Below are 89249 nucleotides of genomic sequence, written 5' to 3' on the forward strand. Positions count from 1 at the left end.
AAATTCGGCAACGTCGAAATATCATTACCCAACTGCGCCGTCTCCGAGGTGAACCTGTCCCCCGTCAACTGCATCCCATCACCCGAGTCACCCGCAAACCGGATCACCACCCGGTCCAACTGACGGACCTCGGTGGCGGCGGTCGTCCCGCCCTCCGTCGGCTGCCCGTCGTCGTACCATGCCGTCGAGGTCATGGGCGATCACGTCCCTCTCTCCTGCGCGCGGCGCGCACCACCACGGCGCGGCACCCGGACGCGACGGGACCGGCACCCGGCCCGGCGGCACCCCCGCCGGTCGTCACGCCGTCGGTGCCGCGGCTCGGGCGCCCGTACCGCCGGGGTCGGCGACCCCGTCGTCAGCCGGCGGGGCCGCCGACCGCGGCACGCGCCGGTGAGCGCGTGCGACCACACGTTAGGTTCCGCCTCCGGCGGTGCCAACCCTAAGCACGGTAGTTCCACCCCTGGCCGTGCCAACCCGTAGCGAACCCCTACCCGGGCACACCCCCACACCGGCGGGCGACGGCCGGCACGATGGGTCCATCGGGGACGTTGCGGGGCCCGCGCCTCGACCCGACATGGGACACTTGTATACATGGGCGAGCTGACCAGCGGCGCAGTGGCCGAGCCAGGGTCACCGCTGCGGCCGGGTGATCCGGAGCAGGTCGGGCCCTACCGGTTGCGCAGGCTGCTCGGCTCGGGCGGCATGGGGGTGGTGTTCCTGGCCGAGGCGTCGGATGGAGGCCGGGTGGCGGTCAAGCTCGTCCACGACGAACTGCGGTCCCGACCGGAGTTCCGACGGCGCTTCGCCCGGGAGGTCGCCGCCGCCGGCCGGGTGGCCGACTTCTGTACGGCCCGGGTGCTCGACGCCGATCCACAGGGACCGGTCCCCTACCTCGTCACCGAGTACGTCACCGGGTCGTCCCTGCACGAGCACGTGGCCCGGCACGGCTCGCTCTCCGGCCCCCAGGCCGAGGCATTGGCGGTCGGCGTGGCAGCCGGGCTCACCGCGATCCACGCCGCCGGGCTGGCCCACGGCGACCTGACCCCCCGCAACGTGCTGCTGTCCCCGTTCGGGCCGAAGGTCATCGACTTCGGCCTGGCGAGCCTGATCGAGGCCCTCGACCCGACCACCGGTCCGTCGTACGGCACCCCCGGCTGGTTGGCTCCGGAACGCCTCGCCGGCCTCCCCCCGGCCCAGCCCGCCGACGTCTACGCCTGGGGCATCCTCGTCGGCTGGGCCGCCACCGGCCGGCTGCCGGTCGACCCCCGGGTCCACCCGGCCGACGGCCCCGACCTGAGTGGACTGCCCGCCGGCCTGGCCGCGGTGGTCGCCCGGGCCCTGCGCGCCGACCCCCGGCAACGACCCACCGCCCGGGAGGCGATGCTGGTCCTGGTCGGCAGCGCCGACACGGCGACCATCCGGTCGGCGCTGGAGCCGGTGGCCACGACCACCGAGCAACTCACCGGCACCCGGTGGTATCCCGCCGCGGGGCAACCGGCCACCCTGCGCGCTCCGGCGTCACCGCCGCATCGGCCGCCGCCGTCCTGGGCGGCGGTGTCGACCGGGGTGGTGGCGGTGCTCGCCGCCGTCGTGCTCGGCGTCGTCGCGCTGCGCCAGGCCGACCAGCGGGACACCCCGGTCGCCGGCCCGGGTCCGGCCGCGCCCGCCAGCACCACGCCGAGCCCGAGCCCTTCGCCCTCCCCCAGCCCGTCCCCCGCCACCGCCAGCGGGCAGGACGGGTCACTGGAATTCACCGTACGGGGGGTGCACTGCGGGCAACGTGAGATCGGATTCTGGCCGCTGACCCAGAAGGCGGACGGGGTGTTCTGCATGGTCGACGTCGACATCGTCAACAAGGGCACCAAGGGCACCATCGTCTGGCCGCTCAGCCAACGGCTGGTCGACGCCGACGGGCGCGGTTACACGCCCGATGCCCGGTCCCTGCTCTACTATCCGGACACCCAGCGGTTGACGAAGAACATCAAGCCCGGCGCGGAGGTCAGCGGGTCGCTGGTCTACGACACGCCGGTCGGCACCGAGTTCCGTCAGCTCGTCGTGCACGACACGCCCCTGAGTGCGGGCACCACCATCGACCTACCACCGTGACCGGGAGAGCCGGAGAATATGGACGTCGCCGTCGCCATAGGGCTCACCGGACGGGCACTGACCCGGGCCCTGTACGCCACCGGACGGGGCGTGGTGCTCGTCGCCACCGCCGCGCTCAGCCTGGCCCTCTTCATCGTCACCACCCTCGCCACGGCGTTCATCCTGCTCGGCGTCGGGGTGCTGCTGCTGCCGGTGGTCACCCCGCTGGTCCGCCGGCTGACCGGGCTGTGCCGGAAGATCGCCACCCGGTCCGGGGTCCCGATCGCCTCGCCCTACCTTCCGCTGCCACCGCTGGAACCGGGGATGTTCGGCTGGGTGCAACGCTGCCGGTCCATCCTCACCGACCCGGCGACCTGGCGTGACCTGCTGTTCCTGCTCCTCAACGCGCTGGTCGGGTTCGCGCTCGGGCTGTTGCCGCTCACCCTGCTGGTCTACTCGGTGGAGGGGCTGGTGCTCTCCACCGGGTTCTGGATGCTGATGCGCGAGTCCGGGGTGAACTTCTGGTACGGCTTCACCGCGCTGGACTCCTGGCCGCATGCGGCACTCGGGGCGCTTGTCAGTCTGGTGCTGTTCGGGATCTGGGCGGCCGCCACCCCACACGTGATCGCCGGACACGCCCATTTCGCCAGATCGCTCCTGGGGCCCAGTGAGCGGTCGGTGATCGCCTCCCGGATGCGGCACCTCTCCGAGACCCGGTCAGACGTGATCAACATCCAGGCCACCGAGCTGCGCCGGATCGAACGGGACCTGCACGACGGCGCGCAGGCCCGGCTGGTCGCGATCGGCATGAAACTCGGCGCGGCCACCCGGCAGCTGCGTACCAATCCGGACGCCGCGGAGACCCTGCTGGTCGACGCGCGCAACGCCACCGCCACCGCGCTGGAGGAGCTGCGCTGCCTGATCCGGGGCATCCATCCACCGGTTCTCGCCGAGCGGGGCCTGGAGGACGCCATCCAGGCCATCGCGCTGGAGAGCCCGATCGAGGTCGAGGTCACCACCGACGTGCCCGGCCGGTTGGCCGCCCCGGCGGAGTCCGCCGTCTACTTCGCCCTCTCCGAGTTGCTGAACAACGTCGTCAAGCACGCCAAGGCCGACCGGGCCAGCATCGAGCTGTGCCACGAGGACGGTCTACTGCGGGCGGTGGTGATCGACAACGGTCAGGGCGGCGCGGACGCCTCGCTCGGCACCGGTATCCGGGGCATCGAACGACGCTGTGCTACGTTCGACGGGACGCTCGTCCTCAGCAGTCCCGAAGGTGGGCCGACCGTCGCGATCCTGGAGCTGCCGTGCGCGTTGTACTCGCCGAGGACCTCTTCCTACTGAGGCAGGGAATGGTCCAGCTCCTCGAATCGTACGACTTCGAGGTCGTCGCGGCGGTCGACAACGGTCCGGCGCTGCTCGACGCGCTGGTGACCCTGCGCCCCGAGGTCGCGGTGGTCGACGTGCGACTGCCTCCGACGTTCACCGATGAGGGCCTCCAGGCTGCCCTGGAGGCTCGTCGCCGCTACCCTGGCCTGCCCATCCTGGTGCTCTCCCAGCACGTCGAGCAGTTGTACGCCAAGGAGCTGCTCGCCGACGCCAGCGGCGGCATCGGTTACCTGCTGAAGGACCGGGTGCTCAACAGTGACCAGTTCGTCGACGCCATCCGACGCGTCGCCGACGGGGGCACCGCGATGGACCCGCAGGTGATCTCGCAACTGCTGGCAGGCAGGTCCCGTCGGGAGCCGTTGTCCACGCTCACCCCACGCGAGCGGGAGGTGTTGAAGCTGATGGCCGAGGGATGTTCGAATACGGCCATCGCGCAGCGCCTCATCGTCAGTCAGGGCGCGGTCGCCAAATACACGACAAGCATCTTCACCAAGCTCGACCTCACCCCGGCGGACGACAGCAACCGTCGGGTGCTGGCCGTGCTGGCGTACCTCAACGGCACCCGCGCCGACGTCTCCTGACGCCCCGGCCAAGCGGTGTCACCGGTCCGCCAGGCGGCGGTGACGGCGCACCGATCGCCGTCCACCGCAGCACCACGCGACCATGCGGAACGCCCCCGGTCGGTCGACCGGGGGCGTTCCGCATGGTGCTTCCCACGCTACTCGACGGCGACGGCAGCCTCCGCCGGCCGGGAGAACATCGCCCGACGCCCCGGCAGCAGGGTGGCGGCGAAGGTGAGCGCCGCCGCACCGGCCACCACGCCGATGTAGATGAAGATCGACCCGGAGGGGACGGGCCGGCCCAGCACCACGGCGCTGAACGGCAGCAGGGTGACGATGGAGGCGATGGTCCCGAGGATGACCCCGATGATGGTGATCATGCCGGCCTCGACGCCGAGCATCTGCAGCGCCTGTTGCCGGGTGGCGCCGATGAGCCGCTGCATGCCCAGCTCCCGACGGCGACCGGCGGTGGCCACGATCAGGGTGTTCGCCACCGAGATCATGGTGTAGCCGGCGACCAGCGCGACGAGCAGGTAGTTGACCCACGCCAGGGTCTTGGTCCGCTCGGCGAACGTGGTGATCGCGTCGCGCCCCTCGATCAGGGTGCCCGGCTGACCGCCTACCTTCTCCCGCAGCTCGGCCGTGAGCGCGGCCCGGTCGGTACCGGGCGCGGCGGTGACCAGGATCTGGCGGGCCAGCCCGGTGGTGCTGTGGGCGGCGAGCAGTTCGGCGGGGAGCATGATCGTCTCGTACCCCTCCTTCGCCGGGTAGAGCGCGACCACCCGCAGGTCCACCGCCGACCGGTCGCCGAGCCGCAGGGTGATCTGGTCCCCGACACCGATGTCGAGGTTCTTCCCGGCGACCTCGGGCAGCGCCACCGTGTTGCCGGTGAGGTCGGTCAGGTTGCCGGCGCTCGTCCGCACCCCGGTGATGGCAGCGGCGCTGGCCCCGCTCACCCCCTGCAGGGGCCACGGCGACTCGACGTGCGACCCGTCGTACGGCTTGTTGATCCAACCGGCGCTGGTGACGTACGCGGACACCGCCTCGACGCCCGGCGCGGAGCGGAGCGTCTCGACGGTGTCGGCGGGGAACCCGCCGGTGGTCGAGCTGAGCACCGCGTCGGCGCGGAGGTTGTCGGAGTAGTAGCGCTCGGCCGCCTCGTTCTGGGTGGTCTGGAGGTAGAAGTTGGCCAGCGCCAGGCCCACCGCCAGCATGATCGGGGTGACCGCGGAGGCCACCCGGACCGCGCGGACCCGCACGTTGATCGTGCCGAGGTAGCCGGCGAGCCCGAAGAACGCCCGCGCCGGCACACTGAGCATGGCGGCCAGCAGCCGGGTCAACCCCGGGCTGATCAACGCGATGGCGATCGCCCAGCACATCACCGCCGGCCCGGCGGTCGCCGAGGCCACCGCCCCCCGCATCGCGATCGCCGTCACCAGCAGGAGGGCGAACCCGCCGCCGAAGAAGAGGATGGAGAACACCACCCGGGGCCAGCTGATCCACTTGCGCTGGAGGGCGGCCTCGGCGATACCTGCGGTGGGCCGGGTCTTGGCGGGACGCCGACCAGCGACGTTGGCGGCCATCAGCGCGGCGAAGATCCCGACGATCGGGCCGATCAGGTATGGCAGGAAGCCCTGGTGGAACTCGACCACCGGCGAGATCACCCCGGCCTCCGAGACGATGTGGTGCAGCAGCGGCCCCAGCACCACACCGGGCACGACGCCGAGGATCGCCGCACCGACCGCGACCACAAGCGCCTCGCGGCGCACCATCTTTCGGATCTGCCGGGGTGTCGCGCCGATGGAGCGCAGCAGCGCGATCTCCTTCTGCCGCTGCTGCACCGACAGGCCGAGGGTGCTGGCGACCACGAAGATCGCCACGAAGACCGTCATGCCGGCGAAGACACCGGCGAGCGGGATGAGCTGGGCCTGCCCGCCGACCGCCTCGGGGAACTCGGCCGCGCCGCGGTCGTCACCGGTCAGCACCACCAGCTTGCGGTCGGCGAGGGTCCGCTCGATCCGACCGCGCAGGGCGTCCACGTCGGTGCCGGGCTTGGCCACCACGCCGATCGCGTCGGCGCTGCCGGTGTGCGGGTTGAGTCGCCGTTCGTCGTCGCCGGAGAAGAACAGCGCCGTCTGGTCCGCCTCGACCGGCGGGGTGGCGATGCCGCTCACCTGGTAGGAGGAGGCGATTCCGCCGACCACCACGTCGACCCGGTCACCGACCTTGACGTGGGCCAGCCGGGCCACCGCCCGGTCCAGCACGACCTGGCCGGCCTGGGCGGGCGGCTGCCCGTCGAGCTTGTACGGCCCGAGCTGGGCCGACTCCCAGCCGTGGCCCAGTGACTGGGTGCCGACGATCACCGGAGCGCCGTCGCGGACCACGGTGGCGGCGAAGGACGCCTCGGCGACCGCCCGTTCGACCCCGGGCACCTCCTGGATCCGGTTCACCAGGCCCGGATCGATCCAGTAGCGTTCGGCAAGTGGCACGGACTTGATGTCCTTGGTGTCCTGCGGGTCCTTCTTGGGCACGCCGTAGGTCTGCTTGCCGCTGACCACGACGTCGGCCGCCGCCAGGCGCTGCGGTGGGACGGCCAGCCGGATGCCCGTCTCCATCAGCCCGCCACAGGCGACGACCAGCGCCACCCCGAAGAAGACCGCGATGAACGTCGCGATGAACGCGAGCTTGCGGTAGCGCAGGGTGCGCCACGCGAGGTACGTCATCAGAAGCCACCCCTGCCGGTGGACTGCGGCGCCCGGTTCTGCTGCCAGGCGGTCAGGTGGGTCATCCGCTCGGCCACCACGTCGGCGGTCGGCGCCTCGAGCTCACCGATGAACTGGCCGTCGGCGAGGAACAGCACCCGGTGCGCGGCGGCGGCGGCCACCGGGTCGTGGGTCACCATGATGATCGTCTGGCCACCGCTGGACACCGTCTCGCGGAGCAGCTGCAGCACCTCGATGGTGGTCTGGGTGTCCAGTGCGCCGGTCGGCTCGTCGGCGAAGATGACCGCCGGCCGCATGATGAGCGCCCGCGCGATCGCGACCCGCTGCTGCTGACCGCCGGAGAGCTCGCTCGGCAGGTGCTTACGCCGCTCGGCCAGCCCCACCCGGCCCAGCACCTCCACGACGGAGTGCCGGTCGGGCCGGCGGCCGGCCAGTCGGTACGGCAGGCCGACGTTCTGCTCGACGTTGAGCGCCGACATCAGGTTGAACGCCTGGAAGATGAAGCCCACCCGTTCGCGGCGCAGGATGGTGAGCTGGTTTTCGTTCATGCCGCTGAGTTCCTTGCCGTCCAGCACCACCGAGCCGGACGAGGGCACGTCGAGCCCTGCCGCGCAGTGCAGGAAGGTGCTCTTACCAGAGCCGGACGGCCCCATCACCGCGGTGAAGCTGCCCCGCGGAAAACTCATCGTGACGCCACGCAGTGCCTCGACCCGGTTCTCACCGCGCCCGTACGTCTTGCGGACGTCCCCCAGACGGACCGCGTCGACGGTCCCGCTCATGGGCATCCGACTCTCTTTATTCCTGTTCACCTCATGCTCCCCGCAGAAGAACGTCGCCAGATGGCGGTGGGTATGTGACAACCGTATGGATCTGGCGGGCGCCGCTCTATGGAGCTAATGACCCGAAGCGGTAGGCCTAGACCTACACTCCGGGGTCGGGTTCCCGCACCGCCCGCAGGGGCTCAGCTCGCCTGTACCGCCGCGGACTCCCACTGCGACCAGGAGCGCTCGGCCCCGCTCGGCGCGACCGCCAGCAGCCCGGCCCCGGTGGCGTCCATCGGGAGCCCGAGTGAAAGCTCGGTGCGCCGCCGGACGTTCAGCTTCCGGTAGACCCGGGTGAGGTGCTGCTCGACCGTGCTCACCGTGATGTACAGCTTCTTGCCGATCTCCCGGTTGGTGTGGCCGAGTGCGGCCAGCGTGGCGACCCGCTGCTCGGCGTCGCTGAGCCGGGACAGTTCGTCGTGCTCCGGTGGGGCGTCCGCCTCGTCGGCCCCCGTCACGTCACCCCCGGGCAACAGCCGGCGACACAGCGCCTGCGCCTGGATGTCCTTGGCCAGTTGCATCGCGCTCCGGGCCACCACCCGCGAGGTGTTGAACTCCCCGCGTCCGTAGTGCGCGCTGCTGAGCGCGGCCAGGGCGAGGAAGAGCTGGTAGCGGTCGCCGGCTTCCTGGAGGAGGTTCGCCGCCTGGCGCAAGGTGTCGACCCGTTGTCTGACGTCGAGCGCCGACCCGAGCAGCCGCAGCGAGATGCCCCTGGTCCGGGCGTTCGCCGCACCGGGCCGGGAGAGCTGCTCGGTCACCATGCCCCGGGCCCGGTCGGGCCGGCCCGAGCGCAGGTAGACCTGGGCCAGGTCTCCCCGCCAGGGCAGCAGGGTCGGCAGGTCCAGCCCCCACTGGGTGGCCAGTTGCCCGCAGGTCTCGAAGTCGGCGAGCGCGGCGTGCGCCCGTCCCCCGGCAAGGTGCAGGTGGCCCCGGGCGCGCAGGTACTGCGGCCAGAACCAGGTGTCGCGCATGGCATCCGGAATGACGTGCTTGAGTAGCGCCTCGGCCTCGTCCAGCTTGTCCATGCCGATCTTGGCAAGCAGCAGGTTGGACAGCGGCGAGCCGATAGCGACACCCCAGTTGTGCGGTGACATCGCGTCCAGTGCCTCGCGGGCGAACCGCTCGCTGAGCGGCAGGTCGCCCTGCCGCAGTGCGATGTGCGACCGGACGTCGGACAGGATCGCGTGCCAGGTGGTGGCCCCCCGCGCCCCGGCCTCGACACCGAGTACGTCGCACCAGTGCACCGCCCGGTCCATCCGGTCGGCGTAGACAAGCGTCTGCAACGCGCACAGCGCCGACTCCAGTCCGACGTCGACCAGCAGGTGGCTGCCGAGCACCTGTTCGGCACGGGCGATCACCTCGTCGGTCACCCCGTCGGTCAGCACGGCGGTCAGCGACGGGGTGGCCGAGCCGAGTACGCCGCCGGGCCGGGCCGCGACGGCGGCCGACCTGACGCCGGGAGTGGCGTCGAGTTCGGCGAACGCGACCGGGAAGTGCAGCCGCAGCCACTCGGCCCACCCCTCCAACTCGGCGGCGGTGGTGGCGTCCAGTTGCTGCCGCACGTCGCGCAGGTGTCGCAGCGTCTCCTGGGCCTCCTGCCGGTGGCCGTGCCAGAGCTGGTAGCGCAGCAGCGCCACGGCGTGCCGCTCGGAGAGGTGCCCGGCCCGCAGCGCGTCGCGCTGGGACTGGAGGTGCTGACTCACCGCTGCCGGGTTGACCCGCCACTGACAGTCGGCAAGCATCGCGGTCAGGGCCGCCCGACGAGGGGCGTCGTCACACATCTCGTGGGCCAGCTTGAGCGACTCCACCGCGTCCTCGACACGGTCCTCGGCGAGCGCGTGGGTCGCCGATTCCTGGAGCACGGTGACCGCCCAGGGCTCGGCGAGACCGCCTGACGCGAGCAGGTGGCCCCCGATGGCCGAGGCGGGCGCGCCCTCGGCGTGCAGCAGCTCCGCCGCGCGGGCGTGCATCTCGGACAGGGCGTCCGGGGCCAGGTCGTGCAGCACCGCAGCGCGCGCCGCCGGGTGACGGAACCGCCCCGCGTCCAGCAGACCGGACGCGGTCAGCGCGTCGAGCACCCACTGGACCCTGGCCGGCTTGCTGGCCAGCAGCCGGCCCAGCAGCGCCGGGGTGGCGAGGTCGCCGAGCAGTGCCAGCCCGTGGGCCACCTCCAGGATCGCCGGGTCCCAGCGCCGCAGGCAGGCCAGGACCGCCTGGCGGAACTGACCGCCGACGACCACCTCGGTGTCGTCCGCCGAGCCGGCGGCCCGCCGGTCCTGCCCGAGCGCGTGCAGCAGCAGCGGGTTGCCACCGCTGATCCGGTGGTACGTCGGAGCGAGCTTCGCGGCGGTGTCCCGGTCCGTCCAACCGCCCAGCAGCTCGGCGACCCCCGGCTCGGACAGGGGTGACAACTGGATGTTGCAGAAGCAGGCGTGCCGGGTGAGCTCGGCGCGGAACTCGGGGTTGAACGGCTGCGGTTGGGGCGACTCGGTGAGCACCAGCAGGATCTGCGCGGCGGTGAGCCGGCGTTGCAGGTAGAGCAGGGTTTGCAGGGTGGTCTCGTCGGCGAACTCGACGTCGTCGACGAGCAGGACGAGCGGGCGGTCCCGGGCGATGTCGAGCAGCTCGGCACACATTCCGCGCACCGCGGTGATGTCGGCGACTCCCTCGACCGTGGTGGCCCCGAGGTCGATGAGCGTGTCGATGCGTCGCAGCGCCTCGGCCGGCAGGGGCACGCTGTGGAACAGTTGCCCCATCACCGCGGCGGGCAGCAGCCGCTCCGCCCGTGAGCAGGCGGCGCTCAGCACCAGCCCACCGGCCGCGGCGACGTGGTCGGCGAAGGCCCGCAGCAACTCGGTCTTGCCCGTGGCACCGGGGCCGCTGATCAGTGCGACCCGCCCCCTGCCCGTGGCGCTTCCGGAGTAAAGCTCCCGCAAGATGTCAAGCTCGCGGCTTCTCTCCACGAATTCCACCCGTCTCCCCCCAGGTCAGCGATGACGCATCGAACGGGGCGCTGCCGCCTGGCGGGACAGGCCCCCGACGAAACCGTTCGACTCGATGCCACGCGGTCCGCCGAGGCCCACCCGGCCCGCTGACCACGTCAGCCCGCAAACCGGGTATTTCAATGAAGATGGTCAATTGAATGACGGCTTTCGCCGCGCCTCGACGGCGAACACAGCATACATAGACACCCGTACAAGACGGTAGTGGGGTGGTGATACTTCGTCACCGATATTACGCACGGGGGTGGCGTTTGGCCGGTTCTCGACGCCGGCCACAAAATTACCTATCAGTAGCCATTTCATGATCCAAAAACTCCCCCACGCCTCCGACCTGCACAAACGGCCGCAGAATCCACCGTTCCGCAGGCCGCTGACCTGCAAAAGTACCCCGACAGAGGGTTCTTAACGGAATTTTTATGCCAAGACGGCCTTGGTCACCACCGATCCCAATGAGCTCGTCACACCGACACCGAACGGTCGATGGACAGCAAATCGGGCAAAATACTCTTGAGGAAAAATTGAGTTTCGGCGAGGAGACGGAGCTATTACAGACACAATTCAAAGGTCTGGTAATCCTGTCGACCTTGCGACATCGACGCAGGGGATCACAAATACGACTTGCCGGGTCCGAAAAGTGGCCGCCGGTTGACGGGCCGCTGAAATCTAGTCGCGGGCCGGCGAGTTAGGGGTCGCCTCCGGGTATACCCAGGCCTTCCTTGCCGCCAGGCTGGAGCTATCCGAGGGCAGTGACGCACAACACGATGTCGGAAGCGTTTCCGCCCCCAGCCGAGGAGGAAAGCGTGGACGATCTCACATCGGTGAGCAACGCGCGGCGGTTCAGCGACGTTCGCGGCGACGACCGATTCGACGTGGTGCTCGAGGGCGGCCCGGTCGGTCTGCCGGCCACCGCCCGGGCCCACAGCGCGCAGGCCGGCACCGGCCGGATCAAGGTGCCCTACCTGGGCGGCTACGAACACTTCGAACGCTCGGGTGACCACGACGGCCTCGACGACGACGCCTCGCGGGTGGTGGTCTTCCGTTGGACCATGCGGACGAAGATCGCCGAATGACGACACGGTTGATGGGGGCACCGGCCACCAGCGCCCCCGTCGACCGTCCTGTGGATCAGCCGGTCGGCGCGCCGGGCAGCAGCCGTTCCAGCTCGGTACCGATCAGCCGGATCACGTCGGCGGCATGGTCGTTCAGGTAGAAGTGCCCACCCGGATACACCCGTACGTCGCATTCGCCGGTGGTGTGCAGCCGCCAGTCGTGCGCCTCGTCCAGTGTGGTCATCGGGTCGTCGTCGCCGGTGAGCACGGTGATCGGGGCGTCCAACCGCTGGTCCGGGTCGGCCCGGTAGGTCTCCACCGCCTTGTAGTCCCCACGCACCGCGGGCAGGATCATCGGCAGCAGCTCCGGGTCACCCAGCACCCGCGGGTCCGACCCGCTGAGCCGGGCCAGTTCCCGCAGCACCCCGGCGTCGTCACGGGTGTGCACGTACTGCTCCTGTCGGACGCGGGACGGGGCCCGGCGGCCGGAGGCGAACAGCCGCACCGGCGGTCGGCCGGTCTCCCGCTGCAACCGCAGCCCCACCTCGTAGGCGAGCACCGCGCCCATGCTGTGGCCGAAGAGCGCCACCGGCCGGTCCAGCCATGGCCGCAGTGCACCGAACACCCCGTCGGCCAGCGCGGCGATGGTGTCCAGCACCGGCTCGTGTCGGCGGTCCTGCCGGCCCGGGTACTGGATCGCCAGCACTTCGACGGTGGGCGAGAGTGCCCGGGAGACCGGGAACAGGTAGCTGGCCGAACCACCGGCATGCGGCAGCGCCACCAGCCGGATCGCGCTGGACGGCGCGGGATGGAACCGCCGTACCCACAGGTCGTTCTCTAGCGTTGCCGTCATCACTGGTCCTCTGGGGATCGGTGCTGCGGGCCCGCCCCGCAGCGGGACGTCTGCAGCGGGACGTTCCCGTGCCGGCCCCACCGGTGGCGGGTCGCCGGGTCGACCTGCCCATCGGCGACGCGGACCGACCGGGCGTACCGGGGCTCGCCCGGGGGTCGACGTCGACGGGGCGTCCGCGCCGGCGCGTCACCCGGGACCGTCATCAGCACTCCCCTGCCGGTCAGCTCGGGCGGCACGGCGTACCGGCGTGGTGCCGTCGCCCGTCGACGAAGTCGAGCGTAGGAACAGCCGGGAGACCGGGGCAACCCCTAAGTAGATGGTCGGCCCCCTAGCCCCCGACCGGACGGCGGGCGCACGGGACGACGTTCCCGCACCGGACGGGAACGTCGTCGTCAGCCCGGGGACGGTGCGGTCAGGCCACCGGATGGGCCGGCCGGGGGCTGGCCGGGGCTGCCGACTCCGGTCCGATCCGGATTTCGGTGCCCGGCGCGGCATCGGCGCGGCCGGTGCCCTCGGCGACCGCCACCGCGTCGACCGGGGCGGTGGCCGGGGTGACGTCGGCGGTGGACGACGGGTCGGCGGTGGGCGTGGTCACGGGGTCGACCGGCCCGCCGGGCGTCTCCTGCCCGGGCACCGACGTGCCCACGTTGCGCAGCAGCACGGCTGCCAGGACCGCCGTCACCAGCAGGATGCCGGCCGAGACGACCGCCACGGCCCGCAGCTCGTCGGCGAAGGCCGCGCGGGCCAACGCCGCCAGCGTGTCCGCCGCGGTGGCGGAGAGCGTCCGGCTCTCCTCGACCGCGCCACCCAGGGTCTCCCGGGCGGTGGCCCAGGAGTCCGCCGGCACGCCGTCGGGGGCCGCGCCGGAGAGCTGCTGCCGGTAGACGAACGTGCCGATGCTACCGAGGATCGCGACGCCGAGCGCCGCACCGAACTGGCTGCCGGTCTCGGAGAGCCCGGCGGCGGCGCCGGCCCGCTCCGGCGGCGCGGTGGAGACGATCAACTCCGCGCTCAGGGTCAGCACCATCGCGATGCCGCCCGTCATCAGCGCCTGGCCGACCACCACCTGGGTCAATCCCGCCTCGTCGCCGACCTGGGCGAGCACCAGGCAGCCGACGGCCCCCACCAGCAGGCCACCGGCGGCGACGTAGGCCCGTCGGAAGCGCTGCGCCAGCATCGGGGCCAGCACCGCCGCGCCGACGCCCGCCGCGCCCGCCGCCGGCAGCGACCAGAGCCCGGCGCGGAACGGGCCCAGCCCGAGCACCAGCTGTAGGTACTGGCTGATGAAGAACATGAAGCCGACGAGTGCGAAGTTGGCAAGCACGTTCATCACCACCGCCGCGCTGAAGGCCGGGGCGCGGAACAACCGGACGTCGATCACCGGCTCGGCGGCCCGCCGCTGGCGCAGCACGAAGAGGGTCAGGAAGATCAACCCGGCGACCACCCCGGCCACCGGCGGCCAGTCCCACCCGTCCTCGGCGAACTGCTTGATGCCCCAGATAGTCGGCAGCACCGCGACGAAGGCCAGTACCGTGCTCAACAGGTCGAGCCGCCCGGCCGCCGCGTTGCGGAACTCGGGGAGCAGCAACGGGGCGAGAATCAGCAGGAGCAGCATGATCGGCACGTTGATCTCGAAGACGGTGCCCCAGGAGAAGTACTGGAGCAGGGCGCCCCCGGCCACCAGGCCGATGACGCCACCGGCGGAGAAGCCGGCCGCCCAGAGCCCGATCGCGGCGCGACGCTGGTTCTCGTCGTGGAACATGTTGCGGATCAACGACATGGTCGACGGCATCAGGGTCGCACCGGCGGCGCCCATCACCGCCCGGGTCCCGATCAGCATGCCGGGACTGGTGGAGAGGGCCGTGGCCGCTGATGCCACACCGAACACCGCCGCGCCGATCATCAGCAGCCGACGGCGCCCGATCCGGTCCCCCAGGGTCCCCATCGGGATCAACAGGCCGGCCAGCACGAAGGCGTAGACGTCCGTGATCCAGAGGAGCTGACTGCTCGTCGGTTCAAGGTCCGCCGTGATGAACGGTACGGCGTACGACAGCACGGTCATGTCCATGCTGATGATCAGTGTCACCATGACGAGTACCGCGAGACCGATCCACTCGCGGCGGCCGGCCTTTGCCTGCGATGTAGCCATGGCGGAAAGCTAGCATCGGATCTATACGCACGTATACATCCGGTGGGTGAATTAGGGGGTGGTTCCGAGCAGGGTGGTTCCGAGTAGGGTGGCGCCGTGGGTCATCGGGAACGCCTGCTGGCAGGGGCCAGGGTCTGCCTCTACGAGCGCGGCTACACACGCACCACCGCCCGCGACATCGTCGCCGCGTCGGACACCAACCTGGCGTCGATCGGGTATCACTTCGGCTCCAAGGAGGCGCTGCTGACGGCCGCCCTGGTGCAGGCGTTCGAGGACTGGGGCGCCGAGATCGACCGGGTGCTGCGCGACGGCACCCAGCCCGACCTGATGGACCGGTTGGAGTCGATGTGGACCGGCCTGGTGGAGTCGTTCGGCACGCACCGGCCGCTCTGGGTCGCCGGGATCGAGGCGTTCGCGCTGGCTGAACACCTACCGGTGCTGCGCGAGCAGCTGGCCGAGAGCTACACCCGGGCCCGCCCGGCGCTTGCCACCTTCGTCATCCAGAACGGCGGCGAGAACGTCACGGAAGAGACCCGCAAGGCCCTCGGCTCGTTCCTGTTGGCGCTGATGATCGGGTTGACGGTGCAGCGGCTGCTCGACCCGGCGGCCGCCCCGTCCGGCAAGGAACTGGCCGACGCGCTGCGGCTGATCGTCAACACGGTCAACGACTCGGCCGGCGACTGAACCCACCCGGGACAGGGGTCGTTCCCGTCCCTTGCGGACGACCGGCCCGACCCAGAGGGGTCGGGTAGGGGTGGTCACTCCACCCTCACCAGGCCCGCGCGGAGCAGGTCCTCCAGCCAGACGTCGAAATCACGCCGGGTGACCACCGGATCTGCCGCCCACTGTCGGGCGAGGACACCGGCCGCGCGTTCCGGCGAGCCGCCCTGCTGCTGCAACGCGATCCACATGGCCGCGGCGGTCGCCCCGAACCGGTACCGCAGTCCGTCCCGCTCGCAGGTCAGCTCCAGCTGCCCGCTCCGGGTGACCTTGGCGACGATCCCCTGTTCGAGTCGCACCCGCATCCTCCCTGCCTCCCCGTGTCCACCCTGGTGGCACCTGCGGTGAACCGATTCGTCCATCCGCCCCGGCCACTACCGTACGAGGTCGCAAGGTAACGCGACACGGTCGTGGACCCACATCGAAGGTGGACAAATACCCACCCTTCCCCGGGGAGGAAGCCCGAGGTCCGCCGACAGCCGTGCACGTCGACGGACCTCGGGTCCGACGGTGAAGGTCAGTCCGACGCCTCCAACTCGTCGTCGAGGATGTCGAACAGTTCGTCGGCGGACACCGACGCCAGGTCCCGGGCGGCCGGCTCCACGCTGGCCGTCCCGTACGCCGTGTTCCAGCGGGACACCAACGCCTGGAGCCGGACGGTGATCCGGCTCCGCTCCGCGTCGTCCGGCACCGTGCCGTCCAGCAGTGCCTCCAACCGGGCCAGCTCGGCCTCGATCGACGGGGCGGCCGGCAGGTCACCGGTCAGCTCCGTGCGCACGAACCGGGCCACCGCCGCCGGGCTCGGGTGGTCGTAGATGAGCGTCGCGGACAGCCGCAGGCCGGTGGCGGCGCCGAGGCCGTTGCGGAACTCCACGGCCGCCAGGGAGTCGAAGCCCAGCTCCAGGAAGCCCTTGCCCATCTCGACGACGTGCGGACTGGCGTGCCCGAGCACCTCGGCCGCCTGGCCCCGGACCAGCTCGGTGACCAGCCGGTCGGCTTCCTCCGGCGGCAGGCCGGCGAGCCGGTCGGCAAGGGGCTGCTCCCCGGCCACCGTGCCGCCCGCCGTACGCCGCGCCGGGGCGCGCACCAGGCCGCGCAGCAACGGCGGCACCCCCTCGGCCCGGGAACGGATAGCGGCCAGGTCGAGACGCACCGGGAGCGCCAGGGCGGGGGTCGGGTGGGTGGTCGCGTCGAACAACGCCAGCGCGTCCACGGTGGACAGGGCGGTCACCCCGGACCTGGCCATCCGGCGGAGGTCCGCCTCGCCCAGGCGACCGGTCATCCCACTGCCCGACTCGGCCCACAGGCCCCAGGCCAACGAGGTGCCGGCCAGCCCGTGCGCCCGACGGTGCTGGGCCAGGGCGTCCAGGTAGGCGTTGGCGGCGGTGTAGTTGGCCTGGCCGGCGCCGCCCAACGTGGCCGCCGCCGAGGAGAACAGGACGAACCAGCGCAACGGCAGGTGCAGGGTGAGTTCGTGCAGGTGACGTGCGGCCTCCGCCTTGGGAGCCAGGACCGCCGCCAGCCGCTCGGGGGTCAGCGCGGGCAGCAGGGCGTCGTCGAGCACACCGGCCGTGTGGATCACCCCGGTGAGCGGGTGCGCGGCGGGCACCCCGTCGAGCAGGTCCGCCACCGCCGACCGGTCGGCCAGATCGCAGGCGGCCACCGTCACCTCCGCACCGGCCGCCGACAGTCGGGCGACCAGCTCGTCCACCCCGGGCGCGGCCGGACCACGCCGGCTGACCAGCAGCAGCCGCCGTACCCCGTGCCGGGTCACGACGTGCTCGGCGACGAGGCGGCCCAGCCCACCGGTGCCGCCGGTGACCAGCACGGTGCCGTCCGGATCCGGGCGGGCGGGCAGTTCGTCGGCGGGCACCGGCAGCGGCGCCAGCCGGGGGGCGAGCAGCCCGACGGGGCGTACCGCGAGTTGTGGCTCGGCACCGGCGGCGAGCGCCGCGCGTAGCCCGGCCGGGTCCGCGCCGTCGACGTCGACCAGGACCAACCGGCCCGGATTCTCCTCCTGGGCGGCCCGGACCAGGCCCCAGACCGTGGCGTCCACCGGCCGGGGCACGTCCTCGCCGTCGCCGGTGGCGACCGCCCGGGTGGTCACCAGGACCAGCCGGGCACCGGCGAACCGGTCGTCGGCGAACCACCGCTGGAGCAGGTCCAGTGCCACGGTGGTGGCCGGCACCGTCGAGTCCGACGCCGCCCGCCAGGGCACCACGACGGTCTGCGGCGCGACACCGGTCCGCTCGACGTCGGCCGCGAGCGCGGCGAGGTCGGGATGGCGGGGCACCCCGAGGCCGAGGTCGGTGTCGCCGAGCACCACCGTACGGTCGGCCGGCCCGGTGTCCGGGGTCGGCACCGGGGTCCAGACGACCTTGTACAGCGCGGAACGGTGGGCGGTACGTGCCGCGTCGAGCTGGTCGGCCGCGAGCGGCCGGACCACGAGTGCGGCGACCGAGGCGACCGGGGCGCCGTCGGCGTCGGCGAGCTCGATGCCGACCTCCTCCGGGCCGGTCCGGGTCAGCCGTACCCGCAGCGCCGTCGCACCGGTGGCGTGCAGGGCGACACCGCGCCAGGCGAACGGCACCTCGAGCCGGCCGTCGTCGGGCCGGTCCGCCTCGGCCAGGTCGAGGGCGTGCAGCACGGCGTCGAAGAGCGCCGGGTGCAGGCCGAACCGCCCGGCCGAGGACCAGGCGTCCTCGGGGAGCGCCACCTCGGCGTACACCTCGTCGCCGTGCCGCCAGGCGGCCCGCAGCCCCTGGAACAGCGGCCCGTAGTGGTAGCCGGCATCGGCCAGCCGGTCGTAGCGCCCGGCCAGGTCGACCGGGGTCGACCCGGCCGGCGGCCAGGCTTCGCCGGCGGCACCGGCGGGTGCGGTGGACGCCGCCGGGGCCAGTACGCCTGTGGCGTGCCGGGTCCAGCCGTCGACGCCGCCCTCCGGCCGCGAGTGCACGGTGACCGGGCAGCGTCCCGTCTCGTCGGACGACCCCACCACCACCTGGAGATCCACACCGCCCCGGGCCGGGACGGTCAGCGGGGACTCCAGCGTCAACTCCTCCACCAGGGCGCAGCCGACCTGGTCGCCGGCGCGCACGGCAAGCTCCACGAACGCCGTGCCGGGCAGCAGCACCGTCCCGGCGAGGGCGTGGTCGGCCAGCCACGGGTGGGTACGCAGCGAGAGCCGGCCGGTCAGCACGGTGCCGTCGGCGTCGGCCAACCCGACCACCGCGCCGAGCAGCGGGTGGGCGGCCGGGCGTTGGCCGAGGCCGGACACGTCGCCGCCGTCCGCCGGGGCGTCCAGCCAGAGCCGGCGACGCTGGAACGGGTACGTCGGCAGGTCGGTGACCCGGGCGCCGGTGGGCGCGAACCAGGCCCGCCAGTCCACCGGGACACCCCTGGTGTGCAGGGTGGCGACGGCGGTCAGCAGGGTCGCCACCTCCTCCCGTCCGCCCCGCAGCACCGGCACCAGGGCGACCCGGTCGGTGTCGATGACGCAGTCCCGGCCCATCGCGGTGAGCACCGCGTCCGGACCGACCTCCAGGAACGTGGTGACGCCGGCAGCCTCCAGGGTGGTGATGCCGTCGCCGAACCGGACCGCCTCCCGGACGTGCCGCACCCAGTAGCCGGGGTCGCAGATCTCGTCGGGGTCGGCGAGTCGGCCGGTCAGGTTGGAGACCACCGGCACCCTCGGCGGTGCGAAGGTCAGACCGGAGAGAATCCGGTGGAACTCGGCAAGCATCGGCTCCATGTGCGGGGAGTGGAACGCGTGGCTGACCCGCAGCCGCTTGGTCCGGCGTCCCCTGGCCCGCCAACCGTCGGCGAGCGTACCCACGGCGTCGTGGTCACCGGAGATCACCACCGCGTGCGGCCCGTTGACCGCGGCGATACCCAGCTCCGCCTCGCGTCCGGCCAGCTCCCGGCTCACCTCCGCCTCGGACGCCTCGACGGCCACCATCGCGCCGTCCTCGCGCATGCTCTGCATCAGTCGGCCCCGCGCGGTGACCAGGGTGGCGGCGTCGGCCAGCGACAGCACCCCGGCGACGTGGGCCGCGGCGACCTCGCCGATGGAGTGTCCGGCGACCAGGTCGGGCCGGATCCCCCACGAGTCGAGCAGCCGGAACAACGCCACCTCGATGGCGAACAGCGCGCTCTGGCTGTAGACGGTCTGGTCGAGCAGCGCCGCGTCGGCCACGTCCGGCTCGGTGTAGAGCACCTCGCGCAGCGGGCGGTCGAGCTTCGCCTCCAGGTACGCGCTGACCTCCGCGAAGGCCTCGGCGAAGAGCGGGTACGCGGCGGCCAGCTCGCGACCCATGCCGAGGCGCTGGGCACCCTGACCGGTGAAGATCATGGCCAGCTTGCCGGCGGACGGCGTACCCCGGACCACCTCGGCGGGGTCGCCGCCCTGGGCGACCTCCCGCAGGGCGCGGACCGCGTCCTGCCCCGCGGCGGCGACCACGACGGCCCGGCGTTCCAGGGCCGCCCGGGTGGTGGCCAGGGAGTAGGCCACGTCGAGGCCGGCGCCGGTGTCGGCGACCAGGCCGGCCTGGGCCCGCAACGCCTCCTCGGAACGGGCGGAGAGTAGCCACGGCAACACCGGCGGGGTGACCGTCGCGGCGGTCTCGACCGGCGCGTCCGGTGCCGGGGGTGCCTGTTCGAGGATGACGTGGGCGTTGGTGCCGCTGATGCCGAACGACGACACCCCCGCCCGACGCGGCCGGTCCACCACCGGCCACCGCTGCGCCTCGGTGAGCAGCCGCACCTCCCCCGCCGACCAGTCGATCTGCGGCGACGGCTCCTCGGCGTGCAACGTCCGCGGCAACAGATCGTTGCGCATCGCCAACACCGTCTTGATCACCCCGGCCACCCCGGCCGCGCCCTGGGTGTGGCCGATGTTCGATTTCACCGAACCGAGCCACAACGGACGGTCCGCCGCCCGGCCCTGACCGTAGGTCGCCAGCAACGCCTGCGCCTCGATCGGGTCGCCCAGGGTGGTGCCGGTCCCGTGCGCCTCCACCAGGTCCACCTGGTCGGCGGGGACGTTCGCGGCGGCCAACGCCTGCCGGATCACCCGCTGCTGCGAGGGGCCGTTCGGGGCGGTCAACCCGTTGGACGCGCCGTCCTGGTTGACCGCCGAGCCGCGGACCACCGCCAGCACGCGGTGACCGTGCCGCTCGGCGTCGGAGAGCCGCTCCAACAGCAACATCCCGACGCCCTCGGACATCGCCGTGCCGTCCGCACCGGCCGCGAAGGAGCTGCACCGGCCGGCGGCGGAGAGCCCGCGCTGCAGGCTGAACTCGACGAAGGTGGCCGGGGTGGACATCACCGTCACCCCACCCGCCAACGCCAGCGAGCACTCCCCCGACCGCAGCGCCTGCACGGCCAGGTGGATGGCGACCAGCGACGACGAGCAGGCGGTGTCGACACTGACCGCCGGCCCCTCCAGCCCCAGGGTGTACGAGATCCGGCCGGACGCGACGCTGGACATGCTGCCGTTGCTCAGGTAACCGGCCAGTTCGTCCGGTACGGACGGCAGCCGGCTGCCGTAGTCGTGGTACATGACCCCCGTGAAGACGCCTGTCGCGCTGCCCTTGAGCGACAGCGGGTCGATGCCCGCCCGCTCCAGCGCCTCCCACGAGCTCTCCAGCAGCAGCCGCTGCTGCGGGTCCATCGCCGTCGCCTCACGCGGGCCGATCCCGAAGAAGTCCGGGTCGAAGTCGGCCGCGTCGTAGAGGAAACCACCCTCCATCGAGTACGTCCGGCCGGGCTTGCCGGGCTCCGGGTCGTAGAGACCGTCCAGGTCCCAGCCCCGGTCGGTGGGGAACGGCGAGATGGCGTCCGACCCGTCGAGCAGCAACTGCCACAGGTCCTCCGGGCTGCGGACACCACCGGGGAAGCGGCAACTCATCGCGACGATGGCGATCGGCTCGTCGGCCACCGGGCGGGGTGCGTCGGCCGGCCGGACGTCGACCGGGCCGCCGACGATGGTGTGGTGCAGGTGGTCGGCGAGCGCGCCGGGGTTCGGGTAGTCGAAGACCAGGGTGGCGGGCAACCGCAGCCCGGTGGCGGTGTTCAGCCGGTTGCGCAGCTCGACGGCCGCGAGCGAGTCGAACCCGAGTTCCTTGAACGCCCGGGTCGGCTCGACGGCGCTGCCGCTGTCGTGGCCGAGGACCGCCGCGACGCTGGCCCGGACCAGGTCGAGCAGCACCCGGTGCTGGTCGTCCGGGCCGAGGGTGGCGAGCTGCCGCTGGAGTCCGGACCCGGTGACCGGGGCGGACCCGGTGGCCGCCGCCCGGCGGGCGGGCAGTCGGACCAGCCCCCGGAACAGCGCCGGCAACTGCGCGCCCTGGGCCCGCAGCGCGGCGGTGTCCAACCGGATCGGCACCAGCACCGGCCCACCGTCGGCGACCGCCGCGTCGAGCAGGGCCAGGCCCTGATCCGAGCCGATCGGCAGGACGCCGGAACGGGCCATCCGGGCCACGTCCGCCTCCCCGAGGTGTGCGGTCATCCCGCTGCGCTGCTCCCAGAATCCCCAGGCCAGCGAGACCGCCGGTAGCCCGAGCGCCCGCCGGTGCACGGCGAGGGCGTCGACGAAGACGTTGGCGGCGGCATAGTTGCCCTGCCCGGCCCCGTCGATCACCCCGGCGGCGGAGGAGAACAGCACGAACGCGGACAGCTCCCGGTCGCGGGTGAGGTCGTGCAGGTGCCAGGCCGAGGTGGCCTTGGCCCGCCAGACCGAGTCGAGCTGCGCCGGCGTCAGGCTGGCCAGCAGCCCGTCGTCCAGCACACCTGTGGTGTGCACCACCGCGCTCAGCGTGGGTATGCCGTCCAGCAGGGCGGCGACGGCATCCCGGTCGGCCAGGTCGCAGGCGGCCACCTCGACGACCGCGCCGAGGGCGGTCAACTCGTCGCGCAGCTCCACCGCCCCGGGGGCGGACAACCCACGCCGCGACACCAGCACCAGGTCACGGACCCCGTGGCCGGCAACCAGGTGCCGGGCCACCAGCGCGCCCAGCACACCCGTGCCACCGGTCACCAGCACCGGACCCTCGGCCCGCCAGACCGCACCCGAGCCGGTCGCCCGGACCAGCCGCGGCACCCGGACCTGCCCGGCCCGCAGCGACAGCTCCGGCTCACCGGTGCCCACCGCGGCCAGGATCTCCTCCACCGGAGTCTCCGGATCCGCGTCCACCAGCACGAACTGACCCGGATTCTCCGCCTGTGCCGCCCGCACCAGGCCCCACACCGGGGCGTGGGCGAGGTCGGTGCCGCCGTCGACGGCACCGTGGGTGATCACCACCAGCTGGGCGGCGGCCTGCGCCGGGTCGGCGAGCCAGGACTGGAGCAGGGTCAGGGTCTCGGCCGTGGCCCGCTGGGCGGCGGTGGCCGGATCGGTGTCGTCACCGGCCGGGGTGAGCGGGGCGAGCACCACGTCCGGGACGCCGAAGCCGATCCCTCCGAGGTAGCCCCACGACTCGGTGGCGGTGCCGGTGGGGACGGTCGTCCAGTCGACGCGGTAGAGGTCGCCCTCGGTCGGAGCGGCGGCGGTGAGCTGGACCGGACGGGAGACGAGGGCGCCGACGACGGCAACCGGGGCACCGTCGGGGTCGGCGAGGTGCAGGGTGGCGGACTCCGGCCCGGCGGCGGTGATCCGGACCCGCAGGGCGGTGGCGCCGGTGGCGTGCAGGGTCACGTCGGTCCACACGAACGGCAGGTACGGCGGCCGACCGGCCGGCACCGGCTCACCGATCCCCACCGCCTGGAGCGCGGCGTCCAGCAACGCCGGATGCAGACCGAACCGGCCCGCCTCGGCATGTGCCTCCTCAGGCAACGCCACCTCGGCGTAGACCACGTCACCGGCCCGCCAGGCAGCCTGCACACCCTGGAACATCGGGCCGTACTCGTAGCCCTGGGCCACCAGGTCGTCGTACAGGCCGGCGGTCGGCACCGGCACGGCACCCGGCGGCGGCCAGGCCGTCAGGTCGAACGTGGGGTCGGCGGGGTCGGCGGAGAGCATGCCGGTGGCGTGCCGGATCCAGTTCCCGGTGTGCTCCGGCCGGGAGTGCACCGTGACCGCGCGTCGGCCGGCGTCGTCGGCAGCGCCCAGCAGGAGCTGCACCTGGACGGCACCCCGCTCGGGCAGGACCAGCGGGGCGTGCATGGTCAGCTCGTCGAGGTGGCCGACCTCGGCGTGGTCACCGGCGTGCAGCACCAGCTCGACGAAGCCCGTGCCGGGCAGCAGCACCGTGCCGTTGACGGCGTGGTCGGCCAGCCACGGATGGGTGTCCAGGGAGATCCGCCCGGTGAACAGCACCTCACCCGAGTCGGCCATGCCGACCGCGGCGCCCCACAGCGGGTGGCCGGCGGAACCGAGTCCGGCGGACGCGAGGTCGGCGCTGCCGCCGATGGCGTCGATCCAGTAGCGGCGGCGCTGGAACGGGTACGTGGGCAGCGGCACCTCGCCACGGGGGCGCGCCGGCAGCACCGGCGACCAGTCCACCGCGACGCCCCGGGTGAACGCCTCACCCAGCGAGGTCAGCCACCGGCGCAGACCCCCCTCGCCCCGACGCAGCGAGCCGACGGCGGCGACCTCGACGCCCGCGTCGGCGGCGGTCTCCTCGACGCCCATGGTCAGCACCGGGTGGGCGCTGCACTCCAGGAACACCCGCATCCCTGCGGCGAGCAGGGCCCGGGTGGTCTCCTCGAAGCGCACCGTCTGCCGCAGGTTCGTGTACCAGTACCGGGCGTCCAACCCGGTGGTGTCGAGCACCCCGGCGGTGACCGTCGAGTAGAACGGCACGCGGGAGGCGCGGGGGGTGATCCCGGCGAGGACGTCGAGCAGGCGCTGCTCGATCCGCTCGACCTGGGCAGAGTGCGAGGCGTAGTCGACGTTGACCCGCTTGGCCCGCAGGCCCTCGGCGGTGAGGGTGGCGACCAGGTCGTCCACCGCGTCGGGGTCGCCGGAGACGACCACGGAGGAGGTGCCGTTGACGGTGGCGACGGAGATCCGCCCGGCGTAGCCGGCCAGCCGCTCGGTCGCCGCCCGCTCGGGTAGACCGACGGAGGCCATCGCGCCGCGACCCGCCAGATCCTCGGCGATCGCCAGGCTCCGCAGTGCCACCACCGCGGCACCGTCCCGCAGCGACAGACCACCCGACACCACGGCGGCGGCGATCTCGCCCTGCGAGTGGCCGATCACCGCGTCCGGTTGCACACCGAACGAACGCCACAGCCCCGCCAGCGACACCATCACCGCCCACAGCACCGGCTGCACCACGTCCACCCGGTCCGTCGACGGAGCGCCCTCGACGCCCCGCAGCACGTCGGTCAACCGCCACGGCACGAACTCGGACAACGCCGCGCCACACTCGTCGATCCGCTCGGCGAACACCGGCGACGAGTCCAGCAACTCCACCGCCATGCCCAGCCACTGCGAGCCCTGCCCGGGGAAGACGAAGACGGTGCCACCCCGGAGCACACCGGGGGCGACGCCGTCCTCGGCGAACGCGCGGGCCCCGGCGACGAAGTCGGCCCGGTCACCGACGACCACCGTCCGCCTGTCCAGCAGCGCCCGCCCGGTCGCCAGCGCGTACGCGAGGTCACCCGGGCGGGCGGTGTCGCTGCCCGCGACGGCGGCCACCCGGGCGGCCTGCTCCCGCAGCGCCTGGTCGGTACGGGCCGACAGCACCCAGGGCAGGATCTCCGGCTCGGGGGCGTCGGCCGGCGACTCCTCGACCGGGGGTGCCTGTTCGAGGATGACGTGGGCGTTGGTGCCGCTGATGCCGAACGACGACACCCCCGCCCGACGCGGCCGGTCCACCACCGGCCACCGCTGCGCCTCGGTGAGCAGCCGCACCTCCCCCGCCGACCAGTCGATCTGCGGCGACGGCTCCTCGGCGTGCAACGTCCGCGGCAACAGATCGTTACGCATCGCCAACACCATCTTGATCACACCCGCCACACCCGCCGCACCCTGGGTATGCCCGATGTTCGACTTGATCGACCCAAGCCAGAGCGGCTGGCCACCGGAACGATCCTGCCCATAGGTCGCCAGCAACGCCTGCGCCTCGATCGGGTCACCCAGCGCCGTACCGGTGCCATGCGCCTCCACCACGTCCACCTCCGTCGCCGGAATCCCACCCGCGGAGGCAAGAGCCTGCCGGATCACCCGCTGCTGCGACGGACCGTTCGGCGCGGTCAAACCATTGGACGCACCATCCTGGTTGATCGCCGAACCCCGGATCACGGCGAGCACGTGGTGGCCGTGGCGTTCGGCGTCGGAGAGACGCTCCAGCAGGAGCATGCCGACGCCCTCGGACATCACGGTGCCGTCGGCGCCGGCCGCGAAGGACTTGACCCGGCTGTCGGCGGCGAGGCCGCGCTGGAGGCTGAACTCGACGAACGTGTCCGGGGCGGACATCACGGTGACACCGCCGGCCAGCGCCAGGGAGCACTCCCCGGCCCGCAGGGCCTGCACCGCCAGGTGGATCGCCACCAACGACGACGAGCACGCCGTGTCGATCGACACCGCCGGCCCCTCCAACCCCAGGGTGTACGAGATCCGGCCCGAGGCCACGCTGGCCATGCTGCCGTTGCCCAGGTAACCCACCAGGTCCTCGGGGACCGTCGGCAACCGGCTGGCGTAGTCGTGGTACATCACGCCGGCGAAGACGCCGGTGAGGCTGCCGCGCAGCGAGGTGGGGTCGATGCCGGCCCGCTCCAGCACCTCCCACGAGGTCTCCAGCAGCAGCCGCTGCTGCGGGTCCATCGCGACCGCCTCACGCGGGCTGATCCCGAAGAAGTCGGGGTCGAAGTCGGCCGCGTCGTAGAGGAAACCGGCCTCCATCGAGTACGTCTTGCCGGGCTTGCCGGGCTCCGGGTCGTAAAGGTTGTCGAGGTCCCAGCCCCGGTCGGTGGGGAACGGGGTGATGGCGTCGTCGCCCTCGACGAGCAACTGCCACAGCTCCTCGGGGGTGCGTACGCCACCGGGGTAGCGGCAGCTCATCGCGACGATGGCGACGGGCTCGTCGTCGGCGATCACCGTGGCGACGGTGGGAGCGGCCGGGGTGGCCGCGCCGACCAGCCGGGTGTGCAGGTAGTCGGCGAGCGCGGTCGGGTTCGGGTAGTCGAACACCAGGCTGGCCGGCAGCCGCAGCCCGGTGGCGGTGTTGAGCCGGTTGCGCAGCTCCACGGCGGCCAGCGAATCGAAGCCGATCTCCCGGAACGCCCGGCCGGGTTCCACGCCGGCGGGGCTGTCGTGGCCGAGGACCGCAGCCACGTCGACCCGGACCAGGTCGAGCAGCAGACGCCGCTGCTCGGCGTCGGGCAGACCGGTCAGTCTCCGTTGCAGCGCCGACCCGCCGACCGGCGTCGGCCCCGCCTCGGCGGCCCGCCGGGCCGGCAGCCGGACCAGGCCCCGGAACAGGGCAGGCAGCTGTTGACCCTGGGCGCGCAGCGCGGCGGTGTCCAGTCGGATCGGCACGAACGTCGGCTCCCCGGTGGCGACCGTCGCGTCCAGTGACGCCAGGCCCTGGTCGGAGCTGATCGGCAGGATGCCGGAACGGGCCATCCGGGCCAGGTCGGCCTCACCGAGGTGCGCGGTCATCCCGCTGCGCTCGGCCCACAGCCCCCACGCCAGCGAGGTCGCCGGGAGGCCCAGCCCACGCCGGTGCTCGGCCAGGGCATCGAGGAACACGTTCGCCGCGGCGTAGTTGCCCTGCCCGGAGCCGTCCACACAACCGGCGGCCGAGGAGAACAGCACGAACGCCGACAGGTCCCGGTCCCGGGTCAACTCGTGCAGGTGCCAGGCGGGGGTGGCCTTCGCCCGCCACACGCCGTCGAGCTGCGCAGTGGTCAGCGAGGTCGTCAACCCGTCGTCGAGGACACCTGTGGTGTGCACCACAGTCGTCAATCCGGGGATCCCGTCCAGCAGGGCGGCGACGGCATCCCGGTCGGCCAGGTCACACGCGACGATCTCCACGGCGGCGCCGAGACCGGCCAGTTCCTCGCGCAACTCCCCGGCGCCCGGGGCGGCCGGCCCACGGCGGGAGACCAGCACCAGGTCACGGATCCCGTGCGTGGTGACCAGGTGCCGGGCGACCAGCGCGCCCAGCATGCCCGTGCCGCCGGTCACCAGGGTCGTGCCCGCCGCCCGCCACGGGGTGTCGCCGGTGGCGGCGCGGGCCAGCCGTGGCACGCGTACCTGCCCGTCGCGCAGCGACAGCTCCGGCTCGCCGGTGTCGACCGCCGCGACGACGTCGTCGACAGGCGTCTCCGGGGCGGCGTCGACGAGCACGAACTGGCCGGGGTTCTCCGCCTGCGCGGCCCGGACCAGACCCCAGACCGGGGCCTGGACCAGGTCGGTGACCCCGTCGGCCGCGCCACTGGTCAGCACCACCAGCCGGGATTCGGTCGACCGGGGGTCGGCCAGCCAGCGTTGGAGCAGCCCGAGCACCGCAGCGGCGGTGGCCCGCGAGGCCGACTCGACGTCGGCGGGGACCGCTGCGTCCGGGGTGGTCGACAGGTCGGTGAGGCGGGTGAGGACAAGTTCCGGCGCCTCGTCCGCGAGATCCTCCAGGTAGGCCCAGGAGGTGGCCGGGGCGGCGGCCACCGGCACCGGGATCCAGTCGACCCGGTAGAGGTTGCCGTCGGTGCCGCCCGCCGGGGCGAGCTGCACCGGCCGGGACACCAACGCACCGACCTCTGCCACCGGCGCACCCGTCGGGTCGGCCAGGTGCAGGGCCACCGCCTCCGCGCCCGCCGGAGTGACCCGGACCCGCAGCGCGGTCGCACCGGCGGCGTGCAGTGTCACGTCGGTCCAGGCGAACGGCACCGACGGCGGCCGGTCCGCCGGCACCTCCTCGCCGATCCCCACCGCGTGCAGCGCGGCGTCGAGCAGCGCCGGGTGCAGCCCGAACCGCGCCGCGTCGGCGTGCGCCTCCGACGGCAGCGACACCTCCGCGTACACCGTCTCGCCGGCCCGCCAGACGGCCTGTACGCCCTGGAAGACCGGACCGTACTCGTACCCCTGCGCCACCAGGTCGTCGTAGAGCCCTTCCACCGGCACGGGCACCGCGCCCGGCGGCGGCCAGGCGGTCAGGTCGAAGGTGGGATCGGCAGGCGTGTCGGCGAGCACGGCGGTGGCGTGCCGGGTCCACGGCAGGTCCGGGTCGGCGTACTCGGGACGCGAGTGCACGGTGACGGTACGCCGGCCCGACTCGTCACCGGCCGTCATCAGCAGCTGGACCTGCACCGCGTCGCGCTCGGTCAGCAGCAGCGGGGCGTGCAGGGTCAGCTCCTCGAGGTGCCCGAGGCCCACGTGTCCACCGGCGTGCAGCACGAGCTCGACGAAGCCGGTGCCGGGCAGCAGCACGGTGCCGGAGACCGCGTGGTCGGCCAGCCACGGGTGGGTGTCCACGGAGAAACGGCCGGTGAACAGCACCTCCCCCGACTCGGCCATCGGCACCGACGCGCCCCACAGCGGGTGACCCGCCGCCCCGAGGCCCACCGACGCCACGTCGGTCGCCGCGGTGGTGGCGTGGATCCAGTAGCGGCGGCGCTGGAAGGGATAGGTGGGCAGGGCGGTGCTGCGGGCGCCGGTGGGCGCGAACCAGGCCCGCCAGTCCACCGTGACACCCCGGGTGTGCAGGGTCGCCAGGGCGGTCAGCAGGGTCGTCGGCTCGTCCCGGCCGGCCCGCAGGACCGGCACCAGGGCCACCGCGTCCTCGTCGGTCACGCAGTCCCGGCCCATCGCCGTGAGCACCGCGTCCGGGCCGACCTCCAGGAAGGTGGTGACCCCGGCGGCCTCCAGGGCGGCCACCCCGTCGCCGAACCGCACCGCCTCCCGGACGTGCCGCACCCAGTAACCCGGGTCCCGCAACTCCTCCGGATCCGCCACCGCGCCTGTCACGTTGGACACCACGGGCAGCTGCGGCCTGTCGAAGACCAGCCCGGTGAGGATCTCGTGGAACTCCGCCAGCATCGGCCCCATGTGCGGCGAGTGGAACGCGTGACTCACCCGCAACCGCTTCGTCCGCCGACCCTGCTCCCGCAGGCCCGCCGCGACCGACTCCACCACGTCGGCATCGCCGGAGACGACCACGGCACGGGGACCGTTGACCGCCGCGATGCCCGCCTGCGCCTCCAGGCCGGCCAGCGCCGCCCGTACCTCCGCCTCGGACGCCTCGACGGCGACCATCGCGCCGTCCTGCCGCATCGACTGCATCAACCGGCCACGCGCCGTGACCAGGGTCGCCGCGTCGGCCAGCGACAACACCCCGGCCACGTGGGCGGCCGTCACCTCGCCGATCGAGTGCCCGGCCACCATGTCGGGCCGGACCCCCCACGACTCCAGCAACCGGAACAGCGCCACCTCGACGGCGAACAACGCCGCCTGGCTGTAGACGGTCTGGTCCACCAGCGCGGCGTCGGCGGTGTCGGGCTCGGCGTACAGCACCTCCCGCAACGGCCGGTCGAGCTTCGCGTCCAACTCCGCGCAGACCTGGTCGAAGGCTTCCGCGAACGCCGGGTACGCCGCCGCCAGCTCACGGCCCATCCCCCGCCGCTGCGCGCCCTGGCCGGTGAACAGCACGGCCAGCTTCCCGGCGGACGGCGACCCGTACACCACGTCGGTCGAGTCGGTCCCCTCCGCCACACACCGCAGGGCGCGGAGCGCGTCCTCGCCGGCCGCGGCCACCACGACCGCCCGCCGCTCCAACGCGGCCCGCGTCACGGCCAACGAGTAGGCCACGTCCAGGTCCGCGTCCGTGCCGGCGACCCGGTCGGCCTGCGCCCGCAACGCCTCCACCGACCGTGCGGACAGCAACCACGGCAGCACCGTCGGGACGACGGTCGCGGCGACCTCGGCCGGCGGGGGCTCCTCCACCGGGGGTGCCTGTTCGAGGATGACGTGGGCGTTGGTGCCGCTGATGCCGAACGACGACACCCCCGCCCGACGCGGCCGGTCCACCACCGGCCACCGCTGCGCCTCGGTGAGCAGCCGCACCTCCCCCGCCGACCAGTCGATCTGCGGCGACGGCTCCTCGGCGTGCAACGTCCGCGGCAACAGATCGTTACGCATCGCCAACACCATCTTGATCACACCCGCCACACCCGCCGCACCCTGGGTATGCCCGATGTTCGACTTGATCGACCCAAGCCAGAGCGGCTGGCCACCGGAACGATCCTGCCCATAGGTCGCCAGCAACGCCTGCGCCTCGATCGGGTCACCCAGCGCCGTACCGGTGCCGTGCGCCTCCACCACGTCCACCTCCGTCGCCGGAATCCCACCCGCGGAGGCAAGAGCCTGCCGGATCACCCGCTGCTGCGACGGACCGTTCGGCGCGGTCAAACCATTGGACGCACCATCCTGGTTCGTCGCCGAACCCCGGATCACCGCAAGCACGTGGTGGCCGTTGGCCCGGGCGTCGGAGAGACGCTCCAGCAGCAGCATGCCCGCACCCTCGCCCCAGCCGGTGCCGTCGGCCCCGGCGGCGAAGGACTTCGACCGGCCGTCCTTCGCCAGGCCACGCTGGAGGCTGAAGTCGAGGAACGTGTCCGGCGTGGACATCACGGTGACGCCACCGGCCAGCGCCAGGGAGCACTCCCCGGCCCGCAGGGCCTGCACCGCCAGGTGGATCGCCACCAACGACGACGAGCACGCCGTGTCGATCGACACCGCCGGCCCCTCCAACCCCAGGGTGTAGGCCACCCGGCCGGAGACGATGCTGGCCAGGCTGCCGTTGCCCAGGTAGCCGGCCAGGTCGTCGGGCACCTGGTGCAGCCGCAGCGCGTAGTCGTGGTACATGACGCCCGCGAAGACGCCGGTCGGGCTGCCCTTGAGCGAGGTCGGGTCGATCCCGGCCCGCTCCAGCACCTCCCACGAGGTCTCCAGCATCAGCCGCTGCTGCGGGTCCATCGCGACCGCCTCACGCGGGCTGATCCCGAAGAAGTCCGCGTCGAAGTCGGCCGCGTCGTAGAGGAAACCACCCTCCATCGAGTACGTCTTACCGGGCTTGCCGGGCTCCGGGTCGTACATGCCGACCAGGTCCCAGCCCCGGTCGGCGGGGAACGGGGAGACCGCGTCGGTGCCACTGTCGAGCAGTTCCCAGAGCTGCTCCGGGGTGGCCACCCCGCCGGGGAAACGGCAGCTCATCGAGACGATCGCGATCGGCTCCTGGGTGAAGGATGCCGACGCGAGCTCCGGCACCGTCACGGCCGCGCCGGTGCCCAGCACGGTGGAGACCACGAACTCGGCGAGCGCCGCCGGGGTCGGGTAGTCGAACGCCAGGGTCGCCGGCAACCGCAGCCCGGTGGCCGCCTTGAGCCGGTTGCGCAGCTCGACCGCGGCCAGCGAGTCGAAGCCCAGCTCGTTGAAGGCCCGGCGCGGCTCGATCGCGTCCGCGCCGTCGTGCCCGAGCACGGCGGCGACGTGCTCGCGGACCAGGTCGAGGGTGAACCGGTCCCGTTCGGCCGGGCTGAACGCGGCGAACTGCCGGGCCAGCCCCTGCATGGCGTCCGCCGGGCCGGCCGCCTGGGCGCTGCGCCGCGCCGGCAGCGGCACCAGGCCACGCAGCAGCGCCGGCACGCCGTCCGGCCGGGCGCGCAGCGCGGCCAGGTCGACCCGGATCGGGGCGAGCACCGGCTCGTCGACGCCGAGCGCCGCGTCGAGCAGGGCCAGGTTCTCCGCCGGGGTGAGGCCGGGCATGCCGGAGCGCTCGATCCGGTGCAGCGCGGCGGCGTCCAGCTTGCCGCCCATCCCGCTGTCGCCGGTCCACAGCCCCCAGGTGAGCGCGACGGCGGGCCGGCCGGCGGCCCGGCGGGCGACGGCCAGCGCGTTCAGGGTGGCGTTCGCGGCGGCGTAGTTGCCCTGGCCGGCGCAGTCGAGCAGGCTGGCCAGCGAGGAGAAGAGCACGAACGCGGTCAGGTCGGCGTCGCGGGTCAGCGCGTCGAGGTTGACCGCGCCGTCCAGCTTGGCCTGCAGCACCGCGTCGAGCCGGTCCGGGGTGAGCGAACCGATCGTCGCGTCGTCGACGATGCCGGCGGCATGCACCACCGCCCGCAGCGGCCGGTCGGCCGGGATACCGGCGAGCAGCGCGGCCAGCGCGTCGGCGTCGGCGGCGTCGCAGGCGGCCACCTCGACACTCGCGCCGGCCGCTTCCAGCTCCGCGCGCAGCGCCGGCACGCCGGCCGCCGCCGGGCCACTGCGGCTGGTCAACAACAGCTGGCGTACGCCGTGGTTGCCGGCCAGGTGCCGGGCCACGTGCGCCCCGAGCCCGCCGGTGCCGCCGGTGACAAGCACCGTGCCGTCGGTCGGCCAACGGCTGCCGGCGGCGCTGGTGGTGGTGTCGCTCACGCCGGTGGTGGTGCCGGCCGCCGTGCCGGCGTCGGCGCTCGCCGGGACGACGGCGGTGGCGGTCGGGGTGGTGGCGACCCGGGCGAGGCGGGGCGCACTGATCTCGCCGTCGCGCAGCCGCAGCTCCGGTTCCCCGGTGGCCAACGCGGCGGCCAGCAGCGGCGTCGGGGCGTCGGTGAGCCGGACGGTGACGAACCGGTCCGGGTTCTCCGTCTGCGCGGCCCGGACCAGGCCCCAGACCGCCTCGGTGGCGAGGTCGTCGGCCCGGCTGACGAAGACCAGCCGGGTGCCGGCCAGCCGCGCGTCGGCCAGCCACTGCTGCAGCAGCGCCAGCGCGTCGGCGGTGGCGGCCCGGACGTCACCGGTGGCGACGCCGACGAACGCCCACTCGGGGGCGGTCGCGCCGGCGTCGATCGCCGCACCCAGCGCGGCCGGGTCGGCGTGCCGGGTGGCCGCGCCGATCCGCTCGTCGCCGAGCACCACCCAGCGCGGGGTGCCCGCCGGGGCGGGCCGGTGGCCGAGCTTCGTCCACTCCAACCGGAACAACCGCTCGTGGTAACCACCCCGGGCGGCGGTGAGCTGGGCGGTGGAGACCGGTCGGGAGACGAACGACCGCACCGAGGCGACAGGTGCGCCGGTGGCGTCGGCGAGGGTCACCGACACGCTGTCCCCGGCGGCGGGGGCGATCCGCACCCGCACCTCGGCGGCACCGGCCGCGTGCAGGGTGACGTCGTTCCAGGCGAACGGGATGCGCACCTCGTCGTCGGCGGGTTCGCCCCGACGGGCCGCGTCGATGGCGTGCAGGGCGGCGTCCAGCACCGCCGGGTGCAGGCCGAAGCGGGCGGCGTCGGCCCGGCTGTCGGCGGGGAGCGCGACCTCGGCGTACACCTCCTGGCCGCGCCGCCAGACGGCCTTGAGGCCCTGGAAGACCGGGCCGTAGCCGTAACCCTGCGCGGCCAGTTCGGGGTAGACGCCGGCCAGGTCGACCGGGCGGGCGTCGCGCGGCGGCCACTGGGTGAGCGGCTGCCAGGCGTCGGCGGCCTCCGGGGCGAGGAAGCCGCTGACGTGCCGGGTCCAGAGCTGATCGTCCGGGTCGGACCCGTCGGGGCGCGAGTAGACGGCCACCGGGTAGCGGCCGGCCGGGTCGGCGGCGCCGACGACCACCTGGAGGGCGACGCCGCGCTCGTCGAGCGCCAGCGGGGCCTCCAGGGTCAGCTCCTCCACTGTCGAGCAGCCGACCTGGTCGCCGGCGCGGACCGCCAGCTCGACGAAGGCGGTGCCGGGCAGCAGCGCCACCCCGGAGATGGTGTGGTCGGCCAGCCACGGGTGACTACGCAGCGACACCCGGCCGGTGAGCACCACCCCGTCGCCGCCGGCCAGGCCGACGACCGCACCGACCAGCGGGTGCCCGGCGGCGAGCTGGCCGAAGCCGGTCGCGTCGGCGCTGCCCCCACCGGATTCCATCCAGAACCGGCGACGCTGGAACGGGTACGTGGGCAGCGCCACCCGGCGCGCGCCGCGCCCGGAGAAGAACGCGGCCCAGTCCACCTGCACCCCCCGCACGTGGGCGCGGGCGACGGCGGCCACGACGTCGGTCTCCTCGTCCTGGTCGGCGCGCAGCAGCGGGGTGAAGACCGCGTCGGCGTCCTCGGCCAGGCAGGCCGGACCCATCGCGGAGAGCACACCGGTCGGCCCGAGTTCGAGGAAGGTGCCGACCCCCTCGTCGGCCATCACCCGGACCGCGTCGGCGAACCGGACGCTGTCGCGGACGTGCCGCACCCAGTACTCGGGATCGCAGAGCTCACCGGAGAGCACCGGCCGACCGGTGACCGTGGAGACGACCGGGATGGTCGGCGGACGGTAGCTGAGCACGTGGGCGAGCCGGCCGAACTCGGCGAGCATCGGCGTCATCAGCGGCGAGTGGAAGGCGTGGCTGACCTTCAGCCGCTTCGTCTTGTGCCCGGCGGCGGCGAGGGCGGCGACCACCTCCTGCACGGCGTCCTCGGCACCGGAGACCACCACCGAGGTCGGACCGTTCACCGCCGCCAGGCCCACCTGCGCCTCGCGGCCGACGAGCAACGGGCGGACCTGCTCCTCGGTGGCCTGCACCGAGACCATCACGCCCTCGGCGGGAAGCTGCTGCATGAGCCGGCCGCGCGCGGCGACCAGGAGCGCCGCGTCCTCCAGGGAGAGCACCCCGGCGACGTGGGCGGCGGCCAGCTCACCGATCGAGTGCCCGGCGAGCAGGTCGGGCCGGACCCCCCAGGATTCCAGCAGCCGGAACTGGGCCACCTCCACGGCGAACAGCGCGCACTGGGTGTAGGCGGTCTGGTCGAGCAGGGCCGCCTCGGCGGTGCCGGGCCCGGCGAACAGGACGTCGGCGAGCGACACGTCCAGTTGCAGGTCCAACCAGCCGCAGGCGGCGTCGAAGGCGGCGGCGTAGACGGGGTGGCTGCCGTACAACTGCCGGCCGACACCGAGCCGCTGGCTGCCCTGGCCGGTGAAGAGGAACCCGAGCCCACCGCCGGTGACCTGGCCCAGGGCCACGCCGGGCACGGTGCCGCCGTCGGCGAGGGTGGCCAGGTCCCGCACGACGCCGGCCCGGTCCCGGGCCACCAGCACCGCCCGGTGCTCCAACGCGGTACGGGTGGTCGCCAGCGAGTAGGCGACGTCGCGCAGCTCCGGGGCGTCCGCGCCGGTGTCCACGGTGGCGAGCAGCGCGGCGGCCTGGTCCCGCAGCGCCGCCCCGTCCCGGGCGGAGAACACCACCGGCAGCACCTCGCCGGGCAGCTGCGGCACCTCGGGCACCGCCTCGTCGTCGACCGCCGGGGGCTCCTCGACGATGACGTGCGCGTTGGTGCCGCTGACCCCGAACGAGGAGACCCCGGCACGGCGCGGCCGGCCCGGGTCGGCCCACTCGCGGGCCTCGGTGAGCAGGGCGACGGTGCCGGCGGACCAGTCGACGTTGGGGGTGGGCGCGTCGACGTGCAGGGTACGCGGCAGCACCCGGTGCTTCATCGCCATCAGCACCTTGATCACCCCGGCCACCCCGGCGGCGGCCTGCGAGTGACCGATGTTGGACTTCAGCGAGCCGAGCCAGAGCGGCCGGTCGGCGGGGCGTTCCCGGCCGTAGGTGGCGATGATCGCCTGCGCCTCGATCGGGTCGCCGAGCCGGGTGCCGGTGCCGTGCGCCTCGACCATGTCCACGTCGGTGGCGGCCAGCCCGGCCGAGGCCAGGGCGGACAGGATCACCCGCTGCTGGGACGGCCCGTTCGGGGCGGTCAACCCGTTGGACGCGCCGTCCTGGTTGATCGCCGACCCACGGATCACCCCGAGAACCCGGTGGCCGTTGCGCCGGGCGTCGGAGAGGCGCTCCAGCACCAGGATGCCCACGCCCTCGGCCCAGCCGGTGCCGTCGGCCGCCGCCGCGAACGGCTTGCACAGCCCGTCCGGGGCGAGGCCCCGCTGCCGGCTGAACGCGGTGAACGCGCCCGGGTGCACCATCACCGCGACCCCACCGGCGAGCGCGGTCGTGCACTCCCCGCGCTGGACCGCCTGGCAGGCCAGGTGCAGGGCGACCAGGGAACCCGAGCAGGCGGTGTCCACGGTCAGGGTGGGACCCTCGAAACCGAAGGTGTAGGCGAGCCGGCCGGACACCACGCTCGGCGCGTTGCCGGTGAGCAGGTAGCCGTCCAGACCCTCCGGGGCCTCGTGCAGCCGGGGGCCGTACTCCTGCGGCTCGGCGCCGATGAAGACGCCGGTCTGGCTGCCGCGCAGCGACGCCGAGTCGATGCCGGCGTCCTCCAACGCCTCCCAGGCGGTCTCCAGCACCAGCCGCTGCTGCGGGTCCATCGTCATCGCCTCGCGCGGGCTGATGCCGAAGAAGTCCGCGTCGAACTCGGCCGCCCCCTCCAGGAAGCCGCCCTGGCGGACGTAGGTCTTGCCCGGCTTGCCCGGGTCCGGGTCGAAGAGGCCGTCGGTGTCCCAGCCCCGGTCGGTCGGGAAGTCCGAGATGACGTGCCGGCCCTCGAAGACCAGCCGCCACAGGTCGTCGGCGGAGGCGCTGTGCCCGGGGTATCGGCAGCCGATACCGACCACGGCGATCGGCTCGTCGTCGTCGGCCCGGCGCAGCGGCGCGGCGGCCGGGGCGGGCGCGGCATCCCCGCCGAGCAGGGTGCGCAGCAGCCGCCCGACCGCCTGCGGCGTCGGATGGTCGAAGACCAGCGTGACCGGCAGGTCCAGGCCGGTGGCGGCGGTGAGCCGGCGGTGCAGCTCGACCGCGGCGAGCGAGTCGAAGCCCAGGTCGCGGAAGGGCCGGCCCGGTTCGACGGCGTCCGGGCCGTCCGGCAGCACGGTCCGCAGCACGTCGCGGGCCTGCTCCCGGACCAGGGCGGTGAGCGCCCGGTCCTGCTCGTCGGCCGTGCGGCCGTCCAGCCGCCGCCGCAGTGCCGACAGCGCGTCGGGCTCGGCACCGGTGGGGTTCACGGACTCGCTCATGGCACGCTCCACTAGGTCTCCGGGTTCGACGCCCGGCTCGGTGTGTCGGCTTGCGGCGCCCGATCACGGCAAGGCCGCCGCGACCGGTAGGGGGGACCGGTCGCGGCGGCCTCGCGGCGACCGGTGGGGTCACCGGTCGGGGCGGTGGTTCACTCCTCGGGCGCGAGCAGCGCGCCGGAGGCGGCGTCGCGGACCGTGATCGCGGACATCGGGCACATGTCGGCGGCGTCGATGACCGCCTCGTCGGGCGAGGTCCGGGGGGCCAGGGCGGAGGCCTTGCCGTCCCGGATCTCGATCTGGCGGGGGGCCGCGCCGGCGCAGACCCCGGTGCCGATGCAGGCCTCCCGGTCGACGGTGACCGTCCAACCGGTGTCCACCGCGCTCACCAGGACACCAGCAGCTTGTTCGGGCCCCGGACCAGCAGGCCGGACTTCCACGCCACGCCCGCGTCGCCGTCGGCCAGGCTCAGCTCGGGGAACCGGTCCAGGATGGTGTGCAGAGCCACCTGGAGCTCCATCCGGGCGAGCTGCGCGCCGAGGCAGTGGTGCGGGCCGTGACCGAACGCGACGTGCGGGTTCTGCTCGCGGGTGAAGTCGAAGGCCTCCGGGTCGTCGAAGATCTCCGGGTCCCGGTTGGCCCCGGGCAGGGAGACCAGCACCGGCTCCCCGGCGCGGACGGTGATCCCGCTCAGCTCCACGTCCTCCACCGCGTAGCGGGGGAACATCGCGGCCGGGTTGAGCGGGATCATCCGCAGCAGTTCCTCCACGGCCGCCGGCACCAGGCTCCGGTCGGCGCGCAGCTGCGCCATCAGCTCCGGCCTGGTCAGCAGCGCGTAGACGAAGTTGGGGATGTGCGTGGAGACCGTCTCGACCCCGGTGAGCAGCAGCCCGACCCCGGCGATGGAGAGCAGTTCCTGCTCGGTCAGCCGGTCACCCTCGTCGCGGGCCTTGACCAACGCGCCGAGCAGGTCGTCGGTGGGCTGCTCACGGCGCTGGGCGACCAGGTTGCCCATGTAGCCGAAGAGCTGCTCCACGTAGCTCATGAGCTGCTCGCTGGTGCTGGTCAGCCCCTCGGTCCAGATCCGGAACTGGGCCCGGTCCTCGAACGGCACCCCGAGCAGTTCGCAGATCACCGTGATCGGGAAGGGCAGCGCGAACATCTCCACCAGGTCGCCGGGGGAGCCCTTGGCGATCATGTCGTCGACGTACTCGTTGGCGATCCGCTGCGCGTCCTCGCGAATCCCGTTGACCCGGCGGGCGGTAAGCGCCTTGCCGGCCAGCTTGCGCAGCCGGGTGTGGTCCGGCGGGTCGAGGCCGATGATGCCCTCGTAGGTCATCTCCTCGCGCAGCCGGGGTTGGTCCTGGCCCTGCGCCGCGGCCCGGCTGAACCTCGGGTCGGTCAGCACGGTCTTGACGTCCTCGTACCGGGTGGCGAGCCAGGACACCTCGCCGTACGGCAACTGCACCCGGGCCAGCGGCTCGGTGCTGCGCAGCAACCCGTACGTCGGGTCGATGTCGATCCCGGGCGACTCGCTGAACGGATACTTGCGGATCTCCTGATCGATCGTCACGGGACACTCCCTCAAGTCGCACCGGGCGCACGTGATCCGGCGCTGGCGTCGATGTCAGTTCGGCCGCTCGGCGCGGTACGGCGTATCCGGGCGACACGCCGGGCGCCGGCCGGACCAGGCGAGGGATACGTAATCAGGAAAGGAAATCCACCTACACCCCCGCGACGCCCCTAGCCTCCCCCTACCGGGCCCGCTAAGGGGCGGCTCTGGGGTGTCGTTAGGGGTTCGGGTCGACGGCCCACCACTAGCGTGTGGACGAGACAACGCGCTGTTGACCGTCGAGCGATTCTCGCGGGCGCGCACCGGTGATCGAGTCACGCCACGTCGGTGGGCGCAACCCCCCATGGAGGATGGTTGATGTCCCTGCTCGTTTCCACGACCGCCGATCCGGGGCGGTTCCACTCCTTCGGGCCGCACCACATCGATGAGCTGGGGACCCGGTACGGATTGTCGGCCGACAATCTGCACGCGATCCGCACCATTTCCCAGGTGCTGCCGTTCCGGGTCAACGAATACGTCCTGTCGCACCTGATCGACTGGGACCGCATCCCGGACGACCCGATCTTCCGGTTGGTGTTCCCGCAGCACGGCATGCTCGCCGCCGCCGACGAGCGGATCGTCGGCGACCTGCTGCGCGCCGGCGACCGCAAGGGGCTGCGCGGTGAGGTGGCCCGGATCCGGGCCGGGCTCAACCCGCACCCGTCCGGGCAGCAGCAGCACAACGTGCCGAGCCTGGACGGCCAGGAGCTGCCGGGCATGCAGCACAAGTACCGGGAGACGGTGCTCTACTTCCCGCAGCAGGGGCAGACCTGCCACGCGTACTGCACCTACTGCTTCCGATGGGCGCAGTTCGTCGGGGACGCCGACCTGCGGTTCGCCGCGCCCGGCCCGGAGCAGTTGGTGACCTACCTGCACCGGCACCCGGCGGTGACCGACGTGCTGGTCACCGGGGGCGATCCGATGATCATGTCGACGGAGCGGCTGCGCAGCCACGTGGAGCCGCTGCTGAAGGTGGACACCGTCCGCACCATCCGGTTCGGCACCAAGGCGGTCGCCTACTGGCCGTACCGGTTCGTCTCCGACAGCGACGCCGACGACCTGCTGCGGCTGTTCGCGCAGGTGGTCGCGTCCGGCCGCAACGTCGCGGTGATGGCGCACTTCAGCCACCCCCGGGAACTGGCCACCGAGGTCGCCACCCGGGCCATCGCCCGGATCCGGTCGACCGGGGCGGTGGTCTACTGCCAGGCCCCGCTGATCCGGTACGTCAACGACGACGCCCGCGCCTGGAGCGAGATGTGGCGTGCCGAGCTGGCCGTCGGTGCGGTGCCCTACTACATGTTCGTCGAGCGGGACACCGGTCCCCGGGACTACTTCCAGGTGCCGCTGACCCGGGCCGCCGACATCTTCCGCACCGCGTACCAGGATCTGCCCGGCCTGGCCCGGACGGTGCGCGGGCCGGTCATGTCGGCGACCCCCGGCAAGGTGCTCGTCGACGGCGTCGAGCGGACCCCGGACGGCGACTTCTTCCAGCTCCGGTTGATCCAGGCCCGCGACCGGCGGCTGGTCGGCCGACCGTTCCGGGCCCGCTGGTCGGCCGACGCGGCCTGGCTGAGCGACCTGGAACTCGATCCGAGCGCCCCGGCGGACATCCTCGCCGCGGTCAGCCCCAGCACGGCCCGCCCCGGCGTGGCCGTCACCGCCTGAACACGTACCCACCCCGAAGGGAGCTGGCCATGGCCGGCCGGAAGATCTCGCCCAACCTCGCGCTCGACCAGTTGGTCGCGCAGCGGATCGCCGCCGGCGAGTCCATCGTGCACCTGGGCTTCGGCGAGTCCCGCCTGCCGGTGTTCCCGCCGCTGGCGCGGGCGCTGACCGAGGGCGCCGACCGCAACGCGTACGGGCCGGTGGTCGGTGACCCGGCCACCCGCGACGCGGTGGCCGGGTACTTCTCCCGCCGTCGGCTGCCCACCGAGGCTGACCAGGTGATCATCGCGCCGGGCAGCAAGCCGCTGCTGATGGCCCTGCAGTTGGTGGTCGGCGGGGACACCCTGGTCGCCGCCCCGAGCTGGGTGACCTACGCCCCGCAGGCCCGGTTGGCCGGCAAGACCGTGCTGGGGGTGCCGATCCCGGACTCCTGCGGTGGGGTGCCCGACCCGACGGCGCTGCGGGAGACGATCCACGCCGCCCGGGTGCTCGGTCACGACCCGCGCATCCTGGTGCTCACCTCGCCGGACAACCCGACCGGCACGCACGCCCCGGACGAGCTGGTCCGGGAGCTGTGCGCGATCGCCGAGGAGGAGGACCTGCTGATCGTCTCGGACGAGATCTACCGGGACATCCTGCACACCCCGGGGACCGACCTGCTCTCCCCGGCCGAGATCGCTCCCCGGCGGACCGTGGTGATCACCGGGTTGAGCAAGAACCTGGCCCTCGGCGGCTGGCGGATCGGGGCCGCCCGGTTCCCGGTCGGCGGGTGGGGCGGGCGGATCCGCGCCGACGTCGCCGCGGTGGCCAGCGAGATCTGGTCCACCCTGGCCGGACCGATGCAGTCGGTGGCCCGGTACGCCTTCGCCGAGCCGCCGGAGATCCGCGAGCGGCTGACCGAGGACGCCGCGCTGCACGGCGCGGTGGCCGGCGCGGTGCACCGGATCATGGTGGACGCGGGCGCCACCTGCCGGCCGCCGACCGGCGCGTTCTACGTCTACCCGGACTTCGCGCCGCTGCGCGAACCGCTGGCCGAGCAGGGCGTCACCGACGGTGCCACGTTGCAGCACTACCTGCTGGAGGAGCTGGGCGTCGCGGTGCTCTCCGGCCACCACTTCGGCGACCGGCCGGAGGCGCTGCGCTTCCGCGCCGCGACCAGCATGCTCTACGGCGACACCCCCGAGCAGCAGCGGCAGACCCAGACCGCCGCCGACCCGCTGGCCGTGCCGCACGTCGCCGACGCGCTGGTCCGCATCGAGCAGGCCCTCGCCAAGCTCCCCCGGTGACCCCACCGCCCGGCTCCCCCGCCGACCGCGCCCGCGCCGGTCTGCCCCGACGACAAGGACGCCCCAGATGACAAGCGCCATCGTCTTTCCCGGGATGGGTCCGTGCGACTTCGCCGACGTCGCGAAGTTCATGCTCATCGACCGGGACGCCCGCGAACTGCTCGCCGCCGCCAGCGACGCCCTGGAGTACGACCTGTTCGCCAGCTACCGGGACAGCGACAGCGACTACTCCGAGTACGCCCAGGTCGCCTTCCTGGTCAACTGCGTGGCGCTGGCCCGCTGGGCGGAGCGGACCATGGACCTGCGTCCGGACCTGATCGCCGGGCCCAGCTTCGGTGGCAAGGCCGCCGCCGTGTTCAGCGGCGCGCTGGACTTCGCCGAGGCGGTCCGGATGACCGCCCGGCTGTCCCGGATCGAGACGGAGTACTTCACCGCCGAGCAGCGGGGGGTGGTGACGATGTCGTTCGTCCGTACCCCGGCCGAGCGGCTGCGGGAGATCCTGGCCGAGCTGGACGAGGCCGGCGAGTGGTACGAGATCTCCTGCTACGTGGACACCGACTTCTGGATGGTGACCCTGCACGAGCGGCGCACCGAGTGGTTGACGCAGCGGCTGCGGGCCGGCGGTGGACTGCCGCTGTACGTGATGGACCCGCCGCTGCACGCCGCCGCGTTCCAGCCGCTGCGCGACCGGGTGGAGGCGGAGCTGTTCGGGTCGCTGCACTTCACCGACCCGCAGATCCCGGTCGTCGCCGACCAGGACGGCACGGTACGCACCACCGCCGACGGCGTACGGGCCATGCTGCTGGACGGGATCGTCACTCCGGTGCGCTGGCCGGAGGTGGTCGCCACGTTCCAACGGTCCGGGGTGGAGACGGTGCACGTCTGCGGACCGGACCGGTTGTGGGGCCGGGTCGGCGCCACCGTCCGCAACTTCCGGACCACCATCGTGGACCCGCGACGGGCGATGCGGCCGATCCGCCGCACCGTGGCCGCCTGAGCACCGGCAGAGCACGGAGGACGAGATGACCCAGCACACCGACTACGCCCTGCACGGCCGGTTCCTCCAGGGGCTGGCCGCCGCGCCCCGGGCCACCGCCCTGCACCTGCCCACCGGCCCGGTCAGCTACGAGCAGCTGCACGCCACCGCGCTGCGCTGGGCGGGGGCGCTGGCCGTCGGCCCGGACGGGCCACCCCGGGTGGTCGGCATCCTGGCCGGCAAGACCCTGGAGTCGTACGCCGGGCTGCTCGCCACCCTGTACGTCGGCGCGACCGCCGTGCCGCTGCACCCTGAGTTCCCGGCGGCGCGGACCGCCGGAATGCTCACCGCGTGCGGGGTCTCCGTCCTGCTGCTCGACGACGCCGGGCTGGCGGTCCGGGCGGAGATGGGTGACGCGGTGGCCGGGGTGCCGGTGTTCGCGCCGGTGGTCGACCCGCGCGGCAGCGGTGCCGGGCTGCGGCTGCCGGTGGCCTCGGCGACGCCGCTGGCCGCGCCCCGCCCCGCCGGCCCCGACGACGTGGCCTACGTGCTGTTCACCTCCGGCTCGACGGGGCGGCCCAAGGGGGTGCCGATCACCCACGGCAACCTGCGGCACTACTTCTCGGTGCTGGACGACAGGTACGATTTCGGGTCCGACGACCGGTTCTCCCAGTCGTTCGACCTGAACTTCGACTGCGCGATGTTCGACCTGTTCTGCGCCTGGGGTGCCGGGGCGAGCGTGCATCCGGTGCCGCCTGTGGCCTACCGGGACGTGCCGAAGTTCGTCGCCGAGCGGGGCCTGACCGTGTGGTTCTCCACCCCCAGCGCGATCACCCTGGTCCGGCGGACCGACCGGCTGACCGCGGCGGCGATGCCGTCACTGCGGTGGAGTTTCTTCGCCGGGGAGGCGTTGCACGCCGCCGACGCGGTGGACTGGCAGGCGGCGGCCCCCGGGTCGACCCTGGAGAACATCTACGGCCCCACCGAGCTGACCGTCACCATCACCGGGCACCGCTGGTCGCCGCAGACCTCGCCGGGGCTCTGCGTCAACGGCCTGGTCCCGATCGGCGCCCTGCACGACGGGCACGACGGGGTGCTGCTCGACGCCGACGGCGCCGCCAGCGAGGTGGAGGGCGAGCTCTGCATCACCGGCCCGCAGCTCACCCCCGGCTACCTCGATCCGGCCGACGACCAGGGCCGGTTCCTGGTCCGCGACGGCCGACGCTGGTACCGCACCGGCGACCGGGTCCGGCGGCTGGAGAACAAGGAACTGATCTACCTGGGCCGGTTGGACTCCCAGGTGCAGGTGCACGGCTGGCGGGTGGAGCTGGCCGAGATCGAGCACGCGTTGCGCGACTGCCCCGGCATCGAGGACGCGGTCACCGTGGCCCGCGCCGCAGCCGGCGGCACCGAACTGGTGGTCTTCTACACCGGGGAGCCGACCGCCCCGGCGGAGCTGGCCCGGCAGCTGCGGAAGATCCTGCCGAAGGGCATGCTGCCGCGCTCGTACCGGCACCTGCCGGAGTTCCCGCTGAACTCCAACCGCAAGGTGGACCGCGCCCGGCTGGCCCGCGAGGCCGCCGAACACTGACCAGCCCGCTCCGGCCACCGCGGAAGCCCCGCGCCGGAACCCCGCTCCCGGGAACCCCGCGCCGGAAGCCCCATGATCGACACAGTTTCGTTGTTGTAGTGGTATCCGAACGGTCCGATGCCACTACAACAACGAAACTGTGCGCCCGAGAACCCGGGGCGGGGCTCGGCGTCAGCAGACGGAACCCCTGGCCGGTCCCCCTCCTGAAGGGACCGGCCAGGGGCCGTTTCGGGGCGCGGGGCCAGCCCTTCGCGGAGCCGACCCAGCGGGGCCGACCCAGCGGGGTCAGGCTTGCGTGGGTTGCCCGGCGCGGGCGGCGAGGGCGCGGCGGTCGACCTTGCCGTTGGCGTTGACCGGCAGCTCGTCGAGGACCCGCACCTGTTGCGGCACCATGTAGTCGGGCAGCGCCTCCAGGCAGAACGCGCCCAGTTCCATCTCCTCCACGCCGGTGACGCCCTCGTCGAGCACCACGAACACGGCGAGCACCGGGTCCTTGCCCTCCTGGGGCAGCATCAGCGCGGCGGCCCCGGCGATGCCCGGGAAGTCCCGGACCCGACGCTCCACCTCACCCAGCTCGACCCGGTTGCCGCGGACCTTGACCAGAGAGTCGACCCGGCCGATGAAGTACAACTCCCCGCCCTCGCCCCGGTACGCCAGGTCTCCGGTGCGGAAGACGACCTGACCGGTGGCCGGGTTGAGCGGGTCGGGGACCAGCGCGGCGGCGGTGGCCTCCGGGTCGTTCCAGTAGCCGTGGAACAGGGCGGCGCTGCGCAGGTGGATCTGCCCGACGGCCCCCGGGGAGTCGACCGGCCGGCCGTCCTCGTCGATCAGCAGCATCTCCGCGCCCGGGTGGGCGTGCCCGATGGAGATCCGGTCGACGTCGTCGGGCAGCGGGTTCGGCACGTCGGTGAACGACGCGGCGATGGACTCGCTGCTGCCGAAGCAGTTGACCACCCGGGCGTGCGGCAGGGCGCGTTGCAGCTCGCGCATCTCCGGCAGGGGGAAGTTCTCACCGGAGTAGAGCACCCCGCGGATCTGCTCGCCGAGCGCGGCCAGCCCGGCGAACTCGTGCCGCAGCACCCCCCGCCAGATCGACGGGACCCCGTTGACCTGGGTGGCGCCGCTGTCGGCGAGGAACTGCACGAAGCGGCGCGGCCAGCGCAGCAGCGCGCGGGGCACCGGCACCACGGCCGCGCCGCTGCCCAGCGCCAGCCCGATGTCGAGCAGCGAGAAGTCGAACTGCAGCGGCGAGGTGGTGGCGACCCGGTCCTCGGCGGAGACGATGCCGTGCCGCAGCATGCCCCGGAAGAAGGCGAGCACCCCCCGGTGGCTCATCACCACGCCCTTCGGGCGGCCGGTGGTGCCGGACGTGAAGATCATGTAGGCCGGGTCGGTGGGCACCAGTTCCCGGCGGTGCCGGGTACGCGGCGCGGGCGTCCGCTCGACCTGGATGCCGTCCGGGCCGAACCGGGCGGTCCCCATCGGCGCGGGTACCCCCTCCCGGCGTCCGTCGACGGGTTGCAGGTGCAGCGCCGCGGCGGTGCTCTCGGCGATCAGCGCGAGCCGCTGGGCCGGCGTCTCCGGGCTGACCGGGATGAAGGTCAGACCCAGCGAGGAACAGGCCAGGAACACGGCGATCGCGGTCGGGGAGGTGTCCGACTCCAGGATCACCCGGTCGCCGATGTCCAGGCCGAGTTCGTCGAGGGCGGCGGCGTAACCGTCCACACGCTGGGCAAGCTGACGGTATGAGATGGAGCCGACCTCGCCGCCGACGACCTGGATGACGGCCGGCTTGTCGGGCGTCAGCCGGGCGCCCGCCAACAGGAACTCGTGCAACGTCTCCACCGAGGCGTGCGTGCGCGCGAAGTTCTCTCGACTCATGGCCGGAGCGTAGCGGCGACCCCGGCCGCCCCCACCCGCATCGACCCCCCTAACCATCCCTTACCCGGCTCCGCCGGGGACCGGAAGATTGTCGGGTCGTCACCGCAGGGCAGCCGTTGTTAGCGTTTTCCCACCCTGCACCGGAAGGAATCGCGGACATGTGGGATCAACGGTTCGAGGCCATCCTGCGCCAGCACCTGCCCTTCCTCGACCCCGAGGAGCCCCTGCTGGCCGGCACCAGCCTGCGCGACTCGGGCCTGGACTCCCTCGCCATGGTCGAGCTGCTGGCCACCCTGGAGAGCGAGTACGCCGTGCGGTTCGTCGACGAGGCGATGTCGATGGAGACGTTCGCCACCCCGCACACGCTGTGGAGCGTGCTGAACGACATGCGCGGTGCTCCCGCTCCCGTGTGAGCAGCCGGCGTACGACGAGGTGCCCGTGACCGGGTCGGTCACGGGCACTTTCCGTGCCCGGCCCGGCGGGCCGGGCAGCGGCGGTCAACCGCCGATCGCGTCCAGTTCGGTCAGGTCGGTGGCGGTGAGCACGAGCCCCGCGCCGGCGACGTTCTCCCGCAGGTGGGCCACCGACGAGGTGCCGGGGATGAGCAGGATGTTGGGTGACCGTTGCAGCAGCCAGGCCAGGGCGACCGCCATCGGCATGGCGTCCCGCCGGGCGGCCACGGCCGAGAGCGCCGCGGACTGCAGGGGGCTGAAGCCACCCAGCGGGAAGTACGGCACGTAGGCCACCCCCTGCCCGGCGAGCCGGTCGATCAGCGCGTCGTCCCGGCGGTACGCGAGGTTGTAGAGGTTCTGCACACAGACGATCGGGGCGATGGCCTGCGCCTCGGCGACCTGGTCGGCCGTCACGTTGCTGAGCCCCAGGTGCCGGATCAGGCCCTGCTGCTGGAGCGCGACGAGCGCCTCGAACGGTTCGGCGAGCGGGCCGGGCCGGGGTCCGGTGGCGTCGCCGAGCCGGAGGTTGACCAGGTCGAGCGTCTCCACCCGGAGGTTCTCCAGGTTCTCGTGCACGGCCTGGCGCAGTTGCGCCGGCTCCCGGGCCGGGGGCCAGCCGCCCTGCCCGTCCCGGGTCGCGCCGACCTTGGTCACCAGGTGCAACCCCTCGGGGTACGGGTGCAGGGCCGCCCGGATCAGCCGGTTGGTGACGTGCGGTCCGTAGGCGTCGCTGGTGTCGATGTGGGTGATGCCGAGGGCGACCACCTCCCGCAGGACGGCGAGCGCGCCGTCGGGATCGGCGGGCGGTCCCATCACCCCGGGGCCGGCGAGCTGCATGGCGCCGTAGCCGAACCGGGTGACGGTCAGGTCGCCCAGCGTCCAGGTGCCGCCGGGCAGAGATCGGGTGAGCATGCGGTTACCTCGGGCTTTCGTGGTGAACGGAGTGCTGCCCGACCACTATCCGCGAGGTAGCTTTCTGCCGGTAAGTAGGCACCTGAAGGTGCGTAACGCACCGGGCACGGGAGGAACGGCCGATGGCGACGAGGACGGCGGCCCAGCGCAGGGCGGAGACGACGGTGGCGTACGACGCCTTCATGGCGCAGTGTCCCAGTCGGGAGCTGCTCGCCCGGATCTCCGACAAGTGGGTCGCGCTGGTGCTGGCCGCGCTGCGCACCGACGGCTCGCACCGGTTCGGCGCGGACTGCGCCGGCACTCCCCGGCCGATGCGCTACTCGGAGCTGTCCCGCCTGCTGGCCGGGGTCAGCCAGAAGATGCTCACCCAGACGCTGCGCTCCCTGGAACGTGACGGCCTGGTCAGCCGCACCGTCACGCCGACGGTGCCGGTCACCGTCAGCTACGAGCTGACCGACCTCGGCTTCTCCCTGCACGAGACGATGCGCGGCCTCAAGACCTGGGCCGAGACCCACCTGGACGACGTGCACGCCCACCGCGCGGCCTACGACGCCCGCGCCGCCTGACCGGGACACCGCGCCATCCGAACCGGGACGCCGCCCCGCCTGGACCGGCGGCGCGGGCGTCGGCGCGGCCCGTGTGGGACCGCGCGGCTCAGAGCTTGTCGAGAAACTGGGTGAGCAGCTCGGTGAACCGCTCCGGGGTCTCCAGGTGGGGCAGGTGGCTGGCCCCCTCGATGATCTCCCAGTGGGCCCCGGGAACCAGGTCGTGGAAGGGGCGTACCGCCGCCGGGGTGACCTCGTCGTGCTCGCCGCTGACGACCAGGGTGGGCACGTCGATCTGCGGCAGCCGGTCGACGAGCGAGTAGTCGCGCAGCGTGCCGATGATGTGGAACTCGCTCGGCCCGTTCATCGCGTGGTAGACGGTCGGATCGCCGTTGATCTCCATGAACGAGGCCATCAGCTCCGGCGGCAGCGGCTTGCACCGGCACACGTGCCGCTGGTAGAAGACCATCATCGCCGCCGTGTACGCGGGGCTGCCGGTGGTGCCGGCGGCCTCGTGCCGGCGCAGCGTCGCGTCCACGCCCGGGGGCAGCGCCGCCCGCAGCACGTCGAGCTCCGGCAGCCACAGCGGGTACGACGCGGGCGCGTTGGCGATCACCAGGCCGCGCAGCCCGGCGGGCCGTTGTACCGCGTGCGCCGCCGCCAGCACCCCGCCCCAGGACTGCCCCAGCAGCACGTACTCCTCGGCGATGCCGAGCCGGCGCAGCAGGTTGTCCAGTTCGGCGAGGAACAGCTCCACGGTCCAGAAGTCGGCGCCCCGGCCCGGCAGGTGGGTGGAGCCGCCGTTGCCGAGCTGGTCGTAGTGCACCACCGGCCGGCCGGACCGGCTCAGCTCGGCCAGGTTGAGCAGGTAGTCGTGGGTGCTGCCGGGACCACCGTGCAGCACCACCAGCGGCGGCCGGCCGTCGTGCAGCTCGCCGGTCACCCGGTACCAGGTCCGGTGCTCGCCGAACTCGACGGTGCCCTTGGCGGTCGGTGCCAGTGCCATGTCGTCCACTCCCGCTGTCGTCACTGTGCGATCCAGTCCCGCACCACGTCGGCGGTCGTGCCGGCCTGACCCTCCATCATGGTGAAGTGGTCGCCGGGCACCTCCCGGAGCGTGTGCGGGGTCTCCCAGGTGGCCCGCCACCCGTCGTCGTCGGCACCGGGCACGATCGACTCCTGCGGCCGGACGAAGAGCACCGGCGGGTCGATCGCCTCGACCGGGCAGCTCTCCAGCAACCGGATGTAGCGGCCCATCGCCGACAGCCGGGCGCTGCTGAACTCGCCGAAGGTGGCCTCCTTGTCCAGCAACGATTCGAGCATGTGGGTGAAGAACGTCGCCGTGGTGCTGCCGGTGGTGAGGTAGGTGTCCAGCAGCACCACCCCGGTCGGGCCGTACCCCTGCCGCGCCAGCTCACCGGCGGTGGCGTGGGCGAACAGCCCACCTGAGGAGTAACCGACGATGACGTACGGGCCCTGCTCGGCGATCGGGCGGACCATCTCGGCGAAGACCCGTACCGCCGCGTCGGCCGAGGCGGGCAGGCTGTCGTCCCGGCCGAAACCGGGCACCGGCAGGGTCCACACGTCCCGGGTGCCGCCGAACTCGGCGGTGAACCGGGCGTACTGCTGGTCTCCGCCGAGGGCCATCGGGGAGGGGAAACAGGCGATCGCCGGCCCCTGGTCGCCACGGGCGAGCCGGCGGGGCGCGGGGATCTCCGGCAGGTCGGCCGGCCCGTCGAAGCTGGGCCGGATGTCCGCCACCGCGTGGAGCAACGCCAGGCCCTGCGGCACCCGACCGCCCCGGACGGCGGCGCCGAACAGCGCGCTCATCGTGTCGGCGGCGTCGGCCGTGCTGACGCCGTCCTGCGCCGGTGGGGCGGCCAGTTCGGTCCGCAGCAGCGCGGCGAGTTCGTCGACGCTGCCGTGGTCGAAGACCACCCCGGTGGCCAGTCGCAGCCCGGTGGCCTCGTTGAGGGCGTTGCGCAGCTCCATCGCGGTGAGCGAGTCGAAGCCCAGCTCGACGAAGCGCAGCGCCGGGTCGAGGTCGTCCGGGCCGCCGTGGCCGAGCACCGTCGCGGCGCACGCCCGGACCAGGTCGCGCAGCAGCGCCTGCTGGCCGTCGGCGTCGAGCCCGCCGAGGGTACGCCGCAGCGCCGCTGGGTCGGGTCGGCCAGTACCTGAGGACGCGGCCCGCCGTACCGGGGGGACCAGGGTGCGCAGGATCGGCGGCACCTCGCCCTCCGCCGAGGTGCGCAGGTCGGCCTTGACCGGGACCAGCACCGCCTCGGTACGGGCCAACGCCGCGTCCAGCAGGGCCAGCCCCTCCTCGGCGGACATCGGCAGCACCCCGCCCCGGGACATCCGGGCCCGGTCGGTGCCGCCGAGGTCGTCGGCCATCCCACCGCCGGCCCACGGCCCCCAGGCCAGGGACTGGGCGGGCAGCCCGGCCGCCCGCCGGGCCTCGGCCAGCGCGTCGAGGAAGGCGTTCGCCGCCGCGTAGTTGCCCTGCCCCGGCCCGCCGAGCACCCCGGCCGCCGAGGAGAACAGCACGAACGCGGTGAGCCCCGCGTCCCGGGTCAGCTCGTGCAGGTGGGTGGCGGCGTCGACCTTGGGGCGCAGCACCGCGTCGAGGCGGTCCCGGGTCAGCGACGGGATGACCCCGTCGTCGAGCACCCCGGCGGCGTGCACCACAGCGGTCAGCGGGTGGTCGGCGGGCACCCCTGCGAGCAGCGCGCCGACCGCGTCCCGGTCGGCCAGGTCGCAGGCGGCCACGGTGACCTCCGCCCCACGGGCGGTGAGGTCCGCGCACAGCTCGGCCATCCCGTCCGCGTCGGGGCCGCGCCGGCTGGCCAGCAGCAGGTGCCGCACCCCGTACGCGTCGACCAGGTGTCGGGCGACGAGCCGGCCAAGGGTGCCGCCGGCCCCGGTGAGCAGCACGGTGCCCTCGGCGGTGAAGACACTGCCGGGGATGCCGTCGGGGGCGGCGGCGGGCGTCAGCCGGGCGGCGTGGGCGACGCCCTCGCGGACGACGAGTTGCGGTTCACCGCCGGCCAGCACCGCCGGGAGGGTCTGCGCGGACTCGTCGTGGTCGTCGAGGTCGACCAGGACGATCCGGCCCGGGTTCTCCGACTGGGCGGACCGGACGAGACCCCAGGCCGCCGCGGCGGCCGGTTCGGTGACCGGGGTGCCCTGCGCGCCGTGGGTGAGCACCAGCAGCCGGGACGACGCCAACCGGTCGTCGGCGAGCCAGCCCTGGAGCAGGGTGAGGAGCTGCCCGGTGGTGTGCCGGGCACCGGCGGCGAGGTCCCGCGAGTCGGGTTGCACGCTGGCGACCAGCACCACGTCCGGTACGGCCCCGCCCGCGTCCAGGGCGGTGGTGAGAGTGGACAGGTCGGGGTGGGTCTCGGCGAGCAGACCGACGGTGTCCAGCGCGGCGGCCACCTTGAACTCGTCCATGCCGACAAGCGCCCAGCGGCCGGTGGCCGGGGTGGCGGGCAGCGGAACCGGGGTCCAGTCGACCCGGTAGAGGTGCTCCTGTCGACCGGCGCGGGCAGCGGCGAGCTGGCCCGCGTCGATCTCCCGCAGCACCAGCGAGTCGACCCGGGCGACGGGCGCGCCGGTCTGGTCGGCGAGGGTGAGGGCGACCTGGTCGGGTCCGGCCGGGGTGACGGTGACCCGCAGGGCGCTCGCGCCGGTGGCGTGGACGGTCACCCCGGTCCAGGTGAACGGGACGGCGGTCGTCCCCTCGCCCCGGGTGAGCCCGATGGCGTGCAGGGCCGCGTCGAACAGGGCCGGGTGCAGGTGGAACCGGTCGGCGTCGAGCACGTCACCGGGGAGCGCGATCTCGGCGTACACCTCGTCGCCGTGTCGCCAGGCGGCCCGCAGGCCCTGGAAGACCGGGCCGTAGACCAGGCCCGCGTCGGCCATCCGCTCGTACAGGCCGTCGAAGTCGACAGGGGTCGCGGCGGGCGGCGGCCAGGCGGTCGTCGGGTCGGCCGGCGGGCTGGTCCGGGCGGGGGTGAGCAGCCCGGTGGCGTGCCGGGTCCACGGCGCGTCCCGGTGCCGGGAGTAGACGGTGACCGGCCGGCCGCCCTCGTCGTCGGGCGCACCGACGGCCACCTGCACCTGCACGCCGTCGTCGGCCGGGACGACCAGCGGGGCCTGGAGGGTGAGTTCGGCCAGCCGGCCGCAGCCCACCTGGTCCCCGGCCCGCACGGCGAGTTCCACAAGCCCGGTGCCGGGCAGCACGATCGTGTCGCCCAACGCGTGCTCGGCCAGCCACGGGTGGGTACGCCGGGACAGCAGCCCGGTGGCGATCAGCCCGTCGGTGTCGGGCAGGGTGGTGACAGCCGACAACAGCGGGTGTTCGGCGTCGAGCAGACCGGCGGCGGTGACGTCCCGGTCCGCCCCGATGTCCTGCATCCAGTAGTGCTGGTGCTGGAAGGCGTAGGTGGGCAGGTCGACCTGCCGGCCTCCCGGGTTGACCGCCGCCCAGTCCAGCTCGATCCCGCTGACCCACGCCTGGGCCATCCCGGTGGCGTACGCCGCCACCTGCCCACGGTCCCGGCGCTGCAACGGGATGGCCACCGCGTCGTCGACGCAGTCGACCACCATCGCCGTGAGCACACTGTCCGGCCCGATCTCCACGAACCGGGTCACCCCCCGCGCGGCCAGCGCGGCGACCGCGTCGGCGAACCGGACCGTGCCCCGGACCTGACCCTGCCAGTAGGCGGCCGAACCGAGCTGTTCGTCGGTGGCCGGCTCACCGGTCGCGGTGGAGATCAGCCCGATGGCGGCCGAATCGGCGGTGACCGTCTCCAACACCCGCCCGTAGTCGGCCAGCATCGGATCCATCAGGTGCGAATGGAACGCGTGCGACACCCGCAACCGACGCGTCTTCACCTCAAGCGACGCTTCGAGCGTGGCGATCTGCTCCTCGGTGCCCGACACCACCACCGCCCGGGGACCGTTCACCGCCGCCACGTCCACGTCACCGAGATCCAACTCGTCGAGAGGCGCGGCGATGGCGAGCATCGCCCCACCCGCCGGCAACGCCTGCATCAACCCACCCCGCGCCGCCACCACCCGACACGCGTCCTCCAGCGACCACACCCCCGCCACGTACGCCGCAGCCAACTCACCAATCGAATGACCCGCCACGAAATCCGGCTTCAACCCCCACGACTGGGCCAGACGGAACAGGGCCACCTCGACCGCGAACAACGCCGGCTGCGTCCACCCCGTCCGATCCAACACACCACCCGGATCGGCGAACATCACCTCCCGCAGATCACCACCCAACAAGGGAGCGAACGCCGCACACACCTCGTCCAACGCGGCGGCGAACACCGGGAAGGCGTCCGCCAGCTCACGACCCATGCCGACCCGCTGCGCACCCTGACCGGTGAACAACACCGCCGTCCGACCGGTGGTCACCCGACCCGACAGGCCGGCCCCGACGGCCAGCGCCTCCAGGCCGGGGGCGAGGTCGGGGGCGGTGCCACCGACGACCACACCCCGGTGGTCCAGGGCGGCCCGGCCGGCGGCGAGGGAGCGCCCGATGTCGACTGGTCGTTCGTCGGTAAGGAAGTCCCGCAGCCGGGCAGCCTGGGCGGTGAGGCCATCGGCGGACCGGCCGGCCAGCGGCCAGAGCACCACTGCCGGCTCGGGCGTCGGCTCGGGCGCGGCTTCCGGTTGCGGGTACTCCTCGACGATGACGTGGGCGTTGGTGCCGCTGATGCCGAACGACGACACCGCCGCCCGACGGGGGTGACCGTTGACCGGCCAGTCGACGGCCTCGGTGGCGAGCTGCACGTCACCGGCGGACCAGTCGACGTGCGGGCTCGGCGCATCCACATGCAGAGTGCGCGGCACTACCCCGTGCCGCATCGCCATCACCATCTTGATCACACCCGCCACACCCGCAGCAGCCTGCGTATGACCAAGATTCGACTTCACCGACCCCAACCACAACGGCCGCTCCCGCTCCCGACCGTACGTCGCCAGAATCGCCTGCGCCTCGATCGGATCACCCAACGTCGTACCCGTACCGTGCGCCTCCACCACGTCGACCTCGGCGGTCGACACCCGGGCGTTGGCGAGGGCCTGCCGGATCACCCGCTGCTGCGCCGGCCCGTTCGGTGCGGTCAGGCCGTTCGACGCACCGTCCTGGTTGACCGCCGAGCCCCGGACGAGGCCCAGGATCGTGTGCCCGTGGCGGCGTGCGTCGGAGAGGCGTTCGAGCACCAGCACACCCACGCCCTCGGACCAGCCCGTGCCGTCGGCGCCCGCCGCGAACGGCTTGCACCGGCCGTCCCGCGCCAAACCCCGCTGCCGGGAGAACTCCACGAACGTCTCCGGTGTCGCCATCACCGTCACCCCACCGGCCAACGCCAGATCACACTCACCCGACCGCAACGCCTGACCCGCCAGATGCATCGCCACCAACGACGACGAACACGCGGTGTCCACGGTCACGGCGGGGCCTTCGAGGCCGAGGGTGTAGGCGATCCGGCCGGAGACGACGCTGCCGGCACTGTGCCCGGTCACGTAGTCGTGGTACATCAGGCCGGCGAAGACACCGGTGGCGGAGCCGCGTACCGAGGCGGGGTCGATGCCGGCCCGCTCGAACGCCTCCCAGGAGACCTCAAGCAACTGCCGCTGCTGCGGGTCCATCAGGACGGCCTCACGGGGCGAGATGCCGAAGAAGGCCGGGTCGAAGCCGGCCGCGCCGGGCAGGAACCCGCCCTGGTCGGCATAGCTGGTGTCGGGGCGGGTGCCGGTCGGGTCGTAGAGCCGGGCCAGATCCCAACCCCGGTCGGTCGGGAAGCCGTCGATCGCGTCGCCGCCCTCGGCGACGAGCCGCCACAGGTCCTCCGGCGAGGAGACCCCGCCGGGGTATCGGCAGGCCATCCCGACGATCGCCACCATGTCGTCACCGACCGCCGTGCTGGCGGTCCGCCGCTCCTGCGGTACGTCGAGAGCGCCGGTCAGCTCCCGGTGCAGCAGCTCGGTGAGTGCGGTCGGGGTCGGGTAGTCGAAGATCAGGGTGGCGGGCAGCCGCAGGTCGACGGCCGTGGAGAGCGCGTTGCGCAGCTCGACGGCGGTGAGCGAGTCGAAGCCGAGGCTCTGGAACGTCCGGTCCGCCTCCACGGCCTCCGGACCGGCGAGGCCGAGCACGGCGGCGACGTGGGTGTGCACCAGGTGCCGGACCGCCCCGACCCGCTCGTTCTCCGGCAGCCCGGCCAGCCAGTCACTGTCCGGCCGGTCCACGGCGGTGGCGGCGGCAGCGGTACGCCGGGTCGGCCCGGTCAGCCCACGCAGCACCGGAGCCAACCGGTCGCCCAGGGTACGCAGGGCCGGTACGTCGAGCCGGGCCGGGACGAGGGTGGCCGGTCCACCGGCGACGGCGGCGTCGAGCAGCGCCAACCCGTCCCCGGTCGTCAACGGCAGCACCCCACCCCGGGACATCCGCTCCCGGTCGGCCTCACCGAGCCGGTCGGTCATCGCCGAACCGGTGCCCCACAACCCCCAGGCCAACGACACGGCCGGCAGTCCCGCCGCGCGACGGGTCACCGCCAGGGCGTCCAGGAAGGCGTTCGCCGCCGCGTAGTTGCCCTGACCAGGTGCGCCCAGCACACCGGACAGCGACGAGAAGAGCACGAACGCCGACAGCTCCCGGTCCCGGGTCAGCTCGTCCAGCAGCATCGCCGCGTCCACCTTGGGGCGCAGCACCCCCGACACCCGGGCCGGTGTCAACGACGAGACCACCCCGTCGTCGAGCACGCCGGCGGTGTGCACCACCGCCGACAGGTCCGGCACGTCGGCCAGGGCGGCGGTCACCTGGTCGCGGTCGGCCACGTCGCAGGCGATCAGGTCGACCCGGGCACCGGCCCCGGTCAGCTCGGCGACGAGGTCGTCGGCGCCGGCTGCCGCCGTACCGCTGCGCGACAGCAGCAGCAGCCGGGGCACCCCGTGCGCCGTCACCAGGTGCCGGGCCACCGCCGCGCCGAGCGCGCCGGTCGCGCCGGTGACAAGCACCGTGCCGGTGCCGAAGAGCGGGGTGTCCGCCGGCGTCGCGGGCAGCGCCCGCCGGACGATCCGGGGGATCCGGACGACGCCGTCGCGGACCAGCACCTGCGGGTCACCGGTGGCCAGGGCCAGCGGGAGGACGTCGTCGAGCCGGTCGGTGTCGGCGTCGACGAGGAGGATCCGGTCGGGGTTCTCCGCCTGGGCGGAGCGCAGCAGACCCCAGACCGCCGCGCCGGCCAGGTCGGTCACGTCGTCACCGGCGGCGTACCGGGTGAGCACGACGAGCGTGGCGGTGCCGTCCCCGGCCAGCCAACGCTTGGCGATCTCCAACACCCGGTTCACCTCGGCGTGCACGTCGTCGGTCCCGCCGGCGCGCAGCACCACCAGCTCGTGGGAGCTGCCGGCGAGGGGGTCACCGGTGCCGGCAGCGGTGGTGGAGGCATCGCCGGGCGGGGTGGTGTCGGGGTGCCAGGCCCAGGTGGGGGCGGTCGCGGCCGGGGTGACGGCGACGGGCTGCCAGTCGAGGCCGAAGAGCGCGTCGGCGACGCCGGTGGCGGCGGTGACCTGCACCGGGCGGAGCACCAGCGACCGCACGGTGGCGACGGGTGCGCCCTGCGCGTCGGCGACCGCGATCCGCACGCCGGTGCCGGCGGGGGTGAGCCGGACCCGGAGGCTTGTCGCGCCGGTGGCGTGCAGCGTCACCCCGGACCAGGCGAACGGCAGGCCCCGGGGGGTGTCGCCCTCGGCACGGGTGAGGACGTGCAGGCCGGCGTCGAAGAGGGCCGGGTGCAGGCCGTAGCCGTCGTGCTCCGTACCGTCGGGGAGGTCGACCTCGGCGAAGAGTTCGGCACCGGCACGCCAGGCGCGGCGCAGGCCCTGGAAGGTGGGGCCGTAGTCGAGTCCGCCGGCGGCGAGGTCGTCGTGGAGACCGGCCAGCGGCAGGGGTTCGGCGTCGGCGGGGGGCCACTCGGTGAGGGCGACGCCGGTGGTGTCACCGGCGACCAGGACACCGGTGGCGTGCCGGGTCCACGGGGCGTCGTCCCGCTCCCGGGAGTGCACCTGGACGGCACGCCGTCCGGTCGGGTCGGGTGGCTCCACGGCGACCTGCACCTCGATGCTGCCGTCGGGGACGACGAGCGGCGCGTGCAGGGTCAGCTCGTCGAGCAGACCGGTGCCGACCTGGTCACCGGCGTGGATGGCGAGGTCGACCAGGCCGGTGCCGGGGAACACGACGGTGCCACCGACGGCGTGGTCGGCAAGCCACGGGTGGGTGTGCAGCGACCAGCGACCGGTGAAGACGACTCCGTCGGTGTTGGCGAGCGGTACGGCGGCGTCGAGCAACGGGTGGGTGGCGGCGAGCAGTCCGGCGCCGACCAGGGCCGGGTCGTAGAGCCAGTAGTGCTGGCGTCGGAAGGCGTAGGTGGGCAGGTCGACCTGCCGGGCGGCGGGGTGGATGGCCGCCCAGTCGAGGTCGAGGCCGGTGGTCCACGCCTGGGCCATCCCGGTGGCGTACGCGGTCACCTGGTCGCGGTCCCGACGTTGCAACGGGATGGTCACCGCGTCGCCGGCGCTTTCGGCGACCATGGCGGTGAGCACGCTGTCCGGCCCGATCTCGACGAACCGGGTCACCCCACGTGCCTTGAGTACGGCGACCGCATCCGCGAACCGCACCGTCCCCCGCACCTGACCCCGCCAATAGGCAGCCGAACCCAACTCGTCGTCCCCAGCCAGCTCACCGGTCACGGTCGACACCAACGGGACCGTCGCCGGGTTCGCGGTCACCCCCTCCAACACCCGCCCATACTCAGCCAGCATCGGATCCATCAGATGCGAATGGAACGCGTGCGACACCCGCAACCGACGCGTCTTCACCTCAAGCGACGCCTCCAACACGGCAATCTGCTCCTCGGTGCCCGACACCACCACCGCCCGGGGGCCGTTCACCGCCGCCACGTCGACGCCACCGAGATCCAACTCCGCCAACGGAGCCGCGATCGCCAACATCGCCCCACCAGCAGGCAGCGCCTGCATCAACCCACCCCGCGCCGCGACAATGCGACACGCGTCCGTCAGGGACCACACCCCGGCGACGTACGCGGCGGCCAACTCGCCGATCGAATGCCCGGCGACGAAATCCGGCCTCAAACCCCACGACTCGGCGAGCCGGAACAACGCCACCTCGACCGCGAACAACGCCGGCTGCGTCCACCCCGTCCGATCCAACACACCATCCGGATCGGCGAACATCACCTCCCGCAGATCACCACCGAGCATCGGCGTGAACGTGCCGCACACCTCGTCCAACGCGGCGGCGAACACCGGGAACGCAGCCGCCAGCTCACGACCCATCCCCACCCGCTGCGCACCCTGACCGGTGAACAACACCGCCGTCCGACCGGTGGTCAGGTGGCCGTGCACACCCTGACCGGCGGCGAGCGCGCGGAGACCGGCGACGCCGTCGCCGACGGCCACCCCCCGGTGTTCCAGGGCGGCCCGGCCGGTGCCGAGGGTCAGCGCCACGTCGGCGGGGCGCAGGTCGGCGTCGGCGAGAAAGTCGGCGAGGCGGGCGGCCTGCGCGGCGAGGCCGCTGGCGGACCGGCCGGAGACCGGCCAGAGCGACACCGGCCCGGTAGCGAGGCCGGTGACGGTCGTGGCGGCGGAGCCGGTCGTCGGTGTGGCGGCGGAGCCGGTCGTCGGTGCGGCGGCGGAGCCGGTCGTCGGTGCGGCGGCGGGGGCCTGCTCCAGGATCAGGTGGGCGTTGGTGCCGCTGATGCCGAACGACGACACCGCCGCCCGCCGGGGACGACCGACCACCGCCCACTCCGCCGCCTCCGTCGCGAGCTCGACCGCACCAGCCGACCAGTCCACATGCGGACTCGGCGCATCCACATGCAACGTCCTCGGCACCACACCATGCCGCATCGCCATCACCATCTTGATCACACCCGCCACACCCGCAGCAGCCTGCGTATGACCAAGATTCGACTTCACCGAACCCAACCACAACGGCCGATCCCGACCCCGACCATACGTCGCCAGAATCGCCTGCGCCTCGATCGGATCACCCAACGTCGTACCCGTACCATGCGCCTCCACCACATCCACCTCGACCGCCGACACCCCCGCATTGACCAACGCCTGCCGGATCACCCGCTGCTGCGCCGGCCCGTTCGGCGCCGTCAACCCATTCGACGCACCATCCTGATTCACCGCCGAACCCCGCACCACACCCAGAACCCGATGCCCATTCCGCACCGCATCGGACAACCGCTCCAACACCAACACACCAACACCCTCGGACCACCCCGTCCCATCAGCCGACGCCGCGAACGGCTTACACCGACCATCCCGCGCCAGACCCCGCTGCCGCGAGAACTCCACAAACGTCTCCGGCGACGCCATCACCGTCACCCCACCCGCCAACGCCAGATCACACTCACCCGACCGCAACGCCTGACCCGCCAGATGCATCGCCACCAACGACGACGAACACGCGGTGTCGACCGACACCGCCGGTCCCTCCAGCCCGAACGTGTACGCCACCCGGCCGGTGACGATGCTGCCGGAGCTGCGCCCGGAGACGTAGTCGTGGTACATCACCCCGGCGAACACACCTGTGGACGAGCCGCGCAGGGTGCCCGGGTCGATGCCGGCCCGCTCGAACGCCTCCCAGGAGACCTCAAGCAGCAACCGCTGCTGCGGGTCCATGATCACCGCTTCGCGGGGGGAGATACCGAAAAAGAGCGGGTCGAACTGGGCGGCGTCGGTGAGGAACCCGCCCTTCGCCACGTACGTGGTCTCGGGGCGGGTGCCGGTCGGGTCGTAGAGCCGGGCCAGATCCCAACCCCGATCGGTGGGGAAGTCGTCGACGGCGTCGCCGCCCTCGGCCACCAGCCGCCACAGATCCTCAGGCGAGGAGACCCCACCGGGGTAACGGCAGGCCATCCCCACGATCGCCACCGGATCGTCGGCGACGGCGGTCGTGGTGACCGGCCGCGCGGTGTCGACGCCGTCCGGGCCGGCGATCTCGTCGAGCAGGTGCCGGGCCAGGTCGCGCGGTGACGGGTAGTCGAAGATCAGGGTGGCGGGCAGCCGTAGCCCGGTGCTTGCGGTGAGCTCGTTGCGCAGCTCGACGGCGGTGAGCGAGTCGAACCCCAGCTCCTGGAACGCCCGGCCGGCGTCGATCCGCTCGGCGGACGCGTGCCCGAGCACCGCCGCCACCTGGCGGAGGACCAGGGCGGTCGCGGCGCGCTCGCGTTCCTCGGCGGGCAGTGCGGCGAGCTCCGCCGCCCAACCGGTGGCACCGGCCCCGGCCGCGCGGGCGGCCGTCCGCCGGGCCGGACGGACCAGGCCGTGGAACGGCAACGGCAGGTCCCCGCCGAGGGTACGCAGGGCCGCCAGGTCGAGCCGGGCCGGCACCGCGGTCGGGTACGGGTTGCCGACGGCGGCGTCGAGCAGCGCCAACCCGTCCCCGGTCGTCAACGGCAGCACCCCACCCCGGGACATCCGCTCCCGGTCGGCCTCACCGAGCCGGTCGGTCATCGCCGAACCGGTGCCCCACAACCCCCAGGCCAACGACACGGCCGGCAGTCCCGCCGCGCGACGGGTCACCGCCAGGGCGTCCAGGAAGGCGTTCGCCGCCGCGTAGTTGCCCTGACCAGGTGCGCCCAGCACACCGGACAGCGACGAGAAGAGCACGAACGCCGACAGCTCCCGGTCCCGGGTCAGCTCGTCGAGCAGCCATCCCGCGTCGACCTTCGGGCGTAGCACCGCGGAGAGCCGCGCGGCGGACAGCGTCGACACCACGCCGTCGTCGAGCACCCCCGCCGTGTGCACCACCGCCGACAGGTCGGGACGGCCGTCGACCAGGGCGGTGACCTGGGCCCGGTCGGCCACGTCGGCGGCGACCAGCTCGACCTGGGCACCGGCCCCGGTCAGCTCCGCGACGAGGTCGCCGGCACCAGCGGCGGCGGGGCCCCGGCGGGACACCAGCAGCAGCCGGGACACCCCGTGGGTCGCCACCAGGTGCCGGGCCACCGCCGCACCGAGGGCACCTGTCGCGCCGGTGAGCAGCACGGTGCCCGTACCGAACAGCGGAGCGTCAGGGGTGGACGCGGCGACGGCCTGGCGGGTGAGTCGGGGCACCGAGACCACGCCGGCCCGGACCCGCACCTGCGGTTCGCCGCTCGCCAGGGCGACAGCGAGCGAGGCGGCCACGTCCGCATCCGGGTCGGTGTCGAGCAGCAGCAGCCGGTCCGGGTTCTCGGCCTGCGCCGAGCGGAGCAGGCCCCACACGGCCGCTCCGGTCAGGTCGGTCGCGTCGTCGCCGACGGCGCGTCGGGTGAGCACCACCAGTCGGTGGGTGTCCGGGCCGGTCAGCCACTGCTGCACCAGGCCGAGAACCCGGTTCACCTCGTCGTGCACCGCCTCCGGGCCGGCGACGTCCCCGTCGGCCCCGGCGGTCAGCACCAACAGTTCGGTGTCGGTCGGCCCGGTGACCAGCGCCGCCGGGTCCGACCCGGCGAACGCAGGCTCGGTGCCGGCCGGCAGGGTGGCCGGGTGGTAGGCCCAGGTCGGGGTGGCCGGAGTGGGGGTGCCGATCTCCTGCCAGGTCAGGTCGAACAGCGCGTCGGCGACCCCACCGGGGCGGCCCACCTGGACGGGGCGCAGCACCAGCGAGTCGACCGTGGCGACCGGGGCACCGACCGCGTCGGCGACCGCCACCCGGACCCCGGAGCCGGCCGGGGTGAGCCGGACCCGTACACCGGTCGCGCCGGTGGCGTGCAGGGTGAGGCCGGACCAGGCGAACGGCAGCCCCCGGAAGGCGTCGGTGTCGGCGAGGCCGAGGGCGTGCAGGCCTGCGTCGAGCACGGCGGGGTGCAGGCCGAACCCGTCGGCGTCCACCTCCTCCGGCAGGCTCACCTCGGCGTAGAACTCGTCGCCGCGTCGCCAGACCCGGCGCAGGGCCCGGAACGCCGGGCCGTAGACCAGGCCGCCGGAGGCCAGGTGGGGATAGAGGTCGTCGGTGGGCACCGGTTCCGCACCGGCGGGCGGCCACTCGACGAGGGCGGTTCCGGTGGTACGGGTACCGGTGGCGAGCACCCCGCTGGCGTGCCGGGTCCACGGGGCGTCGGTGTCGGCGCTGCGGGCGTACACACCGAGGGTGCGGGCCTGGCCGGTGTCGGCGGGGCCGACGACGACCTGGAGCTGGACGGCGCCGCGTTCGGGCAGCACCAGCGGGGCTTCGATGGTCAGTTCGTCGATGGTCTCGGCACCTACCTGCGCGCCGGCGTGCAGGGCCAGGTCGACGTAGCCGGTGCCGGGGAAGACCACCGCGCCGTCGACGGCGTGGTCGGCGAGCCAGGGGTGCCGGTCGAGGGAGAGCCGGCCGGTGAGGACGGCACCGTCGGCGTTGGCGAGGGTGACCGCCGCACCGAGCAGCGGGTGGTCGGCGGAGTCCAGACCCATGGCGGTGGCGTCGCCGGGGTCGGCGGGCGCATCCAGCCAGTACCGTTGGTGTTGGAAGGCGTAGGTGGGCAGGTCGATCTGCCGGCCTCCCGGGTTGACCGCCGCCCAGTCCAGGTCGATCCCACTGACCCACGCCTGGGCCATCCCGGTGGCATACGCCTCCACCTGTCCCTCGTCCTGCCCCTGCACCCCAGCGGTACCGCCGGCCTCCCCCCGGCCCCTCGGACGCCGCTGCAACGGAACCGCCACCGCATCCTCGACACACTCGCCCACCATGGCGGTGAGCACACTGTCCGGCCCGATCTCCACGAACCGGGTCACCCCACGAGCAGCCAACGCGGCGACCGCATCCGCGAACCGCACCGTCCCCCGCACCTGACCCCGCCAATAGGCAGCCGAACCCAACTCGTCGTCCCCAGCCAGCTCACCGGTCACGGTCGACACCAACGGGACCGTCGCCGGGTTCGCGGTCACCCCGTCCAACACCCGCCCGTACTCAGCCAGCATCGGATCCATCAGATGCGAATGGAACGCGTGCGACACCCGCAACCGACGCGTCTTCACCCCAAGCGACGCCTCCAACACGGCAATCCGCTCCTCGGTGCCCGACACCACCACCGCCCGGGGGCCGTTCACCGCCGCCACATCGACGCCACCAAGATCCAACTCCGCCAACGGAGCCGCGATCGCCAACATCGCCCCACCCGCCGGCAGCGCCTGCATCAACCTGCCCCGCGCCGCCACCACCCGACACGCATCATCGAGGGACCACACCCCCGCCACATACGCCGCAGCCAACTCACCAATCGAATGACCCGCCACGAAATCCGGCCTCAAACCCCACGACTCGGCCAACCGGAACAACGCCACCTCAACCGCGAACAACGCCGGCTGCGTCCATCCGGTCTGGTCGAGCACACCACCCTGATCGGCGAACATCACCTCCCGCAGATCACCACCCAACAAAGGCCCGAACGCCCCACACACCTCATCCAACGCCGACGCGAACACCGGGAACGCACCCGCCAGCTCACGACCCATCCCCACCCGCTGCGCACCCTGACCGGTGAACAACACCGCCGTCCGACCAGCGACCACCCGACCGGACAGGCCACCACCGGCGGCCAGGTTCTCCAGCCCGGCCGCGTCGTCGCCGAGCACCACACCCCGGTACGCCGAAGCGGCCCGGGTGGTGCCCAGCGAGTACCCGACGTCCACCGGACGTTCGTCGGTCAGGAACTCCCGCAACCGGTCCGCCTGCCCGGCCAGCGCCGCCGCCGACCGGCCCGACAGCGGCCAGAGCACCACCGGCGGCTCGGCGGTCTCGACCGGCTCGACGGCCTCGACCGGTGGGGCCTGCTCCAGGATCACGTGCCCGTTGGTGCCGCTCACCCCGAACGACGACACCCCGCCCCGGCGCGGCTGGCCGTGGTCGGGCCACTGCCGCGCCTCGGTCAGCAGTTGCACGGTGCCGGCGGACCAGTCCACGTGGGTGGAGGGTTCGCCCACGTGCAGGCTCTTGGGCAGCACGCCGTGCCGCAGCGCCATCACCATCTTGATCACGCCGCTGACGGCGGCGGCGGCCTGGGCGTGGCCGATGTTGGACTTGACCGAGCCGAGCCAGAGCGGCCGGTCCGCCGGCCGGTCGTGCCCGTACGTGGCGATCAGCGCCTCCGCCTCGATCGGGTCACCGAGGGTGGTGCCGGTGCCGTGTGCCTCGATCAGGTCGACCTCGGTGGAGGTGAGCCCGGCGTTGGCGAGCGCCTGGAGGATGACCCGCTGCTGGGCCACCCCGTTGGGGGCGGTCAGCCCGTTGGACGCGCCGTCCTGGTTGATCGCGGAACCCCTGATGACGGCGAGCACCCGGTGGCCGTTGCGCTGGGCGTCGGAGAGCCGCTCCAGCAGCAGCATGCCGACGCCCTCGCCCCAGCCGGTGCCGTCGGCGTCGTCGGAGAACGGCTTGCAGCGGCCGTCGGAGGCCAGCCCCCGCTGGCGGCTGAACGCGACGAACGAGCCGGGCGTCGACATCACGGTGACACCGCCGGCCAGCGCCAGGCCGCACTCGCGTTGCCGCAGCGCGTGCGCGGCCAGGTGCAACGCGACGAGCGACGACGAGCAGGCCGTGTTGACCGTGACGGCCGGCCCCTCCAACCCCAGGCTGTACGCGACCCGCCCGGAGATGACCGCCCCGGAACTACCGGTGCTCATGTACGCCTCGACCGGTTCGGGCAACACGGTGAGCCGGTCCCAGTAGTCCTGGCCGCCACAGCCGACGAAGACGCCGACCGGGCCACCGCGCAGCGAGTCGGGGTCGATGCCGGCCCGCTCGCACGCCTCCCAGCTGGCCTCCAGCACCAGCCGCTGCTGCGGGTCCATGGCCAACGCCTCGCGGGGCGAGATGCCGAAGAACTCGGCGTCGAACTCGTCGGCGTCGTGGACGAAACCACCCTGCTGGACGTAGCTGCTGCCGGCGGCGTCCGGGTCGGCGTCGTACAGGGCGGCGGTGTCCCAGCCCCGGTCGGTGGGGAAGTCGCCGATGGTGTCGACGCCCTCGGCGACCACCCGCCACAGGTCCTCGGGCGAGTTGACCCCGCCCGGGTAACGGCAGGCCATGCCGACGATCGCGATCGGATCCTGCTCCTGCGACTCGACCTCACGCAGCCGTTCCCGGGTGCGGTGCAGGTCGGCGGTGACCCGCTTCAGGTACTCGAGGAGCTTTACTTCGTTCGCCATCCGAACCTCACCAAACTCGTTGCCAGCGGGACACGTTGCGCCGGGAGCGCGGTGGCGACTCAGGTCATCCCGAGTTCCTTGTCGATCAGGTCGAACACGTCGTCGGCGGACGCCGTTTCCAGCCGGTCGACCAGGGTGGTGCCCGCGGTGGTGCTGAGGGTCTCGTTGAGCTTCGCCAGCAGTGACTGGAGCCGGACGGTGACCCTGTGGCGTTCGATCTCCTCCGGCGTCAGTCCGGCCACTGTCACCTCCAGCCGGTCCAGCTCGGCGAGCAGGCCACCGGCGGTGTCACCGGTGTAGCCGAGCTCGGCGCGGAGTTGGTCGGCCAGGGCGGTCGGGTTGGGGTGGTCGAAGACCAGGGTTGCGGAGAGCCGTACGCCGGTGGCGGCGCTGAGCCGGTTGCGCAGCTCCACGGCGGTCACCGAGTCCATCCCGAGTTCCTTGAACGCCCGCTGCGGCTCGACCTCTTCGGTGTCGCCGTAGCCGAGGACGGCGGCCACGTTGGTGCGGACCGTCTCCAGCAGCAGGTCGCGCTGCTCGGCCGCGGACAGCGTGCCCAGCCGGTCGACAAGCGCCGAGGACGACGCCGGGTCGGTGGCCTCGGCGGTCTCGGGTGCGGCGTCGGGCAGCTCGGCAAGCAGCGGCCGGGGCCGGGACAGGGTGTAGATCGGGGTGAACCGGGTCCAGTCGACGTCGGCCACGACGAGGTGACTCTCGTCGTGGTCGAGGGCCTGCCCGAGCGCGTCGACGGCGAGGCGGGGGTCCATCACGCCGACGCCGAGCCGGTCGAGGTGCACGCCGACCTCACCGCCTGCCATCCCACCGCCGCCGCCCCAGCTGCCCCAGGCGACCGAGGTGGCGACCGCGCCCCGGCTACGCCGCCGGTGCGCCAACGCGTCCAGGTACGCGTTCGCCGTGGCGTACCCCGCCTGCCCGGCACTGCCCCACACCGCCGCCCCGGACGAGAACACCACGAACGCGTCCAACGACCGGTCCGCCGTCAACTCGTCCAGATGCACCGCACCGAGCACCTTCGCCCGGCACACCTCGGCGAAGTCGTCGAGGCCGGTCTGGCCCAACGGCACCTCGGGGTGCAGCACCCCGGCGGCGTGGAACACGGCGGTCAGCCCGTCACCGAGGTCGGCCAGGAGCGCAGCGACCGCCTCCCGATCCGCCACGTCACACGCCACCACCTCGACCCCCGGAAGCCGGGCCACCAGCTCGGCCGCACCGGGAGCCGCCGGACCACGCCGGCTGGCCAACACCACCCGCTGCGCGCCCTGCGCGACCAGCCATTCGGTCACGTGTCCGCCGACCCCGCCGGTGCCACCGGTGACCAGCACGGTGCCGGCGGGCCGCCAGCGCCGCTCGGGCGCCCCGGTCACCGGGTGCCGGACCATCCGGCGGGCCAGCGGGCCGGCCGGTCGCAGCGCCACCTGGTCCTCGCCGCCGCCGGTCAGCACGTCGGCCAACCGGTCGACGGTCTCCGGCGTCCACTCGGCGGGCAGGTCGACCAGGCCACCCCACCAGCCGGGGTAGTCGAGGGAGAGCACGGTGCCCAGCCCCCACAGCGCACCCTGGGCGGGGTCCGCGACCGGCTCGAACCGGTCCACCCCGACCCCTCCGGCGGTGACGCACCAGAGCCGACCGGTGAAGTCGGCCGCAGCCAGGGCCTGCACCAGCGACACGGTGGCGGCGATCCCGGCGGACAGGCCGACGCCGAGCGGGTCGGGGTCGTCGTCCAGGGCGAGCAGGGAGAGCACCCCGGCGGGGGCCTCCCGGCCGGCGTGGTCGGTGCCGGTGACGGTGACCACCTCGGCGCCCCGGGCAGCCAGTCCGTCGACGACGGTACGCAGCCGGTCGTCGCCGTCCAGTGCCGCCGGGGCGACCACCCACCACACGCCGGTGAGCTGCCCGCCGGTGGGCAGCTCGGTAGGCCGCCACACCACCCGGTACCGCCAACCGTCCACGGTGGCCACGTCCCGTTGCCGGGACCGCCACGACGTCAGGCCGGGCAGCACCTCGCCCACCAGTGCGGTGTCGACGCCGAGGCCGTCGGCGAGCAGGTCGACGTCGGCGCGTTCCACGGCGTCCCAGAACCCGGCGTCGGTGCCGCCGCCGCCCGGGGCGGCGGCGGCCGGCTCGATCCAGTAGCGCTGGTGCTGGAAGGCGTAGGTGGGCAGGTCCGCCCGGCGGGTGCCGGGCAGGGCGGCGGACCAGTCCACCTCGACGCCCCGGACGTGCAGCTCGGCCAGGGAGGTCAGCAGCCGGTCCAGGCCGCCGTCGTCACGGCGCAGGGTGCCGGTGACCACCGTGGGGCGGTCCGCCGACTCCAGCGTCTCCTGCATGCCCATGCCGAGCACCGGGTGCGGGCTGACCTCCACGAACCCGGTCCAGCCCTGCCCGGCGAGAGAGCGGATCGCCGGGTCGAACCGGACCGTGTTGCGGAGGTTGTCGTACCAGTAGCGGGCGTCCAGGGTGGCGGTGTCCACCCAGTCGCCGGTGACCGTGGAGAGCATCCGGATCGTCCCGGTACGCGGGTTGATCGGGGCCAGGTCCTCGAGCAGCCGGTGCTCCAGCGCCTCCACCTGCGCGGAGTGCGAGGCGTAGTCGACCGCCACCTGCTTGACCCGGACCCCCTCCTCGGTGAGCGTGGCGACGAGTTCGCGCAGCGCCTCCGGGGTGCCGGAGACCACCACCGAGCCGGTGCCGTTGACCACGGCGAGGGAGATGTCGCCCGCCCACCGGGCGATCCGTTCCTCCGCCCGGTCGGCGGGCAGCCCGACGGAGACCATGCCGCCCCGACCGGCCAGCTTCTCGCCGATGGCCCGGCTGCGCAGGGTGACCACCCGCGCCCCGTCGGCGAGGGACAGTCCTCCGGCCACGCAGGCGGCGGCGATCTCACCCTGCGAGTGACCGACCACGGCGTCGGGTTCGACGCCGTACGCCCGCCAGGTGGCGGCGAGGGAGACCATCATCGCCCAGAGCGCGGGCTGGACCACGTCCACCCACTCCAGCGAGGGTGCCCCGGGCACGCCGCGTACCACGTCGAGCAGGTCCCAGTCGACGTAGGCGCGCAGTTCGGTGGCGCAGTGACGCATCTGCGCGGCGAACACCGGCGAGGAGTCCAGCAGGGCGGCGGCCATGCCGACCCACTGGGCACCCTGACCGGGGAAGACGAAGACGACCCGGCCGGTGGCGTCCGCCGTGCCGGTGACCGAGGTCGGGGACGGCTGGCCGTCGACGACCGAGGCGAGCGCGGCCCGCAACTGCGCCGGGTCACCGCCGAGCACCACCGCCCGGTGGCCGAGCCGGGCCCGGCCGGCGAGCGTACGGCCGACCGCGGCGGGATCGGCCGGCGCGGCGTCCAGGTGGGACAGCAGCCGCTCGGCCTGGGCCCGCAGTGCCCGGTCGGTGTGCCCGGAGAGCACCCACGGCAGCACCGCCGGGGTGGCCGGCTGCTCCTCCTCGTCGGCCGGCGGCATCTCCTCCAGCACCACGTGCGCGTTGGTGCCGCTGATGCCGAACGAGGAGACCGCGCAGCGGCGGGCACGGCCGGTTTGCGGCCATTCCACCGGCTCGGTGAGCAGCCGCACCGTGCCGGGCGACCAGTCGATCTCGCCGCTGGGTTCGTCGACGTGCAGGGTACGGGGCAGCATCCCGTGCCGCATCGCCTGCACCATCTTGATCACCCCGCCGACACCGGCGGCGGCCTGGGAGTGGCCGATGTTGGACTTCAGCGAGCCGAGCCAGAGCGGCCGGTCGGCGGGGCGGTCCCGCCCGTACGTGGCGAACAGCGCCTGCGCCTCGATCGGGTCGCCGAGCCGGGTACCGGTGCCGTGCGCCTCGACCGCGTCGATCTCCTGGCCGGCGAGCCGGGCGTTGGCCAGCGCCGCCCGGATGACCCGGCGCTGGGACGGGCCGTTGGGGGCGGTGAGGCCGTTGGACGCGCCGTCCTGGTTGATCGCGGAGCCACGGATGACGGCGAGCACCTGATGCCCGTTGCGGCGGGCGTCGGAGAGCCGTTCCAGCACCAGCGAGCCGGCGCCTTCGGCCCAGCCGGTGCCGTCGGCGGCGGCGGCGAACGACTTGCACCGGCCGTCGAAGGAGAGTGCCCGCTGCTGGGAGAACTCGACGAACGCGCCGGGGGTGCCGATCACTGTCACCCCACCGGCGACGGCGAGCGACGACTCCCCGGAGCGCAGCGACTGGCAGGCCCAGTGCAGGGCGACGAGCGACGACGAGCAGCCGGTGTCGACGGTGACCGCCGGACCCTCCATCCCGAGGGTGTACGACAGCCGGCCGGAGACGATGCTGCCGGCACCCCAGCTGTTCGGGTAGTCGTGGTAGACGACGCCGGTGAACACTGCGGTGGGGCTGCCCTTGAGCGACAGCGGGTCGATGCCGGCCCGCTCCAGCGCCTCCCAGGACGTCTCGAGGAACAGCCGCTGCTGCGGGTCCATCTCGGCGGCCTCGCGGGGCGAGATGTTGAAGAACGTCGGGTCGAAGTCGGCGGCGTCGTAGAGGAAGCCGCCGGCGCGGGTGTAGCTGGTGCCGGGGTGGTCCGGATCCGGGTCGTAGAGCCGGTCGAGGTCCCAGCCCCGGTCGGTGGGCATGCCGGAGATCGCGTCGGTGCCGGCCGCCACGAGGTCCCACAGGGCCTCGGGCGAGTCCACCCCGCCGGGGTAACGGCAGCCCATGCCGACGATGGCGATCGGCTCGGCGGCGCGCTCCTCGACGTCGCGGAGCCGCTCGCTGGTCTCGTGCAGGTCGGCGGTGACCCGGCGCAGGTAGTCACGAAGCTTCTGTTCGTTGGACATCAGGAACCCATTCCTGGACGGAGCCGACGGATCATGAGGTGCCGAACTTGCTGTCGATGAAGTCGAAGAGGTCGTCGTCGGAGGCGGTGTCGAGATCCTCGGTGACGCTGGCGACCTCGGTCGGGCGTTGACCTGCGGTCCAGGCCGCGAGCAGGGCCTTGAGCCGCTCCCCCACCCCGGCCCGGGTGCTCTCGTCGAGGGCGGCCACCGCGTCGGCGTCCAGGGTGGACAGCGCGGCCTGGAGCCGGTCGAGGTCGTCGAGCAGGGTGACACCCCCGGCGTCGGCGGGCACCAGCTCGGTGAGCAGTTGCTGGGCCAGCTCGGTCGGGGTCGGGTGGTCGAAGACCAGGGTGGCGGGCAACCGCAGCGCGGTCTCGGTGGCGAGCCGGTTGCGCAGCTCGACGGCGGTCAGCGAGTCGAAGCCGGCCTCCTTGAACGCCCGCTCGGGGTCGACGTCGGCGCCGGAGGCGTACCCGAGGACGGCGGCGACCTGGTCGCGGACCAGCGCCAGGACGGTGTCGAGGCGGTCCGGGGACGGCATCGCGGCGAGCCGGCCGGCGAGGTCGCCGGTCGTGGCGACCGGGGTGGCCGGTTCGGTCTCCGGCTGGGCGTCAGGGAGCGCGGCGAGCAGCGGCCGGGGCCGGGACAGGGTGTAGATCGGGGTGAACCGGGTCCAGTCGACGTCGGCCACGACGAGGTGACTCTCGTCGTGGTCGAGGGCCTGCCCGAGCGCCCGGACGGCGAGCCGGGGGTCCATCGGCGGGGTGCCCTGCCGACGCAGGTGGGCGGTGGCCTCCCCGTCGGCCATCCCGCCGCCGGCCCAGCTGCCCCAGGCGACCGAGGTGGCGACCGCGCCCCGGCTACGCCGCCGGTGCGCCAACGCGTCCAGGTACGCGTTCGCCGTGGCGTACCCCGCCTGCCCGGCACTGCCCCACACCGCCGCCCCGGACGAGAACACCACGAACGCGTCCAACGACCGGTCCGCCGTCAACTCGTCCAGATGCACCGCACCGAGCACCTTCGCCCGGCACACCTCGGCGAAGTCCGCCACGCTGGTCTCCGGCAGCGACTTCTCCTGGTGCAGCACGCCGGCGGCGTGGAACACGGCGGTCAGCCCGTCACCGAGGTCGGCCAGGAGCGCAGCGACCGCCTCCCGATCCGCCACGTCACACGCCACCACCTCGACCCCCGGAAGCCGGGCCACCAGCTCGGCCGCACCGGGAGCCGCCGGACCACGCCGGCTGGCCAACACCACCCGGTCCGCGCCCTGCGCGACCAGCCATTCGGTGAGGTGCCCGCCGATGCCACCGGTGCCGCCGGTGACCAGCACGGTGCCGGCGGGCCGCCAGTGCCGTTCGGGGCTGCCTGCGGCGGGCCAGCGGACCAGCCGCCGGGCCAGCACCCCGGCGGTACGGACGGCCACCTGGTCCTCCGCGCCGGCGGCGAGGACGTCGGCGAGCCGCGCGACGTGCCCGTCGGCCCAGTCGGTGGGCAGGTCGACCAGGCCGCCCCAGGAGTGCGGGTACTCCAGGGACAGTACGGTGCCCAGTCCCCAGAGCGCCCCCTGCGCGGGGTGCGGCAGGTCCTCGAACCGGTCGACGGCGACACCGCCTGCGGTGAGGCACCAGATCCGGCCGGCGAAGTCGGTGGCGGTGAGCGCCTGGATCAGCGCCACGGTGTCGGTGACGCCGACGGAGAGCCCGGCGTCGGTGGCGTCGGGCGTGTCGTCCAGGGCGAGCAGGGAGAGCACCCCGGCGGGGGTGTCCCCGGCGGGCAGCTCGGTGCCGGTGACGGTGACGACGTCGGCGCCCCGGGCGGCCAGTCCGTCGGCGATGGCCCGTACCCGCGCCTCGTGGCCGGCGGGGTCGGCGGGTCCGCCCGGCTGCCCGTCGGTCGAGCCGGCCGGTACGACGAGCCACCAGGTGCCGGTCAGCTCCCCGCCGTCGGGCAGTTCGGTGGAGCGCCACACCACCCGGTAGCGCCAGTCGTCCACGGTGGACGCGTCCCGCTGCCGGGCCCGCCAGCTGGCGAGGCCGGGCAGCACCTCGGTGACCACCCCGGGGGCCACCCCGAGGCCGTCGGCGAGCAGGCCGGTGTCGCCCCGGTCGACGGCGTCCCAGAACCCGCCGTCGGCGTCGTCGATGTCGACGGTGGCGGCGGCGGGCTCGATCCAGTAGCGCTGGTGCTGGAAGGGGTAGGTGGGCAGGTCGACCTGCCGGCCTCCGGGGTGGATGGCCGTCCAGTCGAGGTCGACACCGGTGACCCACGCCTGGGCCATCCCGGTGGCGTACGCCGCCACCTGCCCACGGTCCCGGCGCTGCAACGGGATGGCCACCGCGTCGTCGACACAGTCGCCCACCATGGCGGTGAGCACGCTGTCCGGCCCGATCTCCACGAACCGGGTCACCCCCCGCGCGGCCAGCGCGGCGACCGCGTCGGCGAACCGCACCGTGCCCCGGACCTGACCCTGCCAGTAGGCGGCCGAACCGAGCTGTTCGTCGGTCGCCGCCTCACCGGTCGCGGTGGAGATCAGCCCGATGGCGGCCGAATCGGCGGTGACCGTCTCCAACACCCGCCCGTAGTCGGCCAGCATCGGATCCATCAGATGCGAATGAAACGCGTGCGACACCCGCAACCGACGCGTCTTCACCCCAAGCGACGCCTCCAGTGCGGCGATCCGCTCCTCCGTGCCCGACACCACCACCGCCCGGGGACCGTTCACCGCCGCCACGTCCACGTCACCGAGATCCAACTCGTCGAGAGGCGCGGCGATGGCGAGCATCGCCCCACCCGCCGGCAACGCCTGCATCAACCCACCCCGCGCCGCCACCACCCGACACGCGTCCTCCAGCGACCACACCCCGGCCACGTACGCCGCAGCCAACTCACCGATCGAGTGACCCGCCACGAAATCCGGCTTCAACCCCCACGACTGGGCCAGACGGAACAGGGCCACCTCGACCGCGAACAACGCCGGCTGCGTCCACCCGGTCTGGTCGAGCACACCGTCCGCGTCGGTGAACATCACCTCCCGCAGATCACCACCCAACAAGGGAGCGAACGCCGCACACACCTCGTCCAACGCGGCGGCGAACACCGGGAAGGCGTCCGCCAGCTCACGACCCATGCCGACCCGCTGCGCACCCTGACCGGTGAACAACACCGCCGTCCGACCGGTGGTCACCCGACCCGACAGGCCGGCCCCGACGGCCAGCGCCTCCAGGCCGGTGGCGAGGTCGGGGGCGGTGCCACCGACGACCACACCCCGGTGGTCCAGGGCGGCCCGGCCGGCGGCGAGGGAATGCCCGACGTCCACCGGCCGTACGTCGGCGGGCAGTTCGTCGCGGAGCCGGGCGGCCTGCCCGGCCAGCGCACCGGCGGACCGGGCGGACAGCGGCCAGAGCACCACAGGCGGTTCGGGGGCTTCGACCGGCGCGGCGGACTCGACAGGCGGCGCCTCCTCGACGATCACGTGCGCGTTGGTGCCGCTGATCCCGAACGACGACACCCCGGCCCGGCGGGGGCGCTCCGTCGCCGGCCAGTCGACCGGGTCGCTGAGCAGCCGGACGTCCCCGGCCGCCCAGTCGACCTGCCGGGACGGCGTCTGCGCGTGCAGGGTGCGCGGCAGCGTGCCGTGCCGCATCGCCATCACCATCTTGATCACCCCGGCCATGCCGGCGGCGGCCTGGGCGTGCCCGATGTTCGACTTGATCGAACCGAGCCACAGCGGCCGGTCCCGCTCCCGGCCGTAGGTGGCAAGCAGCGCCTGGGCCTCGATCGGGTCACCCAGGGTGGTGCCGGTGCCGTGCGCCTCGACGGCGTCGACCTCGTCGGGGGTGAGCCGGGCGTTGGCCAGAGCCGCCCGGATCACCCGCTGCTGCGCCGGCCCGTTCGGCGCGGTCAACCCGTTCGACGCACCGTCCTGGTTCACCGCCGAACCCCGGATCACCCCGTACACCCGGTGACCGTTGCGCCGCGCGTCGGAGAGGCGTTCCAGCACCAGCACGCCGACCCCCTCGGACCAGCCGGTGCCGTCGGCGTCGTCGGAGAACGACTTGCACCGGCCGTCCGGGGCGAGCCCCCGCTGCCTGCTGAACGCCACGAACGGGGTGGGGTTCGACATCACCAGCACCCCACCGGCGACGGCGGTGCCGCACTCCCCCGCCCGCAGCGCCTGGCTGGCCAGGTGCAGCGCGACGAGCGACGAGGAACACGCCGTGTCGACGGTCATCGACGGCCCCTCGAAGCCGAAGGCGTACGACACCCGGCCGGAGATCACCGACGCGGAGCTGCCGGTGCTCAGGTACGCCTCCGACTCGGCCGGGGCGAGGCCGAGCAGGTCGCCGTAGTCCTGGGCGCCGGAGCCGACGAAGACCCCGACCGGGCTGCCGCGCAGCTCCTCCGGGTCCAGTCCGGCCCGCTCGCACGCCTCCCAGGTGACCTCGAGCATCAGCCGCTGCTGCGGGTCCATGGCGATCGCCTCGCGGGGCGAGATACCGAAGAACTCGGCGTCGAACGCGCCCGCCTCGTAGACGAAACCGCCGGAGCGGACGTAGCTGGTGCCGGGCTGGTCCGGGTCGGCGTCGAAGAGCGCGTCGGAGTCCCAGCCCCGGTCGACGGGGAAGGCGCTTATCGCGTCGGTGCCGCTGTCGACGAGCCGCCAGAGGTCCTCCGGGGACCGCACCCCACCCGGGTAGCGGCAGCTCATCCCGATGATGGCGATCGGCTCGTCGGGGCTGAGCCCGCCGGTGCCCGGGGCGGTGGTGCCCGGGGCGGTGGTGCCGACGAGTTCGTCGTACAGGTGGCGGGCCAGCACGGCGGGGGTCGGGTGGTCGTAGATCATGGTGGCCGGCAACCGCAGCCCGACCGCCGTACCGAGGGCGTTGCGCAGCTCCACCGCGGTCAGCGAGTCGAAGCCGAGTTCCCGGAACGGCCGCTGGACGTCCACGGTGGCATCGACGTCGTACCCGAGGACCGCGGCGACCTGGGCGCGGACGGTGTCCAGCAGGTACGGCAGCCGCTCGGCGTCGGGCATCCCGGCCAGTACGGAGGTGTCGACCGACTCGTTCGGGGCGGCGACCGGCGGGGCCTGGCGGGCCTCGGGGAGCGCGGCGAGCAGCGGCCGGGGCCGGGCCAGGGTGTAGACCGGGGTGAACCGGGCCCAGTCGATGTCGGTGACCACGAGGTGGTTCTCGTCGTGGTCGAGGACCTGCTGCAACGCCCCGAGGGCGAGGCGCGGCTCCATCGGTGGGGTGCCCTGCCGCAGGAGGTGCTCGGTGGCCAGGGCGTCGACCATGCCACCACCACCCCAGGTGCCCCAGGCCACCGAGGTGGCGGTCCGACCCCGGCGACGACGCCTGTGGGCCAGGGCGTCGAGGAAGGCGTTGCCGGTGCCGTAGGCGGCCTGCCCGGCGCTGCCCCAGACCGCCGCGCCGGAGGCGAACAGCACGAACGCGTCGAGCTGCCGGTCGCCGAGCAGCGCGTCGAGGTGGGTCGCGCCGAGCACCTTGGCCCGGCACACGGCGGCGAAGTCGTCCAGACCGGTCTCGCCGAGCGGGGCGGGGTCGTAGAGCACCCCGGCGGCGTGGAAGACGGCGGTCAGGTCGTCGCCGATCCCGTCGAGCAGGGCGGCGACCGCCTCCCGGTCGGCCACGTCGCAGGCGACGACCCGTACGCCGGGCAGCCGGGCGGCCAGGTCGGCGGCCCCGGGGGCGGCCGGACCGCGCCGGCTGGCCAGCACCACCCGCTCGGCGCCCTGGTCGAGGAGCCATTCGGTGAGGTGTGCGCCGATGCCGCCGGTGCCGCCCGTGACAAGCACCGTTCCGGTGGGCCGCCAGCGCCGCTCGGGGCTGCCGGCCGCCGGCCAGCGGACCATCCGCCGGGCCAGCACCCCGGCGGTGCGCAGGGCGACCTGGTCCTCACCACCGTCGGCGAGCACGTCGACGAGCCGGTCGAGGGTGTCGGACGTCCAGTCGGCGGGCAGGTCGGCCAGCCCGCCCCACCAGCCCGGGTAGTCGAGGGAGAGCACGGTGCCGAGACCCCAGAGCCCGGCCTGCGCGGCGTGCGGCAGATCCTCGTACCGGTCGACGGCGACCCCGCCTGTGGTGAGGCACCAGAACCGGCCGGTGAAGCCGGCGGCGGCGAGGGCCTGCACCAGGCGCACGGTCCCGGTGACCCCGGCGGACAGCCCGGCGTCGTACAGGTCCGGGGCGTCGTCGAGGCCGACCAGGGACACGACCCCGGCGGGGACGCTCCGGCCGGTGAGCACGGACGCGGTGTCCCCGTCGGTGCCGGTGAGGTCGGCGACGGCGAGTCGGGTCACGGTGGCACCGCGTGCGGTGAGCGCGGCGGCTACGGCGGCGGCCCGGGGGTCGTCGGTGGGTGCGTCAGGCGTGACGATCCACCAGTCGCCGGTCAGCTCCCGGCCGGTGGGCAGGTCGGTGTCCCGCCACACCACCCGGTACCGCCAACCGTCGGTGGCGGTGGCCGGTGCGGCGGTGGGTGCTTCCAACCAGTAGCGCTGGCGGGCGAAGGCGTGGGTGGGCAGGTCGACCTGCCGCGCGCCGGGGTGCACGGCCGCCCAGTCGAGGTCGGCACCGGTGGTCCACGCCTGGGCCATCCCGGTGGCGTACGCCGCCACCTGCCCACGGTCCCGGCGCTGCAACGGGATGGCCACCGCGTCGTCGACACAGTCGCCCACCATGGCGGTGAGCACGCTGTCCGGCCCGATCTCCACGAACCGGGTCACCCCCCGCGCGGCCAGCGCGGCGACCGCGTCGGCGAACCGCACCGTGCCCCGCACCTGACCCTGCCAGTAGGCGGCCGAACCGAGCTGTTCGTCGGTCGCCGGCTCACCGGTCGCGGTGGAGATCAGCCCGATGGCGGCCGAATCGGCGGTGACCGTCTCCAACACCCGCCCGTAGTCGGCCAGCATCGGATCCATCAGGTGCGAATGAAACGCGTGCGACACCCGCAACCGACGCGTCTTCACCTCAAGCGACGCTTCGAGCGTGGCGATCTGCTCCTCGGTGCCCGACACCACCACCGCCCGGGGACCGTTCACCGCCGCCACGTCCACGTCACCGAGATCCAACTCGTCGAGAGGCGCGGCGATGGCGAGCATCGCCCCACCCGCCGGCAACGCCTGCATCAACCCACCCCGCGCCGCCACCACCCGACACGCGTCCTCCAGCGACCACACCCCCGCCACGTACGCCGCAGCCAACTCACCAATCGAATGACCCGCCACGAAATCCGGCTTCAACCCCCACGACTCGGCGAGGCGGAACAACGCCACCTCGACCGCGAACAACGCCGGCTGCGTCCACCCCGTCCGATCCAACACACCACCCGGATCGGCGAACATCACCTCACGCAGGTCACCACCGAGCAACGGCGTGAACGTGCTGCACACCTCATCCAACGCGGCGGCGAACACCGGGAACGCCTCCGCCAACCCACGACCCATCCCCACCCGCTGCGCACCCTGACCGGTGAACAACACCGCCGTCCGACCAGCGACCACCCGACCCGACACACCACTGCCGGCGGCCAGGGTCTCCAGCCCGGCGGACAGCTCGGTCGCCTGCCGGCCGACCGCCACTCCACGGAACTCCAACCCGGCCCGGCCCGCACCGAGCGAGAACCCGACGTCGACCGGACGCGCGTCGGTGCCGGCGGCGAACTCCGCGATCCGGGCGGCCTGTCGGGCCACTCCCTCGGGGGAGCGCGCCGACACCGGCCAGAGGGTGACCGGCGGGGTCGGCCCCGGCTCGGCGTCCTCGACGGGCGGGGCCTGCTCGACGATGAGGTGCACGTTGGTGCCGCTGATGCCGAACGCCGACACCCCGGCCCGGCGCGGTCGGTCGGCCGTCGGCCAGTCGACCGGCTCGGTGAGCAGCCGGACGTTCCCAGCGTCCCAGTCGACCTGCCGGGACGGCGTTTCTGCGTGCAGGGTGCGCGGCAGCGTCCCGTACCGCATCGCCATCACCATCTTGATCACCCCGGCGACCCCGGCGGCGGCCTGGGCGTGCCCGATGTTCGACTTGATCGAACCGAGGAGGAGCGGTCGTTCCCGGTCCCGGCCGTAGGTGGCCAGCAGCGCCTGGGCCTCGATCGGGTCACCCAGGGTGGTGCCGGTCCCGTGCGCCTCGACCACGTCCACGTCGGCCACGGAGAGCCGGGCGTTGGCCAGCGCCGCCCGGATCACCCGCTGCTGCGCCGGCCCGTTCGGCGCGGTCAACCCGTTCGACGCACCGTCCTGGTTCACCGCCGAACCCCGGATCACCCCGTACACCCGGTGACCGTTGCGCCGCGCGTCGGAGAGGCGTTCCAGCACCAGCACGCCGACCCCCTCGGACCAGGCCGCGCCGTCGGCCCCGTCGCCGAAGGAGCGGCACCGGCCGTCCGGGGACAGGGCGCGTTGCTTGCTGAACTCGACGAAGAGCTGTGGGGTGGCCATCACGGCGACCCCGCCGGCCAGGGCAAGCCCGCACTCCTCCTTGCGCAGCGACTGGCAGGCCAGGTGCATCGCCACCGACGACGACGAGCAGGCGGTGTCGACGGTGATCGCCGGCCCCTCCAGGCCCAGGTGGTACGCGACCCGGCCGGAGACGAGGCTGCCGGAGGTGGTGCTGTCGACGTAGTCGTGGTGCATCACGCCGACGAAGACGCCGGTGGCGCTGCCCTTCAGGGCGATCGGGTCGATGCCGCCGTGCTCGAACGCCTCCCAGGACGTCTCCAGCAGCAGCCGCTGCTGCGGGTCGGTCTCCACCGCGTCCCGGGGGCTCATCCCGAAGAAGCCCGGGTCGAAGTCGGCGGCGTCGTGGAGGAAGCCGCCCTGGCGGGTGTAGCTCTTGCCGGGCTTGCCGGGTTCCGGGTCGTAGACGCCGTCGACGTCCCAGCCCCGACCGGTGGGGAAGCCGGAGATGGCGTCGGTGCCGTCCTCGACGAGCCGCCACAGGTCCTCCGGCGACCGGACCCCGCCGGGGTAACGGCAGCCCATGCCGACGATCGCGATCGGCTCCTGGTCCCGGCCCTCCACCTCACGCAGCCGCCGGTTGGCCTGTTGCAGTTCGGCGGTGGCGCGCTTGAGGAAGGTCCGGAGCTTGTCGTCGTTCGCCATCGTTCACACCAATCTTCGCGCGCCGCAGGTTTCGTCGGGGGCTGTCCTCAGGAGATGCCGAGCTCGTTCTGCAGCACGTCGAACAGTTCCTCGTCGGTGGCGGACTCGTAGTCGTTCGGGGTGTCGTCGTCGGAGTCGCCGGCCCGGTCCTGCCAGCCACGCAGCACCGCCTCCAGCCGGGCCGTGATCCGGGCGTGCTCGTCGTCGGGCACCCCGGCCAGGGCCTTCTCCAGCCGGTCGAGATCGGCGAGTACCACACCGGCCGGGTCGGCGTCGGGCACCACCAGCTCGGCCTTCAGCGCGCGGGCCAGGGTGGCGGGTTCGGGGTGGTCGAAGACGAGGGTGGCGGGCAGCCGCAGCCCGGTGACGGTGCTGAGCACGTTGCGGAACTCGACGGCGGCGAGGGAGTCGAAGCCGAGGTCCTTGAACGCCCGGCCGGGTTCCACCGAGGCCGGGCCGGGGAAACCCAGCACGGTGGCGGCGTGCGTGCGGACCAGGTCGAGCAGCAGGGTGTCCCGGTCCGCGTCGGAGAGACCGGCGAGCCGCTGGGCCAGCGCCGGGCCACCGGCCGCCGCGCCGCCGCTGGCGGTGGCGGTGGCGGTGGGCCGGGCCGGGGTGCGGACCAGGCTGCGCAGCACGGCGGGCAGCGTGTCGGTGCGCCGCCGCAACGCGTCCAGGTCGACCCGCACCGGTACGACTGTGGCCCGGTCGGTGGCGACCGCCGCGTCGAAGAGTTCCAGCCCCTCGTCGGTGCTCATCGCCGGCATCCCGAGCCGGCTCATCCGGTGCAGGTCGGCGTCGTCGAGGTGACCGCCCATCCCGGTGCCGGTCGCCCAGAGGCCGAAGGCCAGCGAGGTGGCGGGCAGTCCGTCGGCGTGGCGGCGTTGGGCGAGCGCGTCGAGGAAGAGGTTCGCTGCGGCGTAGTTGCCCTGACCGGCGCCGGCCACCCAACCGGCCGACGACGAGAAGAGCACGAAGGCGGTCAGCTCGCGGTCGCGGGTGAGGTCGTGCAGATGCCAGGCGGCGTCCACCTTGGGCCGCAGCACCCGGTGCAGCTGTTCCGGGGTGAGGGCGTCGACAAGCGCGTTCTCGGCGGTGCCGGCGGCGTGCACCACGGCACCGACCGGGTGCTCGGCCAGCAGTGTGGCGACCGCGTCCCGGTCAGCGACGTCGCAGGCGGCGACCGTCACGTCGGCGCCGGCGGCGGTGAGGTCCGCGACCAGTTCCGCCGCGCCGGGCGTGGCCGCGCCGCTGCGCCCGGTCAACAGCAGCCGGCGTACGCCGTGCCGGGTGACCAGGTGCCGGGCGACGAGGCTGCCCAGCCCGCCGAGGCCACCGGTGATCAGGACGGTGCCGTCGGCGGGCCACCGGCTGCCGGCGGTGGTGTCGACGGCCAACCGGGTCAGCCGGGGCACCAGGAGCTGGCCGTCCCGGACGGCCAGCTCGGGTTCACCGGTGGCCAGCGCCGCCGCGAGGTGTGCGGTGCCGGGGTCGGTTCCGGCGGTGTCGACGAGCACGAACCGGCCGGGGTGTTCGGCCTCGGCGGCCCGGACCAGCCCCCACCTCGCCGCCGAGGCGGGGTCGACCGGGGTGTCGCCGGCCCCGACCGCGTTGCGGGTGAGCAGGACCAGCGTGCTGTCGGCGTACCCCGGGTGGGTGAGCCAGCGGCGCAGCAGCCCCAGCAGCTGTTCGGTGGCCCGGTGCACGGCGGCCGGGGCCGGGCCGGGCGGATCCAGGGTGACCACGACGGTGTCGGCCGCCGGTTCGGGCAGTTCCGCGTCGACGTCGACCAGGGTCCAGCCGTCGGCGGCGACGTCCGGTGCGGGGACGGGCTGCCAGACCACCTCGTACAGGTGGCGGTGCCGGCTGCGGGCGGCGTCGCCGAGGGCGTCGGCGGCGACCGGCCGGACCACCAGCTGCTCGATGGTGGCGACCGGGTTGCCCTGCCCGTCGGCGACGGTGACGGCCAGTTTGTCGGCGGCGGCCGGGGATATCCTCAGCCGCAGGGTGCTGGCGTGCGCGGCATGCAGGGTGACCCCGCGCCAGGAGAACGGCAGCGGGGTGTCGCCCGCGCCCTCGTCGAGCAGGTTGGCGTGCAGGGCCGCGTCGAGCAGCGCCGGGTGCAGCAGGAACTGGGCGGCGTCGGCCACGGCCACGTCGGGCAGTGCCGCCTCGGCCCAGAGCTCGGTGGCGTCGCCGTCGCCGCGCCGCCACACCGCGCGCAGCCCCTGGAACACCGGCCCGTAGCCGTAGCCGTGGTCGCGCAGCCGCTCGTAGAGGCCGTCGAGGTCGACGGGTTCGGCCCCGGCGGGCGGCCACTCGGACAGGTCGGCGGCGGCCGGGTCGGCCCCGGCCTGCCGGACCAGGACCCCTTCGGCGTGCCGGGTCCAGTCGGTGTCGTCGGCCGCGTCGTCGGGCCGGCTCCAGATGCCGAGGGTACGGGCCCCGCTGTCGTCGGTGGCGTCGACCGTGACCCGCAGGGCCAGGCCGCCGTCGGCGGGGAGCACAAGCGGCGCACCGATGGTCAACTCGTCGAGGACCGGGCAGCCCACCTGGTCACCGGCGCGCAGGGCGAGTTCGACCAGCCCGGTGCCGGGGACGAGGACGGTGTCGAACACCGCGTGGTCGGCGAGCCATGGTTGGGCGGTGCGGGAGAGTCGGCCGGTGAGCACCACCCCGTTGGTGCCGGGCAGGTCGACGACCGCACCGAGCATCGGATGGTCGGCGGGCAGTTGACCGAGCCCGGCGGTGTCACCACTGCCGGGGGGAACGTCGAGCCAGTACCGTTGGTGTTGGAAGGCGTAGGTGGGCAGGTCGATCTGCCGACCTCCCGGGTTGACCGCCGCCCAGTCCAGGTCGATCCCACTGACCCACGCCTGGGCCATCCCGGTGGCATACGCCTCCACCTGTCCCTCGTCCTGCCCCTGCACCCCAGCGGTACCGCCGGCCTCCCCCCGGCCCCTCGGACGCCGCTGCAACGGAACCGCCACCGCATCCTCGACACACTCGCCCACCATGGCGGTGAGCACACTGTCCGGCCCGATCTCCACGAACCGGGTCACCCCACGAGCAGCCAACGCGGCGACCGCATCCGCGAACCGCACCGTCCCCCGCACCTGACCCCGCCAATAGGCAGCCGAACCCAACTCGTCGTCCCCGACCAGCTCACCGGTCACGGTCGACACCAACGGGACCGTCGCCGGGTTCGCGGTCACCCCCTCCAACACCCGCCCATACTCAGCCAGCATCGGATCCATCAGATGCGAATGGAACGCATGCGACACCCGCAACCGACGCGTCTTCACCTCAAGCGACGCCTCCAACACGGCAATCTGCTCCTCCGTGCCCGACACCACCACCGCCCGGGGACCGTTCACCGCCGCCACGTCCACGCCACCGAGATCCAACTCCGCCAACGGTGCCGCGATCGCCAACATCGCCCCACCAGCCGGCAACGCCTGCATCAACCTGCCCCGCGCCGCCACCACCCGACACGCATCCGCCAGGGACCACACCCCCGCCACATACGCCGCAGCCAACTCACCAATCGAATGACCCGCCACGAAATCCGGCCTCAAACCCCACGACTCGGCGAGCCGGAACAACGCCACCTCGACCGCGAACAACGCCGGCTGCGTCCACCCCGTCCGATCCAACACACCATCCGGATCGGCGAACATCACCTCCCGCAAATCACCACCCAACAAAGGCCCGAACGCCCCACACACCTCATCCAACGCCGACGCGAACACCGGGAACGCACCCGCCAGCTCACGACCCATCCCCACCCGCTGCGCACCCTGACCGGTGAACAACACCGCCGTCCGACCGGTGGTCACCCGACCCGCCACACCACTGCCGGCGGCCAGGGCGTCCAGCCCCGGCACCAGGTCGGCCGTCTCCGCGCCGACGGCCAGGCCACGGAACTCCATTGCCGACCGGCCGGTGCCGAGAGAGAACCCGACGTCCGCCGGTCGTTCGTCGGTCAGGAACTCCCGCAGCCGGTCCGCCTGCCCGGCCAGCGCCGCCGCCGACCGGCCCGACAGCGGCCAGAGCAGCACCGGTGGTGCCGAGACCTCGACCGGCTCGGCGTCCTCGACCGGTGGGGCCTGCTCCAGCACCACGTGGGAGTTGGTGCCGCTGAGCCCGAAGGACGACACGGCCGCCCGTCGGGGTCGCCCCGTCGCCGGCCACTCGACGGCCTCGGTGAGCAGCCGGACGTCGCCGGCCGTCCAGTCGACGTGCGGGGTGGGCCGGTCGACGTGCAGGGTGCGGGGCAGTACGCCGTACCGCATCGCCAGCACCATCTTGATCACCCCGGCGACCCCGGCGGCGGCCTGGGTGTGCCCCAGGTTGGACTTCACCGAGCCCAGCAAGAGCGGCTGCTCCCGGTCCCGGCCGTAGGTGGCGAGGATCGCCTGTGCCTCGATCGGGTCACCGAGCCTGGTGCCGGTCCCGTGCGCCTCGACGGCGTCCACCTGGTCGGCGGTGAGCCGGGCGTTCGCCAGGGCGTCGGCGATGACCCGGCGCTGCGACGGGCCGTTGGGGGCGGTGAGGCCGCTGCTGGCGCCGTCCTGGTTGACCGCGGTGCCCCGGACCACTGCCAGCACCCGGTGCCCGTGGCGTTGGGCGTCGCTGAGGCGTTCGACGAGCAGCATCCCGACACCCTCGGCCCAGCCGGTGCCGTCGGCGGCGGCGGCGAACGGCTTGCACCGGCCGTCGGCGGCCAGACCCCGCTGCCGGCTGAAGTCGACGAACGTCTCCGGGGTGGCCATCACGGTCACCCCACCGGCCAACGCCAGCGTGCACTCCTCGCGGCGCAGCGACTGGATCGCCAGGTGCAGCGCGACAAGCGAGGACGAGCAGGCGGTGTCCACTGTGATCGCCGGGCCTTCGAGGCCCAGCACATAGGCGACCCGGCCGGAGAGGATGCTGCCGGTGTTGCCGTTGCCGATGAAGCCCTCCAACTCGGCGGGCACCACCGGCAGCCGGCTCGAGTATTCGTGGTACATCATCCCGGCGAACACCCCGGTACGACTGCCGCGCGCCGAGACCGGGTCGATGCCGGCCGATTCGAATGCCTCCCAGGACGCCTCCAGCACCAGCCGCTGCTGCGGGTCCATGGCGATCGCCTCGCGCGGGGAAATGCCGAAGAATGCGGGATCGAATTGCGCGGCGTCGGCCAGGAACCCGCCGGTTTTCGCGTACGTCTTGCCGGCCTTGGAATCGTCGGGGTCGTAGATTTCCTCGACGTTCCAGCCCCGGTCGTCGGGAAAGTCGGAGACCGCGTCCGTGCCGTCGAGCAGGAGCTGCCACAGCGCCGCCGGGCTGTCCACGCCGCCGGGGAAACGGCAGCTCATTCCCACGATCGCGATCGGGTCGTACTCCCGGCGCTCGGCCTGACGCAGCTGCCGGCGGGCCTCGCGCAGATCGGTGGTGGCCCGCTTCAGATACCCGAGAAGCTTCTCCTCGTTCTCCATCTACGTCTCCCGCCACTAGCCCCAGCCGGACAGACCCGGGCCAATATCGACTCACGGGTCAGCGCGGCGGCAATTGTCGAAACAGAGAGCTTCTTCAGGCATTGTTGGTTGTTCCGCGATGACCCTACGGCGGCCCGACGCACCCCTAGACCCCTTACCGCCCCCAGAGCGCCCCCTAGGCCCTGGTGGTCCGACCTCGACTGTCGACAGTGGTGCGGCGGCGGTGGGCTGGGGTTGCTCGCCGGGCACCGACCGGCGGGCGGACTAGAGTCGGAAGCGTCCTGGCCCCACCGACCCTCGGCAGCCCCGGCACGGCGCGGATCACCGCCGGTGCGGGCCTGCCGGCCCGAAGGAGCACAGTGAACAGACGCCTCCGGACCACCCTCGCCCTCGCCCTGACCGGCACGCTGCTGACCACGGTCGCGGTGTCGCCGGCGCAGGCCCACCCGGCGCAGCGCCTCCCCGACGTCATCGCCCTGCCCGACGGCTTCCAGCCCGAGGGCATCGCCACCGCCGGTCGGTACGCCTATCTCGGCTCCCGCGCCACCGGCGCGATCCAGCGGGTCGACCTGGTGACCGGTCGCGGCAGCCAGCTCAGCCCGCCGACCGGCACCCCGTCGCTCGGCCTGAAGGTCGACCGGCAGGGCCGGCTCTTCGTCGCCGGTGGCACCGCCGGGGACGCCCGGGTGGTCGACACCCGGACGGGGCGGGTCCTGGCGAGCTACCAGCTCGCCGGCGCACCCAGCTTCGTCAACGACGTCGTGCTCACCGCCGACGCCGCCTGGTTCACCGACTCGTACCAGCCGGTCCTCTACCGGGTGCCGTTCGGCCGGCACGGGGCGCCGCCCGCCGCCGACGCCGTCACGGCGGTGCCGCTGACCGGGGCCTACCAGCAGGTCGCCGATGCGATAAACGTCAACGGCATCGCGGACACCCCGGACGGCCGGGCGTTGATCGTGGTGCAGTCCAGCACCGGGAGCCTGTTCCGGGTGGACCCGGGCACCGGGGTGACCACCGTGGTGGACGTACCCGGGCACTCGTTCGTCGCGGGTGACGGGCTGCTGCGCGACGGCCGCACCCTCTACGTGGTGCAGAACCGGCTGCAGCAGGTCACCGTGGTCACGCTGAACCAGGCGGGCACCGCCGGCACCGTCACCGGGACGCTCACCGATCCGGACTTCGACGTGCCGACCACCGTCGCCAGCGCGTTCGGGCGGCTCTACCTGCCGAATGCCCGCTTCACCACGACGCCGACGCCGACCACGCCGTACACGATCGTCGCGGTCCGCCCGGCCTGACCACCACCCCGGGGGTACGCGCGGATGCCGCGGGTACCCCCGGGGCTCCTACCGCGGGGGACCGCCGCGGTGGTCGACCGCCGGGCCGGCGGTGGCCGGCCCGGCGGAACCCGGGTCGGTCAGGCCCGGGACCACTTCTGGCTGCTCACCCCGAGGCAGTCCCACAGGTGCAGTTTGCCGCCGTTGTTGGGGTTCTGGTCGCGCACGTCGACGCACCGGTTGGCGCTGAGGTTGACCAGGTCCCCGGCGCCGTTCAGGGTGAACCGCTGGGCCGGGTTGCCGTTGCAGGTGACCAGGTTGACCTCGGTGCCGTTCGCGGTGCCGGCCCAGGCCGGGTCCATGCACTTGCCCATCGCGCGGACGGTGCCGTCACCGGCGAAGGTCCAGGCCTGGGCGGCGCTGGTGTTGCAGTCCCAGATCTGGAGCTTGGCCCCGTCCACCGGGTTGGAGCTCGGGATGTCGATGCACCGGCCGCTCTGCGCGCCCCGGATCCGGGTGGTGCCGGACGGCGGGTTGCCCCCACCGGGCACGTAGCCGGAGACCCGGACGTAGTCCACGAGCATCTGTTGGGGGAACTGGGTGGAGCCGTCGGGGTAGCCGGGCCAGTTCCCGCCCACCGCCACATTGAGGATCATGAAGAACGGGTGGTCGTAGACCCAGCGGTTGCCGCCGAGCCGGGACGGGTCGACACGGTGGTACTCGACACCGTCGAGGTACCAGACGATCAGGTTCGGCTCCCAGTCCACCCGGTAGGTGTGGAAGGTGTCGGCCAGGGGCTGGCCGATGGTACGGCTGCCGGTGATGCCGCCTCCGCCGGAGTAACCGGGGCCGTGCACGGTGCCGTAGACCGTGTTCGGCTCCCGGCCGATGTTCTCCATGATGTCGATCTCACCGGCGGCGGGCCAGCCGGCGCTGCCCATGTCGTTGCCGAGCATCCAGAACGCCGGCCAGATGCCCTGACCGCGCGGGATCTTGATGCGGGCCTCGAACCGGCCGTACGCCTGGTTGAAGGTGGCGGCGGTGAGCAGCCGGGCCGAGGTGTACTCGCACCGGCCGTAGTGGCACTGGTAGTTGGCCGGGTTCTCCTTGCGGGCGGTGATGACCAGGTTGCCCTGCCCGTCGTGGACGGCGTTGCTGGTGCTGTTGGTGTAGTACTGCCGCTCGTTGTTGCCCCAACCGCCGCCACCGATGTCGAAGCGCCATCTGTTCTGGTCGACGGGGGTGCCGGCGGAGGCGTTGAACTCGTCCTGCCAGGTGATGCCGCCGATGGCGGCCGAGGCGGGCTCGGCCTGGGCCGGCAGGACCAGCGCGGCGGCGACGGTGACGAGTGCGACCGCCGCATGGGCGAGGGATCGGGACCGTGGGGTGGGTCGGGTTCCGAACACGTGAGGCTCCTTCGGGCGACAGCGGGGACGGGTGGGCACGTCAAGGAGAGCGCTCTCCACGAAGGATGTCGATTTCCCGGAATTCTGTCAAGAATGTTGACAGTTAACCGGTCACCCTCGACCACGCCGATCGGCTACCGTGACCAGGAAGTCACTTTCGGTGATCAGGGGGGTTGCGCGAGACGGTCGCAAGGGGGCGGGCCTCCCCGAAGGGGGCGCTCAGCCCGGACCGGCCGGTTGGCCGGGTGACTGGAGGCGGGGGGCGGCTGACCGGGGGCCGGGTGCGGGCGGGACGCGGTGCGGACCGCCCGCCGGCCGGCCGGTCAGCGGTGCAGACCGCGCCAGGAGGGGTTGCTGCCACGCCAGGCGTCGGCGAGGATGAGCGCCGCCGCCCGGCTCGGGCACTGCTGCACGCGGGAGCGACCCGACGCCCCGCCGATCTGCGCCTGGACCTCCCAGGCCTCCCCGTCGGTACGGATGTACACGTCCCGCCGCCCGCGCGGGCTCGGGTCACCGTTCCACCAGTGCTCCTCGACCATCATTTGCCGACCGTATAGCAAATTGGCCCCGGAACGTGAGTCACGACTTCGTGGAGGTCCCCCACCGGACCCTCGCAGTCACCCCTGCCGGGGGGTGAGCAGGTAGTCGTCGGCCTCCGCGCTCCACGCCAAGGCGACCTCGTCGGCGGTGGCGGCGGCCTTGCAGAACTGGAGGAAACTGCGGTAGCCGAGCTTCTTCTCGCTGAACTCGGGGCGGGCCCGGCGGAGCTGGTTCTTGAGGCCGGAGAGCGCCACCGGGCCGCCGGACGCGGCCAGCTCCGCGACCACCGTCCGTAGCAGTGCGAAGGCCACCTCCTGGTCGCCGTGCTCGGGCAGCGACACCTCCGGATCGCCCTTGGCCGGCCCCTCTGCCAACTCGACGACGTTGTGCCCGGCGAGGTGGCGCAGCAGCTCGCCGAAGGTACGGAAACCGTAGTCGGACTCGCTGAAGGTGGGATCCTTGCGCAGCAGGGTGCGCTTGAGCCGGGAGGCGGTCACCTCGCCGTCGGAGCTGCCCTGGAGGCCGGCGACGGTCTGTGCGACAAGCACCGCGAGCGCGTCGGCGTCGCGGGCCGGTTCCTCCGCGGCCGGCGGGCGCTCCGGCTCCACCGGTTCCTGCTCCGCATGGTCCGCCTGCTGCGGTTCCGCGGGTCGGGCCGGACGACCACGCCGGGCGCGGACCGGCAGGACGTCGACGCCCTCCAGCCGGTCGTAGTAGAGGAACTCGTCGCAGGCGGGCGGGAGCAGCGCCGAGGTGGACTTCTCCACCCCGACCCCGATGACCCGCTTGTTGAGTTCGCGGAGCTTGTGCACCAACGGGGTGAAGTCGCTGTCCCCGGTGCAGATGACGAAGGTGGAGATGTAGCCGCGCTCGAAGGCCAGCTCCACCGCGTCGACCGCCATCTTGATGTCGGCGGCGTTCTTGCGGGACGCCCCCATCCGCTGCGGTATCTCGATCAACTCGACGTGCGAGCGGGTGAGCATCCGGCGGTCCTCGTCGAAGTACGACCAGTCGGCGTACGCCCGCCGCACCACCACCCGACCCCGCTCGGCCAGGGCGTCGGCGATCGGCCGAAAGTCGAACGCCCGGCCGCCATGGTGATCCCGCGCCCCCAGCGCCAGGTTCTCGTAGTCGAGAAAGAGCGCGATCCGATCCTCTTGATCCACCCGACCACCCTAGTCCCACCCCCTCCCCCCACCACCCCGCCACGCGCTCCCCACCCCGACGACGCCCGGTGATCAAGAGGAAAAGG

31 protein-coding genes and 1 pseudogene are annotated in these 89249 nt (G+C 73.3%); 12 read left to right on the forward strand and 20 right to left on the reverse strand.

Going from position 1 to position 89249, the window contains the following annotated elements:
• Positions 1–194, reverse strand: a 194-nt coding sequence (locus AC0AIB_RS13830) for a hypothetical protein (RefSeq protein WP_465096789.1), incomplete at its 3' end; no start/stop codon positions are given.
• 397 nt (positions 195–591) lie between these two features.
• On the opposite strand from AC0AIB_RS13830, the gene AC0AIB_RS13835 reads away from it, so the two are divergent.
• Genes AC0AIB_RS13835 through AC0AIB_RS13845 form a run of 3 tightly spaced genes read left to right on the forward strand, consistent with a single transcriptional unit; the run spans position 592 to position 4055 of the window.
• The gene (locus tag AC0AIB_RS13835; protein WP_465096790.1) at positions 592–2106 is read left to right on the forward strand and encodes a serine/threonine-protein kinase; all 1515 of its coding nucleotides are present in this window, start codon (positions 592–594) and stop codon (positions 2104–2106) included.
• An 18-nt stretch (positions 2107–2124) separates the two neighbouring features.
• Positions 2125–3429 carry a sensor histidine kinase gene (locus AC0AIB_RS13840; protein ID WP_328338391.1) on the forward strand — a complete coding sequence of 435 codons (1305 nt, stop codon included), beginning with the start codon at positions 2125–2127 and terminating at the stop codon, positions 3427–3429.
• Positions 3393–4055, forward strand: a complete 663-nt coding sequence (locus AC0AIB_RS13845; RefSeq protein WP_328338392.1) for a response regulator transcription factor — start codon at positions 3393–3395, stop codon at positions 4053–4055. Before AC0AIB_RS13840 ends, AC0AIB_RS13845 begins: the two co-directional genes overlap by 37 nt.
• Before the next feature lie 137 nt (positions 4056–4192).
• On the opposite strand, the gene AC0AIB_RS13850 is transcribed toward AC0AIB_RS13845, so the two are convergent.
• The 3 genes from AC0AIB_RS13850 to AC0AIB_RS13860 form a co-directional block, all read right to left on the reverse strand.
• Entirely contained in the window at positions 4193–6757 is a 2565-nt protein-coding gene (locus tag AC0AIB_RS13850; protein WP_328338393.1) for an ABC transporter permease, read from the reverse strand.
• On the reverse strand, positions 6757–7566 hold the full coding sequence (locus tag AC0AIB_RS13855; RefSeq protein ID WP_328338394.1) for an ABC transporter ATP-binding protein: 810 nt from the start codon (positions 7564–7566) through the stop codon (positions 6757–6759). Before AC0AIB_RS13855 ends, AC0AIB_RS13850 begins: the two co-directional genes overlap by 1 nt.
• A 152-nt stretch (positions 7567–7718) precedes the next feature.
• Positions 7719–10550 carry a helix-turn-helix transcriptional regulator gene (locus tag AC0AIB_RS13860; RefSeq protein WP_328338396.1) on the reverse strand — a complete coding sequence of 944 codons (2832 nt, stop codon included), beginning with the start codon at positions 10548–10550 and terminating at the stop codon, positions 7719–7721.
• A gap of 830 nt (positions 10551–11380) precedes the next feature.
• Between AC0AIB_RS13860 and AC0AIB_RS13865 the strand changes: the two genes are divergently transcribed.
• Positions 11381–11650: a DUF5988 family protein gene (locus tag AC0AIB_RS13865; RefSeq protein WP_328338398.1), complete on the forward strand. Its 270-nt coding sequence runs from the start codon at positions 11381–11383 to the stop codon at positions 11648–11650.
• A gap of 55 nt (positions 11651–11705) precedes the next feature.
• Here AC0AIB_RS13865 and AC0AIB_RS13870 read toward each other — a convergent pair whose 3' ends face one another.
• A complete protein-coding gene (locus AC0AIB_RS13870) occupies positions 11706–12482 on the reverse strand; it encodes a thioesterase II family protein (protein ID WP_328338400.1) in 777 nt (258 codons plus the stop codon).
• Positions 12483–12894: 412 nt separating this feature from the next.
• A complete protein-coding gene (locus AC0AIB_RS13875; protein ID WP_328338402.1) occupies positions 12895–14631 on the reverse strand; it encodes an MFS transporter in 1737 nt (578 codons plus the stop codon).
• A gap of 96 nt (positions 14632–14727) precedes the next feature.
• On the opposite strand from AC0AIB_RS13875, the gene AC0AIB_RS13880 reads away from it, so the two are divergent.
• Complete coding sequence (locus AC0AIB_RS13880) at positions 14728–15315, forward strand: TetR/AcrR family transcriptional regulator (RefSeq protein WP_328338404.1); 588 nt, start codon at positions 14728–14730, stop codon at positions 15313–15315.
• A 74-nt stretch (positions 15316–15389) separates the two neighbouring features.
• On the opposite strand, the gene AC0AIB_RS13885 is transcribed toward AC0AIB_RS13880, so the two are convergent.
• The 4 genes from AC0AIB_RS13885 to AC0AIB_RS13900 form a co-directional block, all read right to left on the reverse strand.
• Positions 15390–15656 (reverse strand): PqqD family peptide modification chaperone, encoded by a 267-nt coding sequence (locus AC0AIB_RS13885; protein ID WP_328338407.1) that lies wholly within the window; start codon positions 15654–15656, stop codon positions 15390–15392.
• 212 nt (positions 15657–15868) lie between these two features.
• Positions 15869–37213 (reverse strand): SDR family NAD(P)-dependent oxidoreductase, encoded by a 21345-nt coding sequence (locus AC0AIB_RS13890; RefSeq protein ID WP_465096791.1) that lies wholly within the window; start codon positions 37211–37213, stop codon positions 15869–15871.
• A 137-nt stretch (positions 37214–37350) separates the two neighbouring features.
• Positions 37351–37587, reverse strand: a complete 237-nt coding sequence (locus AC0AIB_RS13895) for a ferredoxin (protein WP_328338411.1) — start codon at positions 37585–37587, stop codon at positions 37351–37353.
• A complete protein-coding gene (locus AC0AIB_RS13900; protein WP_328338413.1) occupies positions 37584–38771 on the reverse strand; it encodes a cytochrome P450 in 1188 nt (395 codons plus the stop codon). Before AC0AIB_RS13900 ends, AC0AIB_RS13895 begins: the two co-directional genes overlap by 4 nt.
• Positions 38772–39128: 357 nt before the next feature.
• Here AC0AIB_RS13900 and AC0AIB_RS13905 point away from each other — a divergent pair, with 357 nt between their 5' ends.
• The 4 genes from AC0AIB_RS13905 to AC0AIB_RS13920 all read left to right on the forward strand — a co-directional run bounded on the left by AC0AIB_RS13905 (position 39129) and on the right by AC0AIB_RS13920 (position 44328).
• Complete coding sequence (locus AC0AIB_RS13905) at positions 39129–40475, forward strand: KamA family radical SAM protein (RefSeq protein ID WP_328338415.1); 1347 nt, start codon at positions 39129–39131, stop codon at positions 40473–40475.
• 29 nt (positions 40476–40504) lie between these two features.
• Complete coding sequence (locus AC0AIB_RS13910; protein WP_328338417.1) at positions 40505–41761, forward strand: pyridoxal phosphate-dependent aminotransferase; 1257 nt, start codon at positions 40505–40507, stop codon at positions 41759–41761.
• Between the two features lie 67 nt (positions 41762–41828).
• Entirely contained in the window at positions 41829–42758 is a 930-nt protein-coding gene (locus tag AC0AIB_RS13915) for an ACP S-malonyltransferase (RefSeq protein WP_328338419.1), read from the forward strand.
• A gap of 25 nt (positions 42759–42783) precedes the next feature.
• A complete protein-coding gene (locus AC0AIB_RS13920; RefSeq protein ID WP_465096792.1) occupies positions 42784–44328 on the forward strand; it encodes an AMP-binding protein in 1545 nt (514 codons plus the stop codon).
• 285 nt (positions 44329–44613) lie between these two features.
• On the opposite strand, the gene AC0AIB_RS13925 is transcribed toward AC0AIB_RS13920, so the two are convergent.
• Complete coding sequence (locus AC0AIB_RS13925) at positions 44614–46209, reverse strand: D-alanine--poly(phosphoribitol) ligase (protein WP_465096793.1); 1596 nt, start codon at positions 46207–46209, stop codon at positions 44614–44616.
• A 158-nt stretch (positions 46210–46367) separates the two neighbouring features.
• Between AC0AIB_RS13925 and AC0AIB_RS13930 the strand changes: the two genes are divergently transcribed.
• Positions 46368–46622 carry an acyl carrier protein gene (locus AC0AIB_RS13930; protein ID WP_328338425.1) on the forward strand — a complete coding sequence of 85 codons (255 nt, stop codon included), beginning with the start codon at positions 46368–46370 and terminating at the stop codon, positions 46620–46622.
• Positions 46623–46706: 84 nt separating this feature from the next.
• Here the strand turns inward: AC0AIB_RS13930 and AC0AIB_RS13935 are convergent, their stop codons facing one another.
• A complete protein-coding gene (locus tag AC0AIB_RS13935; RefSeq protein WP_328338427.1) occupies positions 46707–47573 on the reverse strand; it encodes an aldo/keto reductase family oxidoreductase in 867 nt (288 codons plus the stop codon).
• Between the two features lie 122 nt (positions 47574–47695).
• Here AC0AIB_RS13935 and AC0AIB_RS13940 point away from each other — a divergent pair, with 122 nt between their 5' ends.
• The gene (locus AC0AIB_RS13940) at positions 47696–48139 is read left to right on the forward strand and encodes a winged helix-turn-helix transcriptional regulator (protein ID WP_328338429.1); all 444 of its coding nucleotides are present in this window, start codon (positions 47696–47698) and stop codon (positions 48137–48139) included.
• Positions 48140–48227: 88 nt separating this feature from the next.
• On the opposite strand, the gene AC0AIB_RS13945 is transcribed toward AC0AIB_RS13940, so the two are convergent.
• The 5 genes and pseudogenes from AC0AIB_RS13945 to AC0AIB_RS13965 form a co-directional block, all read right to left on the reverse strand.
• Positions 48228–49133, reverse strand: a complete 906-nt coding sequence (locus AC0AIB_RS13945; RefSeq protein WP_328348861.1) for a proline iminopeptidase-family hydrolase — start codon at positions 49131–49133, stop codon at positions 48228–48230.
• 11 nt (positions 49134–49144) lie between these two features.
• Positions 49145–65350, reverse strand: coding sequence for an SDR family NAD(P)-dependent oxidoreductase (locus AC0AIB_RS13950; RefSeq protein WP_465096794.1), 16206 nt, complete (start codon positions 65348–65350; stop codon positions 49145–49147).
• A gap of 59 nt (positions 65351–65409) precedes the next feature.
• Complete coding sequence (locus AC0AIB_RS13955) at positions 65410–70173, reverse strand: type I polyketide synthase (RefSeq protein ID WP_465096796.1); 4764 nt, start codon at positions 70171–70173, stop codon at positions 65410–65412.
• A gap of 28 nt (positions 70174–70201) precedes the next feature.
• Positions 70202–79294, reverse strand: a complete 9093-nt coding sequence (locus AC0AIB_RS13960; RefSeq protein ID WP_465096795.1) for a type I polyketide synthase — start codon at positions 79292–79294, stop codon at positions 70202–70204.
• A gap of 47 nt (positions 79295–79341) precedes the next feature.
• Positions 79342–84774 (reverse strand): annotated as a pseudogene (locus tag AC0AIB_RS13965) (SDR family NAD(P)-dependent oxidoreductase); the annotation flags it as partial.
• A 359-nt stretch (positions 84775–85133) separates the two neighbouring features.
• On the opposite strand from AC0AIB_RS13965, the gene AC0AIB_RS13970 reads away from it, so the two are divergent.
• Positions 85134–86072: an SMP-30/gluconolactonase/LRE family protein gene (locus AC0AIB_RS13970; protein WP_328338435.1), complete on the forward strand. Its 939-nt coding sequence runs from the start codon at positions 85134–85136 to the stop codon at positions 86070–86072.
• A gap of 119 nt (positions 86073–86191) precedes the next feature.
• Here AC0AIB_RS13970 and AC0AIB_RS13975 read toward each other — a convergent pair whose 3' ends face one another.
• The 3 genes from AC0AIB_RS13975 to AC0AIB_RS13985 all read right to left on the reverse strand — a co-directional run bounded on the left by AC0AIB_RS13975 (position 86192) and on the right by AC0AIB_RS13985 (position 89163).
• Positions 86192–87457: a family 16 glycosylhydrolase gene (locus tag AC0AIB_RS13975; protein ID WP_328338437.1), complete on the reverse strand. Its 1266-nt coding sequence runs from the start codon at positions 87455–87457 to the stop codon at positions 86192–86194.
• 323 nt (positions 87458–87780) lie between these two features.
• Entirely contained in the window at positions 87781–87999 is a 219-nt protein-coding gene (locus AC0AIB_RS13980; RefSeq protein WP_067305065.1) for a hypothetical protein, read from the reverse strand.
• 75 nt (positions 88000–88074) lie between these two features.
• Positions 88075–89163 carry an NYN domain-containing protein gene (locus AC0AIB_RS13985; protein ID WP_328338442.1) on the reverse strand — a complete coding sequence of 363 codons (1089 nt, stop codon included), beginning with the start codon at positions 89161–89163 and terminating at the stop codon, positions 88075–88077.
• Positions 89164–89249: the final 86 nt, after the last annotated feature.

It is taken from the genome of Micromonospora sp. DSM 43699, assembly GCF_055517075.1.

What these genes read in the sequence shown, in the direction of transcription:
- AC0AIB_RS13835 (WP_465096790.1), top strand. Translation starts at nt 592, where the DNA reads ATGGGCGAGCTGACCAGCGGCGCAGTGGCCGAGCCAGGGTCACCGCTG.
- AC0AIB_RS13840 (WP_328338391.1), top strand. Translation starts at nt 2,125, where the DNA reads ATGGACGTCGCCGTCGCCATAGGGCTCACCGGACGGGCACTGACCCGG.
- AC0AIB_RS13850 (WP_328338393.1), bottom strand. Translation starts at nt 6,757, where the DNA reads ATGACGTACCTCGCGTGGCGCACCCTGCGCTACCGCAAGCTCGCGTTC.
- AC0AIB_RS13870 (WP_328338400.1), bottom strand. Translation starts at nt 12,482, where the DNA reads ATGACGGCAACGCTAGAGAACGACCTGTGGGTACGGCGGTTCCATCCC.
- AC0AIB_RS13875 (WP_328338402.1), bottom strand. Translation starts at nt 14,631, where the DNA reads ATGGCTACATCGCAGGCAAAGGCCGGCCGCCGCGAGTGGATCGGTCTC.
- AC0AIB_RS13885 (WP_328338407.1), bottom strand. Translation starts at nt 15,656, where the DNA reads ATGCGGGTGCGACTCGAACAGGGGATCGTCGCCAAGGTCACCCGGAGC.
- AC0AIB_RS13905 (WP_328338415.1), top strand. Translation starts at nt 39,129, where the DNA reads ATGTCCCTGCTCGTTTCCACGACCGCCGATCCGGGGCGGTTCCACTCC.
- AC0AIB_RS13910 (WP_328338417.1), top strand. Translation starts at nt 40,505, where the DNA reads ATGGCCGGCCGGAAGATCTCGCCCAACCTCGCGCTCGACCAGTTGGTC.
- AC0AIB_RS13915 (WP_328338419.1), top strand. Translation starts at nt 41,829, where the DNA reads ATGACAAGCGCCATCGTCTTTCCCGGGATGGGTCCGTGCGACTTCGCC.
- AC0AIB_RS13920 (WP_465096792.1), top strand. Translation starts at nt 42,784, where the DNA reads ATGACCCAGCACACCGACTACGCCCTGCACGGCCGGTTCCTCCAGGGG.
- AC0AIB_RS13925 (WP_465096793.1), bottom strand. Translation starts at nt 46,209, where the DNA reads ATGAGTCGAGAGAACTTCGCGCGCACGCACGCCTCGGTGGAGACGTTG.
- AC0AIB_RS13930 (WP_328338425.1), top strand. Translation starts at nt 46,368, where the DNA reads ATGTGGGATCAACGGTTCGAGGCCATCCTGCGCCAGCACCTGCCCTTC.
- AC0AIB_RS13935 (WP_328338427.1), bottom strand. Translation starts at nt 47,573, where the DNA reads ATGCTCACCCGATCTCTGCCCGGCGGCACCTGGACGCTGGGCGACCTG.
- AC0AIB_RS13940 (WP_328338429.1), top strand. Translation starts at nt 47,696, where the DNA reads ATGGCGACGAGGACGGCGGCCCAGCGCAGGGCGGAGACGACGGTGGCG.
- AC0AIB_RS13950 (WP_465096794.1), bottom strand. Translation starts at nt 65,350, where the DNA reads ATGGCGAACGAAGTAAAGCTCCTCGAGTACCTGAAGCGGGTCACCGCC.
- AC0AIB_RS13960 (WP_465096795.1), bottom strand. Translation starts at nt 79,294, where the DNA reads ATGGCGAACGACGACAAGCTCCGGACCTTCCTCAAGCGCGCCACCGCC.
- AC0AIB_RS13980 (WP_067305065.1), bottom strand. Translation starts at nt 87,999, where the DNA reads ATGATGGTCGAGGAGCACTGGTGGAACGGTGACCCGAGCCCGCGCGGG.